The organism is Bifidobacterium moraviense (assembly GCF_012932365.1).
In the GTDB taxonomy this organism is placed as follows: Bacteria; Actinomycetota; Actinomycetes; order Actinomycetales; family Bifidobacteriaceae; genus Bifidobacterium; species Bifidobacterium moraviense.
On sequence record NZ_JAAIIH010000010.1, the window covers coordinates 1 to 93,099 of the forward strand.

Here is a 93,099-nt window from a genome sequence, read left to right on the forward strand (position 1 = left end):
GAAGATTTTGCGGTGGTCATGGCCCAGGTGAGACGCCCGGTCCCTTTCCGAACCCGGAAGCTAAGGCCTGGCACGGCGATGGTACTGCACTCGATAGGGTGTGGGAGAGTAGCACGCCGCCGCAATTCACGTCTGGCCCGGAGGGTGTTCCCCTCCGGGCCTTTTTCATACCCGGAGGAGACCGAAGACGATCTCCTTTTTTGTTTGCCTGGGCATCGTCCCGGGCTTTTCCGTACCCGGGCTTCGCGGCCGGCCGGTCCCGGGCGGGGGTTTGCGCCGCTGGTAGTCGTGGGCGGGGTCGAACGTCGGGTATGGATCCGCATGGTCGGGGGATCTCCGGGGATGGTATCCGCATAGTCAGGGGTACTTTTCCGTCTTCGCGGGAAGATATCTCCATAGTGGGGGTACATCGCCCGGGTACGGGGCGACATCCCCGTCCGACGTTTCCGCGGAATTCCGCCGTTTCCACACGCCTGCCCCGCCGCGGGCGGGACGCATGCCGTCCGCGGGGCACCCTGACTATGCGGATATCCGCCCGCGAAAGCCGAAAAGTGCCCCCGACTATGCAGATACTCGGACACATACGGCAGACGGGACGGTGTGGAACCGGTTTCATGCCGTTTCACGCCCGCATCCTGCCGATGGCCGATGATCGACAATCGGCAGTCCTCCCACCATCGGCGGGATCTCGTCCTCGTGTCTACGCTTCGGTGCCTACGCCTGGGCGGCCAGCAGCTCGTGCAGATGCTCGCGATGCAGGCGCTGTTCGCGCGGATCCGGCACCGGCAGCGAGGCCAGCAGCTTCTGCGTATACGGGTTCTGCGGATGCCGCATGATGTCGTCCGCGTCGCCGTGCTCCACGATCTTGCCCTTGTGCATCACCATGATGCGGTCGGCCAGCATGTCCACCACGGCAAGGTCATGCGTGATGAACAGGCACGCGAAGCCGATCTCCGCCTGCAGCTTCTTGAACAGCTCCAGCACCTTCGCCTGCACCGACACGTCCAGCGCGCTCGTCGGCTCGTCGGCGATGAGCAGGCTCGGTTTCAGCGCCAGTCCGCGCGCCAGCGACGCGCGCTGCCGCTGCCCGCCGGACAGCTCGTGCGGGAAGCGCGTCATGTAGGCGCGCGGCAGCTGCACCATCTCCAGCAGATCGCCCACATAGTCCTTCGCATCCGCCACCGACGAGTACTTGTGGTGCACGATCAGCGGCTCAGCCACGTTCTCGGCAATGGTCATCAGCGGGTTGAACGAGCTGCCCGGGTCTTGGAACACGAAGCCGATGTCGGCGCGCTTGGCCTTGAACTGCCGCTCCCTGACGCCGTTCATCTCCACGCCGAGCACGTTGAGCGAACCGCCCGACACGCGCTGCAGGCCGGCGATCGCACGGCCGGTCGTGGACTTGCCGGAGCCGGATTCGCCCACCAGACCCAGCACCTCGGAGCGGTGGATCTCGAAATCCACGCCGTCCACGGCCACGAAGTCCGGCTGCGTCAGATGCCCCGGATACGTGATCGTCAGTCCCTTGGCCTTCACGGCGATCGGCTCGGTGCGCCAGTCCGTGCGGCGTTCGATCGGACGGCCCTCCACGTCGCGCACCACGAGCTTCTGCCCGATGCGCGGCACGGCGGCGAGCAGACGCTGCGTGTACGCCTCGCGCGGATGGTAGAAGATCTGCTCCACGTCGCCCTGCTCGACCACATGGCCGCGATACATCACCACCACCTGATCGGCGACGTCCGCGATCACGCCCATGTTGTGCGTGATGATGAGCACGGACGCGCCGAACTCGTCGCGCGCCAGCCGCAGCAGGTCGAGGATCTCGGCCTGCACGGTCACGTCGAGCGCGGTCGTCGGCTCGTCGGCGAGAATCAGGCCCGGATTGAGCACCAACGCCATGGCGATGACGATGCGCTGCTTCTGGCCGCCCGAGAACTGGTGCGGATAGTAGTCGACGCGCGTCTCGGCGTCCGGGATGCCCACTTTCTTGAGGATGTCGATGGCCTTGGCGCGCAGCTCCTTCTTGTCCTTCAGGCCATGCGCGCGCAGGCCCTCCTCGATCTGCCAGCCGATGGTGTACACCGGGTTGAGCACCGAGTTCGGCTCCTGGAACACCATGGCCGCCTCGCTGCCGCGCACGCGGCGCAGCTCCTCGCCGCTGAGCTTGAGCACGTCCAGCTCCTTGGAGCCGTCGCGGTTCGACAGCATCACCGCGCCGGACGTGGTGGCCGTTTCGGGCAGGAGCTTGATGATCGAGCGCGCGGTCACCGACTTGCCGGAACCGGATTCGCCGACCACGCCGACGATCGTCCGGCGCGGAATGCGCAGGCTCACCTTGTCGACGGCCTTGATCGAACCGGCGTCCGTCATGAACGAGACGCTGAGGTTCTTCACGTCGGCGAGGTCGCCGGACGGGGTCGCCGCCGATGTCGCCGCTGCCGACGTGGCTGCCGCGGAACCTGCGGCTGCTGCGATTGCGTCACTCATGATCTGCTTCCTTTCCCTGCGTGCTCTGCGCGTCCTGCGGACGCTCCAGCGACACGTTCGCCTGCGGCTTGCCGGCGAACTTCAGCTCGGCCACCACCTCGTTCGCCGCGCTCGGCTGCTCGGACGGATCGACGGACGTATCCTCGATCGAGCCGATCACCTCGCCCGCCGACTTGCGGGCGCGCAGACGCGGATCGGCAAGATCGTTCAGCGACTCGCCCACCAGCGTGATGCCCAGCACGATCAGCACGATCGCCAGACCGGGGAACACGGCCGTCCACCAGATGCCGGCGGTCACGTCGGTCACCGACCGGTTGAGGTCATAGCCCCACTCGGCCGCCGCCGTCGGCTCGATGCCGAAGCCCAGAAAGCCCAGGCCCGCCAGCGTCAGAATCGCCTCGGACGAGTTGAGCGTCAGGATCACCGGCAGCGTACGCGTGGAATTCTTCAGCAGATGCTTGGTTAGGATGCGCCACGTCGAAGCGCCCACCACCTTCGCGCTCTCCACGTACGCCGAGCTCTTGATGCGCACCACTTCGGCGCGAATCGTGCGGAAGTACTGCGGAATGTACACGACGGTGATGGAAATGCCGGACGCGAGAATGCCGCTCCACAGGCCGGACTGGCCGCCCGAGATCATGATCGCCATCAGGATGGCGAGCAGCAGCGAAGGGAACGAGTAGATCGCGTCGGCCACGACCACGAGCACGCGATCCACCCAGCCGCCGAAGTAGCCCGACACCAGCCCCAGCAGCACGCCGGCGAAGATCGACAGCACCACGGCGATGATGATCGCGATCACGGCCGTGCGCGCGCCCCACACCGTGCGACTGAACACGTCGTATCCGCCCACCGTGGTGCCCCAGATGTGCGCGGCGCTGGGCGCCTGCTGCGGCGTGAACGAGACGCCCGCGTCGTCCTTCATCTGCGCGTAGCCGTACGGGGCGATCACCGGCGCGAAGATCGCGACGAGCAGGAACAGTGCCGTGAGCGTCAGACCGGTGATGAGCATGCCCTTCTGCCAGCCGACCGCGATGCGCAGATCCTTGACGATCGGCATCTTCGCCCAGAATGACGGCGGCTTGCGCACGTTAAGCGCGTCGAGACGGCTGTCGCCGGGAACGCCCACCGCGGATGCATTGCTGTGCGACATGTCAGTACCTCACTCTCGGGTCGATGAGCGCGGCGACGACGTCGACGATGAAGTTGACGACCGCCACGATGATGGCGATGAGGATCACGATGCCCTGCACGGCCACGAAATCGCGCGCCTTCAGATACGTGGAGAGCATGAATCCCAAGCCCTTCCACTCGAACGTGGTCTCGGTGAGCACCGCGCCGGCAAGCATCAGCGCGATCTGCATGCCCATGACCGTGATGATCGGGATGAGCGCCGGACGCCACGCGTGCTTGTCCAGCAGACGCTTCTCGGACACGCCGCGCGACCGCGCCGCCTCCACGTAGCCGGAGTTGTACGTGGAGATCACGTTCGTGCGCACCAGACGGATGAACACGCCCGCGGTGAGCAGACCCAGCGCCAGCGCGGGCAGCACCGCATGACGCAGCACGTCGGCCAGCACGGTCATGTTGCCCAGCTGCAGCGCGTCGATGATGTAGAAGCCCGTGGGGGAGACCAGACGGTTGAACTGCATCTCGCTGGCCAGATCGGAGCGCCCGGACGGCGGCAGCACGTTGATCCACACGGCGAAGATGAGCTTGAGCATCAGGCCCAGGAAGAACACCGGTGTGGCGTAGCACAGGATCGCGAACACGCGGATGCCGGCGTCGGCGGCGCGGTCGCGGTGGCGGGCGGCGATGCGGCCCAGGCCGATGCCGATGACCAGCGCGACGATGAGCGCGAGGAACGCCAGCTCGAACGTGGCGGCGCCGTAGCGCACGAGGATCGAGATGACCGGCTGGTTGTCGGTCAGCGTGGTGCCGAGGTCGCCGCGCAGCAGACCGCCGAGATAGTCGAGGTACTGCACGATGAGCGGACGGTCGTAGCCGGCCGCGTGGATGCGGCGCTGCAGCTCGTCCGGGGTGAGACGGCCGCCCATGGCCGCGGAGATCGGGTCTCCGGTGGCGCGCATCACGAAGAACACGATGGTGACGAGGATGAAGACGGTGGGGATGATGAGCAGGAATCTGGTGAGGATGAAGCGGAAGAACCCGCCGGACAGGCGGTTCCTCCTCGGCTTGGCGGCGCTTGCGGCGCCGTCGCCCTTGGCGTTGCGGGCGCTCGCCGGCGTCCCCGCCGATGGTCCTGCGGAGGTCACTGCGGTGCTGTTGGACACGGCGAGGCTCCTTTGCGGTGTGGAAGGTATGGAAGATGCGGAAAATGCGGAAGGTGTGGAAAATCGGGTGCGGCGGCAGGCGGCGGCAAGATGCCGCGGAATGCCACTACATGCGGGCGCCCGATCCCGCCGGCGCGCCGGGCGTCGACGGGATCGGGGAGCGAATCGGGGAACTGTCCCCGTGCGTCAGCCCTTGGTGACGGACGCGTAGCGGAAGCGGAACGAGGCGTCGAGCGTCACGCCGCTCACGGACGAGCCGGTCACCGCCACCTGATTGCCCTGCAGCAGCGGGATCGTGGACAGGTCGTCGGTCTCGAGCTTCTGGATCTGCTCCAGCACGCCCTTGCGGGCGTTCTCGTCCTTCTCGCCGGCCTGCTTGACGATCAGGTCGTTGATCTCGGAGTTGGAGTAGCCGTTGTTCACGAAGTTGCCGTCGCGGAAGAACGGGGAGAGGTAGTTGTCCGGGTCGGAGTAGTCAGGGAACCAGCCGAGCTGGTACACCGGGTACGAGCCGTTGGAATCCTCGGTGACCACGCGCGCCTTGTTGTACTGCGTCCACTCGGTCTGCTGCAGGTCCACGGTGAACAGGCCGCTGGACTCGAGCTGCGTCTTGATGGCCGCGTACTCGTCGGCGGACGACGAACCGTAGTGGTCGCCGTTGTACTGCAGCTTCAGATCGACCGGCGTGGTGACGCCCGCGGCAGCGAGCACCGCCTTGGCCTTGTCGGCGCTGGGCTTGCCGTTGCCGTCGCCGTACGTCTCCTTGAGCGTATCGGAGTGGCCCAGCAGGCCATCCGGAATGAACGAGTACATCGGCGTGTACGTGCCCTTGTAGACCTTCTCGCTCAGCTCGGTGCGGTCGATCAGGTTGGCGACCGCCTGGCGCACGGCCTTCGCCTTCGCGGCGTCGGCGTCGGGCTGCGCGGAGCCGTACGGCTGGATCTTCATGTTGAAGACCAGCAGACGCTCCTCGCCGCCCGGGCCCTTGACGACCTTCACCTTGGAGTCCTTGGACAGGTCGTCGATGTCGGTCGGGGTGAGCGAACGGTACGCCACGTCCACCTGACCCTGCTGCACGGCCAGCTTGAGGTTGGAGGCGTCGGCGAAGTACTTCACCTGCACCGCATCGTTCTTGGCGGGGGTCAGGCCCTGGTACGACGCGTTCTTCTCGTAGGCCAGCGCCTCGTTGAGCTTGAACGAGGTCAGCGAGTACGGGCCGGCGAACGCCTTCTTGGACACGATCGTGTCGGAATCGGTGAGCTTGTCGGCGGCGAAGACCTGCTCGTCGACGATCGGTCCGGCCGGCGACGACATGACCTGCTTCAGCGTCACGTCGAACGGCACGGAATCCTTGAACACCACGGTGGTGTCGTCCTTCGCCGTGACCGACTCGATGTTGGCGAGCAGCGAGCTCGGGCCGTTCTCGTCGTTGATGGTCTTGATGCGGTCGTACGAGAACTTCACGTCGGAGGCGGTCAGCGCATCGCCGTTGGCGAACTTGAGGCCGCTCTTGAGCTTGACGGTGAATTCGGTGCCGTCGCTGCTCCACGTGCCGTCGTCGGCGGCGATGTCGGCGCTCAGCTCGGACGTGCCGTAGTTCTGGGCGTACAGGAACGGGAACACCTGAATCTGCACGGCGTAGGAGCCGTTGTCGTAGGAGCCGGCCGGGTCGAGGCTGGTGATCTTGTCGGTGGTGCCGATGGTGATGACGGAATTGCCGGAGGCCGCGGCCGAACCGCCGTCGTCCTTCACGCCGCCGCATGCGGCGAGCGACGCCACCGCGGCGACCGCGGCCACCGCCGCGGTCAGTCTGCTGTTGAGCTTCATGGGGATCCTCTCTTCAATGCCATGAATGACGTTCGATGCGCGCCGCGGGACGCCGGTGATGGGGCGGGATGGGTGGCGGTGTATCGAATACCTGTGATCATGGGCCGGGAGTGTTGCCTTCAGATGTTCGGCTCGGGCGGCTTGTGTTACGAACGGTGACTCGGACGCGGCTCGCGTGCATGAAGCGGTGCTAATGTGAATCGTTTGGGGGCGACGTTGCGGGGCATGGCGTCCGGTCCGTTTTCGGCTCGGGAGGAGAATCCGGACGGTATCTGCAGAGTCAGGGGTAGATTTCGACCGATGCAGCCAGATATCTGCAGAGTCAGGGTGCTCCCGCGGACGGCATATGCCTTGCTCCCGGCGGGATGGTCGGGAGAGAATGGCGGAATTCCGCGGGGCGCCCGCCGGCGATTCCTGCCGTTACCCGGTTGAGGCACCCTGACTCCGCAGATACCTGCCTGCAGAACCGTGAATCTACCCCTGACTCTGCAGATAGCCCGTTCGGGAGTGGTGATGAGCCCGCCTCACCGCCTCGTGCGGCGAATGCCGTGCCGCCCGTTCTGTTCCGGGCGGTGCCGTTGCGCGTCATTGCGCTCGGAACCTGCCATCCTCTCCCATGTCTCCACCATGGAAGGATCCGCCCCGGAGGAACGCTCGAACGGTTCCTCCGGGGCGGCATGATCTCAGTGCAGTTCCAGCGGGGCCTTGGGATGGGCCTTGCGCCACCACTGCTGCGCGAAATACGCGCCGTAGCACGCCACGATGAACAGCAGCTCGGCCACCAGTGCGAACCGCTGCGACTCGTCGAACACCACCAGCAGGAACGACGCCGTGCACAGCACGAACGCGCCCCACGAGACCCACGGGTATCCGGGCGTGCGGTACTTGAGCTCGTCCACCGTGTGGCCTTCGGCCAGCCAGCGCCTGCGGAACACGATCTGGCAGTACGCGATGGCGATCCACACCACCACGGCGGACAGACCGGACAGCGCCACCAGCACCAGATACACGGTGGAGGCGGCGATCACGCTGGACAGCAGCGCCAGCAGGCCGCCCGCCATGGCCGCGCACAGGGCAAGCATCGGCACGCCGCGGCGGTTCGTCTTGGCGAACCAGCGGGGGATCATGCCCTCGTTGCCCATCGACCACACCATGCGCGTGGACGCGTACAGGCCGGAGTTCGATGCGGACAGCACGGCCGTGAGCACCACGAAGTTCATGATGTCACCGGCATAAGGGATGCCGATCGAGTTGAACACCAGCACGAACGGGCTTTCGCCCACGCCGGCCTCGCGCCACGGGATCAGCGCGCACATCACGGTGATCGAGCCGATGAAGAACAGCACGAGCCTCCACAGCGTGGTGTGGATCGCCTTGGGGACGGCGGTCTCCGGGTCGCGCGTCTCGCCGGCCGTCACGCCGATCAGCTCGGTGCCGGAGAACGCGAAGTTCACGGTGAGGATGGTGGCGAACACCGGCATGAAGCCATTCGGGAAGATGCCGTCCTTGACGAGGTTGCCGAACAGCGGCGCGTGCTCATAGCCGGCGATCGGAATGATGCCGAAGATGGCGAGCAGGCCGATCGCGATGAACGCGCAGATGGCGAACACCTTGATGCTGGCGAACAGGAATTCCGCCTCCGCGAAGAACCGCACCGACAGGGCGTTGGCGGTGAAGATGAGCACGATGCACGCGGCCGACCATATCCACGTGGGCGTGTGCGGGAACCATCGCTGCATGAGCAGGCCGGCGGCCGTGAACTCGGAGCCGAGCGCCACCGTCCACGTGAGCCAGTACTGGATGGCGATGACGAAGCCCGTGCCGGGGCCGATGAACTTCTCCGCGTACACGTGGAACGAGCCGGTGACCGGCATGGCGACCGAGAGCTCGCCGAGCGTGAGCATGACGAGGTACACGATGAGCGCGCCGATGCCGTACGCGAGGATGGTGCCGATGGGGCCCGCCTGCTGGATGGTGTAGCCGGAGCTGAGGAACAGGCCGGTGCCGATCACGCCGCCGAGCGAGATCATCTGCAGATGGCGCGACTCCATGCCGCGCCTGAGGTTGGTGTGCAGGGCGTGCTTGCGATGCGGTTCGGTGTCCGCGGCGGCGTCGGTGACGACGGCGTCGATCTGCGTGGCGGCGTCGGCTTGCGAAGCGACGGCGGTGCCGGCCGCGGGCTGGCTCATGTCGGATTCGGACTGGCTCATGATGCTTGGTGCTCTCTCCCGCTCGGTGGTCCCTGACGTTGCGGCCGCCCTGCGCCCGTGCCGTGTGCCCTGTGTTCGGTGTGCCTGTGCCGGCGCGCGTCTGCGGTCCCGAACAGTATACGCGCGCGGGTGTCCGCGGGAGTTCGCGGGTGGGCGGTGCTGACGGATGCGTCCTGCGCATGGCGGCGAGTATCTTCGGACGTAGGCGATCCGGCGATCCGGGCATTGCTCCGTGACGTCGCCCGCCGTCAGAGAGCAAGAGAACAAAAGGAACGATGATGACCATCACTACCCTCAGGAAGGGCGTCGCGGGCCTGATCGCCGCGCTGACGCTCGTCGGTGCCGCGGCATGCAGCGCCAACCCCATGACGATGCTGCAGTCCGACCCCACCGAGCCGCCCACGGACAAGGTGCTGACGAACACCGCGGCGTGGGAAGAGAACTACTACTCGCGGTTCAAGGACAAGTCCTCCAAGGACATCCCGCGCAAGGTCGCCGAGGCCGACCAGCAGGTTTCCGGCATGCTCGGCAAGGACAAGATCGAGATCGAGCCGACGGTGGACGCGGTGACGGAGAAGGATGCCAATTCGGGCAAGTCCACCGGCAAGTACGGTGTGAAGGTCAAGTGGACGAACGGCGACGCCGCCGCCAACTTCCTCGATCGCATCGCCTGGCTGGTCATGCAGGACGACGAGAAGGCCGATGAGTCGGCCACCGAGCAGAACATCGGCAAGGACTTCTACGGCTACGTGGTGACCAACGATAACTACAAGACGTATTCGGAGGAGACCGAGACCGGCGCCACGTCCGAGTTCGAGATCCTGCTCTCCCCGTCCACCTTCGACGCGAAGAAGCCGTTCAAGGTGATCGTCGTCCCGGCGGAGGCCCTGCACGAGCTGCAGAAGCAGCAGACGGACGATCGGAATATCGACACCACCAAGTACGGCAGCGTCGTGGCACAGCTCGATCCCACGCAGGCGGGCGGCAAGACGACCATCTACACCAGCATCTCGAGCAACCCGTATATGGCGGCGGACGAGAAGGATCGCCATGACGGCGAAGGCACCATCGACGACTTCGACGTGACGATCGCCGAGGCGAGGAAGACCACCAGGACCGTGTCCGCCGCGCCGGCCGAAGACATGTTCAGCACGGCCACGAAGGACATCCCGGTGAACGAGTTCGACGTCACGTGGACGAACAACTCGAAGAAGGCCGTTTCGTTCGATGACGTGCTCACGCTCACCGCTCTGGACGGCAAGAGCCTTCCGGACACGTCGACCGGCGTCACCGTGGTGCGTGCGTCGGACTGCGCCGGATGGTACGTGTCCTGCGATGCGATGACCGCCAGGGACGTGGCTGCCGGACAGAGCCAGACGTTCACCGTCTACCTGAAGAGCAGCGACGACAAGTACGTCGTGGTGGGCAAGCGCGCCAAGACGGGCGACGGCACGATCGATGGCTACCTGCGCTGGCCGGTGGTGTATCGCCAGACCAGCTGGTGATGCGGAGACTGGTCCGCGACTGCGCGTGACCGGGGCCGGCTTGTATGCATTCCTGTATTGCGGGCACGGCGACTGTGGCTTCTGCCGTAGTCGTCGTGCCCGTTTCCTGTTGAACGGGTATGCGGCGTGCGGATGGTCACGGGAGGACGATGCGATATCAGGAACGTTTCATAATGCGATCAGAAACGTTTCCATATAGTGACACGCCGTTGTTTTTGGTGGACGTACGTTGTCCCCAGATATCATTGATAGTTGCACCAGAAGCCTGGGCGCGTTGTTTTTCTATGAGGAGAACATGATGTGGTTGCGCAATGAGGGCTCCGTGGTCGGAGCAGTATTGAGAGCGGTCACCTCGGTTCTTGTGACCGTAGGCATGACCGGAACGTTTGCCGTGGACGCGTATGCCTCCGCGGCCGAATCGATCGCGTCGCCGACCGGCGGTGCGGTCGTGACCGACGGCGTCGGCGAGAGCGACGCCGGCAATGATGTGGAACCGGATACGGACAGCACGGATACCGGTGCCGGGACGAATGCCGATGGCGACGGTGCCGGGACGGAAGACGGCACCGAAACCGAGCCGGGCAGCGATGGTTCGGATACCGATGGTTCGGATGCCGATGCGGATAATCCGACGGGGAACGATCTGACGGATTGTTCCGATGCGTATGCATCGTACATGGCGAATCCGTTCGACCCGTCCAATGCGTACAACAAGACGACCGGCTGCGCCCGTCCCGGAACGTCCGTGGCCGATGACGTGTTCGCCGATCATGTGGTCACCGACGACGTGACGGATCCCTCCGGCACCGTCACGAACCTCTTCGACTACTGGTGGGACGAGGAGGACGCTGCGGACGCGGAGTTCGTTGATGACTACTACAAGAACAGCGGCGTCAACAGTGATGACGGTACTCGCCGTCAGCTCATGTTTCGTCGTCAGCAGCATGGCGAACAGCCGTTCAACCAGTACACCGGTGACGTGAAAAACCTAGCAAAAGGCGTCGCTGGGCCGCTGCAGGGTATGGTGAGTTCCACGCTGAAAGACGGTTACCCCGAGCTCGCTGCAAGCGTGGATTCCGAACTCGGTACCGGCAGCAAACTCGGCATCGCCAAGAACGAATCGCTGTCCTATCTTTTCGACAAGACCGAGGTGAACGGCAAGCGAGCCTACCACGACACGAGCGGATTGTTCCGACTCACCGACGGCTACTACGGATACGACAGCCAGAAGAACTTCGTATCGTTCGACCGCAAGACCAAGAAGTTCCGTTTGTATGATGCACCGGGCGTGGCAACGGGCTACGATACTCCGGACGGCGAATTCTTCCCGTTCAACGCACCCGGCGACGTGTTCAAGACGACCACCGATGCCAAGGGACAAACCGTACCCGCCACTGACTCAGCTGGCCATCTGGTGTTGGACGACACCATCAAGTCGACCAATCCTCGGATGAACCACTACCTCGGCCTGAGCATGAGCACGCGGTTCGTGCAGAAGAACGGCGGCAGAACCATCGATGGCACGAACACGCCGGTCACCTACGAGTTCTCCGGCGACGACGACGTGTGGGTGTACATCGACGGCGTGCTCGTGGGCGATCTGGGCGGCATCCACGATCGCTCCTCGCTGAAGATCGACTTCAGCACGGGTAAGGTGACCGTCAGCCATACGCCGGACGGCGGCAAGGCAACGGTCGTGCAGGAGACTGACATCCATAAGATGTTCGAGGCTGCGGGGAAGGACGATACCGTGACGTGGAGCGGCGAAAGCGGAGACGCTTCGGCCACTGCTCTGTCGACCGCCTCGGCCGCGGCCGATGACGCCCCGACTTGTCGCCCAGCCAGCGGTTCGGGGAACGGCAAGACGTTCGCCGACGACACCTATCACACGCTGCAGCTGTTCTACCTGGAACGCGGCGGTCTGGACTCCAACCTGAGCCTGCGGTTCAACTTGGTCACGATGCCGGAGAGCGACATCGTCAAGGTCGATCAGGACGGCAAGGGGATCGCCGGAGTCGGGTTCGAGCTGTACGCCACGGACAAGGATCCCAATGAGCTCGTAGCCAAGGGTACGACCGATGCCAACGGTAATCTGGACCTCATGCATCCGCAGACCTGCCAGGTGGTGTTCATGGACACCATCGCGAAGGAACACGGCGAGCACTTCATCCTTCGTGAAACGCAGGTGCCTGACGGATACCGGAAGGTCGGCGATCTGAAGCTGAAATATGAGACGAATGCCAGCAACGGTCCCGGCACGGATCTCGACACGGGCGTGCTCGTCGTCGATCCCCGCGCGTCCGACGCCGGCAGTCCCGTCTGGGATACCGGTGCTCTGGCGATGGCCAAGGTGCAGGTGCGTGCGCCTGACGAGTCGGCGCTGCTGCACGCCGTGACCAAAAAGAACGCAGGCATCACCGCAGACATGATGCAGGATGGCACGTTGTTCGCCGTCATCTTCCAACGAACCGGTACGGATGATCAAACCGATAAGCCGCAATGGAAGGCCGTCTACGGCGACCAGATCACGGGGTGGAAGCACACCGAAAAGGTCGAGACAACCGGTGAGGAAAGCCGCGCCGCCGTGGTCGAGGCGTTCAGGGCCAGTCCGCGCGTCTTTGCGCTCGCCTCGAGTGGCAGCTACGAGACACTGCTCGAGGACCTGCCCGGCGACATCCGTGACTATCACTATTGGAACAGCGATGCCGATGCCCAGTATTCGGTCGGGTACTACTTCTCGACCGGGAAATACGATCCGACGAAGCCTGCATCGGAGGACAACTCGAAGGACAACATCACCGCGGCCAACACCATCCGGCTGGATGACGCCAAATTCACCCGAATGTTCGCGGTGAAGCTGTACGTTCCCAACATCCTCAACACGGTGTCCGTGCAGAAGGTGGACCAGAACGGCAATCCGCTCACCGACGCGGAGTTCAAGCTGTACCGGGATACCGGGGCTTCAGAAGACAAGGCATGCAATGCATCGGATGCCGGGACCGTGCAGAGCACCTGTCAGGAGCTCGATGCGCTCACCACGGCCGATCACCACACGGCCAAGGGCGTGACGGCTGCCGGCGCGACGATCCCGAAACTCGGCGGCGTGGGCACGTTCCCGAACGACAAGGACGTGCGACTCACGAACGGCACGTACTACATCGTGGAAACCAAGGTGCCCTCCGACAAGTACAAGCTCAACACGGTGCCGGTCAAGGTGATCGTCAACGACTACGGCGTGTTCGTGGACGCCGGTACGGCGAACGACGACATCAAGGTGGCGCGTGGCGCTGGCAACCTCGTCAAGACGATGGCATCCTATGGTGCGACCGGGTCGGTGGACGGCACGCTCACCTGGCTGAAGATGACGCCGACGCTGTATTCGAGCGTGGACGGTTTCCCGACTGCGGATAAAACGATGGATGTGGCGCAGAACGGTGTCCAATCCGCCAAGGTCGATTCGGACGGCAAGATCGTGCCGGAAACGACGATGGCCGAACCCATCCAGCTCACGTACGGATCGTCCGCAGCCACCGTGCTGGAGTACGAACCGCGCAACTCGGATGGCCCCTTGGTGTACGTCTCCGACGTCGGGTATCTGATGCCGACCACGACGCAGGATGATGCGCCGAAGGGCGAGGAGGGCGTGGGACGTGTCGATCTGAGTTCGAAGGCACGTCTGTCCAGCCTCATCACCGGCAGCGCGATCGTGCAGGTGACGAATCGGTCGACCGAGGATCCGCCGACTCCGGGGACTCCGTCCGTGGACGTCACCATTCCGGGCGTGAAGCGGCTCGAGGGGCGCGATCTCAAGGCGGGTGAGTTCCGGTTCGCCATCGCTGCAGCCAAGCCCGCGGGTGCGCCGATGCCGAGCCAAACCACCGTGACGAACGGCGCGGACGGGAAGTTCTCGTTCGGACCGATCCGCTTCACCAAGGCCGGCACCTACGAATACACGATCACCGAGGTGCAGGGGTCGCTGGAGGGCGTGACCTACGACGGTGCGACGTACACGGTGAAGGTCACGGTCACGGGGCCGGACGGCGGCAATAAGCTCAGTGCCTCGTACGAGGTGCTCGGCGCGGACGATCAGGCGGTCGGCGGCCTGACGTTCACCAATACGTATGAGCCGCCGAATCCTCCCGAGCCGCCGGATCCGACCGATCCGCCTGAGCCCACTGACCCTCCGGATCCGACCGATCCGCCGGAACCCGAGGAGCCGGACAACCCGGACCCCGAAGAGCCCGATCAGCCGGGCACCCCGGACGAGCCGGACACTCCGGAGGAGCCCGATCAGCCGGCCACGCCGGACCATCCGTCCGAGTCGGGCGACAACGCCACCCCGCCCCGACTGGTGCAGACCGGCGCGTCGGTCGCCACGATCGTCGCGGCATCCATGGCGCTCGCCGTCGCGGGTCTCACGGTGCTCGCGGCGCGGCTCCGCCACCGTCGACGCACATCGGCGCATGACGCCTAGCGACGCCTAGCGCTCGTCGCGGCATCGCACTCGGGCGCGGATGACGCCAACGAAGCGGACATGACGGCAATCCGCCGCCGTGCCCGCTTCGTCATGTCCGGCCGCATCTTCTCGCGCCCCGGGCCATGGCACGGGCACGACGGCACCCGCCCTATGGTGGGGATGAACGGGTTCATGACGATGCGGAGGGAGACGGATCGTGGTGCCGATCGAGAACGTGTACGCGCAGATCCGCGAGTTTGCCTCCGAATGCGGAGCAGCCGAGGTGATTCTGTTCGGCTCCCGCGCCAAGGGCACGAATCGTCCCAAGAGCGACATCGATCTGGCGGTGAAGGGGTGCGTGAGCTTTGACCGGCTGGAGCATCTGCTGCAGGATGAGCTGTGGTCGCTGCTCAAGGTCGATGTCGTGAACCTCGACGAGCCCGTGTCCGAGGAGCTCCGACGGGAGATCGCCGCAAGCGGGAAGGTGCTCTATGAGAAAGTATGAGAACTACGTCTCGGCGTTGGCATCGCTGCGCAAGGCACCGGAACAGGATCTTGCCAACGAGTTCGTACAGATCGGCGTCATCGACAAGTTCGAGCTGCAGTTCGAATTGGGATGGAAGCTGTTCAAGACGCTGCTGGCCTACGAAGGCGATCCGGTGTCCGCATCGGGATCACCCCGCGATGTGCTGAAGACGGCATTCCAATACTACGACTTCATGGACGAGTCCATGTGGCTGCGCATGCTGCGCGCCCGCAACGACTCCGCTCATATCTACGATGCGAGCAAAGCGCGGCGCTTGGTCGACGACGTCATTCGTGACTACATTCCCGAATTCGAGCGGGTGCGGGAAGGCCTGGAACGGCGATACGGCGACATGAAGTGGTCTAATTTTTGTTCCGTTTCTGCTATGAGATGGAACAAAAACCGGCCACTTCAGTCAGCACCATACTGATATCTTTGGGTAATAATAAACGGTTCATTACCTTTGTTCGTCAGAGTGGCGTTTGGGAACTTATTACCTGTGATGAACACAACTTTCTAGATATCCCAACCAACCTATTTTTGTGGCGTACTTGAACCTGAATTAGGCGTGGTAGAACTTTTTTTAGTTCTATCCTTTTTGCTGCTACTGGAAGTCATGTTCTTCTCCACATTTATGGACTGTTCCACGTTCTTGCTTGACTGACTACCGCATGCGGCAGCACCAGTAGGTATCAAATGTGCAACACCAGCAGCAACAATTCTCTTCACTAATCTGTTTTCATTTCAATTGTCTTGTAAACATCTGTAAACAAACGGCGGCTCCATGAGGGGCCGCCGTGTAATTACTTACCTATTCGACTCAGATAGCGACAACCGTGATTGTTTTGCACTTCGCCATCAGTCTTCAATCTTAAATGACTTGTCAGGGAATACACCATTATCGGTATCTGATCCTACATAACCAGTTAAGCCAGATTTATCAACAGACAAACCGAACGCATCAGGTTTAATTTCCTTTATTGTATCCAACGACACCTTGTAACCAACATCAAACAATTTACAGGTTACGGTTTGTCCTGGCTGAATCTTATCGGTCATTGATCCGCCTGAAACATCTGTGCATAGATTCTTATAAGAAAAATCGGTCGATGATTTAACTATCACCAACGTGTCAGACAATGCCATCTTTCCATCAACAACAGGATAGAATCTAAATTCAAGAGAACCATCAATGGCCTGTTCGCTTTTATTCTTCAGTGTGATTTCAAGAGTCTTGTTGTCAACGCGCTTAACCTTCTGAATATCCCAACCGGCCCAATTGTAAGGTGAGCTTGAATCCATGTTGAGATTAGCGGCCTCAAGTTTTCCGTGATTATCATATAGTCCTTTTTCGGCAGTAGGCGCGAACAACTCCCCCCCCCCCACTCGACTGACCACAAGCAGCAACACCAGTAAGCATTAAACATGCAACACCGGCCGCAACAAACTTCTTCAACGTTCTCAATGCCATTACAATCAGTTCTCCTTAATCTCTCAACCACTTGGCAAAGTAATTCTAGGTCCCTTAACGTCGGTACACGCCCGGGTTCTAAATCTAAGTGCAACACTTGCTCTATGGTTGGAAGTGTTCAAGTTCATAATCGAAGCGAAAGTGTTGTCCTCGATAAGAAAGTTTTATTCCTGTCTGACGGCAGAGGAACGCATCTGGATCGACGAACTGCGCAACAGGGACGTGCTCGGCATCGATGAGATCGTCCGCGAGGTCGGCCGGGACAAGGCGGCCATCAGGCACAAGCTGGGACGCAAATATGGTTCGCGTCCCACGAGAACGAGTCATACCGCTCCTACCGTCCAAGGAGGCTGAGGACGGGTGCGTGGACGTCGCGCCCGTTCCATTCGGGCATGACCGCGCGACGGAACCGAGCAACGCGCGAACGGTCGCGGGACGGCGGACTAGGGTGGTAGGCATGAGTATGCGCGACATGGCACGCGCCAGGCTTTGGATGATCTCCAACGACCAGTGGGACACGCTGCTGCGCTGAGCGAGACATGGACGGGGCCGAAACGGCGGAATTCCGCCGATGCAACCGGTGGTTGCGCTGCGGTTGCGGCGTCGTTCGGGTTGCGTTTCGCCGACGCAACCGGAAGATGGTGGCGCAGGGCGCGCCGCCGTGCCACAGTGAAGTCATCGTCCGGACGTGACGGGACGAAACCACCAGCAAGGGGATGATGACGATGAGCTTCCGTACCAACCTGCAGTACCTTCGATCGCGGCGCAACATGACGCAGGAGCAGCTGGCCATGCTGCTCGGCGTCTCGCGGCAGGCGATCTCGAAGTGGGAATCCGAGAAGGCGTACCCGGAGATGGACAAGCTGCTGGCGATCTGCGACCTGTTCGGCTGCACGCTCGACGATCTGGTGCTCGGCGACGTGAGCCGGCCGACGACCGTCGAGGCAAGGTCCGGCGCGGGGGATGCCGCGCAGACGGCCGCAGCGACGAATGGCATTGTGCCGACCGGCGGCATGTCGACCGGCGGCATGTCGACCGGCGGCGCACAGATGTCCGACGCGCCCGGGCGCGCGGCGTCCCGCACCGGTACGGCGCCGCTCGTCGCTCCCGCGCAGACCCTGCCGAAGGACATCACCGGCTACGACGCCCACCGCCTTCGGTTCTCGATGATGATCGCATCCGGCGTCGCGGCGATCATCGCGGGCGTCGGCGTCGCCAGCCTCTTCGACTCGGAGCATTCGATCATCGGCGACAGCCCGCTCAACGACTTTCTCGCGTTCGTGTGCATCGGCGTGGGCGTGATCGTCGGTCTGGCGCTGATCATCCCGGGCGGCATGGCGCACAGCGACTTCAGGCGCCGGCATCCGTACGTGGAGGACTTCTACACGGAGGACGATCGCTCCCGCGAGACGCGCATGACGGCGGTCGGCGTGGTGGCGGGCATTGCGGCGATCCTGATCGGCATCGCGGTGTCCGAGTATGCGGACACGGTGCTGGAGATCGACGCCGGCTGGCCGATCGCGGTCATGCTGCTGCTGACCGCGGCGGCCGTGTTCGGATTCATCTACTGCGGCATGCGTCGCGGCATGCTGAACATCGACGGATACAACAGGGAAGGCGAGCAGGAGAAGCGCAGGCGCGCCGGGGACGTGCCGCGGTCCGCGCAACTGTCCGGGGCCCTGAGCGGCATCATCATGCTCGTCGCCACGATCGTCGGCCTGACGCTGCTGTTTCTCGTGCCCGGGTCGCGGTTCTGGATGTCGTGGGTGATCGGCGGCCTGCTGTGCGCCGTCACCGGCGTGGTCGTCGGCCTGTTCAAGGACCGCTTCGACAAGTAGCAGGCGAATAGCAAGCGGCCTGACCTACGGCCGCTTCCGCCCGCCGCGCAGATCATAGGGATCGTAGGCCCCACCACCGGGCCCTGGCCGGCGGACGAGGAACCGGCACGCGCGCACGTTCCGATCAGGGCAATCAGACCCAGACCACAGCAATCGGATCACGTCACGCTCAAATCACGGGCTCAAAAGGACGAAATCCACGGTTCTAAGCGCCAAACCCCCGCAATCCCGTCCTTTTGAGCCCGTGATCCGAACGCGAGCAAGCGCATAGCAGAGCAGATGCTCGCATTGCCGGTCAGACAACCCGAGCAATAGCTCACCGCTTGCCGCGCAGGTTGTAGGGATCGTAGGTCTTGGCGTCGTCCGGTCGGCCCGCCCGAGTACGCCGCTCCTCGCGAATCTCCCCAAGCGTTTCACGGTTCAGCCGCCGCAGCTCCCCCGCACGGCGTTCGACCACGCTCTCCTCCTCACCCTTCCATGGTTGCTCGAGGCCGATGATCTCCACCAGCCGAACCGCCCCGGCGGCGATGCTTGCGGCTGCGACAATCGCAACGTCCTCACGCAACAGGACCGTCGGCCATGGCAAAGCGAACGGAATCAGCGCCTTGGCGACGACCATCGGCCACGGCATCGGCGGAGCCGTGCGATTGGCGGCCCGCTGCAGTTCGTAGTCGAGACGCGAATCGATCAGCGAGACGGCGATCCATGTGATCGCCAGCACAACGCCCAGCTCGGCGGCGTCGAACGCGACATGCGCGATGACACGCAGTCCCAGCCACGCAATCAGGAAACTGACCGGGAACGAGACGGTCATGCCCAGCAGCAGATGCCCGCCGAACACATGCCCGTATTTCGGCCGATAATCCGACGTCATGCAGCGTCCCTTCCCGTCGCGCAACCCGATGGCCGCAGCCTGCAATTCAGCTTACCGGGCCATAGCTAGCCGGCGGAGAGCCGGTACACGTGTGTGCACCGGGCACGGCAATCGGATCCAGACCACAGCAATCAGACCATGGCGATCAGATCACGGGCTCAAATCACGGGCTCAAAAGGACGGAATTCGCGATTCTAAGCGCCAAACCCCCGCGATTCCGTCCGTTTGGCGCTTGGAATACCGGATTTCGTCCTTTTCGGCCCGTGATTTGCCCGGCCCGTGATTTGCCATGACTCGTGGTTGGATGATCGGGCCAGATGCGTCGTCAGGCCGCGGTCTCCGTCCGTGTCGCTCGCGTCGGATCCTTCTGCAGGCCGAGGAACACCAGCGCCACCACGAGCAGCACGGCGATCGACAGCACGCCGATCGACGCATTGCCGGTCAGCGACGTGGTGGTCGCCACGAGGAACGTGCCGAGAATCGAGGCGGTCTTGCCGAAGATGTCGTAGAAGCCGTAGTACTCGTTGGCGTGATCCTTGGGGATGATCTTGCCGTAGTAGGAGCGCGAGAGGGCCTGGATGCCGCCCTGGAACATGCCAACGAGAATCGCCAGCACCCAGAACTCGGCCGCCGTGCGCAGGAAGAACGCGGCGAAGAACACAATGCCCATGTACGCGGCCACGGCCACGGCGATCATCGGCTTGCATCCGAAGCGTCCCGCCAGGCGACCATACGCAATCGCGCACGGGAACGCCACGAACTGCGTCACCAGCAGCGCCACCACCAGCTGCGTGGAATCGATGCCCAGCTGCGCGCCGTACGACGTGCTCATCGAGATCACCGTGTTCACCGCGTCGATGTAGAAGAAGAACGCGAGCATGAACATCCACAGCGGCCTGTTCTTCACGATGCTGCGGAACGTGCCGCCCAGCTCGGTGAACGTGCCGCGCACCGCCGCGCCCAGATGCTCGCGCGTGGCGCGGTAATGCACCTGACGGTAGCTCGTGAGCAGCGGCACGGTGAACGCCACCCACCATACGGCCGTGATCACGAAGCTGGCACGCGTGCACGCCTCGGTGGACCATCCGAACAGCGCGGGGCCGCCGAAGATCAGCGCGATGCATGCGATGAACGGCACCGTAGAGCCCACGTAGCCCCAGCCGTAGCCGTGCGAGGAGACCTTGTCCATGCGCTCGTTCGACGTGGTGTCGATGAGCATCGAATCGTAGAACGTGAGCGATCCGTTGAGGCCGATCGTCGCCAGCACATACACCACGAGGAACGGCAGCCACGTCAACGGCAGCGCCATCGCGGCGCACATGACCACGCCCGTGCCGAAGAAGCCGAGGAAGAACTTGATCTTCATGCCCTGCACGTCGGCGATGGAGCCGAGCAGCGGCATGAGCAGCGCGATGACCAGCGACGCGATCGTCTGCGCATAGCCCCACGCCGACACGATGTTGCCGTCCTTGGGCATGAGCGACTGCGCGTAGATGGGCGTGACGGCGGTGCTCAGCAGCACGAACGCCGAATTGCCCACGTCGTAGACGATCCACTGCTTCTCGCGCTTGGTGAGCCTGGCGGTGGCGGGCGATGCCGGGGCGGTCGCCGGTGCCGTGGATGCGGCGGGATTACTGGACATGGACATGGGCGCTCCTCACGTTCAAAACCACCTTTCATCCTAAGGTTTCCGGCTGGGCGGGACGGCGGGCGGCGGTGAACGGCGCATGAATTGTGGTCTCCCTGTGAGTTCCGGACTGTGGGTTCCGGACTATGGGCTCCGCCCTGTGGGTTTCCGCGGGTCCGCCGCGGTCTCCGGGCGGCTTGTGGGCGGCTTTCGGACGGACCGGCCTCCGGACGCGCAGGATTTGCGTTTTCCGACGGCGCGCTGTATCATTGTGAAGTTGTGTGTTCAGCCGAGCGGCAAAAACGCGAGCGCCGAGCACGAAAGGCTTGGAACAGAACCAATAAAGGGAGTCCATCATGGCAACTCGTTGCGCAGTGTGCGGCAAGGGCCCGCAGACCGGCTACACCGTTTCTCATTCGCATATCCGTAACAAGCGTACCTTCCGTCCGAACCTTCAGCCGGTTCGCACCACCGTGGACGGCGCCAACGTGCGCATCCAGGTGTGCGGCAAGTGCCTGAAGGCCGGCAAGGTGCAGCGCGTGGCCGCGTGAATCGCGCCCGCTGCAGTCTGACGCTCAGTCACGTTGAGGCCCCGGAGTCGTTATCGGCTCCGGGGTTTCGCTTTATCTGGCCGCGGCATGGTGGGCGTGCGGGAGCCGGCGGAGTGCACGGATTCGATGAAATCGACGGTCGCTCGTTAGGATGGTGCGTATGAGTGTTTCGCTGGATGCCGCCGTGTCGTCGCTGATGACGAACCGGCGCCGCGTGGGCGCTCTGAAGTCACTGGGCATCGTCACCGTGCGCGACGCGCTGACCTACTATCCGTTCCGCGTGACCGACCCGGTGCCGGTGCGTCCGATCCATCAGGCCGTGGTCGGCATGCCCATCGCGTTCGCGGCGACCGTGGAGGCGCTGCGCGTGGTGCCGATGAACGCGCGCCGCGGATTCCGCCTCGAGGCGATCGCGCGCGACGACGCCGCCACCGCGGCGCGGCTCGTGTTCTTCTCGTACAAGAAGTCGTACGTCGACTGGGTGAGCATGCGCCTGCGGCAGGGTGCGCGCGTGGTGATCTCCGGCGTGCCGAGCGAATTCAACGGGCAGTTGCAGTTCACGCACCCCGAGGTGCTGACGATCGACCCGCTCGGCGGTGCGCAAGGTCCCGGCGTGCAGAGTGCCGATGCGCGGGATCCCGATGCGCAGCGCGGCGATGCGCCGTCGGCACCGGCGCCGCAGCCCCTTCCCGCGCATGCGTCGTCGCTGAAGTTCGACGCCGACACCGAGGAACAGGCGCTGCGCCGCGTGAGCCGACCGCGACCCGTGTACCACGCCAGCTCGCGCATCTCCTCCGAACACATCCACGAGTCGATCATGGGATTCCTGAACATGCTCGACGAGGACCCTGGCGCCCTGCCCGACGTCCTGCCCGAACCGGTGCGCGCGGCGGGCGGCTACCTGCATCGGCGCGACGCGTTCCGTCAGGTGCACGATCCGGACACCACGGCCGGGTTCGCCAAGGCCATCGACACGCTGCGCTACGAGGAGGCGTTCGTCAGCCAGACCGCGCTGGTGCGGTCGCGTCACGCCACGCACGCCATCGAGGCGTACCCGTGCGGCGGCGGCGCGTCGCTGGCCGAACGGTTCGTCGCGTCGCTGCCGTTTGAGCTCACCGCCGGGCAGCGTTCGGTGATCGACGACGTGACGCGCGACATGGGACGCGCGTGGCCCATGCAGCGGCTGCTGCAGGGCGAAGTGGGATCCGGCAAGACCGTGGTGGCGGTGGCCGCGATGCTTGAGGCCGCGGGCGCCGGCAGACAGGCCGTGCTCGTGGCGCCCACGCTGGTGCTGGCCGAACAGCACGCCGAGACGATCCGCGGCATGCTGGAGCGCGCGGACATCGACGTGCCCGTGGTGCTGCTCACCGGCGGCATGAAGCTCGCCGCGCGACGCAGGGCCCTCGCCACGGCGGCGAGCGGCGAGGCGTGCATCATCGTGGCCACGCACGCCGCGTTCTCCAAGACGTTCCAGGCGCCCGGGCTGGCGCTCGTGGTGATCGACGAGCAGCATCGCTTCGGCGTGGAGCAGCGCGAGACCCTGCGGCATCGCTACGCCGTGGCGCCGCACCTGCTGGTGATGACCGCCACGCCGATCCCGCGCACCGCCGCGATGACGTGGTTCGGCGATCTGGACATCTCGTGGCTCACCGAGCTGCCCGGCGGGCGCAAGCCCATCCGCACGTTCGTGGTGCCGGAGGCGGACGCGGGCACGATGGCGCGCATGTTCGTGCACGTCCGCTCGCGCATCGACGCGGGGGAGCGCGCCTACGTGGTCTGCCCGCGCATCGACGCCGACGACGACGGCACGGGTGACGGCTCCGGTGGCGATGACGCGGACATGCTCGGCTCCGCGCTGCTGCCCGACGACGGCGTGGACGGCGACGACGGCACGCCGCGCCCGCCGCTGCACGCGGTGACGGAGATCGCCGAACGTCTCGCCGCGCTCCCGCAGTTCCGCGGCATCCGCTTCGCCACACTCACCGGACGCGACGACGACGAGACCAAGACGCGCGTGATGGCCGAGTTCGCGGACGGCACCACGCCGATCCTCGTATCCACCACGGTGATCGAGGTGGGCGTGGACGTGCGGCAGGCCAGCTGCATCGTGATCTTCGACGCCGACCGCTTCGGCCTGTCCCAGCTGCATCAGCTGCGCGGGCGCGTGGGGCGCGGCGGCACCGACTCGTGGGCGTTCCTCGTCTCGCGCGCTGAACCGGATTCCCTGGCGGCGCAGCGTCTGGCGGTGATTCAGGGCACACTGGACGGCGCGGAGATCGCGCAGGCCGATCTTGAGCTGCGCGGCGCCGGCGACGTGCTGGGCGACGCGCAGTCGGGCGGCAAGTCAAGCCTCAAGCTGCTGCGCGTGGTGAAGGACGCGAAGCTGATCGAACGGGCGCGCGGCGAGGCGGAGCGGCTGCTTGCCGACGACCCGGAGCTTGCCGGGGAGCCGCAGCTGGCGGGCGCGGTGCTCGACTTCACGCGCGGCAACGAGACGTTCCTCGTCTCCACCTGATCGTGGCGCTGCCCTCCCCGTCATCCTGAGCGCGCGTTGCCTTCCCCCGTCATCCTGAGCGCGCGTTGCCTTCCCCGTCATCCTGAGCGGAGGCGGAGCCGGAGTCGAAGGATCTTTGACATGGCACGTGGTAGTCAAGGATCCTTCGACTCCGCCCTTCGGGCTCCGCTCAGGATGACGGAGGGAGGGATGTCTCCTTCAGGATGACGGGGATCGGTGTCTTCTCTCAGCCGTTACGAACGAGTGCCTTCTCGTTGCCGTTCCGGGCATCGTCGGTTCTCTACTATCACCGTTGCCCCGGAAGCGCTGATTGTTGCTTTCCCTGTCATCCTGAGCGGAGCGTAGCGGAGTCGAAGGATCTTTGACATGGTGCGTGGTAGTCAAGGATCCTTCGACTCCGCCCTTCGGGCTCCGCTCAGGATGACGAGACCGGCTGACAATTCGTTCCTTCCGGCCACTCCGCACGAGCGTTGTTCCCTCGGTCATCCTGAGTGAGCGTTGCTTTCCTCGGTCATCCTGAGCGGAGCGTAGCGGAGTCGAAGGATCTTTGACATGGCACGTGGTAGTCAAAGATCCTTCGACTTCGCCCTTCGGGCTTCGCTCAGGATGACGCAGAGGGATCGGGCTCCGCTCAGGATGACGAAGGGGAATGGAGCTCCGATCGGGATGACCGGGGGCGGAGCTCCGCTCAGGATGACCGAGGCGGAACCGGTTCGGCTACAGTAATAGCCATGCGCGTGATTGCAGGACGATTCAAGGGATTCCAGCTGCCGGCGGCCAAGACCGGCACGCGGCCGACCACCGACCGCACCAAGGAGGCGATCTTCTCGCACCTCGACTCGTGGGGCGTGATCGACGACGCGCGCGTGCTTGATCTGTACGCCGGCACCGGCGCGCTTGGCATCGAGGCGCTGTCGCGCGGGGCGCGCGAGCTGGTGGCGGTGGAGATGGCCGGACCGGCGGCGACCGCGCTGAACGGCACGCTCGCGTCGCTGCGCCGCGCCAAGGCGTGGGAGTCCGGCATGGCGGCGCATCTGGTGCGCGGCAAGGCCGAAGCGTTCGTGAACGGGTATCGCGGCGGCGCGAACGCGGCGGACGGCGATGCGGCGCCGGGCTTCGATCTGATCTTCATCGACCCGCCGTATGCGATGACGACCGAGGACTGCGACGCCCTGCTCGCCGGCATCGCCGCGAACGGCGTGGCCGCGGACGACGCGATCATCATGGTCGAACGCTCCACGCGCTCCGCGGCGGTGAGCGCTCCGGAGGGGTGGGAGATCACGCAGTCGCGTGCCTACGGGGAGACGTCGGTCTCCTACATCGAACGCGCGTAGCGTCGGATGCATCGGATGCGTCGGAGGCGCGCGATCGCTCAGGGCCGATGATCGATGCCCCGTTCACCGGTTCGCCTGTTTGTCAAACCAATTGACTGCATGTCGAACCGATTGAATGTGACGCAGCTCACAATGAATTCATTTTGCGGCTTCGACGGAGTTCACCTTGGCGTTTTACCCTGAGGGGGACTTACTCAAGCAGGGGGAACTCTTGGGACGGGGCGGCGGACGGGACGACCGGATGATCCGATCGGACGCTCGCCGCCCTGCCGTCTTCGTCGCGTGATCGAACGCGGGTCTGGACCGTCAGGCGCCGAGCCTGCGCGGGTGCGCGCCGGACACCTCCCAGCCCAGTGCCATCAGCGTCTTGCGGTCGGGCTTGCTCAGTGCCGCGCAGTCCAGCTTCGCGATGAGATCGGGGCGGATCTCGTCGGTGCGCGCGAGCGCCTCGTCGCGGCGGAAGCGGTCGACCTTGCCATGATCACCGCTCAGCAGCACGTCCGGCACGCGGATACCGCGCCACTCGGCGGGCTTGGTGTACTGGCGATGCTCCAGCAGTGCGCCCTCGCCGGTGTACGACTCCTCCACGATCGACTCGGGATTGCCCATGAATCCGGGCAGCAGGCGCGTGATCGCCTCGAGCATCACGGACACGGCCACCTCGCCGCCGTTGAGCACGTAGTCGCCGATCGAATACTCGCGCACGTCCACGCCCTGCGCGCGGTAGTACGCGGGGATGCGCGCGTCGTAGCCCTCGTAGCGGCCACAGCCGAAGAGCAGATGATCCGCGTGGCTGAGCTCGGTGGCGTCGCGCTGGGTGAACAGTGGGGCCGAGGGGTTGGGGAAGATGAGGACCGGGCGGTCGGATGCCGGGGGAACCGCGGAGACGGGCGCGGCGGGTGCATCGGAGGCATCGGCGTTTGCGTCTGCGGTGGTGTTGACGGGGGCGGCGTTTGACTCTTCGGAGGCGGCGATGTCTGTGCCTTCCGGGGCAGCATCGGCGTTGGCGGTACTGGGGACGCTGGCAGTGGCGTCGGTGGTGGCTGCGACGCTGGTGTTGCTGTTGTTGCTGGACGGCGTCACCGTCGCCGGCTCCAGACCGAGCAGATCGTCGAGGCATTCCGCCCATACCGCCGGCTTCATCACCATGCCGGCGCCGCCGCCCACCGGCGTATCGTCCACCGAATGATGCACGTCGTGCGTCCAGTCGCGCAGGTTGTGCGCCGTGACCTCCACCAGCCCCTTGGCCTGCGCCTTGCCGAACAGGCTCAGGTTCAGCACGTCGAAATACTCGGGGAATACGCTCACGATGTCGATCTTCATGGGCTCCAGAGTATGCGATGCGCCGGATAGCGACGCGATGCAACGGCATCACAGTATCGGCGTGGGAACGGATGCGTGGCGGGCATGTGGCGGGCGCGTGGCGAATGTGCGGCGGGCGCGTGACGGGCGCGTGACGGGCGTGTGGCGGCGCTCACACAAAGCACGGATCTGGCTCGCGACGTCACACGGAGCGGGTGTGGCATCACGCGGAGCGTTCGCTCCCGGTGACGCATCCTCTCAAAACGGCGGAATATCAACGTTTTTGGGCGGCCCGTCACGTGGAGCGTCCGCCCCGCGTGACGCAATGCGCGCTCCGCGTGACGTGGTGTGCGCTCCCGGTGGTGCGAATCGCCCTATGCGACCCCCACGCGTCACGCGGACCGCCCTACGCGTCACGTGGACCGTGCATCACGCGGACCGTGGAGTGCAGAATCGTTGCAATTCCGGGCTTTTGCAGATGCGCGGCCCATGTGACGCGCGGCCCGCGTGACGCGGAGCGGGTGCAACGTCGCGCGGGGCGAGTGCAGCGTCATGCGGAGCGGGTGTGGCGTCACGTGGAGCGTTCGCTCCCGGTGACGCGACCCCTCAAAATGGCGGAATATCAACGGTTTTCGGTGGCCCGTCACGCGGAGCGGACGCTCCACGTGACGTGGCGTGCGCTCCCGGTGACGCTTGGGGTGGTTTGAATGGCGCTGCAGTGGTGACCGCCGGGGAGTGCCGATGCCGGGGGAACGTCAGAGACCGGGGATGAGACCGCCGGGCGGGTCGAGCGTGAGATAGCCCTCGCCGAGGTCGATGTCCGGCACGAGCTCGTCCACGAACGGCACGAGTGCGGTCTTCTCCATGATGGGCGTGCCGTCCTTGGCGGTGCCGGTGGTCACGGGATTGGCGAGCCGGATCTTGAGCAGCGACTGCGCCGGCGCGTCGACGACGTCGACGACCTTGCCGACGACGCTTCCCTCGGGCGCGCCGATCGCATTGCCCTCCGCCATGCGCGCCTCAAGGCCGATGAGGTCCTTGGGATACCATTCGTCGGCCTCGAGCATGTCGTCCGGGTCGTCGGCCTCGCCGTACAGTTCGAGCCCGTTGAGCGCCTCCGCCGCGCTGCGGTCGTCGCAGCCTTCGAGCTTGATGATCCAGCGCTGCTTGAAGGTGCGTGACGATTCGACCACGTACTCGTCGTCGCCGTCGTGCGCGTACAGCACCGATCCCGGCTCGAACCGCCATTCAGGGTCGTCGGTGAACACCTGGACGGTGACCTCGCCCTTCAGGCCCTGCGCGCGTCCGATACGACAAACCCTCAGCAGCTCGAGCTGCTGAGGGTCGTCCTGCATATGCTGATCTGCCATGCTAGGCAGTGTACCGCATGGGCGGCATCGCGGCCGTGGCGCTAGCGGCGCACATCCATGATGTCGACGCGCACCTTGTGGTCGGCCAGGGCCTGCACCACGGTGCGGATCGCGTTGGCCGTACGTCCGCTGCGTCCGATGACGCGGCCGATGTCCTCCGGGTTCACGCGCACGCGAAGCAGTTCGCCGCGCGCGTTCTCGTGGGACTTGACGGAAACGTCATCCGGGAAATCCACGATGTTCTTGATGAGGTGTTCCACGGCCTGTGCGAGCATGATCAGCCTTCCTTATGCGTTATGCGTTGGAATTCCCAGCGCCGTGATTCACTCGGCGTCAGCCGGAGCGTCCTCGGCCGGGGCTTCCTCGGCGGCAGCGGCGGCTTCGGCCTCGGCCTTGGCCTTCGCCTCGGCCTCGGACTTCGCGGCCTTCAGCTTCTGGGCCTGGGCCTCGACGGCCTCGACGCGGGCCTCGGCATCCGGGCCGGCCTCAACGGTCTTCAGGGTACCCTCGGCACCCTCAAGGCCCTTGAACTTCTGCCAGTCGCCGGTGATCTTGAGCAGGTTGAGCACGGGCTCGGACGGCTGAGCGCCGACGCCGAGCCAGTACTGAGCGCGCTCGGAATCGATCTTGATGGTCGAGGGCTGGGTGTTGGGATCGTAGGTGCCGATCTCCTCGATGACCTTGCCGTCGCGCTTCTTGTGGGAATCCGCAACGACCACGCGGTAGAACGCGTAGAACTTCTTGCCCTGTCGCTTCAGACGAATCTTGGTTGCCAAAATGGCTCTCCTTGTAAATGAGGGGTGTGGTTTTCTTCTTCTGTGTGGGGCACGGAATCCGAAACCCACGTGTTCCTCACGTCGCGCGAGATGAGAGGGCCTCGCGCGCGCGAATAACTGAGCAATTATAACGCGGGGGCTGACAATCGGGCGTCGGCGGGTTGCGATCGGCGCGGCACTGTGACAGGCCGGCTGAGGTGGCTGGACGGTGACGGGGATGACTGCGAAATACGGGCTGAAATGGACGAAATCTTGGATTGAGAGCGTCAAACGGACGGTTTTGCGGGGGTTTGGCGCTTGGAATAGCGGATTTCGTCCGTTTCAGCCCGTAATTTGAGGGTCCGTCTGCGCGGGAATGCTCCGGAGCTGGCGGGCTGCTGGGCTGAGCGGGCGGGAGGCTGACGGATGCGAGCGGGGCGCGGCGTGCCGGCGCGTACTGCGGGCGTTCCGATCGACTCGGCGCCGCCTCCGAGGTCGCGCATGATCGCAACGTTGCGACGGGAGACGGTGCTGCGGGCGATGGGAGGGGCGTACGGTGGCCGATCGCGGCAACGTCGCGGCCGGCGGACGCCGTGCGGGAGGGGCGATCGTCCAGCGCGGGTCGTTCACTGGGGGACGTCAGGCCTCCGGGCCGAACATCCGATCGTGGACACCAAAGGAGCCGTCATGCCATCGCATTCTTCCCCGCAGCCCGCCTCCCCGTACCCGTTCGAGGCGTGGACCGCCACGTCCGGCGACCTCGCGCAGCGCCGCGCGCCCCTCGCCGTGCCGCCGGTGACGCGCGCCGCGGAGCTCGTCGCGTCGGGCGCCGCGGACGCCGTGCCGATCGTCATCGATCCCGCCGACCGCAGGCAGCCGTGGGTCGGCCAGGGCGCGGCCATCACCGACTCCGCCGCCTCGCTCATCTGGGGCGCGATGAGCGCCGAGCAGCGCCACGACCTGCTGACCGAACTGTTCGATCCCGTCAGCGGCGCCGGCTTCAACATGGTGCGCGTGCCGATCGGCTCCACCGACTTCAACGAGCAGGAGTACTACACGTACGACGATCTGCCGTTCGGCGAGCACGACGCCGCGCTGAGCCGCTTCCGCCTCGGCACCGGCGATCCCGGTGCGCCCGACGCCACCGGCGACCTCAAGTCCATCGTGCCGGTGCTGCGGGAGATCCTCGCCATCAACCCCGGCGTCAAAGTGGTCGCCTCGCCGTGGAGCGCCCCCGCCTGGATGAAGAACACCGGACACCTCACGCTCGGCGGGCATCTGCGCTTCGGCGAGTGGACCGGCAACGGCTTCGACCCGATGAAGGACTCGTTCGAGGGCGTCTACGCGCGCTACTTCGTGCGATACATCGACGAGATGGCCAGGTACGGCATTCCGATCTGGGCGCTGACCGTGCAGAACGAGCCCGCCAACGCCTCGCCGTGGCCGGCGATGATCTGGACGCACGAGCAGATGGCGGCGTTCGGCGCCGACTATCTGCGTCCCGCGCTCGACGCCACGCATCCCGAGGTCAAACTGTTCTTCCTCGACGACAACACGCACACGCTCACGCATCCGCTCGCCGACGACGTCACGCCGCGTCAGGCCGCCAGCTTCGACGGCATCGCCGTGCACACGTACGAGAGCACGTACGGCAACCTGTTCAACGCCACGCGGTCGTTCCCGAACTGGAGCGTGATGATGAGCGAACGCCGCTGCATGATGCGCGACAGCGTCGAGGACGCATCCCACATCATGTTCGGCGTGTCCAGCACGTGGCTCATCCGCAACGGCATGGGCATGATCACGCTGTGGAACCTCGCGCTCGACGAACGCGGCCTGCCCAACCGCGCCGGGTCCACCGGACGACGCGGCGTGGTCACCATCGAGCACACCAGCGGCAAGGTGCAGCGCAATCTCGAATACTTCATGCTGCGCAACCTCGGTCAGGACGTTCCCGCGGGATCGGTGGTCATCGGCTCGTCGTCCCATTCGCCGGACGGCTACACCGGCGGACTCACGTCCGTGGCGTTCCTCGCGCCGGACGGGTCGATCAGCGCCATCATCTACAACCCCACCGGCGCTGCGATTACCGCTCGCGTCGCCATCTCCGGACGCGGCGACGAATGGCAGCTGGTCGACGTGCCGACGTGGGGCACCGTGACGCTGCGCAAGTCGTTCGCGCCGCTCAACCTCGCCGAGGTCCCGGCCGACGACGACTTCCCGCTCAACCCGTCGCCCGACCACTTCCACGGCGACCGCGCGCCCGGACGCGCGTAGGACGCGTCGCGGGAAAGGCAGACGCGTCACGCCCCACGATCGACGCCACGCGGCATACTGGTGCGCAACCACCGCACAGGCAACCGCGTAAGGCGTAAAGGAGCGTGACGCGCATGTTCGTCCCCAAGTACTACGAGTCTCTGGAACATCTGCACGTGGGCACGCAGCCCAACCGCGCGTACTACGTGCCCGCGTCGCGCCCGATGGACACCAGCGTGTCCCGGCGCTCGCAGTCCGACCGGTTCCAGCTGCTCAGCGGCCCCGATGCGGGCGACTGGGACTTCCGGTACTACGCGTCCGTGCACGAGCTCGACGTGCAGGTGCGTCGCGCCCACGCCGCGCACGATCCCGCGTTCTTCGACCAGGGCTTCACGCCGGACGCCGCGGACGGGTTCGCCGCCATCCCCGTGCCGAGCGTGTGGCAGAACCACGGCTTCGACCGCCACCAGTACACCAACATCCACTACCCGTTCCCCGTGGACCCGCCGCATGTCCCTCAGGACGACCCGTGCGGCGTGTACCTCACGACGTTCGACTACGAGCCCGATCCCGCCGCCCCGCGCGCGTTCCTCGACTTCGAGGGCGTGGACAGCTGCTTCTACGCGTGGGTCAACGGCGAGCTCGTGGGCTACAGCCAGGTGAGCCACTCCACCAGCGAGTTCGAGGTGACCGACCTGCTGACCCCGGGCGAGAACACGCTGGCCGTGCTGGTGCTCAAGTGGTGCGACGGCAGCTACATGGAGGACCAGGACAAGTTCCGCATGAGCGGCATCTTCCGCGACGTCTACCTGCTCAGACGCCCCGAGCACGCGGTGCGCGACTACTTCGTGCACACGGCCGTGAGCGCCGACCACGCGCAGGCGGCGTTGGGCGTCGACTTCGACTTCTACGGCGGCGATCCGGTGCCGGTGCGCGTGACGCTGCTCGACGCGGACGGCGCCGAGGTGGCGCGTGCCGAGGCGCAGGTGGTGGACGCGTTCACCGACGGCGAGCGCACGGTGGAGGCGCGCGACGTGGCGCCCGCCGAGCTGCTCGACGACCCCACCGGCACGGCCACCGCGTTCGTGACGCGCGCGCAGGCCACGCTCGACGTGCCGGAACCGGTGCTGTGGAACGCGGAACGGCCCTACCTGTACACGCTGGTGCTCGAGACGCCGGGCGAGGCGATCACCCAGCCGCTCGGCATCCGCGAGATCGCCGTGAGGGACGGCGTGGTGCTGCTCAACGGGAGCCCGATCAAGATCCACGGCGTCAACCGGCACGACTCCGACCCCGTCACCGGGCCCGTGATCGGCGAGGAGCAGATGCTCGCCGACCTGACGCTCATGAAGCAGCACAACGTCAACGGCATCCGCACCAGCCACTACCCGAACGCGCCGCAGTACTACGACCTGTTCGACCGGCTCGGCTTCTACGTGATCGCCGAGGCAGACAACGAGTCGCACGGCATGAACATGGACTACGTGCCCGGCGGCGGCGAGAACCGGCTCGGGTGGAACGAGCGCATCGCCAACAACCCCGCCTGGACCGACGCCACCGTGGACCGCGCGCGCCGCTGCGTGGAGACGCACAAGAACCACGCATCCATCATCATGTGGTCCATGGGCAACGAGTGCGCGTACGGCTGCACGTTCGAGGCGGCGCTCGCCTGGACCAAGGCGTTCGACCCCGCGCGCCTGACGCACTACGAGTCGGCGCGCTACGTCAGCCCCGACGACGCGCCCCACGACTACTCCAACCTCGACACGCATTCGCGCATGTACCCGCCCGTCGAGCAGATCGACGAGTACTTCGAGCCCGGGCCGGACGGCACGCCGCGCGGCGACGGCGGACACGGCGGCAACGGGCACGACGGGCGCTACGAGGACGGCAGCGGCGTCAAGCCGTACGTGCTGTGCGAATTCTGCCACGCCATGGGCAACGGCCCGGGCGACCTGGAGGACTACTTCGAGCGCATCCAGCGCCATCCCGGCGTGGTGGGCGGCTTCATCTGGGAGTGGTGCGACCACGCCATCGACCGCGGCACCGCGCCTGATGGACGGCGCATCTACGCGTACGGCGGCGACAGCGGCGAATACCCGCACGACGGCAACTTCTGCATGGACGGCCTCGTCTACCCGGACCGCACCCCGCACACCGGACTGGCGGAATTCAAGAACGTGTACCGCCCCGCCCGCGTGGTAGGCGGCATCGCGTTCTCCGACGACGGCCATGGCTCCGCCTCCGTGACACTGCACAACTACCTCGACTTCACCACGCTCGGCGACGCGGTCACGCTCATGTGGGAGCTGTACGTGGACGGCGAGCTCGACTCGTACTACCTGTTCGGCGGCGACGACGCGGCGCAGCTGGACATCCCGCCGCACGGCGAGGGGCGCGTGACGCTGCCGGGGCTCGACGTCCCCTCCGACTGGAACGGGCGCATCGCCGTGGTGCTGCGCTACCTGACGCCGGCGCCCACCGCGGACGGCATCAAGCCGGAGCTGTTCGAACTGGGCTTCGACGAGATCGCCGTGCCCACGGCCGACCCGGCCAACCAGTTCGTCAGGGCCAAGCTCGCGCTCGCCGAGGGGCGTCCCGCCGACTGGATGGTGGACTACGTGGACGACGACGAGATCGCGGACGAGCTGCGCCACCGCGAGCCGGTGCGCGCGTCCGAGGGCGCCGACGGCACGTCCGTGGTGGTCCGCGGCGAAGGGTTCCGCTATGTGCTCGACCGCCGCACCGGCCTGTTCCGCGGCATGGTCTTCGACGGGCACACGCTGCTCACGCGCCCGATGGAGCTCAACGTGTGGCGCGCGCCCACGGACAACGACCGCAACATCCGCGCCGCATGGGAGGCCGCGCAGTACGACCGCGCGTATGCGAGGGCGTACGACGTGACCGTGGAGACGCCGGGGGAGACCGGGGACGGCGCGCGGGAGACGCAGACCGCGCAGGATGCCCCGGGCACACAGGGCGCTCCGACCGTGACGATCATGCGCGACGGCAGGCTCGAGACCATCGCTGCCGCGGACGCGCCCGGCTCCGGCGACGTGACGATCCGCGTGCGCATGGCGCTGCTCGCGCCCACCGTGCAGCCGATTGCGCGCATCGACGCCGCGTGGACCGTCCACCCGGACGGCACGGTGGCGCTCGCGATGGACGTGCGGCGCGAGACCGCGATGCCGTTCCTGCCGCGCTTCGGCCTGCGCCTGTTCGTGCCCAAGGCGCTGGATCGCGTGCGCTACTGCGGCATCGGCCCGACGGAAAGCTACGTGGACAAGCGCCGCGCCGGATGGCACGGGGTGTTCGAGGCCACGCCGGCCACGCTGTTCGAGCCGTACGTCAGGCCGCAGGAGAACGGCAACCACCACGACTGCGACTGGGCGCGGCTCGCCGGCGACGGCGTGACGCTCACCGCCTACACCGGGCGCGACGACGGCCGCGGCTTCGACTTCCAGGCGCTGCCGTACACCGCCGAGGAGATGACCGCCAAGGGACACAACCACGAGCTCGAGCCGTGCGCGGACGCCACGGTGGTGTGCATCGACCACATGCAGAGCGGCGTGGGCTCCAACAGCTGCGGGCCCGCGCTCATCGAGCGGTACCGTCTGGACGACGCGGCGTTCACGTTCCGCGTGGCGCTCAAGCCGGAGCGCGACGGCGACTGATCGTCAGATCGTCAGCGTGGCGGTCAGGGCGAGGTGATCGGTGCCGTCGACCCTGAACGACTCCACGCCGTGCGGTTCGGCGCCCGGCGTCACGAGCACATGATCGAGCTCGATGCGCGGCCACGGCAGCCACGCGGGATACGTGGCGTGACGCCCATGCGCCTCCGTGAGCGAGGCGTCGCGGAAGCCGGAGGCCAGCAGGCGGCGGAAGCTCGGATGCTCGATCATCGAGTTGAGGTCGCCCATCACCACCGCGATGCCGTGGTCGCCGAGCCCCACCGCGTTCGCCAGCGCGCCCAGCCCCACGATGCCCTCGGACCACTGCGGGCAGCCGCGCATCGGCGACTTGGGATGCGCGGAGGCGAACGTGACCTCGCGTCCGCCGATCCTGAGCGTGACGGCGGGCACGTCCGCGGCCGGGATCTCCACGGCCTTCACCTGCCGGCCCACCGGCTCGGCGTGGCTGAACACCACGTTGTAGCCGCCGTTGTCCGTCTGCTTCGGCTCGCCCTGCTGCATGTACGGCAGCACGGCGTTGATGCCGGCGTCCTGCAGCGCGTGGATCAGATCGTCGGTGCACTCCTGCAGCGCCAGCACGTCGATGCGGCGGTTGCGCACCGCCTGCACGATCGCGGCGGCGTCCGCACGGCCGTAGCGGCAGTTGAGCGTCATCACGCGGCACGATACGGGCCGCGGCGCGTCCGGCGCGTCCGTGGCTTCGGCGGCCGCGGATCCGGCCTCCTCGGAGGATGCGGCCGGGGCGAGCGGGTCGCGCTGCATCGCCGAGGGGGCGAGCGGATCGCGCTGCGTCGTTGAAGGGGCGAGCGGGTCGCCCAGTGCCGACGTGGGCCGCGACATCCAGCGCGGCAGCAACGAGAGCCGGTACTGCAGGGCGCTGTCCAACGCGATCGCCAGCCACGCCAGGCACAGGCACATCGGTCCCCACTGGCGCAGCACGCCGGACCAGATGCCGATGCCCAGCAGCGGGATCCATGCGAACGGGATCAGCGCGATGAGATACGGCATCGGCATGTGCCCCTCCATGCCCGCCGGCAGCTTGGCCAGCGAGACCCACAGCACGCATACGAACGCCAGCACCCACAGAATCGTCACCATGTCGTTCCTCGTTTCCTTGGTTTCCCGGCCATCCTACTCCAGTCGTAAGGCCCGGCCCCGGGACGCAAGAGGCGCGATCCCGCGCTTGCGCATGCGGGATCGCGCCTCTGTACAGGTTCGTCGGAGCGGACGGACGCGGCTCACTTGCCGCCGAGCAGACCGCCCAGACCGCCGCCCAGGTTCGGGGGCAGCTGGTCGGCCAGATCGCCCAGCCCCGCGGGGAGCGCGGGATTCTGCGGCTTCCTGGCGAACGCCGATCCGCTGCCGCCGCTCTTCTTCGCGCCGCCGCCGGCCAGGCGCTCGCGCAGCGCCCTCTCCTCGGCCTCGCGCTTCATCGGGTTGCCGGACTTGGAGCCGCCCTTCTTCTTGGCGTTCTTCTTGCCCTTCTTGCCGCTGCCGCCGCCGGGGCCGCCGAAGCCGGGGATGCCGCCGCGCATGCCGTTGGACATGCGCTTCATCATCTTGGCCGCCTGCTCGAAGCGCTGCAGCAGGCCGTTGACCTGCGAGACGGTGGTGCCGGAGCCGTACGCGATGCGCGCGCGGCGGGAGCCGTTGATGATCGAGGGGTCGCGGCGCTCGGCCGGGGTCATCGAGCGGATGATGGCCTCGGTGCGGTCCACCTCCTTCTCGTCGAACATCTCGAGTTCCTTGCGGTGCGCGGCCATGCCGGGGATCATGCCCAGCAGGTTCTTCATCGGGCCGAGCTTGCGCACCTGCTGCAGCTGCTCCAGGAAGTCGTCGAGGCCGAAGCTGCCTTCGGACATCTTCTCGGCGGCCCTGCGCGCCTCCTCCTCGTCGAACTGCTTCTGCGCCTGCTCGATCAGGGTGAGGATGTCGCCCATGTCGAGGATGCGGGACGCCATGCGGTCCGGGTGGAACACCTCGAAGTCCTTGAGGCCCTCGCCGGTGGACGCGAACAGGATCGGCTTGCCGGTCACGCTCGCCACGGACAGCGCCGCGCCGCCGCGCGCGTCGCCGTCGAGCTTGGAGAGCACCACGCCGGTGAAGTCCACGCCCTCGTCGAACGCCTTGGCGGTCTTCACGGCGTCCTGGCCGATCATCGCGTCGATGACGAACAGGATCTCGTTGGGCTGCACGGCGTCGCGGATGTCGCGCGCCTGCTTCATCAGCACCTCGTCCACGCCCAGACGGCCGGCGGTGTCGATGATCACCACGTCGTAGAGCTTCTGCCTGGCCAGCGCCACGCCGTCGCGCGCCACCTTCACCGGGTCGCCGCTCGTCTCGCCGGGCGCGGACACGGCGTCGCCGCCGTCGGACTGCACGCCCTTCTCCGGCGCATACACCGGCACGCCGGCGCGCTCGCCCACCACCTGCAGCTGCGTCACGGCGTTCGGACGCTGCAAGTCGGCGGCCACGAGCAGCGGCGTGTGGCCCGTGTCCTTGAGCCAGTAGCCGAGCTTGCCCGCCAGCGTGGTCTTGCCGGCGCCCTGAAGGCCGGCCAGCATGATGATCGTGGGCGGGTTCTTGGCGAAGTTGAGCGGACGGTCCACGCCGCGGCCCAGCACGTCGGTGAGCTCCTCGTTGACGATCTTCACCACCTGCTGGGCGGGGTTGAGCGCCTCGGAGACCTCGGTGCCGAGCGCACGTTCGCGGATGCGCGCGGTGAACGAACGCACCACGTCGAGCGCCACATCGGCGTCGAGCAGCGCGCGGCGGATCTCGCGGATCGTACCGTCGATGTCCGCCTCGGAGAGCTTGCCCTTGGAACGCAGATTCTTGAATGCGTTCGAGAGCCTGTCGGTCAGAGAACTAAAAGCAGCCATAATGCGATTCAGTCTAGCCGTGGCGCGGGAAAAGCGCGGCGCGGCGCGGGATGCGGCGGCGGGCGCGACGTCGGTGGCGGTGCCGGTCGGGGTACCGGTCTGGGCGCGTTTCGCCGCGGGCCGAATCGGGCTTCGGAGGGTCCGGGGGCCGGCCTAGAATGGTATCAACAGTGATATTGTTGATCGATTTCCATGGCGGAGGTTATCTCATATAGCGCTGGACACCCCGATGCAATGCAGTACCGGCAAAGGAGGCCCAGGTATGCCCCAGAAACAGATTGAACGCAACGCCCTGATCGTCGGCATCGTCGTGAACGTGACGACGGTGCTCATGGGCATGACGGTATTCTTCATGACCGGCCTCAAGGCCATGTTCCTCGACACCACGTTCACCGTGATCTCCGTGGTGTCCGGCGTGGTGGCCGTGTTCCTCTCCTCGCACACCGCGAGACCCACCGACCGGTTCCCCAACGGCAAGTTCGCGCTGGAGCCGATCTACGCGATCTGCAAGGCGCTGCTCACGCTCTCGCTGCTGGTGTTCTCCCTGCTGGACGTGACGCAGGTAGCGTACGACTACTTCGCGTACGGGCAGGGCGATCGCATCGAGACGGGGCCGGTGGTGGTGTACGAGATCGTCACCGTGGTCATCTGCTTCGCCCTGTGGGCGTACTACCGCAACCGGAGCCGGGCGATGAACGGGGCCAGCACCATGCTCGCCGCCGAACAGAACAGCACGCTCGTGGACGGCGCGATGTCGTTCGGCATCGGCGCGGTGGCCATCTTCCTGTGGCTGCTGCCCGCCGGCACGCCGCTCGACTTCCTGCACTACACCGGCGACTTCTTCATCACGCTGGCGATCGTGCTGCTCACGGCCAAGGAGCCGTTCGGCGTGCTCAGGGACGCGTTCGTGGAGCTCGTGGGCGGCGTGCATGACGACGAGGAGACGCTGGCGTTCGTGGAGGCGGCGGCGATGCGGACGCTGCCCGCCGGCACCGAGTACGAGCGAACGCTGGTGTTCAAGACCGGCATGAACTACACGGTGGACGTGTACCTGGCCGGCACCGGAGAGACCATCGACGTGGCCGATCTGGTGGGGCGCAAGCGCGCGCTGGAGCAGGAGCTGCGCGGGCGGCTGCACATCGTGGACGTCGACTTCGTGTTCGACTGATCGCCGTCCCGAGCGGCGCGGTCCCTTCCTTGTCATCCTGAGCGGATCAGTCTCTTCCCATCATCCCTGGGCGGATCAGCCCCCTTCTCGTCATCCTGGGCGGTGCGGTCCCCTCCTTGTCATCCTGAGCGGAGCGCAGCGGAGTCGAAGGATCTTTGACATGCGTGTGTGGGTCAAGGATCCTTCGACTCCGGCCTGCGGCCTTCGCTCAGGATGACGGGAAGGGGAGACGGTGTCGGCCTTCGCTCAGGATGACGAGAAGGGGGAGGCGGTGTCGGCCTTTGCTCGGGATGACGTTGGTGGTGTGGTGTTGACCTTTGCTTGGGATGACCGGGAAAGCAAGCCCCGCTTTGAACGAGCGGAGAGACAAACCCGCCTGTGCTCCGTCACCCACCGAGTGGACCGAACCCTTCCCGTCATCCCTGGGCGGATCAGTCTCTTCCCATCATCCCTGGGCGGATCAGCCCCCCCTTCTCGTCATCCTGAGCGGCGCGGTCCCTTCCTTGTCATCCTGAGCGGAGCGCAGCGGAGTCGAAGGATCTTTGACATGCGTGTGTGGGTCAAGGATCCTTCGACTTCGGCCTGCGGCCTTCGCTCAGGATGACGCAGTAGAGGCGGCGTTGGTCCTTACTCAGGATGACAGGAAGGAGGCGTTGGCCTTCGCTCAGGATGATGTTTGGGGGGTGCGGCGTTTCGCCGCACCCCCCAAAAAACGTCACTTGAGGCTCCAGGTGGAGCCCTGCGGGCCGTCCTCGATGGCGATGCCGGCCGCGTTCAGCGCATCGCGGATCGCGTCGGCCTTGGCGAAGTCACGCGCCTTGCGCGCCTCCGCGCGGGCGTCCAGCTGTTCGCCGATCAGCGCGTCCAGCGCCCTGCGCTCCGGAGTGGCGTCGCCGTCGTCGGCCGCGCCAGCCGCGCCGTCGCTCACCCACGGCTCGGCCAGCGGGTCGAGACCCAGCGTGTCCAGCATCGCGCGCAGCGTCAGCAGCTGACCGCGCACCGTCGCCTTGGCGGCGTCGCCGTCCACCTCGTCGCCCACGTTCGAGAGCGTGCCGTTGATCGTGCGGATCTGCGTGAAGATCGCCGCCAGCGCGCCCGGCACGTTGACGTCGTTGTTGAGGGCGGCCGTGAAGTCCGCCGGCAGCAGGTCGGCGTTCACCGCCTCCACCTCGTCGCGCGTCGGCTGCTCGCCGATCGCCGCGCCCGCGCGCTCGATGCAGTTGGACACGCGCTCGTACGCGGCCTGCGCCTCCACCAGCGCCTGATCGGACCATTCAAGCATCGAACGGTACTGCACGGAACCGAGCGCGTAGCGCACTACCCACGCGGAATGGTCGGCCAGCACGCTCGGCACCGACAGGCCGGTGCCCAGCGACTTCGACATCTTCTCGCCCTTGGCGGTCACCCACGCCGAATGCATCCAGCGGGCCGCCGACTCGTAGCCGGCCGCGCGCGTCTGCGCCATCTCGTTCTCATGGTGCGGGAAGCGCAGATCCAGACCGCCGCCATGGATGTCGAACATGCCATCGAGATAGCGGTGGCTCATGGCCGAGCATTCGATGTGCCAGCCCGGGCGGCCCACGCCGAACGGCGTCGCCCAGCGGGCGGTTTCGGGATCGGTGTCCTTCGGCGCCTTCCACAGCGCGAAGTCGCGCGGATCATGCTTGTCGGGGGAGGCGTCGGCCGGATCGACCGGATTGTACTTGTCGTCGCCGGACGCGTCCACGGACGGACCCATGCGATCGGCGACGGCAGCGGCCTCGTCCACCTCGCCGGCGCTCTGCTTCTGATGCGTCAGCTCGCCGTACGCCGGCCAGCTCGCCACGTCGAAGTACACGTTGCCCGTGGGATTGCCGTCGGCATCGCGCACCACGTAGCCGTGGCCGTTGTCGACGATGCGCTGGATCAGCGACACCATGTCCGGCACATGGCCGGTCGCGCGCGGCTCCACGGTCGGCGGCAGCACGCCCAGCTGATCGTAGAAGCGCGTGAACTCGCGCTCGTAGTAGTAGGCGCGCGCCCACCACTGCTGCCCGGCCGCGGCGGCCTTGTCGAGGATCTTGTCGTCGATGTCCGTCACGTTGCGCACGAACGTCACGTCGTAGCCCAGACGCATGAACCAGCGGCGCACCACGTCGAACGCGACGGCAGCGCGCATGTGGCCGATGTGCGGCGACGACTGCACCGTCGCGCCGCACACGTAGATGCCCACCTTGCCGGGCTTGATCGGCGTGAACGACGACACCGCGTGCGATGCCGTGTCATACAGCTTCAGATCGGCGGCCGCCTTGGCGACCGAAGCGGCGGAAGTGCTGAAATTCTGCGGTTCTTGGCTTGTTCCCATAGCCATGAGGGTATGCGCGAAACCAGACAAGCGCAAGGATCGTCCCGCGGCCGCGGAACGCGTGGCCGAAGCGCTCGGCATGGTGCGTGCTTCCGGGTAACAGGGGCTGTGCGCCCACGGTGGCACAATGGGAGCTATGTCCGAACCGCAAGTGCTTATTCTCCAGCATGTCCCGTGGGAACGTCCCGGCAGGATCCTGCAGAACCTCGAGGATCTGGGACTGGGGTACCAGATCCTGTCCATCGTGGACCGCAAGAAGCCCGACCTGCCCGACTTCAAGGACGTGGCCGGTCTGGTGATCATGGGAGGCCCGATGGGCGCGCTCGACTGGGACGAGCATCCGGGCCTCAAGGTGGAGTCGCAGCTGGCGCGCGCCGCCGTGAGCGTGGGCAAGCCGACGCTCGGCGTGTGCCTGGGACATCAGATCATCGGCACCGCGCTGGGGGCGAAGCTGCAGCGCGGCGAGGCGCCGGAGATCGGGTTCGCGCCGATCAAGCGCGTGGACCGTCACGACTTCTTCTCCATGTGGGACAAGCAGATCAGCGTGCTGCACTGGCACAACGACGTGATCGGCGTGCCCGAGGGCGCGCAGGTGCTCGCCCGCACGCACGGCACGAAGGTGCAGGCGTTCCGCGTGGGCTCCGCGCTGGGCATGCAGTTCCACCTCGAGGTGACCGCCTCGCTGCTGGAGGAGTGGCTCGACGAGCCGTCCATGGTGAAGGACCTCAAGTCGGTGGGGCTGTCCAAGTCGCAGCTGCGCGACCAGTTCGCCGAGTTCAACCCCACGCTGCAGCCGCTCGCCGAGCAGGTGTTCTCCGGGTTCGCGGCGCGCTGCAACACGTACGCCAAGGCGCTCGCCGCGTCGCACGCCGAGTAGGTCGGTTCGCGCGTCACGCGGTGCGCGAGGCGTCACGTGGCGCGTACATGGCGTCACGGGGAGCGGACGCTCCCTGTGACGGGGTGCCAAGAATCGTTGATATTGCGCCGTTTTGGGGTGCTGTGTCACTGGGAGCGGACGCTCCGCGTGACGTCTTTCCCTCTCCGCGTGACGCGTAGGGTGGTCCGTGTGACGGGGTCTCGTGGCGCGTAGGGCGCCGCGTGATGTGTAGGAGGCTTCTTCGCATAGGGGCAATTCGTGTGTCACGCGGAGCGCGCGTTGCGTCATGCGGAGCGGACGCTCCTTGTGACGGTCCGCCCAAGAACGTTGATATTGCGCCGTTTTGGGGTGCTGTGTCACTGGGAGCGGACGCTCCGCGTGACGGTGGTGGCGCTCCGCGTGACGCGGGGAAGTCACGCGCAGGGCGGACGACGACGGCAGGCGCTACATTGGTGCGTTATGCCGACGTATGATCTGGGACTTGAACGTGTTTCGCTTGCTTTTGCTACCAAAACCATCTTCACCGATGTGACGCAGGGCGTCTTCGAGGGGGACCGCATTGGCATCGTCGGCCGCAACGGCGATGGCAAGTCGACGCTCCTCAAGCTGTTCGAAGGCGTGCAGACGCCGGATTCCGGCCGCGTCACCAAGCGCAACGGCCTTACCTTCGGCATGCTCTCCCAGCGCGATCCGCTCGACGACGACGCCACGGTGCGCGAAGCCGCGCTGGAGGGGTGCGAAGACTACGAATGGGCTGCCGAAACCAAGTCGCGCGAGATCGTGGAGGCGCTGCTCGGCGGCATCGACCTCAATGCGCGGATCGGCTCGCTCTCCGGCGGCCAGCGCAGGCGTGCGGACATGGCCCGCCTGCTGCTCAAGGACTGGGACATCCTCGCGCTGGACGAGCCCACCAACCATCTGGACGTGGTGACGATCCACTGGCTCGCCGAGCATCTGCGCAACCGCTGGCCGTCCGGTCAGGGCGCGCTGCTGCTGGTGACGCACGACCGCTGGTTCCTCGACGAAGTATGCGAGTCCATGTGGGAGGTGCACGACGGCGTCATCGACCCGTTCGAGGGCGGATACAGCGCGTACATGATGCAGCGCGTGGAGCGCGACCGTCAGGCCGACGTGCGCGAGGAGCGCCGCCGCAATCTGGCGCGCAAGGAGCTCGCGTGGCTGTCGCGCGGCGCGCGCGCCCGCTCCACCAAGCAGAAGTTCCACGTCAAGGCCGCGCGCGAGCTCATCGCCGACGTGCCGCCGATGCGCAACTCCATCGAGCTCAAGCAGATGGCCACGTCGCGTCTGGGCAAGCAGGTGGTGGACCTCATCGACGTGACGCAGGTGTTCGCGCATACGCATGGATCGGTGGCGCGCGACGACGCGGCGGCGAACGGCGGCGACATCGTGCCCTCGCTGTACTCCGAGCCCAAGGCGTACGGGTCGGTGGAGATCGCCGTGGACGACATGGACGATCCGCGTCTGGTGGACGCCGGCGTGACGAGCGCCGAAGCCGCGGCTGCCGCAGCGCAGACGGATGCCACCGACGCGGACGATGCCGAGACGCCGGCCGTCACGTCCGCCGCGCAGAAGGTCACCGTCACCGGCCGCAAGGTGCTCGACGACGTGACGTGGCTGATCGGCCCCGGCGACCGCTTCGGCATCGTGGGTGCGAACGGCGCCGGCAAGTCCACGCTTCTGAAGCTCATCGACGGCACGATCACGCCGACCGTGGGCCATGTGAACATCGGCAAGACCGTGAAGTTCGCCGTGCTCTCGCAGCGCCTTGACGAGCTGGAGAAGCTGGGCAAGTACAAGATCAAGGAAGTGCTGAGCCGCTACAAGCCCAGCTACATCGTGGACGGCAAGGAAGTGACGCCCGGTCAGCTCATGGAGCGCCTTGGCTTCTCGTCCGCGCAGCTCATGACGCCGATCCGCGACCTGTCGGGCGGTCAGAAGCGCCGCATGCAGCTGCTGCTCATCCTGCTTGACGAGCCGAACGTGCTGGTGATGGACGAGCCCGGCAACGATCTCGACACCGACATGCTGGCCGTCATGGAGGATCTGCTCGACACGTGGCCGGGCACCCTCATCGTCGTCTCGCACGACCGCTACCTGCTCGAACGCGTCACCGACCAGCAGTTCGCGCTCATCGGCGGCAAGATCCGCCATTTGCCCGGCGGCGTGGACGACTACCTCGACATGATCGAGCAGGCCAAGAACGCGCCCGCAGCCGCTGCGCCTCAGAACGCTGCGCAGAGCGACGCGGATGCGCAGGCGGACGGCGGTGCGCAGACCGCCGCCGAGCCGAAGCTCACCGGCAAGGCGTTCCACGACGCCCGCAAGCGCGTCAACGCGATCGAGCGCAAGCTTGCCAAGCTGGAGGACCAGAAGAACGACCTCGAGGCGCAGATGGCCGCGCATGATCCGTCCGACTACGAGGGCCTCAACAAGCTCAACGCGCAGCTCACCGCCATCGGCGCGGAGAGCGAGGGCCTGGAGGCCGAATGGCTCGAGCTCTCCGAGCAGCTGGGTGAGTGAGACAGCTGGGGGAGCGAGGCAGCCAGAGGAGTAAGGGCCGAGCGATTCGGCATGCACCCGAGGGGCGCGCTATGCCGTGATCGTCTGCGCGCCGGCGTCCCACGGGTTGATCAGCGTGACGCCGGTGCCGGCGAAGTCCTTGACGTTGCGCGTGGCCAGCGCCATGTCCCGTGATCGTGCGATCGCCGCGATCATCGCGTCCTGCGGGCTGATGGGTCTGCCCATGCGCGTGCGGACGGCCTGTATGTCCGCATAGTCCAGCGCAGCCGCGGCATCGAATGAAAGGATGCTGTCGAGCATCGGGAGGAGCGCATAGTCGATCGCGGCTGCGAGTTTCCGGCGCCGAGCTCCCTCCGGCATGAGGCGGACGCCCGCAAGCAGTTCGGCTACGGTCACCGTGGTGATTGCGAGATCGTCGGGATTCTGTTGGCGATACCAGGCGGCGACGGCCGGAGCGGGGCGCGGGCGCAGCGTTTCGCTGATGAGATTGGTGTCGAGGATGATCATCGTGATCACTCGAACATCACGGGCGGGCGAGAATCTTCGACGCTGCGCTCGGGCAGGGGAAACTCCTCCTCGGTGAATCCCTCGATGCCCTCCTGTTCCATGAACGCGCGCATGCGATCGTAGAAGTTGGTGTTCTCGGCGATGCCGTGTGCCACGTAGCCGGCGAGATGCTCCTCCAGCACCGAGCGCACCTCGGCTTCCATTGAACGATTGTGCTGCGCCGCGGCCTCCTTGAGCTGCTGGATCTGTTCGTCCGGGACCTTGCGAATCGTGAGCGTTCCCATGATGTGCCTCCTTGCCGATGCGAAGCGACTGCTGTCACTCTGCTGTCATGTTGTCGATATGAAGAATGATAGCAGAATGCTGGCAAATTCGCTTGGGGAGAAGAGACGAAAAAGGGGTGTCCCGCCATGCGACGGGACACCCCTTGACTGTTCTGCGGTGGCTGCGCTCCTTAGTGTCGCTCGCGCTACGCTAAGCCCGCTGGGCTCCGTGTTCAACGGAGTGGCCTTCGGCCACGCTGTGTTCGTGCGGTTGCGCTCCTTAGTGTCGCGCAACGCCACGCTAAGCCCACTGGGCTTAGCGTCCCGTTACCTCCGAACCGAGGACCTTCTCGCTCAGGGCGCGCGGGCCGCGCGTGACGGCCACGGCGCCGGAGCGCACCAGCTCGATCACGCCGTAATGCTCCAGCAGGCCGAGCAGCGCGTCGATCTTGCCCTCCGCGCCCGTCGCCTCGATCGTCAGCGACTCCGGATTCACGTCCACCACGCGCACGCGGAACAGACGCACGATTTCCAGCACGTCCGAACGGTTCGACTCGTTCGCCGCCACCTTGATGAGCACCAGCTCGCGCTCCACCGTGGTGGACGGGTCCAGCTCCACGATCTTCAGCACGTGCAGCAGCTTGTTGAGCTGCTTGATGATCTGCTCCAGCGGCACCGCGTCCACGTCCGCGGTCACCGTGACGCGCGAGATGTCCGGACGCTCGGTGGGGGAGACGGACAGGGAATTGATGTTGAACGCGCGGCGCGCGAACAGGCCGGCGATGCGGGCCAGCACGCCGGGGCGGTTCTCCACCAGCACCGACAGCGTATGACGCTCGGAACCGGGCTGGGAGGCGGGATACACAACTGCCATGGAAGACTCCTTACGCTCTTGACGCTCTTGCGCTCACTCGGCGGGCTTGTTGACCAGCGGATTGACGCCCGGGCGGTACGTCACCGTGTCGTTCGAGGCGCCCGCGGACACCATCGGCCAGACCATGGCGTCCTTGTACACGCGGAAGTCGATGAGCACCGGACGGTCCGTGATCTCGTTCGCCTGCCTGATCGCATCCAGCGCCTGCTCCGGCGTGAACGCGCGCAGACCCACGCAGCCGTACGCCTCGGCCAGCTTCACGAAGTCCGGCACGTCGAAGAACTCCTCGGCCGGGGTGTCCTCTCGGGCCTCGCCGTCCAGCAGGTTCGTCTGCGAATAGTGGTGCTGGTAGAACAGCGTCTGCCACTGGCGGACCATGCCGTACACCGAGTTGTTGAGGATGGCAATCTTCACCGGCGCGTGGTCGATGAACGCGGCCGCCAGCTCCTCGCTGGTCATCTGGAACGAGCCGTCGCCGTCGATCAGCCACACCGGCTTCTTCGCCTCGAACTCGCGCTGCGAGCCCACGGACGCGCCGATCGCGGCCGGCAGGCCGAAGCCCATCGTGCCCAGACCTCCCGAGCTGATCCACGAGTGCGGATGCTCGAAGTCCACGAGCTGCGACGCCCACATCTGGTGCTGGCCCACGCCGGACACCCAGATCGTCGACGGGTCGGCGTGCTTGGAGAGCTGCTCCACCACCCACTGCGGCGAGAGCGACCCGTCCGTGGGCTGGTCCTCCGGCTCGTCGTAGTGGATCGTGTACTTGGCGCGCAGATCGTCCAGCAGCTCCCACCACGGCTTGAGGTTCGGCTTGCCCTGGATGGCCTGCGTGCGTTCGATCTCCGGGATGAGGTCGGTGAGCACCGCGGACACGTCGCCCACGATCGGCACGTCCGGCACGCGGTTCTTGCCGATCTCCGCCGGGTCGATGTCGATGTGGATCACGCGGGCCGTGGGCGCGAACGCGTCCAGCTTGCCGGTGACGCGGTCGTCGAAGCGCGCGCCGATCGCCACGAGCAGATCCGCGCGCTGCACCGCGCCGGTGGCCGCGATCGTGCCGTGCATGCCCAGCATGCCGAGGTTGCGCGGGTTGGAGTCCGGGACCACGCCGCGCGCCGGCAGCGTGGTGACGATCGGGGCGCCCGTGATCTCCGAGAGCTTCTCCACCAGCTCGCCCGCGTCGGAGCGCGCCGCGCCGCCGCCCACGTACAGCACCGGGCGGTACGACTGCGCGAACAGCTTCGCCGCGTCGCGCAGCACGTGGCCGTGCGCCTTGACGGTGGGGTTGTAGCCAGGCAGGATCATGCGCTGCGGCCACGAGTAGTACATCTCGCCCACCTGCGCGGTCTTGGTGAGGTCCACCACCACGGGGCCGGGACGACCGGTGCGCGCGATGTAGTGCGCCTCGGCCAGCACGCGCGGGATGTCCTGCGCGCGCGTGACCAGATACGAATGCTTGGACACCGGGTAGGTGATGCCGACGATGTCCGCCTCCTGGAACGCGTCGGTGCCGATGGCGGGCACGCCCACCTGGCCGGTGATGACGACCATCGGGATGGAGTCCATGTTCGCGTCCGCGATGGCGGTGACCACGTTGGTGGCGCCCGGGCCGGAGGTCACCAGGCACACGCCCACGCGGCCCGTGGCCACGGCGTAGCCCTCCGCGGCATGGCCGGCGGCCTGCTCGTGGCGCATGAGCACGAAGCGGAACTTGGTGTCGTCGTTGATCTCGTGATAGACGGGCAGGATCGCGCCGCCGGGAATGCCGAAGACGTCCTGGACGCCCAGATCCTCCAGCGTGCGGACCAGCGCCTTGGCTCCGGTCATCTTCTCGCCGTTGACGATCGTCTGCCGATCGACCTCGGGAGTGGTTTTGGGCAGCGCGCTGAACGCCTGCAGGGGGGTGGGAGTAGCCATGATGTTCTCTCTCCATCAAGTCCGTCAAACTACGTACCGCCCTGCCGCCGCCGACGCGGGTGCGCTTCGGACGGGGCAGGGTCTCCGCGGTGCCGAACGCTTGTGGCGCAAGGCATCGCCGCATTCTTACAGTGTAAGCGCCGTGCCGACAGGCGGACGTCCCGGCGTCTGCATGGTGGCGGTCGGCGCCGCGCGCGTGCCGCCGCCGGGCGCGAGGGACGCCGTCAGCGTCCGCCGTGCCGCTTCGCCGTGCCCTGGCGCTCCCAGTCGTCCAGCGTGTGCCACGCCGCCTCGGCCGCGGCCAGCTGCGCCTTGCGCTTGGACGTGCCCCTGCCCGTGCCGATGATCTCGTCCTTCGGGCCGATCGTCGCCTTGGCCGTGAACTCCGGCGCGTACTCCGGACCGTCCACGCGCATGCGGTAGCGCGGCTCCTCGAGGCCCATCTCGTGCGCCTTGACCGTCAGCGACGTCTTCCAGTCGAGCGCCGGTCCCTCGGTGGCCACCTCGGCGAGCGTGTCGTCGATGAGATGATGCACCACCTTGCGCGCCTCGTCGATGCCGTGGGAGATGAACGTGGCGCCGATCAGCGACTCCACGATGTCGCACAGGATGGAGCTCTTGTCCGCGCCGCCGTCCTCCGCCTCGCCGTGCCCCAGCAGGATGTACGGGCCCACGTGCAGCTTCTCGCGCGCCACCGCGGACAGCGCCTCCTCGCTCACGGCCTTCGCGCGCATCTTGGCGAGCTGGCCCTCCGTCATGTCCGGATGGGCGGTGTACAGCGTCTCCGTGGTGACGAGCTCCAGCACCGCGTCGCCCAGGAACTCCAGACGCTCGTAGTGCCTGGCTCCGGGATGCTCGTGCGCGAAGGAGCGGTGCGTGAGCGCCTGCACCAGCAGCTCGGGCGCGAGCGTGGTGCCGAGCGCCTCCAGCAGGACGTTGCCGCTCATGTCCGGTTCTGGAGCGGCGGTTCGGACGGATTCGTGTTCCTCAGTCATATGTCAATCCCTATCGTCTCGCGAGGACTTTGCGACGCCGTCGCGCCGCCGTCGCGGTGATCGCGCCGACTGCCGCGACGCGGATAGCAAAAAGCCCCGCCACCCGTCGATGGCAGGGCTTTTGATGCTCGCGATCACGTCGCGCCGATACCTCAGTTGGTGTGGGCGGACTTGATGGCGGCGCGGTACACGCGGCCGCGGAAGGAACCGCAGCTCGGGCACGCCATGTGGGGCAGAGCGGGAGCGCCGCAGTTCGGGCAGGTGGTCGTCTGCGCGGCAGACGCCTTCCAGTTCGCGCGGCGCGAATGCGTGTTGGCGCGCGAGGTCTTGTACTTAGGCAGAGCCATGATTAATCCTCTTTTGTCGTTCGAACGAAAATGAGCTTAAGCGTTCAGTAGTGTAGCGCGAGGCGCGAACAATGTCCAATCGACGGCGCGATCCGTCCGTCGCGGCGCGCGTCAGGCGTTGCGCTCCTGCTCCTCGAGCTTCGCCTTGAGATCGGCCAGCGCGGCGAAGCGGATGTCCGTCACGTCGTGATGATGATCGGGATGCTCGTTGAGGTCCACGCCGCACTGGGAGCACAGGCCGCGGCAGTCCGGGCGGCACAGCGGCTGCAGCGGCAGCGTCTCCACCAGCGTGTCGCGCAGCAGCGCCTCGATGTCGGCGAACGCGCCGCCGGAGATCAGCGGATACGTGTCCTCCGACTCGTCCTCGCCGGCCACGATGTCCACCTCGTCGCCGCCCCTGCCGCGGGAATCGCGCGAGTCGCGCGAACCGTCGAACGGGAAGAACGCCGTCACGTCCGCAGTCCAGTCATGCGTGATGGGCTTCAGGCAGCGCGTGCACTCCGCGTGCGCCGGCGCCGTGATGCGACCCGTGAACACGATGCCGTCCACGATCGAATCGAAGCTGCCGGTCACCTGCACGTCATCGCCGGCGGTGACGCCCACGATGCTGTCGCCGATGCCGTCGGGCGCCGGGAACGCCCGGTCGATGGCCTTGCTCTGGCCCGCGCGCGCGGCGATCTGGGCCACGGAAACGGCCCACGGGGAATCTTCGGGACGACTCATTGCTGATCCTCCTGGTCGGTGCCGGACACGCCGTCGGACTGGGCGGCCGCCTGCACGGCGGCATAGTCCTGCGCGGCGCGCTGCTGACGCGCATACAGCACGTTCAGACCGGCGTTCACATCCTGCTTGAGCTTGTCGAGCTGCTGGTCGAGCGACTGCATCACCTCGACGCAGTACTTGTCCGCGCCGTTGGTCAGACGGTCGGACTTGGCCTGCGCGGTCTCCATCGTGGCACGCGCCTTGGCCTGCGCGAGCGCCACCACGTTCTCCTGGCCGGACAGGAACTGCGCCTGGTCGTTCGCCTCCTTGATCATGTCCGCCGCACGCGACTGCGCCGCGGCCACGATCGCGTTCGCCTGCGTCTGCGCGCCCTCCAGACGCCGCTCCGCCTCGCGCATCAGCGCGCTCGCGCGCTCCAGCTGCACCGGCAGCATCTTTTTGAGCTCCTCCAGCTGCGCGGAAAGCTCGTCGCGGTCCACCTTCACGACGTTCGGCGTGAAGAACCCCGCCTTGGCCTCGTTCAGCGTGGACTCGATGCCGTCCAGAATGTCGTAGACCGTGGTGAACTCGTTGCGGGAACGATCGTCGCCGGTGGCGCGCAGATCCGGCATCCGCGGCACCGACGGCTGCTGCGCGGCCGGCCTCGGATCCGCCGACGCCGCCGGGGAGGCATGACGCGCCTTGTGCACCGGCTCCGTGACCTGATCGTCCGCCACCGCCGGCCGAGGCTGCTCCACATGCTCGCGGATCGGCTCCGGGAACGGCAGCGGCGCGGGCATCGCGTCCGTGGACAGGGACGGCGCGGCGGAGGACTGCGCGGCCGGGGCCTGCTGCGCGGACTGCGCGGGAACCGCGGGAGACGACTGCGGCGTCACATCCAACGGGGCGAACGACACCGGAGCCGCCGAATCGTCGGTATCGTCCGAAACGTCGAGCTCCTCCACGCTGCCGGGCTCCACGGTATGCGCCTCGCCCGTATCGTCGTCATCGTCGCGACCGCGCGCGGAGAACTGCTCGGTCCGCTGATCGTCCACCATCACCGGCTCCTTTCCTTGGCCACGGCCTCCTCCAGCATCGTGACCACGCAGCTGGGCACCATGCCCGTCACATCGCCGCCGTGGCGCACCACGTCCTTCACGATCGAACTCGAAATATGCTCCAGCGCCGGATTCGCCGGCAGAAACAGCGTCTCCACGCCCGCCAGCTTGCGGTTCACCAGCGCCATGCCCAGCTCCGCCTCATAGTCGCCGTTCTGACGCAGACCCTTCACGATCACCTCGGCGCCCACCCGCCTGCAGTACTCCGTGATCAGCCCGGAAGTGGAACCGACCTTCACGTTCGGGAAACCATCCTTGTCCAGCGCGCGCCGGATCACGTCCGTACGGGTCTCCACGGAGAACATCGGCGTCTTCGCCGCGTTGATGGCCACCACCACATGCACTTCGTCGAAGAACTTCGCGCAACGCTCGATCACATCGAGATGTCCTGCGGTGACGGGGTCGAACGAGCCGGGGCAAACTGCGATTGTCATGGACAACAGCCTACCGCGGGGCGGCAACTTGTTACGCGTGGAAGACTGACGGAAGCGCGGCCGCCGACCTATGATGGGAGCCATGAACGCTTTCGAAGATGATCTGTCCGACCCGCTGAGCCCCCTCTCCGCCCCCGACCAGGGCACCGGCACCGCCGTGCTCGAACGCCCCGAGACCGAGGAGGAGACCAAGAAGGACGACGGCGGTGACGCCGACCGGTTCGCGCACTACGTCTCCAAGGAGCGCATCGCCGAATCGCGCCTCACCGGCAGGCCCGTCGTGGCGCTGTGCGGCAAGGTATGGGTGCCCAAGCACGATCCGTCGCAGTATCCGGTGTGCCCGGATTGCAAGCGGATCTACGAAGAGATGATGGGGTGAGCCGTTCGCTGGGGTCGCATATGGGGGAAGCCCCGCTTGATGCGAGACACGCTCAAGGCCGCTCGGCCAAGCTTACGGTCTCGCATCAAGCGGGGCTTCCCCCATATGCGACAGGCTTGTGCTCAGGTTTTTTGAGCGCCAAAGACGGGACGCGGCTTATGGCCGCGTCCCGTTGCGCTTAGGCCAGCCTGTGCTCAGGTTGGGAGCACCAGATGGCGATGCGCGGCGGGGCCGGCCGTGAGCGGCCCCTTGCGTGCCTGAGGTGCGGGTCAGACGGATCGGGCGGCGATGGAGTCGATGGCGGAGAGTTCGTCGGGGGTGAAGGTGAGGTTCTTCAGGGCGGCGATGTTGTCGAGGATCTGCTGCGGCTTGGAGGCGCCGATCAGGACGCTCGTCACCTGGCCGTCGTGCAGGATCCAGGCGAGCGCCATCTCGGCGAGCGTCTGGCCGCGCTGCGCGGCGATGGCGTTGAGGTCGCGGATCTGCTGCAGGCGCGCCTCGGTCAGGTCGCTGCCGTGCAGGAAGCGGCCGTCGGTGGCGATGCGGCTGTCGACGGGCACGCCGTTGAGGTAGCGGTCGGTGAGCAGGCCCTGCGCGAGCGGACTGAACGTGATGATGCCCTTGCCGATGCGGTTCGCGGTCTCCTTGAGCCCGTTGCGCTCGATCGTGCGGTCGAAGATGTTGTAGCGGTTCTGGTTGATGACGAACGGCACGTGCAGCTCGTCCAGGATCGCGGCCGCGCGCTCCATCGTCGGACCGTCGTAGTTGGACAGGCCCACGTACAGCGCCTTGCCGGAGCTCACGGCCTGCGCGAGCGCGCCCATGGTCTCCTCCAGCGGCGTGTCCGGATCCGGGCGGTGGTGGTAGAAGACGTCCACGTAATCCAGGCCCAGACGCTCCAGGCTCCGGTCGAGGCTGGCGAGCAGGTACTTGCGGCTGCCCTTGTCCCCGTAGGGTCCGGGCCACATCTCGTAGCCGGCCTTGGTGCTGATGATCAGCTCGTCGCGGTGGGCGGCGAAGTAGTCGCGGATGAGCCTGCCGGCGTTGCGCTCGGCGGCGCCCGGCTCGGGGCCGTAGTTGTTCGCCAGATCGAAGTGCGTGATGCCGTTGTCGAAGGCGGTGAACGCCAGCTGCTTCATCTGCTCGTACGGCGTGTGGTCGCCGAAGTTGTGCCAGAAGCCCAGGCTCACGGCCGGCAGCTTCAGACCGCTCGCGCCGCAGCGGTTGTAGGTCATGGCGTCGTAGCGCCCGGGCGCGGGCTCGTACGTCTCGATGGGCTGGAACATCGGTTCCTCCTTGAACTCAGTGCTTCACGTGAAACAACGTCGGAACAACGTTGTCTTCGCGTCCCATCGTGCCACGAGGTGCCGATGACTCGCGCGCGGGAGGTCGCGCCGCACCCATCGCGTTCAGCCCAGCGGCGCGCGGTCCGGCAGGACGCGGTCGACGAGGAACAGCACCAGACCGCCCGCGAGGAACGCGCCCAGATACGTCACCGCGTTCAGGCCCAGCTGCGCCCAGCCGATCTGCGCGACGTCGACGAATGGGTACGGGTACAGGGAACCGTTGGACAGCGGCGCGTCGGGCAGGATCGCCGCGCGCAGCAGCACGAACGCCAGATACAGCGGGAAGTAGATCAGCCACGAGAACACGTAGTGCCACGCGAAGCGGCGGTGCGCGTCGAAGAGCAGGAAGTCCGCCCCGGCCATGATCGGCGTGATCACGTGCACGATCGTCGGCGCCGCCAGGCCGAGCACCGTGAACGTGTCCGGGCCCATCACCGCCGGCGGCAGCACCAGCCACGCCACCAGGCCGGTGATCGCCATGTACAGCGTCACGCACCCCTTGAGCCACGCCGGCGGCTGCATGCCGCGCACCAGGCTCGCCGCGCCCGCCCACAGCATCACGAACGCGAACGCGAGGTTCGACTGGTTGGTGAAGAACACCCAGTCCCACGGCCGCATGCCCGACCATGTGGGAACGGTGCCGGCGATCGCGAGGCCGGCCGCGACGAGTCTGAAGATCCCTGCCACGAGTCTCATGCCTCCAGCCTAGTCTCCCGCGGGCGCCGCGGCGATGCGCGGTACGCGACACGCGAATGGTCAGAATGACTATAAGTGAGCGAGCGGCCGACGAGTACACTGATGAACCAACTGTGCCAAGTCGCCGAATCGGCCGCGAACGTTGCGGCGGGCGCGCCGGGGCGGGCGGCGAACGCGCGATATGGGCGATCCAAGCGAAAGAGGAACCTGATGGGCGCTTACACCGATTATTCGCCGGCGTTGATGACCGACATGTACGAATACACCATGCTCGACGCATGCCTCAAGGACGGCACCGCCGACCGCAAGTGCGTGTTCGAGATCTTCACGCGCCACCTGCCCGAAGGACGCCGCTACGGCGTGGTGGCCGGCACCGGGCGCATCCTCGACGCGCTCGAGCACTTCCGCCTGTCCGACGAGGACCTGCGCTTCCTCGCCGACCGCAAGGTGGTGGGCCCCGAGACCATCAAGTGGCTCGAGCACTTCCGCTTCACCGGCTCCATCAAGGGCTACCGCGAAGGCGAGATGTTCTTCCCCAACTCGCCGATCCTGCAGGTCGAAGGCACGTTCGGCGAATGCACGCTGCTGGAGACGCTGCTGCTGTCGATCCTCAACTACGACTCCGCCGTCGCCTCCGCCGCCAGCCGCATGGTCTCCGCGGCCAAGGACCGCCCGTGCATGGACATGGGCGGCCGCCGCACCAACGAATGGGCCGCCGTCGCCGCCGCGCGCGCCGCCGTCGTGGGCGGATTCAAGGGCACCGCGAACCTGCTCGCCGCGCAGATCTACGGCCTCAAGGCCATCGGCACCGCCGCGCACTGCTTCACGCTCGTGCACGACGACGAACGCCAGGCCTTCGAATCGCAGATCGCCGCACTGGGCGAAAACACCACGCTGCTCGTGGACACCTACAACATCGAGGAAGCCGTCAAGACCGCCGTGGAGGTGGCCGGTCCGAAGCTCGGCGGCGTGCGCATCGACTCCGGCGACCTCGCCTCGCTCGCCCAGCGCGTGCGCAACCAGCTCGACGCCCTCGGCGCCACCAACACCAAGATCACCGTCACCAACGACCTCGACGAATACGCGCTCGCCGCGCTGCAGACCGCGCCCGTGGACTCGTACGGCGTGGGCACCATGCTCGTCACCGGCTCCGGCGCGCCCACCTGCGCCATGGTGTACAAGCTCACCGAACGCGAAGGCGCCGACGGCACCATGGTCCCCGTGGCCAAGAAGAGCAAGGACAAGGCCACCGTGCCCGGACGCAAGCTCGCGTTCCGCTCCTACGAGTACAACCTCGCCGACTGCGAGCACGTGATCTCCGGCTCCGAGGAGAAGCTCGCCGCCTACGAGCCCGACCCGGAGTGGAAGAACCTGCTCGTGGACTACGTGGACCACGGCGAGATCGACCCGCGGTACCAGGGTCACGACGCGATCACGGCGGCGCACGAATACCGCGCCAAGGCGCTCGCCGAACTGCCGATCACCGCGCAGTCGCTGATGAAGGGCGAGCCGGTCATCCCCACCGAGACGCAGGTGCTGTGACCGCGCGGTGACGCGGTGCGGGTGCGGTGCGCCGGTGCAGAGCGCGCCGATCGTCGCACTGCGCCGCATTTCTGCCGATCCTTGGCACGCATGACGCAGGTGTAGGCAGATCTGCGTCGTGACGGCCGGTTTTCGGGCCCGATGAACGCATTTCTGCCGATCCTTGCATGATGCATGCCAAGGATCGGCAGAAATGCACCCGCACCGGCGGCGGTGATATGCGCCCATGCCGGCCGGGGCCGTCGAACCGCTGCACATCGCGGCAACAGGCGGTCGCCGCGCCGGCGCGGCGGTACAGTGGAACCTGAATTCACTCGCCAATCAAAGGAGAACGACATGAGTGAAGCTGAACCCTGCGCCTACTGCGACGAAGGCGCGCCGCTGGACGCGTTCGGCATCAAGATCACGGAGCTGCCGGCTTCCAAGGTGGTGCTGTTCAAGGAGCAGAGCCATCCGGGACGCGTGATCGTGGCCTCCAAGTACCACGTCAGCGAGATCGTGGACCTCACCCCCGAGCAGCGCGCGGCGTTCTTCGCCGACGTGGAGCGCGTGGCCGAGGCCGTGCACAAGCTGTTCAACCCGGACAAGGTGAACTACGGCGCCTACGGCGACACCGGCCATCATCTGCACTTCCACCTCGTGCCCAAGTACCATGACGATCCGTTCGAGTGGGGCAGCACGTTTGCCATGAACCCGGACCGCAAGCACCTGACGGACGCCGAATACGACGAGCTCGTGGCCAAGTACCGCGAGGCGCTCGCCTGAATTCCGGTCGACGGATGACGGCGATGACGGCCGGCGCGCCTCCCCGCGAGGCGGCCGGCCGTTCGCATGCGCGGGCGGATCGTGGGCGCGGTGCGAGCGCGGCGCGAGCGGGTTCGCACGCGGCGACGTCACGCGCGGACGCGCGCGCAGGTGCTAGGGTGTGCGAGGAACTTCAGGAGGTTACGCATGGCTGAGATCAAGGATCTGCTGGCGGGAACGGGCACCGTGGTCCGTCCCGACGGGCGCAAGGTGGACGAGCTGCGTCCGGTGTCCATCACCCGTCACTTCACCGACGCGCCGGAGGGGTCGGTGCTCATCTGCTGCGGCAACACGCGTGTGATGTGCACGGCCACGTTCACTCCGGGCGTGCCGCGCTGGCGCAAGGATTCGGGGCTCGGCTGGGTGACCGCCGAGTACGCGATGCTGCCGCGCGCCACCGCCGAGCGCACCGACCGCGAGTCGGTCAAGGGCAAGATCGGCGGCCGCACGCACGAGATCAGCCGACTCATCGGCCGCTGCCTCAGGGGCGTGGTCAACATGAAGGCGCTGGGCGAGAACCAGATCCAGATCGACTGCGACGTACTGCAGGCCGACGGCGGCACGCGCACCGCATCCGTCACCGGCGCGTACGTGGCGCTCGTCGACGCGCTGCACTGGGCCGAGCGTCACAAGCACATCCGCTCCGCCGGCCGCGTGCTCAACGATTCCGTGTCCGCCGTCTCCGTGGGCGTGATCAATGGCACGCCGATGCTGGACCTGCCGTACGTGGAGGACAGCCAGGCTATGACCGACATGAACGTGGCGATGACCGGCTCCGGCAAGTTCATCGAGATCCAGGGCACCGCCGAGCATCGTCCGTTCGACCGCGACGAGCTCAACGTGCTGCTCGATCTGGCGGCCAAGGGCAACAAGGAGCTGCAGGCCGCGCAGCGTGCGGCGCTGGCGCAGGACTGATCGATTCGCGACTGATCGATTCGCGGCCGATTACGGACTGATCGCACACAGATCGCACGACACATACGACACACACAGAGGAGGGACCATGGCCGATACGATCACCGTGGTGGTGGCCACGCACAACGAAGGCAAGCTGGTGGAGATCCGCCGCATCCTCGAGGAGGGGCTCGGCGCCGACGCCGCGCGCATCGAGCTGAAGTCCGCGGGGTCGCTGGGGCTCGACGACCCCACCGAGACCGGCGTGACGTTCGAGGAGAACGCGCTGCTCAAGGCGCGCGACGCCGCAAGGCAGACCGGCATGCCGGCCATCGCCGACGACTCCGGACTCATCGTGGACGTGATGGGCGCCGCCCCCGGCATCCTGTCCGCCCGCTGGGCCGGTGCGCACGGGCACGACGCGGCCAACAACGCGCTGCTGCTCGCGCAGATCGACGACATCCCGGACGCCAAGCGCACGGCCCGCTTCCGCTGCGCCGCCGCGCTGGTGGTGCCGGCGGCAGCCGGTTCCGAGACCGGTTCCGAGACCGTGGAGCTGGGCGAGATGCCGGGCGTGATCATCCGCAAGGCGCGCGGCGAGCACGGCTTCGGCTACGATCCGATCTTCGTGCCGGACGACCAGCCCGGCCGCACCAGCGACGACCCCGACCACGAGGGCGAGCCGCTGACGAGCGCCGAGATGACGCCGAAGGAGAAGAACGCGATCTCGCACCGCGGCAAGGCGCTGCGCGCGCTGGTGCCCGCGATCGAGGCGCTGCTCGGCTGACGCGGCAAGCGGATCCGCGCGGCCGATGCGGCTCGCGGGGCCGCGCTCGATCGTGCCGCGCAGGGACATGGCAACGGACGCATGGCAGGGCTGTGCGTCCGCTGCCGTTTTTCATATGCGCGCATACGCAGCTGACGGTATTCGGGCGCTGAAATGGTCGGTTGCGTATGCGTGCATATGCGGACGTAGGGGTTTTGTAGGGTTTCGTCGGTCCGGACGTGCGGGCGGTCGCCTGCGTGCGTGGCGGGAGGTGCCGATCAGGCAGTTTTTCTGGGGAAACTGCCTTTGCGTGACTTTTCAAGGGGCATTCGGGAACACTCAGAAGAAGGGACCCTACTTCTGAGTGGGTGTCTTGGGTAGAGCCTCGTTCGGAGACCTTGACGATTGGCGGAATGATGCGGTTTTCCCGTTGCCGACGACGCGAATTCCGATGGTCCTTGCGCGGACGGACACTCAGAAGAAGGGACCCCTGTTCTGAGTGCCTCTCGCGTCGGGCCTTCCGCGCCGATGCCGGCTCCTCCCGGTCTTCCGCGCCGAAGCGCTGGTGCGCGAGATGGGACTTGAACCCACACGTCTAGGACACAGGAACCTAAATCCTGCGCGTCTACCAATTCCGCCACTCGCGCGTGATGTGCAACCGCATGATATGCAAAACCCTAGGCGTTCCGTGCTCGGACGCGCCTAGGGTGCTGCCGGAGCCACTTGTCAGAATCGAACTGACGACCTGCTCATTACGAGTGAGCCGCTCTACCGACTGAGCTAAAGTGGCGTCGTGCCCGGAAAGCATTCGCTATCCGCACACGAGTATTAGACCATACCGCATGCCGCGGACGTTGTCCAATCCGTCGCGAGTCGCGCATGATGCTTCGGCGCATCGCGGGCGCGTATTCGGTGCGCGTTCGGTGCGCGGTCGGCGCATGGGCGACAATGGAGGCATGACACGTGGCTCCAGTGGTATCGGCGGCGGCAGCGGCGCCGGCTTCGACGACTTCTATGCGATCATCCCCGCCGGCGGGACCGGCACCCGCCTGTGGCCGCTGTCCCGCGCCTCCAGACCCAAGTTCCTGTACGACCTGCTCGGCTCCGGACGCACGATGATCCAGTCCACGTACGACCGACTGGCCGCCATCGCCGGCGGCGACCACGTGGTGGTGTCCACCGGCGCGCAGCACGAGGCCGCCGTGCGCGAGCAGCTGCCGGAACTCGGGGCGCAGCAGCTCTTTGCCGAGCCGCTGCCGCGCGATTCCACGGCCGCGATCGGACTGGCCGCGGCGGTGCTCGCGCGCCGTCACGGGCGCGACATCGTGGTGGGATCCTTCGCCGCGGACCACGTGATCCGCGACGACAAGGCCTTCGCCGAATCGGTGCGCCAGGCCGTGGCCGCCGCCCGCGCCGGATACGTGACGACCATCGGCATCGCGGCCACGCGCCCCTCCACGGCGTTCGGCTACATCCATCAGGGCGCCTCGCTCGCCGACTCCGTGCCCGACGCCCCGGACGCGCGCGTGGTGGAGCGCTTCGTGGAGAAGCCGGACGCCGCCACCGCGCTGGCGTACCTGAACACCGGCGAATACCGCTGGAACGCCGGCATGTTCGTGATGCGCGCCGGCGTGCTGCTGGACCGGCTGCACGAGTACAAGCCGCGGCTGGCCGAGGCGCTCGACCGCATCGCCGACGCGTGGATGGCGGGGCCGGACGCGCGCCTGATCGCGATGGATCGCTACTGGCCGGGACTGGAGAAGATCGCGTTCGACTACGCGATCGCCGAGCCGCTCTCGCTGGCGGGTGGCGTGGCGATGGTGCCGGGCGGCTTCGGCTGGGATGACATCGGCGACTTCAATTCGGTGGCGGCGCTGCTGCCCAGCGTGAGCCCCACGAACGTCAAGGTGCTGGGCGACACGGAGCGCGTGGCGCATCTCGATTCCGCGGGCGACGTGGTGGTGCCCGCCTCCGGGCGTCTGGTGGCGCTGCTGGGCGTGGACGACATGGTGGTGGTGGACACCCCGGACGCGCTGCTGGTGGCGCCGCGAGCCCGCAGCCAGGAGATCAAGGCGATGGTGGAGCATCTGCGCGAGGTGGGTCGGACGGACGTGCTGTAGCCACGGTGCGTCGCGGCGCGTCATGGTGCATCACAGCGCGCATGGCTCGTCGCGGCGTGCGCGGATGTCGCTGCGGTGACGGGAGTGCGTCGCGCGGGTGACGTTTCGGCGTCGCGCGCGTGCCGTCTGCGCGTCGATGCCGAATGTGTGCGGTTCTGTCGGCTTTTGTGAGTATCGTCGTGTCTGGAAGGAAACGCCGCCGCCGCGTTTTCGCATCACGGCGTCGGCGCTTTCAACGTGATGATGAAAGGATCCATTCTTATGGCCATCAATCCTCCGGTTGACGCTACGCAGACCCCGGCCTGGGCCGCCCTGCAGAAGCACTACGACGATCTTCAGGCCGAGGGCATCGATCTCAAGAAGTGGTTCGCCGACGAACCCGACCGCGTCGAGCAGCTGTCCTTCGAGGCCGGCGACCTGCACTTCGACCTGTCCAAGAACCTCATCAAGCCCGAGACCCTGAAGCTCTTCGCCGATCTGGCCAAGGACGTCAAGCTCGACGAGCGCGTCAAGGCCATGGTCTCCGGCGTGCACATCAACAACACCGAGGACCGCGCCGTGCTGCACACCGCGCTGCGCCGCCCGGTGGAGGACGAGGGCAAGCTCATCGTCGACGGCCAGGACGTCGTCAAGGACGTGCGCGAGACCCTCGACCGCATCTACGCCTTCGCCGACAAGGTCCGCTCCGGCGAGTGGAAGGGCGTGACCGGCAAGAAGATCACGACCGTCGTCAACATCGGCATCGGCGGCTCCGACCTCGGCCCCAACATGGCGTACGAGGCCCTCAAGCCGTACGCGGACGCCGGCATCTCCGCCCGCTACATCTCCAACATCGACCCGAACGACCTGGCCGAGAAGACCAAGGGCCTGGATCCGGAGACCACGCTGTTCATCATCGTCTCCAAGACCTTCACCACGCTGGAGACCCTGACCAACGCCCGCGAGGCCCGCACATGGCTGCTCGAGGGCCTCAAGGCCTCCGGCGCGATCGACGGCTCCGACGCGCAGCGCGCCGACGCCATCAAGAAGCACTTCGTGGCCGTGTCCACCGCGCTCGACAAGGTCGAGGCGTTCGGCATCGATCCCGCCAACGCGTTCGGCTTCTGGAACTGGGTCGGCGGCCGCTACTCCGTCGACTCCGCCGTCGGCACCTCGCTGGCCGTCGTGCTCGGCCCGGCGCGCTTCGAGGAGTTCCTGCACGGCTTCCACGAGATCGACGAGTACTTCGTCAACACCCCGGTGGAGAAGAACGTCGTCGCCCTGCTCGGCCTGCTCAACGTGTGGTACCGCAACTTCTTCAACGTGGCCGCGCACGCCGTGCTGCCGTACGACCAGTACCTGCACCGCTTCCCGGCCTACCTGCAGCAGCTCACCATGGAGTCCAACGGCAAGTCGATCCGCTGGGACGGCACCCCCGTCACCACGCAGACCGGCGAGATCTTCTGGGGCGAGCCCGGCACCAACGGCCAGCACGCCTTCTACCAGCTGATCCACCAGGGCACCCAGCTCATCCCCGCCGACTTCATCGCGTTCGTCAACACGCCGAACCCGACCAAGGACGGCGACCAGGACGTGCACGAGCTGTTCCTCGGCAACTACTTCGCGCAGACCAAGGCGCTGGCGTTCGGCAAGACCGCCGACGAGGTGCGCGCCGAAGGCACGCCGGAGGCCATCGTCCCGGCCCGCGTCTTCACCGGCAACAAGCCCACCACGTCCATCCTCGGCGTGGCGCTGACCCCGTTCGCGCTCGGCGAGCTCATCGCCCTGTACGAGCACATCACCCTCGTCGAGGGCACGGTGTGGGGCCTTGACTCCTACGATCAGTGGGGCGTCGAGCTGGGCAAGCAGCTGGCCAAGCAGATCACGCCGGCCATCTCCCAGGACGACGAGGCGCTGGCCGCGCAGGACGCGTCCACGCAGAGCCTGATCAAGTTCTACCGCGAGCACCGCGAGTTCTGATCGCGTTCGCGCCGATCGACTGACGACCGAGGCCGGCATCCGCTGCGTGCGGGTGCCGGCCTCGTCGTATGCGCGGGTCGTATGCGCGGCCGTATCGCGGTGCGCGTCCGCTCAGCCGCGGCTCGGCGCGGGCCCGGTGGAGTCGCGCGTCGCCAGATCGGCCGGCACGAGCCCCATGCCGTGCGCGGTGCGGTCGAACTCCGGGGCGTCGCCCTCGCCGAGCAGCGAGAGCAGCGCGCCGGTGGCCTTGACGCCCACCTGGTCGAACTGCGGGTGCACGGTGGTGAGCGGGGGATAGAAGTTGTCGGCGCCGGGGATGTCGTCGAAGCCCACCACGCTCACGTCCTGCGGGATGCGCAGCCCGTGCTCGTGCAGCGCGCGCATCACCGCCGCGGCCTGGTTGTCGTTCGCGGTGACGATGGCGGTGGGCACCGGCTGCCCGGAGGACAGGTAGCCGTCCAGCGCCTCGGTGGTCGCCGCGTAGGCCGCGGAGGCATCCCACGAGTCCACGTCCAGCGTGCGCGACGCGATGCCGAGCTTGGCCGCGTAGTGGTCCCATGCCATGTGCCGGGTGACGGCGTCGCGCCAGCCCTTGGCGCCGGTGAGGTACAGCGCGTCGCGGTGGCCCAGATCGTGCAGCAGGGTCGCCACGTCGCGCATGGCGCTCCACTGGTCGATGCCGATGAACGCCAGCGGACCGCCGGTGCCGCCCAGCGCCACGGCCTCGTCCGAGGCGAACGTGCCGTGCGACGACGTGAGCAGGATGCGCGGGATCGTGGTGCTCATGCGCAGCGCGGACAGCAGCGTCTTGTCGGTGGGAGCGATGCAGATGAGCGCGTCCACGTCCTGCTCGCTGAAGCTGCGTGCGGCGGAGTCGAAGCCCTGGCGTTCGAACTCGGCGCGCGGCACGATGGCCACGGACAGGAACATGTCGTGCCGGCGCACGCCCGTCTCGATGGAGGCGAGCGTGTTGATGGGGCCGAAGAAGTTGATGGAGCAGGCGATCAGGCCCACGGTGCGCGACCGGTTCGACGCGAGGGCGCGCGCGGAGTTGGAGCGCCGGTAGCCCAGCTGGGCGATGGCGGCCTCCACCTTGGCGCGCGTGGCGTCGGAGACGTCCGGCGAATCGTTGATGACGCGCGAAACCGTCTGATGCGACACCCCTGCGAGTCGTGCGACCTCGAACATGGACGGGCGCTTGCCGCCGCTGCGTTTTGCGCTGGCACCGTTCACTACCACTGCTACTTCTTCCCGAGTGCTTGCGTACAACACTCCCAGCATACACAGGGAGACGTGCGCTTGTGAGCGTTCACGTCAAACGTTCCAAATAGTCGACGACGTCAGCGCAGATGCCAGCTGACGCGGTGCAGCGGCGTGGGGCCGAGTTCCGCGATGGCGGCCCGGTGCGCGGCCGACCCGTAGCCCTTGTTGCGCTCCCACGCGTAGGGCTCCCACTCGGGATGTTCGCGCGCGATGTCCGTCATGAGCCGGTCGCGCGTCACCTTGGCGATCACGGCGGCCGTGGCCACGGTGGCGCAGTGGCGGTCGCCCTTGACCTGCGTGACCACGTGCGGCGCCGCCGGCAGATCCGGGGCGTCGAAGGTGTCCACGGTCCTGGTGATGTAGTCGTACGGGCCGTCGAGGATCGCGCCGATGCGGACGTTCGAGGCCGCGCCGTCCGCGGCGTCGTCCAGCCCCAGCGCGCGTTCGGCCTGGTCGAGCGCGCGCAGCGCCGCCACGCCCAGCGCGTGCCCGATGCCCCACGCGTCGATCTCCTCGTTCGACGCGGACCCCACGGCCCACGCGGCGCACCACGCCTTGAGCTCCTCGAAGATCGCCTCGCGCCGCCGCTCGGTGAGCAGCTTGGAATCGGCCACGCCGGGCGGCACCTCCACGGCGCCGGAACGCAGGTCGCGGGCGCGGATCACCGCCACGCCCACCATCGCGGGGCCGGCCAGCGCGCCGCGGCCCACCTCGTCGAACCCGGCGATCAGATCGTGGCCTTCGTCGGCGAGACGGCGTTCGAGATCCAGCGTGGGCACGGGGACGGTCATCGCGCGGCGACCTCCGCGGTCACGCTGTTCGCCGCGGTCACGTCGTTCGCCGCGCCCGCCGTCGCGGAACCGTCGGACGGCACGGCGTCGAAGACCTCGTGGTGCGCGTCGAGCAGGCTGATGCGGTCCAGCGGCCAGTAGGTGAGGAGCGCGGTGCCGGCGATGTCCTCCATCGGCACCAGACCGTTGTCGCCGTCGTCCTGATGGAAGCGCGAATCGGCGGAGCGGGCGCGGTTGTCGCCCAGCACGAACACGTGTCCCTCGGTCACCGTGACGCTGAACGCCATCGCGCTCGGATCGGATCCGGGGCGGATGTACGAGGTCTCGTCGATCGCCACGCCGTTGATGGTGACCGGATTGCCGGGACCATCGCACGCCACCGTGTCGCCGGGCAGGCCGATCAGACGCTTGATGAGGTAGCCGTCGCCGCCGGAGGTGCTCTCCGCGCCCAGCCAGTTCGCCGGATCCTTGAACACGATGATGTCGCCGCGCTGCAGCTTGGACGTGGGACGGACGTGCGTGCTGACGGTCACCACGCGGTCGTCGGGCAGGATCGTGTCCATCATGGACGACGAGGGGATCCAGTACAGCGGGAAGACGAGGATGCGCAGCGCCAGCACCACGAGCACCGGGATGCCGCACCAGACGAGCAGGTCCCTCAGGCCGAAGCGGTCGTTCGCGCGTGATCCGCGTGATTCGCCGGGCCTGCCGGGCCTGACGGAGTCGGAGCCGCGGCGGTTCGCGGAGGCGTGGCGCGCGCCGCGTCGCGTGGACGCCGCAACCGTCTCCGTCGCGACGGGCACGGGCATGGGGGACGGGTCGACGCCGTGGTCGGCCACCTGGAAGGTGTGGATGTCGCGTTCGGCCTGCGCGCGTTCTGGGCGGGCGGGACGGTCAGGCTGCTCAGGATGCATGTACCCTCCTCATGGTTCGCCACCATCATACGCGCGGGGGCCGCGGATCCCGCGGAACCGGAGGCGGACGGCGCAGCGGCCCACATGGCGAACCGCACGGCGAACCGCATAGCGAACCGGTTCGAGTACAATGGCTCGCAGGAATCGAACGGTCGCCAATGGAGGTGGATGCGATGGTGGGAATGCGCGACGTGGCACGCAAGGCAGGGGTCTCGGTGAGCACGGTGTCCCTGGTGGTCAACGGCACGGGGTACGTGTCCGCGGCCATGCGCGCCAAGGTGGAGGCCGCGATGCACGCGCTGAACTACGTGCCCAACGAACTGGCGCGCAACCTCTACCACGACCGCACCAACGTGGTGGGCGTCATCGTGCCCACCATCCGACACCCGTTCTTCGCCACGCTCACCGCGGGGCTGCAGGGGCGCCTGTTCGACGCCGGATTCCGCACGATCGTGTGCTCCACGGCGGACATGGGCGGCGGCGAGGAGCAGTACGTGGACATGCTGCGCCGGCACATGATGGACGGGCTGATCATGGGCGGGCACACCGCGCACCCGACGAACTACTGGACGTCGATCCAGCGGCCGGTGGTGGCGTTCGACCGGTATCTGGGCGCATCCATCCCGTCCATCGGTTCCGACCACGAACAGGGCGGCGAGCTGGCGGCCACGATGTTCGCGCTGTCCGGCGTGCGGCACGTCGTGGAGATCGGCGGTCCGCGCTCGCAGTACAACGACCTGCTCACGGCGCAGATGGCGGCGGCGCAGGCGGACGTCGCGTCGGATGCCGCCGCGGAGGGGGAGAGCGCACCCGTGCCCGCGTCGGCGTCGGAGGCGGTGTCCTTGTCCGGGCGCAGCGTGCAGGACGTGATCGGCGACCACAGCACGTTCCCGCCCATCCGCTACCACCTCGCCTTCGAGCAGACGCTCGACATGGCGGGCATCCGCTGGGACTATCTGGAGGTGCCCGAGGTCAGCGACTTCGCCGGGTACGAGGCCGCGGCGCGCCGGGCGTTCGACCGTTTCCCCGAGGCGGACGCGATCGTGGCGCCGGACATGGCCGCCGCGTTCTGCGTGCAGGAGGCGCTGCGCCGGGGTGTGCGCGTCCCCGACCAGATGCAGATCATGGCCTACGACGGCACGTACGTGACCGATCTGGCGGGCATGCGCATCACGTCGATCCTGCAGGACTTCGAGGCGCTGGCGGATGCGGCGGCGCGGCGCATGATCGACGCGATCGCCGGTGCCGAGGCGCAGGAGATGCAGGAGAAGCATGTGACGGGTGGTGCTGGTGCCGGTGTCGGTGGCGGTGCTGACGCTGGGAGCGAGGGCGAGGGCGAGGTCGCGTCTGGACGCGGGACCAGGACCGGGGACGGACGCGACGACGCGCCCGTGCCTGCGAAGCCCGCCGGCGTGGTGGCCGACATGGTGCCCATGCAGGTCAAGCTGGGCGAGACGACGCGCATGACCGACGCCGTGCACCAGCTGCTCTTCGGCGCCGAGGCCGCCCAGACCGACTGAGCCGCGGATCGGTGCGTACGAGCCGGCGGCCGGTCGGTCGCGCAGCCGTGAGTTACGCGGAGCGCCGTATGCGTCACGCGGCGCGTTCGCTCCATATGACGGATCGGCCTGAAACGTTGATATTCCAACGATTTGGTGGTCTGCGTCACCGGGAGCGTCCGCTCCGCGTGACGATCGGGACGCTCCGCGTGACAGTGGGCGCGTGAGGGACGGGGATCTGCGACACGCCGATGACGTCGGTTGCGTTCGAGCGGGGTCGTCGGGTACTATCGAACCGGTTCGATAAACAAAGACGTTGTACGCGACAGTTTCCGATGCACCAACGATCAGTTCACCCGGCCATTCCGATGGACGGCGGATCGCGGCGCATGGATCCCGAACGATACGGTGTCCGAGTTTTCCCGATATGGCGACGAGGTTCCGCCGCATCGGTCATCGAACCGGTTCGATACCGTGCGAACGGCATCGGCGACCAGTACGAACAGAACGCCGGACGGCGGCGAGACGGCAACGACGACGATCGGGGCGCGGCAAGGACAGAGCCGCACCGCGGACGCCGACGCGACGCCCCGCACGGCCGGTGCGCAACCGCCAAGGAAATCAGGGAAACCAGGGAAACGAAGGAGTTCTCCATGAAGAACAAGGTCCAGCTCATCACGTACGCCGACCGCCTCGGCGACGGCACCATCAAATCCATGACCGACATCCTGCGCACGCGCTTCGACGGCGTCTACGACGGCGTGCACATCCTCCCGTTCTTCACGCCGTTCGACGGCGCCGACGCCGGCTTCGATCCGATCGACCACACGAAGGTGGATTCGCGCCTCGGCTCGTGGGACGACGTCGCCGAGCTCAGCCGCACCCACGACATCATGGTGGACGCGATCGTCAACCACATGAGCTGGGAGTCCAGGCAGTTCCAGGACGTGCTCGCCAAGGGCGAGGAATCCGAGTACTACCCGATGTTCCTCACCATGAGCTCCGTGTTCCCCAACGGCGCCACCGAGGCGGACCTCGCCGGCATCTACCGTCCGCGTCCGGGCCTGCCGTTCACGCACTACAAGTTCGCCGGCAAGACGCGCCTCGTGTGGGTGAGCTTCACGCCGCAGCAGGTGGACATCGACACCGATTCGGACAAGGGCTGGGAATACCTCATGTCCATCTTCGACCAGATGGCCGCCAGCCACGTCAGCTACATCCGTCTCGACGCCGTGGGCTACGGCGCCAAGGAGGCCGGCACCAGCTGCTTCATGACGCCCAAGACGTTCAAGCTCATCTCGCGCCTCAGGGAGGAGGGCGTCAAGCGCGGCCTCGAGATCCTCATCGAGGTGCACTCGTACTACAAGAAGCAGGTGGAGATCGCGTCCAAGGTGGACCGCGTGTACGACTTCGCGCTGCCCCCGCTGCTGCTGCACTCCGTGTTCTCCGGCGACGTCAGGCCGCTTGCCGCGTGGACCGAGATCCGCCCGAACAACGCCGTCACCGTGCTCGACACGCACGACGGCATCGGCGTGATCGACATCGGCTCCGACCAGCTCGACCGCAGCCTCAAGGGCCTCATCCCCGACGAGGACGTGGACAACCTGGTCAAGACCATCCACGCGAACACCAACGGCGAATCGCAGGCCGCCACCGGCGCCGCCGCGTCCAACCTCGACCTCTACCAGGTCAACAGCACGTACTACTCCGCGCTCGGACGCAACGACCAGCACTACCTTGCCACCCGCGCCGTGCAGTTCTTCCTGCCGGGCGTGCCGCAGGTGTACTACGTGGGCGCGCTCGCCGGCGTGAACGACATGGAGCTGCTGCGCCGCACCAACAACGGCCGCGACATCAACCGCCACTACTACTCCACGGCCGAGGTGGACGAGAACCTCGCGCGTCCGGTGGTCAGGGCGCTCAACGCGCTGGCGAAGCTGCGCAACGGGCTCGACGCGTTCGACGGCGAGTTCTCGTACGAGCTGAGCGAGGACGGCAAGGCGATCACGTTCCGCTGGAAGGGCGAGACGACCGCCGCGTCGCTCACCTTCGAGCCGTCGCTCGGCATGGGCGCGGACAACGAGACGCCGGTCGCCACGCTGTCCTGGACCGACGCCGCAGGCGAGCACGAGACCCGCGACCTGCTCAACGACCCGCCGACCGTGGCCTGAGCCTCGCACCGGACGTTTTCGACCATTCAGACGTTTTCGACATCCCAACCGAAAAGAGCACAACATGAAAGACGACAAGTTCGTCCGCCCGGGCATCGACGACCGTCCGGACTACGACAAGGCGCTGACGCCGTAGCAGAAGAAGGCCGTCGAGCGACTGGCCATGAAGCCCACCGCCACCAAGACCATCGAGGCCGACCCGTCCGAGTCGACCGTGGCCGCGGCGCAGGCGCGCAACGCGAACATCGCCACCGCGGTGTCCACCGTGGACGCCGCCGCGCCCGACCTCAACTCCGCGTTCAACGACCTGCGCGACCCGATGGTCTCCGCCGACGGCCACCGCCCCACCAAGGCCGAGATCATCCGCCTCGGCGTCGGCTTCACGCTCTCCGCCGTGGCCTGCGCGATCCCGTGGGTGGCGCTGAGCTCGCTGATCCTGCCCGAGCTGCTCGACCAGATCGACGCCGCCTCGCGCGACGCGATGATCGGCGCGCTGAACGCGGCCGGCTCCGTGGTGGCCCTGCTCGCCAACGTGATCTTCGGCACGTTCTCCGACCTGACGCGCTCCCGCTTCGGCCGCCGCACCCCGTGGATCATCGCCGGCGGCGTTGTCACCGGCCTGTGCGCGCTGCTGCTGGGCGCCACGCACTCCCACGCGGTGATCATGGTGGCCTGGTGCGGCATGCAGCTCGGCTACAACGTGATGCTCGCCCCGTTCGTCGCCACGATGTCCGACCGCGTGCCGGACAAGGTGCGCGGCACGATCTCCGGCTTCTACGGCGCCGGCATCGCCTGCGGCCAGACGCTCGGCTCCCTGGTGGGCGCGCAGGTCATCAAGGCCGCCGGCCTGAGCACCGGCTTCGTCATGGCCGCGTGCGTGTTCGGCTTCATCGGCATCATCACCGTGGTGGTGTGGCCGCGCGAGAAGTCCAGCCGCGACCTGCCTCGCGAGCCGTTCAGCGCCAAGATGCTGCTCATGAGCTTCCGTCCGCCCAAGAACGCGCCCGACTTCTACTACGCGCTCTTCGGCCGCACGATGATGATGGCCGGCTACAACATGATCGTCATGTACCAGCTGTACATCGTCAAGTACTACACGCTCGCCGGCTCCGGCCTCAAGGAGCAGGCGCTGGCGGACGAGGCCGCGAACATCATCGCCGTCATGGCCACGATCACGCTGGTCGTCTCGCTCGTGGCCGCGCTCGTGGCCGGCCCGCTGACCGACAGGATCGGCATGCGCAAGGTGCCGGTCGCCATCGCCAGCTGCCTGTACGCCGTGGGCGTGCTCATGCCGTGGCTCATCCCGAGCGCGATGGGCATGTACCTGTTCGCCGCGATCGCCGGCTTCGGCTACGGCGTGTACAACGCGATCGACCAGGCGCTCAACGTGTCCGTGCTGCCGAACCCGGACGAGGCCGGCAAGGATCTGGGCATCCTCAACCTCGCGAACACGCTGTGCACGGTGCTCGGCTCGCTGCTCGGCTCCATCGTGGTGGTCATCTCCGGCCAGAACTACATGTGGATCTTCCCGGTGGCGATCGTGCTGGTGCTGGTGGCCGCGTTCCTGATCATGCGCATCAAGAACGTGAAGTGACCTCCTCCTGATCTTCCCCTGAATCCCTGATCCCCTCCGCGGGGCTCCGGCCGTCATGGTCGGGGCCCCGCTTTCGCGTATGCGCTGTCTGATTCGCTTCCTAGGCTTGGCCTCGCGATACGGAAGGAACAGGAGATCGCGCATCCGTCAGGAACGCCGAACGAGGGGAGCACCATGACCACAGACCACGAACCCGCGGTCCGCGAATCAGCAGACCACGAACCCGCAGATCACGAGTCCGCGCCGCGCGAGGAGAACGCCGATCGCCCCGCCGCGAAGCCGCAGGCACCGCAGCCGCAATCGACGCAGCCTCAGCCGCAGCCGCGCCGCTTCGTCATGCCCGGCGACGTGTACGTCCGCCCCGGCATCGACGACCGCCCGGACCCGGACAAGACGCTCACCGCCGAGGACAAGGCCGCCATCGCGCGCCTCGCCGTGCGCCTGCCGAAGAGCTCCATCGACCCCACCGCCGACCAGTCGGGCACCCAGTCCACGCGACTGGTCACCGAATCCGCACCCGCCGTGGCCGCCGCCACCATCGACGCCGCCGTGCCGGACCCGCAGTCCGCGTTCATGGACATGCGCGACCCGATGGTCGCCGCCGACGGCACGCGCCCCGGCAGAACCGACGTGCTGCGCCTCAAGCTCGGCTTCGTGGCCGCCGCCGTGCTGGGCGCCGTGCCGTGGGCCGGCGTGACCGGCGCGCTGATGCCGCAGATGCTCGACATGATCGACCACGCCTCCGCCGCCGCGGCCCTGTGCGTGCTCAACGCGCTCGGCGCCGTCGCGGCGTACCTGTCGCGCAACTTCTTCGCCGCGTCGTCCGACGCCACGCACAGCAAGTTCGGCCGACGCAGTCTGTGGATCATCGCCGGCGGCCTGCTCTCCGGTCTGCTGATGTGGTGCATCGGCGCGCTGTACGGCGCAGCCAGCTCCGCGGTGTTCGTCGTCATCCTGTGGTGCGTGCTGCAGGGCTGCTACGGCGTGCTGCTCGGCCCGCTGGTGAGCGCGATGTCCGACCGCGTGCCGGACAAGTTCCGCGCCTCCGCCGACGCCTGGTACGGCACCGCGCTCGCCGTGGGGCAGATGCTCGGCGGCTGGTTCGGCGTGCTGTTCGTGGGCGATGCGCCGCTGGGACTCGCGTGGGGCGCCGTGCTGCTGGCGCTGTCCGGCGTGGCGGCGGTGGCGATCTGGCCGCGCGAGAAGTCCAGCGTGGAGATGAGCCTGCCGCGCGACGCGACCGGCGATGCGTTCGCGGCGCTGCGTCTGCGGTCCTGGGCGCCCGGGTTCCGCCGCGTGTTCTGGTCACGCGCGTTCATGGCCGCGGCGATGGGCTGCGTGACGATCGTGACGTTCTACATCGCGAAGTTCGGCGTCTTCGGGGGCGCGGGCGACGATGCGGCGGCGTCGAAGGACGCGGCGATGCTGCTGGCGTGGATGGGCGTGGTCGCGCTGGTGGCGTCGATGGCTGCGGCGCTCGCGTCCGGTCCGCTGGCCGAGCGCATGGGCGCGTGGGCGCCGACGCTCGTGGCCGCGGTGCTCGTGGCGGCGGCCGCACTGCTGCCGCTCGTGCTGCCGAACGTGCTCGGCCTGCTGCTGTTCGCGGGACTGTCCGGATTCGGGTTCAGCCTGTTCAACGCGCTCGGCCAGGAGCTGGTGACGGCCGTGCTGCCCGACCCGCGCGACGCCGGACGCGCCACGGGCACGCTGGGCGCGGCCGGGATGCTCGGCACGGTGATCGGCGCCACGGCGGCCGGCGCGGCGCTGGCCGTGGGACACGGCGGCTACGCGTGGGTGTTCGTGGCGTCGATCGCGCTGACCGTGGTCTGCGAGGCGTTCGCCATCAGCGCCGTGGGCGCGGTGCGCCGGTAGAAGCGGCGCGGATCGGCTGGATCGGCGCCGGGCCGCGGGAGCGGCGGAGACGGCGAGGGGCGGCGTCTCCAGTACACTGGCCGTAGACGCGGGGACGGGCGCGCCCGCACAGGGGTCGCGCCGCCTGTCCCTCCGCATCCGCCCGTACTCGCCGAGGAGAGAGAAGGACAACATGGGCACGTCAATCAGCGATCAGCTTCCCCCCGAGGACGCCGCGTGGGCGGCGGGCGTGGCCGCCAGACTCGAGGCCAAGTTCGCCGCCGAGCGCGACCGCATCGGCTCGCGCATCCCGTACATCGCGGTCAACGGCACGTATGAGGAGAACATGGCCGAGGTGTTCCCCGGCTGGTGGACGAACGGCTTCTGGCCCGGCATCCTGTGGCAGATGTTCCACGCCACCGGCGACCCCAGCTACATGACACCCGCGCGCATCATCGAGGAGACCACGCTCGACGACGTGATCAGCGCCTACGAGAAGCTCGACCACGACGTGGGCTTCCTGTGGCTGCTGTCCGCCGTGGCCGACTGGAGGCTCACGCGCAACGAGCGCTCGCGCACGCGCGGCCTGCACGTGGCCACGGTGCTCGCCGGCCGCTTCAACCCGGTGGGACGCTTCATCCGCGCGTGGAACGAGCTCGGACGCGAGGGGTGGGCCATCGTCGACTCGATGATGAACATCCCGCTGCTGTTCTGGGCCACGGACGAGACCGGCGACCCGCGCTTCGCCGAGGTGGCGCGCCAGCACGCGGACACGATGCTCGCGAACGTGGTGCGTCCGGACGGCTCGTGCAACCACATCGTGTGCTTCGATCCGCTCACCGGCGAGTTCCAGGAGGCGCCGGCCGGGCAGGGCTACGCGGCCGGGTCGAGCTGGAGCCGCGGCCAGGCGTGGGGCGTGTTCGGGTTCGCGCGCGCGTACCGCCACACCGGCGACGAGCGCTATCTGGACGCCGCCAAGCGCATCGCGCACTACTTCTGCGCGCAGGTGGCGCTGACGGGCGGCATTGCGCTGGTGGACTTCCGCCAGCCCGCGGAGCCGAAGGTGTTCGACGCGATCGCGTCCTGCGTGGCCGCCGACGGGCTGATCGAGCTCGCCGAGCTGGTGCCGGAGGCCGAGCGCGCGTTCTACCGCCAGTGGGCGATGCTGATCCTCAAGGCCGTGACGGACAAGGCATGCGACTTCGATCCGTCGCGCGACGGTCTGGTGCAGCTGTGCTCCGACAAGTACCACGAGGGCCGCATCCACGTGCCGATCGTCTACGCCGACTACTTCCTGCTCGAATCGGTGCTGCGTCTGCAGGGACGCGCGGCCGACCTGTGGTGATCCGCGTCTGATGCGACCGGCGGCGATGTCCGGGAGGGCGTCCATTATGCGGACCTTCCGGGATCGCCTCCGGCCGCCGTCGGCTACAGTCACGGACATCGGATCCGCCCGACCGGGCGCGTCCGCCATCGCATGCGAAAGGAGGTTCGCCATGATGACAGGGTTCCGCGGCATCGCCGAAGCGTCCGCCCCCACCGTCGTCAGCCTGCTGCTGGCGCGAATTATTATCCCGTCGTCGTTGGCGGACTGATCGGCGCATCTGCAAGTAGCTGTGCCCCGCCAACGAAGCAGGGTCAGCGGACAAAATCCTTGACGGCCCTGCTTTGATCGGCGGGGCTTTTTCGTATAACTCAACCCGGCGCCGTGGGTGAACGGCGCATCGCTCCACTGCATCGCGTGCCGCGACCGCGTCGCGCGCGTCCGATGTCCCGATCGGCGATCCGCTCTCCGCGCATCGCTCCGGCAGGGCGCCCGCACGGACGTTCCGCCGTTGCGCGCCAAGGCTTCCAAGTAGTGGAACGGGGCCTTGTTACGGCAATGTTTCCGGTAGGATGGGCTCTGGTTTGTGAGGACAAAATCCGCGCGAAAGAGACCATACGGCGCAAGCCGCCACACATAGGGCCAACAACACAGTTCCCCCCAACACACATTGAAGGAGTGCCAAGCATGGCAGCACAAATCTGGTACGAGAACGATGGCGATCTCTCCGTCCTCGAAGGCAAGAAGGTCGCGATCATCGGCTACGGCTCGCAGGGCCACGCCCACGCGCTGAACCTGCGCGACTCCGGCGTCGACGTCGTCGTCGGCCTGCGCCCCACCTCCAAGTCGGTCGAGTTCGCCAAGGAGCAGGGCCTCGAGGTCAAGTCCGTGCCGGAGGCCGCCGCCGAGGCCGACATCATCATGATCCTGGCCCCCGATCAGTACCAGGCCAAGATCTTCAAGAACGACATCGAGCCGAACTGGAAGCCGGGCACCGCCCTGGCCTTCGCCCACGGCTTCAACATCCACTACGGCTACATCAAGCCGTCCGAGGATCACCCGATCTTCATGGTCGCCCCGAAGGGCCCGGGCCACATCGTGCGTCGTGAGTACGCCGCCGGCCGTGGCGTCCCGGTCGTCGTGGCCGTCGAGCAGGATCCGCGCGGCGACGCCTGGCAGATCACCCTCGCCTACGCCAAGGCCCTCGGCGCCCTGCGCGCCGGCGCCATCAAGACCACGTTCAAGGAGGAGACCGAGACCGATCTCTTCGGCGAGCAGAACGTCCTCATGGGCGGCATCAACCACCTGTGCGACATGGGCTTCGACGTGCTGACCGAGGCCGGCTACCAGCCGGAGATCGCCTACTTCGAGGTGTTCCACGAGCTGAAGATGCTGGTCGACCTGGCCAACGAGGGCGGCCTGAACAAGGCCCGCTGGTCCTGCTCCGACACCGCCCAGTACGGCGACTACACCTGCACCGTGATCAACGAGGAGACCAAGAAGCGCATGGAGTACCAGCTCAAGCGCATCCAGGACGGCTCCTTCGCCAAGGAGTTCATGGACGACCAGGCCGCTGGCGCCCCGAAGTTCAAGGCCCTGCAGGAGAAGTTCTCCCACCCGCACCTGGAGACCGTCGGCCCGAAGCTGCGCGCCATGTTCTCCTGGAACAACCAGGGCGTCAAGGACGCCGACGAGGCCCAGTCCTTCAACGGCCAGATCGCGCGTACCCAGGTTCAGTGAGCCTGACCTGAGTCCGGTGAGCCCGATCGTCTGATCATCGGGCCGTCCGGGCGCCGATCGACCTGCGCAAGGCCGCCGTTCCGATTCGTTCGGAGCGGCGGCCTTCGTCGTATCACCCATCCGCGTGCCGGCGCTGGCTGTGTGGTGCCGTCTGCGTCTGACACGTCACGCGGCGCGCCACCTGCGTCACGCGGCGCGCCTGATACGTCACGCGGAGCGGACGCTCCCAGTGACGGGCATCGTCGAAAGGTTGGAATTTCAACGTTTTGGGGCATTGCGTCACTGGGAGCGTCCGCTCCGCGTGACGCAGGTGGCGCTCCCAGTGACGCAGAGGCGTTTCCAGCGGCGTGATGACGCGGCGATGCGTCGCTGTGGTGCTGTGATGTGACCATGGGACGTGACGATGTGGCGCGGCCGTGTCGTTCCTGACAACTGTTTGCCGTTCCGTGAATTTCGCGGCCGTCAGACGCGTCGGCCTTTGGTCCGTTCCTTGGCGCGGTATCGCCTTTGACGATCTCTGGCCTCGCGCCGACGGTCATCGTCCAGCAGGGCCTCGTACTCGGGCTGCGGCACGCCGGGAGGATCGATGCCCAACGCTTCGGCGACGCGTTGCGCGAAGAGAGCGCGACCGCGATCCGTGAGGATATCGTCGGCGAACACCACGATGACGGTGAGCCCATCGGCTTGCATGGCCTGCCGTTTGCGGGCATCCCTGCGGTATTGCCTTTTATCCTGACGATGCGCATCGCCGTCATATTCGATGACGACATTGCTCTCCGGATATGCAAGGTCCGTCGTGACGGTTTGGCCAAGCGATGGTACGAAGGTGCTCCATTGCGGCACCGGAGGTGGCAGCCCCTCACGCAGCAACGCCAGCAGTGTCCGGCATTCCATGGATGAATCCGTGACAGTGGAAATGAACTGCAGCGACTGCACACATTTCTTACGTCCCGGGAATGTGCCCAGGGGGCTGAGAAATGACGATATGTCGTCAAGGGACATGCGACTGTCTTCTCCTCGATTCGCCACGCGGGCATCGGCGCGCAGGATCGCGTCCAGCAATGTTATGACCTCGGTGAGCGACAGCCATGCGGCAAGCATCGCCCATGTCACCAACGGATGCGTGCAGACGATTTCGCGGTCCCGATGGATCAACGTGACGGGGCGATGCGTCCGTAGCGCTTCGGGCAGACGAAGATAGCCGGTGTCGTCTCGATCGGGCCTATGCGTTCGCTTGTCATAGAGCACATGGAACGTCTTGCGCTGCAGTCGGGGACAATGGGGAAGCTCGATGCGGCACAGCGTCAATGCGGTCATCCCCGTATATATCAGGGGCCGTGACGTGGTGGTTCGCGCCAGATGGCCGTGACATGCCTCGAGCATGGCGAATTGCTGTCGGGCCAGTGATGCCGCCAGATAGTCGCGCGGCACGTTGTGCTCGAAGGCAGCGTCATACTTCAGGGGATCGGCTGGCGGCGTGAAGGAAGCGGGGGAATCGAATCGGTGCGTCATGCGCCGAGCGTACGGGATGCACGACGTTCGTGGCAACATTGCGGAACACCTGTGGTCGAATGTGGTCGGGAGCGCCGATGTGGTCGAATGTGACCTGAGCCGGGGGAGGGACGGCATCCCATGCGTTCGCAAGGTCTTGCGCGTCGCCAATGTCGCCCTCGGCTACATGAGTGCGTCACGCGGAGCGCCTACTGCGTCACGCGGAGCGGACGCTCCCAGTGACGGGTATCGTCGAAAGGTTGGAATTTCAACGTTTTTGGGTTTGATGTCACTGGGAGCGTCCGCTCCGCGTGACGTGAAGGGCGCTCCCGGTGACGTGCGGGGCGTGTAACGCATGACCGTGTGACGCATGACGCGCGGCAATGGGGCGCAACGGCCCGCGTGACGGTAGGGGGCATGCAGTACGGCCCGCGTGACAGTGGGGAACGTGAAAAAGGCGCTTCGGGTGACGCGTGTGAGGACGTGCCACCCGAAGCGCCTTGCCGCCAGAGGAAGGGAAGGGCCGTCCGCCCTACTTGCGGGCCTGCGTGAGCTGGTATGCGGCGAACAGCACGGCCAGCCAGATCACGCCGGCGATCACGGCCACGCGGTAGCTGGCGGAGAAGCACATGAGCACCACCACGAGCGCCAGGAACGCGAGCACGACCCACGGGGTGACGCGCGCGAACGGCAGCTTGAAGTGGATCGCGTCAAGCGCCTCCGCGCCGGACTTGCCGGCCAGCTCGGTGTCTTCGGGCGCCTTGCCCGCAGCCACCACGCGACGGAAGTGCATCTCGGTGATCATGATCATCGTCCAGTTGATGATGCCGGCGATCGTGGCGATCGACATCAGGTAGTTGAACGCGAACTCGGGCCACAGGAACACCACGACCACGGCCAGCGCGGTGATCACTGCGGACGTGAGCACGCCCGCCACCGGCACGCCGTGCGCGTTGAGCTTGCCCAGATACGCGGGCGCGTTGCCCTGCTTGGCCAGCGAGTACAGCATGCGCGAGTTCGCGTACAGGCCGGAGTTGTAGACGCTCATCACGGCGGTGAGGCACACGAAGTTGAGGATGCCGGCGGCCGCGTGTACGCCCACGGAGTCGAAGATCTGCACGAACGGGCTGGATTCGCCGTCGATCGCGTTCCACGGCACCACGGCCATGATCACGCCGAGCGCGCCGATGTAGAACACGAGGATGCGCCAGATGATGTCGTTGGTGGCGCGGGGGATCGTGGTGCGCGGATCGGCGGTTTCGCCTGCGGTGATGCCGATGAGCTCGGTGCCGCCGAAGCTGAACATCACCACCACGAGCGCCATGAGCAGACCGGTCCACGAGCCGTCGGACGTCTGCTGCATGAGCCCGTTGGGGAAGAATCCGCCGAGGTCGAACCAGTTCGCGAACGACGCCTTGGCGCCCGAATCGGTGGGCAGCGCGAACACGATCACGGCAAGGCCGCCGACGATCATCGCGATGACGGCCACGATCTTGATGATCGCGAACCAGAACTCGAACTCGCCGAACTTCGAGACGCCCAGCAGGTTCGCCAGCGTGATGATCACCAGGAACGCCGCGGCGGACACCCACGTGGGGATCGCGGGGAACCAGTAGTTCACGAACGAGCCCACCACGGCGAGCTCCACCATGGACACGAGGATGTAGTTGAACCAGTAGTTCCAGCCGGAGATGAAGCCGGCGCGCTTGGACCAGTAGCGCGTGGCGTAGTAGCTGAACGCGCCCGCCTTCGGATCCTCCACCGACATCTCGCTCAGGGCGCGCACGATCATGAAGATCGCGAGGCCGCCGATCAGATAGGCCAGCAGGATGGACGGACCCGCCAGCGCGATCGACTCGCTGGAGCCGTAGAACAGGCCCGTGCCGATCGCGCCGCCCAGCGCGATGAGCTGGATGTGGCGGTTCTTCAGCGATTTGCGGAGCGTGGCCGGCACCGGCACGTCGTCGGTTTCATGCTTGCTGCTCATGTGTTCTTCTTTCTTCGTCTTCCGGTGCGCACAGGCGGACGGCCGGCGATCGGGTCGTCGGCGGATCGCCGCCGATGCGCGCAACAGAGGCATTGTACGGCCGGCGCGTGCGGCGCGTGCGTCAGTGCTCAATGTGCGGCGGATGCGGCGGGTGCGGCGGCGGACGCGGTGAGGGGAATGATGGTCGGCAGGGCCATCGTGAAGATCGTGTGGGCCACCGCTTCGGGCGGGTCGCCGAGATCGGTGTCCATCCAGTGACGGATCAGCCCGATGCTGCCGGAGACGACGAAATGCATGCGGCGATCGGCTTCGCTGTCGCCGAGCGAGCCGGCGCCCATGCGTTCGGCGATCACGCTGCGCCCATAGACGAGCCCGAGCAGCCGCTCCGGGAAATCGATGCCTGCCTTCTGACTCATGAGCACCTGCAGGTGACGGCGGTTGTCGGCTATGTAGCGGCAGATGCGCGCGATGTCGTCTTCGATGGCACTTGGATCGGGCCTGGCGGTGATGCGGTCGAGCGCTCCCGTGACCCATGCCATCGTGTCGTCTTCGATGTCCTGCAGCAGGTCCGCGATGGCATCGTAGTGCGCGTAGAACGTGGATCGGTTCACGTCGGCGCGTTCGCACAGGGCCGTGACGCTGATGGAGGACAGCGGATGGTCGCGCAACAGGTCGATGAGCGCGTCGCTCATGGCTTGGCGCGTGTAGCGGGTGCGGCGGCTTTCGGTGAGTGCCTTGGCCATGGGGTGTCCTTTCGCGTGCGGCGGGCATCACGTCGGATGCGGCGCAAACCCACATTCTCGAAACCGACTGTTGGTTGCGAAACCGACAGAGTGTTGGTTCACTGAAATCGTAGCAGCGGTACGGCAGGCGGGAGGCGCGCGGTGGCGTATATCGAGTTCGACCACGTGGTCAAGGAGTATCCGTCCGGCGCCGCGCCGATCCGCGCGCTGGACGATGCGAGCTTCACCGCCGATCAGGGGCATCTCACGATCATCCTGGGGCAATCCGGCGCCGGCAAGACCACGGCGCTCAACATTCTGGGCGGCATGGACACGGCCACGTCCGGGCGCGTGATCGTGGGCGGGCGCGACGTGACGGGGCTGCGCAAGCGCGATCTGGTGGCCTACCGCCGCACGGACGTGGGATTCGTGTTCCAGTTCTACAACCTCGTGCCCAACCTCACCGCGCTGGAGAACGTGGAACTGGCCAGCCAGATCTGCCCAGACCATTTCGACCCGGCGGAGACGCTCGCCAAGGTGGGACTCGCCGACCGCATGGACAACTTCCCGGCGCAGCTGAGCGGCGGCGAGCAGCAGCGCGTGTCCATCGCGCGCGCCCTGGCGAAGAAACCGAAGCTGCTGCTGTGCGACGAGCCGACCGGCGCGCTCGACTACGAGACCGGCAAGGACGTGCTGCGCCTGCTGCAGAACGTGGCGCGCGAACAGGGCATGACGGTGATGATCATCACGCACAACTCGGCGATCGCGCCGATGGCCGACCGCGTGGTCCGCTTCCGCTCGGGGCGCGTGACGGCGCAGGAGGACAACGCGGCGCCGGTGCCGGTGGCGGACATCGAGTGGTGAACGCACGCCGCGGCGATCGGCGCGGAGAACGACGGCAGCCGAGCGGCGGCACGAAGAACAACACAGACATGACGGACAGGCGGCGCGGGAAAGGAGGCCGACGATGAACCGGGCGATGCTCAGGGACATGCTGCGCGGATGGCTGCGCGCGTGGAAGCGGTTCGCGTCGATCGCGATGATCTCCCTGCTCGGCGTGGCCGTGCTCACCGGCATCTATGCCGGCTGCCGCGACACGTTCCTGGCCGCCGACCGCTTCTACGACGCGCAAGGCCTCATGGACATTCAGGTGCTTTCCACGCTGGGCCTCGACGATGGCGACGTGGAGGCGCTGCGCGCGGTGGAGGGCGTGCGGACCGTGCAGCCGGAGCGCTCGCAGAACGTGACCGTGCGCGTGGGCGGCTCGCAGAAGCGCGCGACGATCGGCGAGCTCGGCGCGGAGGGGCTGAACATGCCACGGCTCGAGAGCGGGCGCATGCCGTCCGCGGCCGGCGAGGTGGCCGTGACGGACAAGTTCATCAAGGACAGCGGGCTGGGGATCGGCGACGCGATCGTCGCGACGCCGGACGACGCGGACGACGATGCCGATGCCGAGGACTCCGCCGACGCAGCCGATGCCGCCGATGACGCGGACGGCGTCGGCTCCACGCCGCGCTTCCCGACCGACCTCGTCATCGTGGGCGTGGTGCTCGACCCCGCCGATCTGAGCAACCCCTACGGCTACGCGGGCAAGAACTTCCGCAACAACGCCGCCAGCGACTATGCCTTCTTCGCGTCGTCCGACGGCGTGACCGGCGCCACGTACACCTCGATCAGCCTCACCGTGGACGGCGCCGCTGCGCTGGACACGTTCTCCGACCGCTACGACGCCACCGTGAAGGCCGTGGCCGACCGCATCCGCGACACCGTGCAGACCGACCGGCAGGAGGCGCGTCGGCAGACGCTCGTGGACGCGGCGCAGCGCAGGCTCGACGACGCCAAGGCCGACGCCTACGCGCAGCTCGACGACGCGGCCGCGCAGCTCGACGCCAGCCAGACCGAGCTGGACGCCAACCGCCGGACGCTCGCCGATTCGCGCGCGCAGCTGGAATCCAGACAGGCCGAACTGCGGGACGGCGAGCGGCAGATCGCCTCCGGCCGCACGCAGATCAGGGACGGGCGCGATCGGATCGCGGACGGACGACGTCAGCTCGATGCCGCGCGCGAGCAGCTGAACGCCGGCAAGGCGCAGCTCGCCGACGCCCGCGCGCAGCTGGATGCCGGCAGGGCGCAGCTCGCTCAGGCCCGCGCGCGAATCGAGGAGCAGCTCGCGCAGCTCGCGCAGGCCACGCAGACCACGCAGGCCGCACAGGACGACTCCGCCGCGGACGCCCTGCGCGCCCAGCTCGACGCGATCGCGCAGCAGGAGACCGCGCTGGACGCGCAGGACGCCCAGCTGACCGCCAAGGAGCAGGAGACACAGACGGCGGAACGGCAACTGGACGCGCAGCAGGCCGCGCTCGACGAGCAGTCCGCCGAACTCGAACGCCGGTCGGCCGAGCTCGAATCCCAGGCCGCCCGGCTCGCCGACGGCAGGCACCAGATCGAGGACGGGCTGCGGCAGGTCGCGGACGGCGAGACCCAGCTCGCCGAGGGACAGGGCAAGCTGGACGAGGCGCGCGCCGAGCTCGCCTCCAGACGCACGGACGCGGACGCCGAATTCGCCAGACGACAGCAACAGATCGCCGACATCGCGCAGGCGCGCTGGTACGTGCAGACGCGCAGCAGCATCGGCGGCTTCAACGCGCTCGACTCCGACCTGAGCTCGATCGAGTCGATCGGACGCGCGTTCCCCGTGGTGTTCCTGCTCGTGGCCGCGCTCATGAGCCTGACCGCCATGACGCGCATGGTGGAGGAGGACCGCGGGCTGATCGGCACCTATCTGGGGCTCGGCTACGGCGGCGCGGCGGTGGCGCAGCGCTACCTGCTGTTCGCGCTGCTGGCGTGCCTGATCGGCGGCGGACTCGGCCTGCTGGTGGGGTTCCTGGGCATTCCGGCGTTCCTGCGGCTGGTGATCGACGAGATGTACATGGTGCCGGACGTGCGCCTCGAATACGACTGGGGCATGGGCTCGTTCGGCGTCGCGCTGTTCGTGGCGGGCGTGCTCGGCGCCACGCTGGCGGCGTGCGCGGGGGAGATGCGCCAGACCCCGGCCGCGCTGATGCGTCCCAGGGCGCCCCGCGCCGGCGCGCGCATCCTGCTCGAGCGCGTGCGTCCGGTGTGGCGGCGGCTGAGCTTCCTCAACAAGGTGACGGTGCGCAACATCTTCCGTTTCAAGTCGCGGCTGATCATGACCGTGCTGGGTGTGGCGGGGTGTACGGCGCTCATCGTGTGCGGGCTGGCGATCAACGACACCGTGGCCACGCTGGGGCCGCGGCAGTACGAGGACCTGTACCGCTACGACGCGCTCGTCGTCTCCGGCGACGACACGGCCGACGCGATGTTCCGGCGTCTCGCGGACGACGGTCGCGCCACGGAGACGCTGCGCGTGCGGATCGAAAGCGGCGAGATCACCAACGACGCCGGCGCGAGCGGGGCGATCCAGCTCGTGGTGGTGCCGGACGCGGACGCCGGACGGCTGGGCGACATGGTGACGCTCGCGCGCGCGGAGGGCGACCGCGGGACGGTTTCGCTGGGCGACGACGCCGTCGGCGCCGACGGCGTGATCGCGGAGCAGTCGGCCGTCAACGCGCTCGGCATCCGCGACGGGCAGACCGTCACCGTGGCGGACGGGCAGGGGCGTCGCGCGCAGACCACCGTGACGGCGGTGACGCGCAACCTCATCGGATCGAACGTCTACATGCGCGAGTCGCTGTACCGCAGCCTGCTGGGCGGCGCGCCGGGCGGCACATCGGACGCCGCGTCGTCGGCCGTCACGCCCAACGCCGCGTTCGCCACACTCTCCGGCGACGCCGACGCCCGCATCGCCTACGTCGCCGCGCTCGAGGAGGACCCGGACGTGCTGCGCGCCATGAGCTGCGACGACATGGAACGCAACTTCAGCTTCGACCTCATGGGCGCGGTGGTGGCGCTCATCACGCTGCTCGCCGGACTGCTGGCCGTGGTGGTGCTCTTCACGCTCGCCAGCACCAACGTGTCCGAGCGCGTGCGCGAGATGGCCACGCTCAAGGTGCTCGGGTTCTTCGACCGCGAGGTGCACCTGTACGTGAACAAGGAGATGACCGCGCTCACGCTCATGGGCATCGCGGCGGGACTGCCGCTGGGGCGCGTGGTGGGCGGGCTGCTCACGGCGGCGATCGACATGTCCGGACTGTACTTCGAGGTGGAGGTGAGGCCGTCGAGCTACGCGATCGCCGCGGCGGCCACGCTGGCGTTCTCGATGCTGGTGCAGCTGCTCGCCAATCCGGCGCTCGACCGCATCGACCCGGTCAGCTCGCTCAAGTCGGTGGAGTAGCGCGGAAACATCGCGCGGCATACGCCCGGTTACAATGACCAACTATGTCTCAGACGAAAGCTTCCGATTCCGCGGCATCCGGCGTGGGCGCGCCCGACGACGCGGCCAACCAGATGGCCCGCGGCCTCAACAACCGCCATGTGCAGTTCATCGCCATCGGCGGCACGATCGGCACCGGCCTGTTCCTCGGCTCCGGCAAGTCGATCAGCCTCACGGGCCCGTCCATCGTGTTCGTGTACATCGCGGTGGGCGCGATCATGTTCCTGCTCATGCGCGCCATCGGCGAGATGATGTACAAGGACCCGAGCCAGCACACGTTCATCAACTTCATCACCAAGTACCTCGGCAGGGGCTGGGGGCACTTCGCCGGATGGACGTACTGGCTGGCGCTCGTGCTGCTCGGCATGACCGAGATCACCGCCGTGTCCACGTACTTCGTGACGTTCTTCGACACGTTCGGCATCGACCTCACCGCGTGGAAATGGCTCATCGAGCTGTGCTTCCTCGTGGTGCTCACGTCCGTGAACCTCATCGCCGTCAAGGTGTTCGGCGAGGTGGAGTTCTGGTTCTCGATGATCAAGATCACGCTGATCGTGGCGATGATCGTCACCGCGGTGGTGATGGTGGTGATCGGATACCACTATCCGTCCGTGAGGATCCAGGGCATGGACCAGGTGGGACCGGCCGGGCAGGCGGGGCTCGCCAACATCACGGACGGCTTCTCCATCGCGCCGAACGGGTGGATGGCGTTCCTCATGAGCTTCCAGATGGTGTTCTTCGCCTACCAGCTCATCGAGTTCGTGGGCGTGACCGTCTCCGAGACCGAGAACCCGCGGCAGGTGCTGCCCAAGGCCGTCAACGAGCTCATCGTGCGCGTGCTCGTGTTCTACGTGGGCGCGCTGCTGGCGATCATGCTCATCGTGCCGTGGCGCACGTTCCAGCCGAACGCGGACGGCTCCTTCGCGTCCCCGTTCATCATGGTGTTCCAGTATGCGGGCCTCAACTGGGCGAGCGCGCTCGTGTTCTTCGTGGTGATCACCGCCGCGTCGTCCGCGCTCAACTCGCTGCTGTATTCGGCCGGACGCCACCTGTTCCAGCTCACGGGGGAGTCGAGCAACCCGCGCGTGCGGCGGATCGCCACCGTGTCCGAGCACAAGGTGCCGGCGCGCGCGATCCTCATCTCCGCCGGCCTTGTGGTGCTTTCGCCGATCATCAACGCGTTCCCGAAGGTCTCCAGCCTGTTCGTGCTGTTCGCGTCCGCGTCCTCCGCGGTGTTCATCTTCATCTACATCCTCACGATGCTGGCGCACCGCCGCTACCGCGAGTCGCCGGACTTCATGCCCGACGGCTTCGTGATGCCGGCGTGGAAGGTGACGAACACGCTGGCGCTGGCGTTCTTCGTGTTCATCTACTGCACGCTGTTCCTGGCGGCCGACACGCGCGGTTCCGCGACGGCCGGTCTGGTGTGGCTGGCGGCGTTCGGCGGGTACTGCCTGCTGCGCGAGCGGCGGAAGGCGCGGCCGGCCCGCGCGTGACGCATCGCGTGGCGCGGCGTGACGCGGCACGCCGCTGATCGAGCTGATCGGTCTGATCGAATGGGGCACTCAGAAGTCGGGTTCCGACTTCTGAGTGCCCCTTCTCGCAGGAGGCGGCGTCTCCGCGGTTCGGGCGGGCGTGAAGATCGGCGGAATTCCGCCGATTGTCGGGGTGGCGTGGATCGGTGCGCGGGGGCGTCTTCCCGGGGCACACACTCAGAACTCGGGTCCCTTGTGCTGAGTGCATGAAAAAAATGACCCTTTTTGACGGAAAGTGTTCAAACCTGATCGAAAGTGCGTGTATCATGGTGCGTACAGAGACAATGCTGTCGAGGAAGTGGAAGGAAACGCACGATGCTCTACCCGCAGTCGAACGATGCCCGTCTGGTGTTCAGCCTTGACGGCGTATGGGATTTCCGTACCGCCGGCGAGGAGGACTATCCGAGCGAATGGATCGGCGAGGCCCTGCCCGACGCCATCCCGATGGCGGTGCCCGGATCCTACAACGACCAGAACGACCTGGTCGACCTCTACGAGACCTACGGCTGGGTGGTCTACCAGCGCACCTTCTCCCTGCCGGCCCGCGCCATCGCCGGCCAGCGCGTGGTGCTGCGCTTCGACGCCGCCACCCACGCGGCCGACGTCTACCTCAACGGCGAGAAGCTCGGCAGCCACAAGGGCGGCTTCCTGCCGTTCGAGTTCGACGTGACCGATGCGCTCAAGGCCGGCGACAACCTGCTCACCGTGGCCGTGGACAACCGCATCAACCAGTCCACCCTGCCCATCGGCAACGAGGGCAACGTGGCGTTCTTCGGCTCCGACAACGCGGGCATCCCGTCCGTGGAGGCCGGCAAGCGCTACGCCAAGCCGCAGAACCGCCCGAACTTCGACTTCTTCAACTTCGCGGGCCTCAACCGCCACGTGGAGCTCTACACCACCCCGCTGAACCACATCGCGGATGTGGCGTTCGTCACCAAGTCCGTCACCGAGGGTCTGGGCGAGAGCGAGACCGGCCCGGCCGTCGTGGGCTACGACGTGACGCTGGCCGGCCCGGACGCCGATCCGGCTGCCGTGCGCGTGGAGATCCTCGACGAGTTCGGCAACGTGGTCGCCACCGCCTCCGGCGCACAGGGCGAGATCGCCCTCGAGGACGCGCACCTGTGGAACCCCGGCGCCGCCTACCTGTACGCCGCGCACGTCACCCTCGGCGAGGGCGACGGCGCCGACGAGTACGAGCAGACCTTCGGCATCCGCACCGTGGAGGTGAAGGACCAGCAGTTCCTCATCAACGGCAAGCCGTTCTACTTCAAGGGCTTCGGCAAGCACGAGGACAGCTACTTCCACGGCCGCGGCACCGACCAGCTGCTCAACGTCAAGGACGTCTCGCTCATCCACTGGCTCAACGCCAACTCGTTCCGCACGTCGCACTACCCGTACGCCGAGAACATGTACGACCTGTGCGACCGCGAAGGCATCGTCATCATCGACGAGACCCCGGCCGTGGGCATGAGCTGGCCGCAGTACACCAACAAGCCGCTGTTCGAGCACCACGAGCAGGTCATCAAGGACATGATCTCGCGAGACAAGAACCACCCGTCCGTGGTCATGTGGTCGCTCGCCAACGAGCCGTGGTACGACCAGGGCGGCGAGAAGAGCGAGAACGCGCTCAAGTACTTCACGCCGCTGTACGAGCTCGCGCACGCCGAGGATCCGCAGAACCGCCCGGTCACGATCGTGTGCTGCCAGAACGACTACACCAAGGACCTCGTCACCCGCACGATGGACGTGGTGTGCCTCAACCGCTACTACGGCTGGTACAACCTGTCCGGCGACCTCGACGCGGCCTGCTACGCCCTCAACGTGGAGCTCGACTGGTGGGAGAAGATCGGCAAGCCGGTCATGTTCACCGAGTACGGCGCCGACACCATGGAAGGCGTGCACGGCACCCACGGCAAGATGTGGAGCGAAGAGTACCAGCGCGACTACTTCGCGCGCATCGACGCCGAGATCGACAAGCGCCCGTGGTTCATCGGCGAGCAGCTGTGGAACTTCGCCGACTTCGTGACCATCCAGGGCACCATGCGCGTGGAAGGCAACCGCAAGGGCATCCTCACGCGCGACCGTCAGCCCAAGATGGCGGCGCACTTCCTGCGCGACCGCTGGGCCGCGATCCCGAACTTCGGGTACAAGGCCTGAGCAGCGGCCGAGGCCTGTCCTTCCGTCGTACCGAGCAGGCCTGTCCTTCCGTCATCCTGGGCGGTGCATCGGATGAGGGCTGTCCTCCGCGCGGCGCCGCGGCCTATCTTTCCGCGCGGCGGCCTGCCCTTCTGTCATCCTGTGCGGACGGCCGGGGACTGTCCTTCTGTCATCCTGAGCGGAGGCCGTAGGCCGGAGCCGAAGGATCTTTGCCTTGCCTCGAGGGGTTTCCGTCGGTCAAGGATCCTTCGACTTCGCCCTGCGGGCTCCGCTCAGGATGACGATGTCTGGGCAAACGAAGGGGCGGGTTTCCGTCCGGCCTGTTGGTATTCCGCCGTTTCCGAGAAAACCCGGGCGTTCGCTTGCCGGAAGAGGGGTAATGCGCGGCGATCGTGCGGAGCTGGACGGACATGGACGTGACGTGCGGCGTCGCGGAACGATCATGCGACACCGGCGTCGTGCGACGCGCGTCGCTTGCGTGATTTATCTTTGGGTGTAAGATACTTTGCAGTCGACGAAAGGAGCGCGCATGGGATACGAGCAGGATGCGGTGACGGCGTTGCTGGACTGCATGAAGAACAGTCGCTCGCAGATGCAGCGCGAGATGGTCCGCGGCAGCCACGGCGAGCCGTTCGTGCTGCACGATCTGCTGCGTCGCGGCACGCTGACGCCGTCCCAAGTGGCCGAGGCGCTCAACGCGACGTCCGGCCGCGTCTCCACGCTCCTCGCATCGATGGAGAAGAAGGGGCTGATCACGCGCGACGTGGATCCGGACGACCGGCGCATGGTGCGCGTGAGCCTCACGGATGCCGGGCGTGAGCAGGCGCGTCGCGGCATCGACGAGATGCGCTCGGCGATGGGCTGGATCTTCTCGCAGATGGGGGAGCGCCGCACGCGCGAGTTCGTCGATCTGGTTGAGGAGTTCGTCACGTACATGTCGATCTGCTGCCCCGGACGCCCCAGACCTACGCCCGAGGAGGTGAGGGCCGCGTTCGAGCGGCGGGATCGTTCGGCGGGGTGAGAGGTCAGGGATCCTTCGACTTCGGGCTGCGCCCTTCGCTCAGGATGACGGGGTGAAGGACGTGCTTTTCCGTTCAGGGTGACCGGGGAAAGGGGCATGGCCTTTGCTCAGGATGACGGGGAAAGGACGTGCTTTTCCGTTCAGGATGACGGGGAAAGGGGTGCTTTCCGCTCGGGATGACGGGGAGGGCGTCTGAGGCTCGGAGTGGTGGGGTGCTCATGCCCAATGTCTTACAGTGTAAGTAATTCAATACTAGGAAGTAATCATTCGAATATCAGAAAGGGAGGATGCCGATGTTCCGCATCATGAAGTACCTCTCCGGATCGGAGATCGTCCAGATGCTCGTGGCGCTGGCCACCATCGTCGGACAGGTCTGGTTCGACCTCAAGCTGCCCGACTACATGTCGCACATCACCACGCTCGTAGAGACGCCCGGCAGCGCCATGGCCGACATCTGGATCGCCGGCGGCAAGATGCTGCTCGTCTCGCTTGGCTCGGTGGCATGCGCCGTCGTGACCGGCTTCATCGCCGCGCGCGTGGCCGCGTCCTTCGGCCAGCGCCTGCGCTCGCTCGAATTCGCGCGCGTCGAATCGTTCGGCCCCGCCGAGATGGGCCGCTTCTCCACCGCCAGCCTCATCACGCGATCCACCAACGACATCACGCAGATCCAGATGTTCATCACCATGGGCCTGCAGCTCATCGTCAAGTCGCCGATCATGGCCGTCTGGGCCGTGGCGAAGATCGCCGGCGAAGGCCTCGAATGGACGCTCGCCACCGGGATCGCCACGGCGGTGCTGCTCGTCGCGATCGTCGTGCTCATGGCGCTCGTCATGCCCCGATTCAAGGCGATGCAGCGCCTGACCGACAACATCAACCTCGTCGCGCGCGAGAACCTCACCGGCCTCAAGGTGGTGCGCGCGTACAACGCCGAAGACTGGCAGGAGGCCAAGTTCACGGCCGCGAACAAGGACCTCACCGACACGCAGCTGTTCACCAACCGCGCGATGGCCGTGATGATGCCGCTCATGAACAGCGTGATGAACGGACTGATGCTCGCGGTCTACTGGATCGGCGCCTACCTCATCGACGCCGCCGCGGCCACGGACAAGCTCGGCGTGTTCTCCAACATGATCGTCTTCTCCAGCTACTCGGTGCAGGTCATCATGAGCTTCCTGCTCATGAGCATGGTGTTCGTGCTCTGGCCGCGCGCCGACGTGTCCGCCCAGCGCGTGCTCGAGGTGCTGGACACCGAACCGATGGTGCGCGACCGCGCCGACGGCACAGGTTTCACGGGAAACACCGCCGCGAACGACGTCGCTGCCGCGCCTGAAGCCACGCCCAAGGGCACGGTCGAGTTCCGCGACGTGAGCTTCGCCTACCCGGACGCGCGCGAGGACACGCTCGAGCACATCAGCTTCCGCGCCGAGCCCGGCCAGACCGTCGCGTTCATCGGCGCCACCGGATCCGGCAAGACCAGCCTCGTCAACCTCGTGCCGCGCCTGTACGACGCGACCGGCGGACAGGTGCTCGTGGACGGCGTGGACGTGCGCGACTGGGATCTGACGGCACTGCGCGACCGCATCGGCTACGTGCCGCAGCGCTCCGTGCTGTTCAAGGGCACCGTGGCCGGCAACGTGGCGTACGGCGACCGGCATGACGCCGATCCTGGCTCCGCCGCCGATATGGACGCCGTGCGCGCCGCCGCCGACGTGGCGCAGGCCACCGAATTCATCGAACGCATGGACGGCGGCTTCGACGCAGCCGTCTCGCAAGGCGGCGCCAACGTGTCCGGCGGCCAGAAACAGCGCATCTCCATCGCGCGCGCCATCCACCGCAACCCGGAAATCCTCATCTTCGACGACTCGTTCAGCGCCCTCGACTTCGCCACCGATCGCGCCGTGCGCGACGCGCTCGCCGAACACGCCAAGGGAACGACCAAGCTCATCGTGGCGCAGCGCATCGGCACGATCATGAACGCCGACCTCATCGTCGTGCTCGACGACGGGCGCGTGGTGGGCGAAGGCACGCACCGCGAACTCATGGAGACCTGCGACGTGTACCGGCAGATCGCCGAATCGCAGCTGAGCAAGGCCGAACTGACCGCGTAGGACGGCGCGGACGGTCGCACGGAGTCGCGCAGAGTCGCACAGACAGACACAGAAAGGGACTTATCAATGGCACAAGAATCAACGACACGGCGGCCGATGGGACACGGTCCCGGCGCCATGGGCGCCGCCGTGGAAAAGCCGCAGGACTTCGGCGCCGTCATGGGCCGGCTCGTACGCTTCTGCCGCCGGTACGCGCCCGCGATCATCATCGCGCTCGTGCTCGGCACCGCCGGCACCGTGCTCCAGATCATCGGGCCGGACAAGCTCAAGGACATGACCAACGCCATCGTGCGCGGCCTGCCCGCCATCGTCGACGGCAAGCCCGTCATGGGCGCCATCGACTTCGGCGAGGTCACGCGCATCGGCTGGACGCTCGTGGCGCTCTACGCGGCGTACGCGCTGCTCAGCTACGTGCAGAGCTGGATCATGGCCGACGTCACCCAGCGCACCGCCCAGCGCCTGCGCGAAGCAATCAGCGCCAAGATCAACAAGCTGCCCCTGAGCTACTTCGACAAGGTCAGCTACGGCGACGTGCTCAGCCGCATCACCAACGACGTCGACGCCATCGGTCAGACGCTCGGCCAGTCGCTCGGCTCGCTCATCACGTCGGCCACGCTGTTCGTGGGCGCGCTCGTCATGATGTTCCGCAACAACGTCATCATGACGCTGTGCGCGATCGGCGCCAGCCTCGTCGGATTCGCGATCATGGCGGTCATCATGAAGGTCTCGCAGCGCTACTTCGCCGCGCAGCAGGTGGCACTCGGCGACGTCAACGGGCACGTGGAGGAGATGTACTCCGGCCACCTCATCGTCAAGGCGTACAACGGCGAAGCCGACTCGATCGCCCGCTTCGAACGCTACAACGCCGACCTGTACGACTCCGGCTGGAAAAGCCAGTTCCTCTCCGGCCTCATGATGCCGCTCATGAACTTCGTGGGCAACTTCGGGTACGTCGTCGTGTGCGTGGTGGGCGCCGCGCTCGCCATGGACGGGCAGATCGAATTCGGCGTCATCGTGGCGTTCATGATGTACATCCGCCTGTTCACCCAGCCGCTCAGCCAGTTCGCGCAGGCCTTCCAGAACCTCCAGCGCTGCGCCGCCGCATCCGAACGCGTCTTCGGCTTCCTCGACGAACCCGAAATGACCGACGAAACCGACAAGCCCGCGCTGCTCGGCGCCGACGTCCCCGTGCGCGGCGACGTCGAATTCAGCCATGTGCGCTTCGAATACGAACCCGGCAAGCCCGTCATCCGCGACTTCTCCGCCTCCGTGAAGGCCGGACAGAAAGTCGCCATCGTCGGCCCCACCGGCGCCGGCAAATCCACCATGGTCAACCTGCTCATGCGCTTCTACGACATCGCCGACGGCACCATCACCATCGACGGCATCGACACCTCATCCGTGCCCCGCTGGAACGTTCACGACCAGTTCTCCATGGTCCTCCAGGACACCTGGGTGTTCCGCGGCACCGTGCGCGAGAACATCGCCTACGCCAAGCCCGGCGTCACCGACGCACAGATCGTCGCCGCCTGCAAGGCCGTCGGCCTCGACCACTTCGTCCGCTCCCTGCCCCACGGCTACGACACCGTCCTCGACGACAACACCGCCCTGTCCGCCGGCCAGCGCCAGCTCCTCACCATCGCCCGCGCCATGGTGCAGGACGCGCCCATCCTCATCCTCGACGAAGCCACCTCCTCCGTCGACACCCGCACTGAAGAGCTCATCCAGCAGGCCATGGACGCGCTCACCGTCGGCCGCACCTCGTTCGTCATCGCCCACCGCCTCTCCACCATCCGTGACGCCGACATGATCCTCGTCATGGAGCACGGCGACGTCATCGAGCGCGGCACGCACGACGAGCTGCTGGCGAAGGGTGGGGCTTACGCCCGCCTCTACAACAGCCAATTCACGCTCGCCGGATGACGGAGTGTCCTCGTCGTTGCGGAGAACTCGACGTACTGCAGTACGCCTTCGTTCTCCGCGCCTAGAGGCCACACGCGTCATCCGACTCGCTTCGCTTGCCGATTGATGCCGCGTGCCGGTTGGTTTCGGGCAAGCGAAGGGGCGGGTTTCGGGCGGGCGCGTTGAGATTCCGCCGTTTTCTGGGACACCCGGGCCTTCGTTTGCTCGATGGTGATGAATACCGGTAAGCGCAGGGGCGGGTTTTCGCTGGGATCGTTTGCGGTCCGCCGTTTCCGAGAAAACACGG

General features: G+C 66.8%; 65 protein-coding genes, 2 tRNA genes, 1 rRNA gene and 1 pseudogene. 34 read left to right on the top strand and 35 right to left on the bottom strand.

All coding sequences use genetic code 11. From position 1 onward, the window contains the following. The first annotated feature begins 8 nt into the window (after positions 1-8). Positions 9-125, top strand: a 5S ribosomal RNA gene (gene rrf / locus G1C96_RS06795). A gap of 589 nt (positions 126-714) precedes the next feature. On the opposite strand, the gene G1C96_RS06800 is transcribed toward rrf, so the two are convergent. The 5 genes from G1C96_RS06800 to G1C96_RS06820 form a co-directional block, all read right to left on the bottom strand. Beyond that, a complete protein-coding gene (locus G1C96_RS06800; RefSeq protein ID WP_169275843.1) occupies positions 715-2,487 on the bottom strand; it encodes a dipeptide ABC transporter ATP-binding protein in 1,773 nt (590 codons plus the stop codon). Beyond that, the gene (locus tag G1C96_RS06805) at positions 2,480-3,640 is read right to left on the bottom strand and encodes an ABC transporter permease (protein ID WP_169275844.1); all 1,161 of its coding nucleotides are present in this window, start codon (positions 3,638-3,640) and stop codon (positions 2,480-2,482) included. The genes G1C96_RS06800 and G1C96_RS06805 overlap by 8 nt, the downstream gene beginning before the upstream one ends. 1 nt (position 3,641) lies before the next feature. Beyond that, entirely contained in the window at positions 3,642-4,667 is a 1,026-nt protein-coding gene (locus G1C96_RS06810; RefSeq protein ID WP_169275897.1) for an ABC transporter permease, read from the bottom strand. A gap of 300 nt (positions 4,668-4,967) precedes the next feature. After that, positions 4,968-6,608 carry an ABC transporter substrate-binding protein gene (locus tag G1C96_RS06815; RefSeq protein ID WP_169275845.1) on the bottom strand — a complete coding sequence of 547 codons (1,641 nt, stop codon included), beginning with the start codon at positions 6,606-6,608 and terminating at the stop codon, positions 4,968-4,970. 683 nt (positions 6,609-7,291) lie between these two features. After that, the gene (locus G1C96_RS06820; RefSeq protein ID WP_169275846.1) at positions 7,292-8,818 is read right to left on the bottom strand and encodes an amino acid permease; all 1,527 of its coding nucleotides are present in this window, start codon (positions 8,816-8,818) and stop codon (positions 7,292-7,294) included. A gap of 278 nt (positions 8,819-9,096) precedes the next feature. Between G1C96_RS06820 and G1C96_RS06825 the strand changes: the two genes are divergently transcribed. Further along, positions 9,097-10,323: a hypothetical protein gene (locus tag G1C96_RS06825; protein WP_169275847.1), complete on the top strand. Its 1,227-nt coding sequence runs from the start codon at positions 9,097-9,099 to the stop codon at positions 10,321-10,323. A gap of 157 nt (positions 10,324-10,480) precedes the next feature. Here G1C96_RS06825 and G1C96_RS06830 read toward each other — a convergent pair whose 3' ends face one another. After that, the gene (locus tag G1C96_RS06830) at positions 10,481-11,095 is read right to left on the bottom strand and encodes a hypothetical protein (protein WP_169275848.1); all 615 of its coding nucleotides are present in this window, start codon (positions 11,093-11,095) and stop codon (positions 10,481-10,483) included. Here G1C96_RS06830 and G1C96_RS06835 point away from each other — a divergent pair. From G1C96_RS06835 to G1C96_RS06845, 3 genes and pseudogenes are all read left to right on the top strand, one after another. Then, positions 11,069-14,797 carry a Spy0128 family protein gene (locus G1C96_RS06835; protein WP_169275849.1) on the top strand — a complete coding sequence of 1,243 codons (3,729 nt, stop codon included), beginning with the start codon at positions 11,069-11,071 and terminating at the stop codon, positions 14,795-14,797. The two genes, G1C96_RS06830 and G1C96_RS06835, sit on opposite strands and share 27 nt — an antisense overlap. A gap of 199 nt (positions 14,798-14,996) precedes the next feature. Further along, positions 14,997-15,284: a nucleotidyltransferase family protein gene (locus G1C96_RS06840; RefSeq protein WP_169275850.1), complete on the top strand. Its 288-nt coding sequence runs from the start codon at positions 14,997-14,999 to the stop codon at positions 15,282-15,284. Continuing rightward, positions 15,271-15,657: pseudogene (locus tag G1C96_RS06845) on the top strand (HI0074 family nucleotidyltransferase substrate-binding subunit); the annotation flags it as partial. The gene G1C96_RS06840 and the pseudogene G1C96_RS06845, both read left to right, overlap by 14 nt. A 506-nt stretch (positions 15,658-16,163) precedes the next feature. Here the strand turns inward: G1C96_RS06845 and G1C96_RS06850 are convergent. Beyond that, the gene (locus tag G1C96_RS06850; RefSeq protein WP_169275852.1) at positions 16,164-16,715 is read right to left on the bottom strand and encodes a hypothetical protein; all 552 of its coding nucleotides are present in this window, start codon (positions 16,713-16,715) and stop codon (positions 16,164-16,166) included. 786 nt (positions 16,716-17,501) lie between these two features. On the opposite strand from G1C96_RS06850, the gene G1C96_RS06855 reads away from it, so the two are divergent. Next, positions 17,502-18,614 (top strand): helix-turn-helix transcriptional regulator, encoded by a 1,113-nt coding sequence (locus tag G1C96_RS06855; RefSeq protein ID WP_169275853.1) that lies wholly within the window; start codon positions 17,502-17,504, stop codon positions 18,612-18,614. A 316-nt stretch (positions 18,615-18,930) separates the two neighbouring features. Here G1C96_RS06855 and G1C96_RS06860 read toward each other — a convergent pair whose 3' ends face one another. Both G1C96_RS06860 and G1C96_RS06865 read right to left on the bottom strand, forming a co-directional pair. After that, positions 18,931-19,488 (bottom strand): hypothetical protein, encoded by a 558-nt coding sequence (locus G1C96_RS06860; protein WP_169275854.1) that lies wholly within the window; start codon positions 19,486-19,488, stop codon positions 18,931-18,933. A 325-nt stretch (positions 19,489-19,813) separates the two neighbouring features. Then, positions 19,814-21,130 (bottom strand): MFS transporter, encoded by a 1,317-nt coding sequence (locus G1C96_RS06865; RefSeq protein ID WP_205832087.1) that lies wholly within the window; start codon positions 21,128-21,130, stop codon positions 19,814-19,816. Positions 21,131-21,471: 341 nt separating this feature from the next. Here G1C96_RS06865 and rpmB point away from each other — a divergent pair, with 341 nt between their 5' ends. The 3 genes from rpmB (at position 21,472) to rsmD (ending at position 25,515) form a co-directional block, all read left to right on the top strand. Next, positions 21,472-21,666 (top strand): 50S ribosomal protein L28, encoded by a 195-nt coding sequence (gene rpmB / locus G1C96_RS06870; protein ID WP_169275856.1) that lies wholly within the window; start codon positions 21,472-21,474, stop codon positions 21,664-21,666. Between the two features lie 160 nt (positions 21,667-21,826). Then, positions 21,827-24,181, top strand: coding sequence for an ATP-dependent DNA helicase RecG (locus tag G1C96_RS06875; RefSeq protein ID WP_169275857.1), 2,355 nt, complete (start codon positions 21,827-21,829; stop codon positions 24,179-24,181). A 731-nt stretch (positions 24,182-24,912) separates the two neighbouring features. Then, positions 24,913-25,515, top strand: coding sequence for a 16S rRNA (guanine(966)-N(2))-methyltransferase RsmD (gene rsmD, locus G1C96_RS06880; RefSeq protein ID WP_169275858.1), 603 nt, complete (start codon positions 24,913-24,915; stop codon positions 25,513-25,515). Between the two features lie 306 nt (positions 25,516-25,821). On the opposite strand, the gene G1C96_RS06885 is transcribed toward rsmD, so the two are convergent. From G1C96_RS06885 to rpsP, 4 genes are all read right to left on the bottom strand, one after another. Continuing rightward, positions 25,822-26,838 carry a tRNA (guanine(37)-N(1))-methyltransferase gene (locus G1C96_RS06885; RefSeq protein WP_169275859.1) on the bottom strand — a complete coding sequence of 339 codons (1,017 nt, stop codon included), beginning with the start codon at positions 26,836-26,838 and terminating at the stop codon, positions 25,822-25,824. A 734-nt stretch (positions 26,839-27,572) separates the two neighbouring features. After that, the gene (gene rimM / locus G1C96_RS06890; protein WP_169275860.1) at positions 27,573-28,187 is read right to left on the bottom strand and encodes a ribosome maturation factor RimM; all 615 of its coding nucleotides are present in this window, start codon (positions 28,185-28,187) and stop codon (positions 27,573-27,575) included. Between the two features lie 41 nt (positions 28,188-28,228). Beyond that, entirely contained in the window at positions 28,229-28,462 is a 234-nt protein-coding gene (locus G1C96_RS06895; protein ID WP_163196775.1) for an RNA-binding protein, read from the bottom strand. A 48-nt stretch (positions 28,463-28,510) separates the two neighbouring features. Further along, positions 28,511-28,963 (bottom strand): 30S ribosomal protein S16, encoded by a 453-nt coding sequence (rpsP, locus tag G1C96_RS06900; RefSeq protein ID WP_169275861.1) that lies wholly within the window; start codon positions 28,961-28,963, stop codon positions 28,511-28,513. A gap of 666 nt (positions 28,964-29,629) precedes the next feature. On the opposite strand from rpsP, the gene G1C96_RS06905 reads away from it, so the two are divergent. After that, a complete protein-coding gene (locus tag G1C96_RS06905; protein WP_169275862.1) occupies positions 29,630-31,219 on the top strand; it encodes a glycoside hydrolase family 30 protein in 1,590 nt (529 codons plus the stop codon). Positions 31,220-31,332: 113 nt separating this feature from the next. Beyond that, positions 31,333-34,872 (top strand): glycoside hydrolase family 2 TIM barrel-domain containing protein, encoded by a 3,540-nt coding sequence (locus G1C96_RS06910; protein WP_169275863.1) that lies wholly within the window; start codon positions 31,333-31,335, stop codon positions 34,870-34,872. 3 nt (positions 34,873-34,875) lie between these two features. On the opposite strand, the gene G1C96_RS06915 is transcribed toward G1C96_RS06910, so the two are convergent. Continuing rightward, a complete protein-coding gene (locus G1C96_RS06915; protein ID WP_169275864.1) occupies positions 34,876-35,988 on the bottom strand; it encodes an endonuclease/exonuclease/phosphatase family protein in 1,113 nt (370 codons plus the stop codon). 140 nt (positions 35,989-36,128) lie between these two features. Further along, positions 36,129-37,772 (bottom strand): signal recognition particle protein, encoded by a 1,644-nt coding sequence (gene ffh / locus G1C96_RS06920; RefSeq protein ID WP_169275865.1) that lies wholly within the window; start codon positions 37,770-37,772, stop codon positions 36,129-36,131. 262 nt (positions 37,773-38,034) lie between these two features. Between ffh and G1C96_RS06925 the strand changes: the two genes are divergently transcribed. Continuing rightward, complete coding sequence (locus tag G1C96_RS06925; protein ID WP_169275866.1) at positions 38,035-38,940, top strand: cation transporter; 906 nt, start codon at positions 38,035-38,037, stop codon at positions 38,938-38,940. A gap of 715 nt (positions 38,941-39,655) precedes the next feature. Here the strand turns inward: G1C96_RS06925 and cysS are convergent. Beyond that, positions 39,656-41,284, bottom strand: coding sequence for a cysteine--tRNA ligase (gene cysS / locus G1C96_RS06930; RefSeq protein ID WP_169275898.1), 1,629 nt, complete (start codon positions 41,282-41,284; stop codon positions 39,656-39,658). Positions 41,285-41,420: 136 nt separating this feature from the next. Here cysS and G1C96_RS06935 point away from each other — a divergent pair, with 136 nt between their 5' ends. Then, entirely contained in the window at positions 41,421-42,161 is a 741-nt protein-coding gene (locus G1C96_RS06935) for a type 1 glutamine amidotransferase (protein ID WP_169275867.1), read from the top strand. 459 nt (positions 42,162-42,620) lie between these two features. Next, positions 42,621-44,702 carry an ABC-F family ATP-binding cassette domain-containing protein gene (locus G1C96_RS06940; RefSeq protein ID WP_169275868.1) on the top strand — a complete coding sequence of 694 codons (2,082 nt, stop codon included), beginning with the start codon at positions 42,621-42,623 and terminating at the stop codon, positions 44,700-44,702. A 69-nt stretch (positions 44,703-44,771) separates the two neighbouring features. On the opposite strand, the gene G1C96_RS06945 is transcribed toward G1C96_RS06940, so the two are convergent. The 9 genes from G1C96_RS06945 to coaD all read right to left on the bottom strand — a co-directional run bounded on the left by G1C96_RS06945 (position 44,772) and on the right by coaD (position 51,862). Beyond that, a complete protein-coding gene (locus tag G1C96_RS06945; RefSeq protein WP_169275869.1) occupies positions 44,772-45,209 on the bottom strand; it encodes a type II toxin-antitoxin system VapC family toxin in 438 nt (145 codons plus the stop codon). A 5-nt stretch (positions 45,210-45,214) separates the two neighbouring features. Then, complete coding sequence (locus G1C96_RS06950; RefSeq protein WP_169275870.1) at positions 45,215-45,493, bottom strand: FitA-like ribbon-helix-helix domain-containing protein; 279 nt, start codon at positions 45,491-45,493, stop codon at positions 45,215-45,217. Between the two features lie 295 nt (positions 45,494-45,788). Beyond that, positions 45,789-46,346, bottom strand: coding sequence for an acetolactate synthase small subunit (ilvN, locus tag G1C96_RS06955; protein ID WP_169275871.1), 558 nt, complete (start codon positions 46,344-46,346; stop codon positions 45,789-45,791). Between the two features lie 33 nt (positions 46,347-46,379). Continuing rightward, on the bottom strand, positions 46,380-48,266 hold the full coding sequence (locus G1C96_RS06960; RefSeq protein WP_169275872.1) for an acetolactate synthase large subunit: 1,887 nt from the start codon (positions 48,264-48,266) through the stop codon (positions 46,380-46,382). Positions 48,267-48,490: 224 nt separating this feature from the next. After that, positions 48,491-49,213, bottom strand: coding sequence for a ribonuclease III (gene rnc / locus G1C96_RS06965; RefSeq protein ID WP_169275899.1), 723 nt, complete (start codon positions 49,211-49,213; stop codon positions 48,491-48,493). A gap of 200 nt (positions 49,214-49,413) precedes the next feature. Next, the gene (gene rpmF / locus G1C96_RS06970) at positions 49,414-49,608 is read right to left on the bottom strand and encodes a 50S ribosomal protein L32 (RefSeq protein WP_169275873.1); all 195 of its coding nucleotides are present in this window, start codon (positions 49,606-49,608) and stop codon (positions 49,414-49,416) included. Between the two features lie 111 nt (positions 49,609-49,719). Then, entirely contained in the window at positions 49,720-50,331 is a 612-nt protein-coding gene (locus G1C96_RS06975; RefSeq protein ID WP_169275874.1) for a YceD family protein, read from the bottom strand. Then, positions 50,328-51,110 (bottom strand): ATP synthase subunit B family protein, encoded by a 783-nt coding sequence (locus G1C96_RS10135; RefSeq protein ID WP_417852177.1) that lies wholly within the window; start codon positions 51,108-51,110, stop codon positions 50,328-50,330. The genes G1C96_RS06975 and G1C96_RS10135 overlap by 4 nt, the downstream gene beginning before the upstream one ends. Positions 51,111-51,367: 257 nt before the next feature. Beyond that, on the bottom strand, positions 51,368-51,862 hold the full coding sequence (gene coaD / locus G1C96_RS06985; RefSeq protein WP_169275875.1) for a pantetheine-phosphate adenylyltransferase: 495 nt from the start codon (positions 51,860-51,862) through the stop codon (positions 51,368-51,370). Positions 51,863-51,944: 82 nt separating this feature from the next. Between coaD and G1C96_RS06990 the strand changes: the two genes are divergently transcribed. Continuing rightward, positions 51,945-52,241 (top strand): DUF3039 domain-containing protein, encoded by a 297-nt coding sequence (locus G1C96_RS06990; RefSeq protein ID WP_205832083.1) that lies wholly within the window; start codon positions 51,945-51,947, stop codon positions 52,239-52,241. Between the two features lie 269 nt (positions 52,242-52,510). Here the strand turns inward: G1C96_RS06990 and G1C96_RS06995 are convergent, their stop codons facing one another. Together G1C96_RS06995 and G1C96_RS07000 are read right to left on the bottom strand one after the other, a co-directional pair. After that, positions 52,511-53,527: an aldo/keto reductase gene (locus G1C96_RS06995; RefSeq protein WP_169275877.1), complete on the bottom strand. Its 1,017-nt coding sequence runs from the start codon at positions 53,525-53,527 to the stop codon at positions 52,511-52,513. Between the two features lie 123 nt (positions 53,528-53,650). Further along, on the bottom strand, positions 53,651-54,283 hold the full coding sequence (locus G1C96_RS07000) for a Pr6Pr family membrane protein (protein WP_169275878.1): 633 nt from the start codon (positions 54,281-54,283) through the stop codon (positions 53,651-53,653). Between the two features lie 210 nt (positions 54,284-54,493). Between G1C96_RS07000 and G1C96_RS07005 the strand changes: the two genes are divergently transcribed. The 4 genes from G1C96_RS07005 to G1C96_RS07020 all read left to right on the top strand — a co-directional run bounded on the left by G1C96_RS07005 (position 54,494) and on the right by G1C96_RS07020 (position 58,310). Next, positions 54,494-55,825 carry a nicotinate phosphoribosyltransferase gene (locus G1C96_RS07005; protein WP_169275879.1) on the top strand — a complete coding sequence of 444 codons (1,332 nt, stop codon included), beginning with the start codon at positions 54,494-54,496 and terminating at the stop codon, positions 55,823-55,825. A 336-nt stretch (positions 55,826-56,161) separates the two neighbouring features. Next, complete coding sequence (locus G1C96_RS07010; RefSeq protein ID WP_169275880.1) at positions 56,162-56,590, top strand: HIT family protein; 429 nt, start codon at positions 56,162-56,164, stop codon at positions 56,588-56,590. A 186-nt stretch (positions 56,591-56,776) separates the two neighbouring features. Then, positions 56,777-57,544, top strand: coding sequence for a ribonuclease PH (rph, locus tag G1C96_RS07015; RefSeq protein WP_169275881.1), 768 nt, complete (start codon positions 56,777-56,779; stop codon positions 57,542-57,544). 100 nt (positions 57,545-57,644) lie between these two features. After that, positions 57,645-58,310: a non-canonical purine NTP pyrophosphatase gene (locus tag G1C96_RS07020; RefSeq protein ID WP_169275900.1), complete on the top strand. Its 666-nt coding sequence runs from the start codon at positions 57,645-57,647 to the stop codon at positions 58,308-58,310. A gap of 542 nt (positions 58,311-58,852) precedes the next feature. Here G1C96_RS07020 and G1C96_RS07025 read toward each other — a convergent pair. Next, positions 58,853-58,936 (bottom strand) — tRNA-Leu (locus tag G1C96_RS07025). 70 nt (positions 58,937-59,006) lie between these two features. Then, positions 59,007-59,079: transfer RNA gene (locus G1C96_RS07030), tRNA-Thr, on the bottom strand. Positions 59,080-59,245: 166 nt separating this feature from the next. On the opposite strand from G1C96_RS07030, the gene G1C96_RS07035 reads away from it, so the two are divergent. Continuing rightward, positions 59,246-60,409: a mannose-1-phosphate guanylyltransferase gene (locus tag G1C96_RS07035; protein ID WP_169275882.1), complete on the top strand. Its 1,164-nt coding sequence runs from the start codon at positions 59,246-59,248 to the stop codon at positions 60,407-60,409. Between the two features lie 261 nt (positions 60,410-60,670). Then, the gene (gene pgi, locus G1C96_RS07040) at positions 60,671-62,368 is read left to right on the top strand and encodes a glucose-6-phosphate isomerase (protein WP_169275883.1); all 1,698 of its coding nucleotides are present in this window, start codon (positions 60,671-60,673) and stop codon (positions 62,366-62,368) included. Positions 62,369-62,479: 111 nt separating this feature from the next. Here the strand turns inward: pgi and G1C96_RS07045 are convergent, their stop codons facing one another. The 3 genes from G1C96_RS07045 to lepB all read right to left on the bottom strand — a co-directional run bounded on the left by G1C96_RS07045 (position 62,480) and on the right by lepB (position 65,336). Beyond that, positions 62,480-63,556 (bottom strand): LacI family DNA-binding transcriptional regulator, encoded by a 1,077-nt coding sequence (locus G1C96_RS07045; protein ID WP_169275901.1) that lies wholly within the window; start codon positions 63,554-63,556, stop codon positions 62,480-62,482. 152 nt (positions 63,557-63,708) lie between these two features. Continuing rightward, a complete protein-coding gene (locus G1C96_RS07050; protein ID WP_169275884.1) occupies positions 63,709-64,422 on the bottom strand; it encodes a ribonuclease HII in 714 nt (237 codons plus the stop codon). Next, positions 64,419-65,336, bottom strand: coding sequence for a signal peptidase I (gene lepB / locus G1C96_RS07055; protein ID WP_205832085.1), 918 nt, complete (start codon positions 65,334-65,336; stop codon positions 64,419-64,421). Before lepB ends, G1C96_RS07050 begins: the two co-directional genes overlap by 4 nt. A 173-nt stretch (positions 65,337-65,509) precedes the next feature. On the opposite strand from lepB, the gene G1C96_RS07060 reads away from it, so the two are divergent. From G1C96_RS07060 to ilvC, 6 genes are all read left to right on the top strand, one after another. Next, complete coding sequence (locus G1C96_RS07060) at positions 65,510-66,856, top strand: LacI family DNA-binding transcriptional regulator (RefSeq protein ID WP_169275885.1); 1,347 nt, start codon at positions 65,510-65,512, stop codon at positions 66,854-66,856. 632 nt (positions 66,857-67,488) lie between these two features. After that, entirely contained in the window at positions 67,489-69,006 is a 1,518-nt protein-coding gene (gtfA, locus tag G1C96_RS07065; RefSeq protein ID WP_169275886.1) for a sucrose phosphorylase, read from the top strand. Positions 69,007-69,169: 163 nt separating this feature from the next. Next, positions 69,170-70,600 carry an MFS transporter gene (locus G1C96_RS07070; protein ID WP_240945145.1) on the top strand — a complete coding sequence of 477 codons (1,431 nt, stop codon included), beginning with the start codon at positions 69,170-69,172 and terminating at the stop codon, positions 70,598-70,600. 174 nt (positions 70,601-70,774) lie between these two features. Then, positions 70,775-72,472 carry an MFS transporter gene (locus G1C96_RS07075; protein WP_169275887.1) on the top strand — a complete coding sequence of 566 codons (1,698 nt, stop codon included), beginning with the start codon at positions 70,775-70,777 and terminating at the stop codon, positions 72,470-72,472. Positions 72,473-72,644: 172 nt separating this feature from the next. Beyond that, on the top strand, positions 72,645-73,796 hold the full coding sequence (locus tag G1C96_RS07080) for a glycoside hydrolase family 88 protein (RefSeq protein WP_169275888.1): 1,152 nt from the start codon (positions 72,645-72,647) through the stop codon (positions 73,794-73,796). A gap of 666 nt (positions 73,797-74,462) precedes the next feature. Continuing rightward, positions 74,463-75,515 (top strand): ketol-acid reductoisomerase, encoded by a 1,053-nt coding sequence (ilvC, locus tag G1C96_RS07085; protein WP_169275889.1) that lies wholly within the window; start codon positions 74,463-74,465, stop codon positions 75,513-75,515. A gap of 462 nt (positions 75,516-75,977) precedes the next feature. On the opposite strand, the gene G1C96_RS07090 is transcribed toward ilvC, so the two are convergent. The 3 genes from G1C96_RS07090 to G1C96_RS07100 all read right to left on the bottom strand — a co-directional run bounded on the left by G1C96_RS07090 (position 75,978) and on the right by G1C96_RS07100 (position 79,736). Continuing rightward, a complete protein-coding gene (locus tag G1C96_RS07090) occupies positions 75,978-77,027 on the bottom strand; it encodes an endonuclease domain-containing protein (RefSeq protein WP_240945146.1) in 1,050 nt (349 codons plus the stop codon). A gap of 511 nt (positions 77,028-77,538) precedes the next feature. Next, a complete protein-coding gene (locus G1C96_RS07095) occupies positions 77,539-78,993 on the bottom strand; it encodes an amino acid permease (protein WP_169275890.1) in 1,455 nt (484 codons plus the stop codon). A 128-nt stretch (positions 78,994-79,121) separates the two neighbouring features. Then, complete coding sequence (locus tag G1C96_RS07100) at positions 79,122-79,736, bottom strand: TetR/AcrR family transcriptional regulator (RefSeq protein WP_169275891.1); 615 nt, start codon at positions 79,734-79,736, stop codon at positions 79,122-79,124. Positions 79,737-79,877: 141 nt separating this feature from the next. Between G1C96_RS07100 and G1C96_RS07105 the strand changes: the two genes are divergently transcribed. From G1C96_RS07105 to G1C96_RS07135, 7 genes are all read left to right on the top strand, one after another. Next, on the top strand, positions 79,878-80,579 hold the full coding sequence (locus tag G1C96_RS07105) for an ABC transporter ATP-binding protein (protein WP_169275892.1): 702 nt from the start codon (positions 79,878-79,880) through the stop codon (positions 80,577-80,579). A 103-nt stretch (positions 80,580-80,682) separates the two neighbouring features. Then, on the top strand, positions 80,683-84,030 hold the full coding sequence (locus G1C96_RS07110) for an FtsX-like permease family protein (protein WP_240945147.1): 3,348 nt from the start codon (positions 80,683-80,685) through the stop codon (positions 84,028-84,030). Between the two features lie 44 nt (positions 84,031-84,074). Continuing rightward, complete coding sequence (locus G1C96_RS07115) at positions 84,075-85,565, top strand: amino acid permease (protein WP_169275893.1); 1,491 nt, start codon at positions 84,075-84,077, stop codon at positions 85,563-85,565. Positions 85,566-85,919: 354 nt separating this feature from the next. Beyond that, positions 85,920-87,761: a beta-glucuronidase gene (gene uidA, locus G1C96_RS07120; protein ID WP_169275894.1), complete on the top strand. Its 1,842-nt coding sequence runs from the start codon at positions 85,920-85,922 to the stop codon at positions 87,759-87,761. Between the two features lie 529 nt (positions 87,762-88,290). Beyond that, entirely contained in the window at positions 88,291-88,782 is a 492-nt protein-coding gene (locus G1C96_RS07125) for a MarR family winged helix-turn-helix transcriptional regulator (protein ID WP_169275895.1), read from the top strand. Positions 88,783-89,075: 293 nt separating this feature from the next. After that, positions 89,076-90,890 (top strand): ABC transporter ATP-binding protein, encoded by a 1,815-nt coding sequence (locus G1C96_RS07130; protein ID WP_169275896.1) that lies wholly within the window; start codon positions 89,076-89,078, stop codon positions 90,888-90,890. Positions 90,891-90,986: 96 nt separating this feature from the next. After that, a complete protein-coding gene (locus G1C96_RS07135; RefSeq protein ID WP_417852178.1) occupies positions 90,987-92,813 on the top strand; it encodes an ABC transporter ATP-binding protein in 1,827 nt (608 codons plus the stop codon). Positions 92,814-93,099 lie beyond the last annotated feature (286 nt).

Bases quoted from the DNA above. Each gene is read 5' to 3' on its own strand.
- G1C96_RS06800 (WP_169275843.1), bottom strand. From the start codon at position 2,487: ATGAGTGACGCAATCGCAGCAGCCGCAGGTTCCGCGGCAGCCACGTCG.
- G1C96_RS06805 (WP_169275844.1), bottom strand. From the start codon at position 3,640: ATGTCGCACAGCAATGCATCCGCGGTGGGCGTTCCCGGCGACAGCCGT.
- G1C96_RS06815 (WP_169275845.1), bottom strand. From the start codon at position 6,608: ATGAAGCTCAACAGCAGACTGACCGCGGCGGTGGCCGCGGTCGCCGCG.
- G1C96_RS06820 (WP_169275846.1), bottom strand. From the start codon at position 8,818: ATGAGCCAGTCCGAATCCGACATGAGCCAGCCCGCGGCCGGCACCGCC.
- G1C96_RS06825 (WP_169275847.1), top strand. From the start codon at position 9,097: ATGACCATCACTACCCTCAGGAAGGGCGTCGCGGGCCTGATCGCCGCG.
- G1C96_RS06830 (WP_169275848.1), bottom strand. From the start codon at position 11,095: ATGATCGGCGAACACGTCATCGGCCACGGACGTTCCGGGACGGGCGCA.
- G1C96_RS06855 (WP_169275853.1), top strand. From the start codon at position 17,502: ATGAGCTTCCGTACCAACCTGCAGTACCTTCGATCGCGGCGCAACATG.
- G1C96_RS06860 (WP_169275854.1), bottom strand. From the start codon at position 19,488: ATGACGTCGGATTATCGGCCGAAATACGGGCATGTGTTCGGCGGGCAT.
- G1C96_RS06865 (WP_205832087.1), bottom strand. From the start codon at position 21,130: ATGTCCAGTAATCCCGCCGCATCCACGGCACCGGCGACCGCCCCGGCA.
- rpmB (WP_169275856.1), top strand. From the start codon at position 21,472: ATGGCAACTCGTTGCGCAGTGTGCGGCAAGGGCCCGCAGACCGGCTAC.
- G1C96_RS06875 (WP_169275857.1), top strand. From the start codon at position 21,827: ATGAGTGTTTCGCTGGATGCCGCCGTGTCGTCGCTGATGACGAACCGG.
- rsmD (WP_169275858.1), top strand. From the start codon at position 24,913: ATGCGCGTGATTGCAGGACGATTCAAGGGATTCCAGCTGCCGGCGGCC.
- G1C96_RS06885 (WP_169275859.1), bottom strand. From the start codon at position 26,838: ATGAAGATCGACATCGTGAGCGTATTCCCCGAGTATTTCGACGTGCTG.
- rimM (WP_169275860.1), bottom strand. From the start codon at position 28,187: ATGGCAGATCAGCATATGCAGGACGACCCTCAGCAGCTCGAGCTGCTG.
- G1C96_RS06895 (WP_163196775.1), bottom strand. From the start codon at position 28,462: ATGCTCGCACAGGCCGTGGAACACCTCATCAAGAACATCGTGGATTTC.
- G1C96_RS06905 (WP_169275862.1), top strand. From the start codon at position 29,630: ATGCCATCGCATTCTTCCCCGCAGCCCGCCTCCCCGTACCCGTTCGAG.
- G1C96_RS06910 (WP_169275863.1), top strand. From the start codon at position 31,333: ATGTTCGTCCCCAAGTACTACGAGTCTCTGGAACATCTGCACGTGGGC.
- G1C96_RS06915 (WP_169275864.1), bottom strand. From the start codon at position 35,988: ATGGTGACGATTCTGTGGGTGCTGGCGTTCGTATGCGTGCTGTGGGTC.
- ffh (WP_169275865.1), bottom strand. From the start codon at position 37,772: ATGGCTGCTTTTAGTTCTCTGACCGACAGGCTCTCGAACGCATTCAAG.
- G1C96_RS06925 (WP_169275866.1), top strand. From the start codon at position 38,035: ATGCCCCAGAAACAGATTGAACGCAACGCCCTGATCGTCGGCATCGTC.
- cysS (WP_169275898.1), bottom strand. From the start codon at position 41,284: ATGGGAACAAGCCAAGAACCGCAGAATTTCAGCACTTCCGCCGCTTCG.
- G1C96_RS06935 (WP_169275867.1), top strand. From the start codon at position 41,421: ATGTCCGAACCGCAAGTGCTTATTCTCCAGCATGTCCCGTGGGAACGT.
- G1C96_RS06940 (WP_169275868.1), top strand. From the start codon at position 42,621: ATGCCGACGTATGATCTGGGACTTGAACGTGTTTCGCTTGCTTTTGCT.
- G1C96_RS06945 (WP_169275869.1), bottom strand. From the start codon at position 45,209: ATGATCATCCTCGACACCAATCTCATCAGCGAAACGCTGCGCCCGCGC.
- G1C96_RS06950 (WP_169275870.1), bottom strand. From the start codon at position 45,493: ATGGGAACGCTCACGATTCGCAAGGTCCCGGACGAACAGATCCAGCAG.
- ilvN (WP_169275871.1), bottom strand. From the start codon at position 46,346: ATGGCAGTTGTGTATCCCGCCTCCCAGCCCGGTTCCGAGCGTCATACG.
- G1C96_RS06960 (WP_169275872.1), bottom strand. From the start codon at position 48,266: ATGGCTACTCCCACCCCCCTGCAGGCGTTCAGCGCGCTGCCCAAAACC.
- rnc (WP_169275899.1), bottom strand. From the start codon at position 49,213: ATGAGCGGCAACGTCCTGCTGGAGGCGCTCGGCACCACGCTCGCGCCC.
- rpmF (WP_169275873.1), bottom strand. From the start codon at position 49,608: ATGGCTCTGCCTAAGTACAAGACCTCGCGCGCCAACACGCATTCGCGC.
- G1C96_RS06975 (WP_169275874.1), bottom strand. From the start codon at position 50,331: ATGAGTCGTCCCGAAGATTCCCCGTGGGCCGTTTCCGTGGCCCAGATC.
- G1C96_RS10135 (WP_417852177.1), bottom strand. From the start codon at position 51,110: ATGCCCGCGCCGCTGCCGTTCCCGGAGCCGATCCGCGAGCATGTGGAG.
- coaD (WP_169275875.1), bottom strand. From the start codon at position 51,862: ATGACAATCGCAGTTTGCCCCGGCTCGTTCGACCCCGTCACCGCAGGA.
- G1C96_RS06990 (WP_205832083.1), top strand. From the start codon at position 51,945: ATGAACGCTTTCGAAGATGATCTGTCCGACCCGCTGAGCCCCCTCTCC.
- G1C96_RS06995 (WP_169275877.1), bottom strand. From the start codon at position 53,527: ATGTTCCAGCCCATCGAGACGTACGAGCCCGCGCCCGGGCGCTACGAC.
- G1C96_RS07000 (WP_169275878.1), bottom strand. From the start codon at position 54,283: ATGAGACTCGTGGCAGGGATCTTCAGACTCGTCGCGGCCGGCCTCGCG.
- G1C96_RS07005 (WP_169275879.1), top strand. From the start codon at position 54,494: ATGGGCGCTTACACCGATTATTCGCCGGCGTTGATGACCGACATGTAC.
- G1C96_RS07010 (WP_169275880.1), top strand. From the start codon at position 56,162: ATGAGTGAAGCTGAACCCTGCGCCTACTGCGACGAAGGCGCGCCGCTG.
- rph (WP_169275881.1), top strand. From the start codon at position 56,777: ATGGCTGAGATCAAGGATCTGCTGGCGGGAACGGGCACCGTGGTCCGT.
- G1C96_RS07035 (WP_169275882.1), top strand. From the start codon at position 59,246: ATGACACGTGGCTCCAGTGGTATCGGCGGCGGCAGCGGCGCCGGCTTC.
- pgi (WP_169275883.1), top strand. From the start codon at position 60,671: ATGGCCATCAATCCTCCGGTTGACGCTACGCAGACCCCGGCCTGGGCC.
- G1C96_RS07045 (WP_169275901.1), bottom strand. From the start codon at position 63,556: ATGTTCGAGGTCGCACGACTCGCAGGGGTGTCGCATCAGACGGTTTCG.
- G1C96_RS07050 (WP_169275884.1), bottom strand. From the start codon at position 64,422: ATGACCGTCCCCGTGCCCACGCTGGATCTCGAACGCCGTCTCGCCGAC.
- lepB (WP_205832085.1), bottom strand. From the start codon at position 65,336: ATGCATCCTGAGCAGCCTGACCGTCCCGCCCGCCCAGAACGCGCGCAG.
- G1C96_RS07060 (WP_169275885.1), top strand. From the start codon at position 65,510: ATGGTGGGAATGCGCGACGTGGCACGCAAGGCAGGGGTCTCGGTGAGC.
- gtfA (WP_169275886.1), top strand. From the start codon at position 67,489: ATGAAGAACAAGGTCCAGCTCATCACGTACGCCGACCGCCTCGGCGAC.
- G1C96_RS07070 (WP_240945145.1), top strand. From the start codon at position 69,170: ATGAAGCCCACCGCCACCAAGACCATCGAGGCCGACCCGTCCGAGTCG.
- G1C96_RS07075 (WP_169275887.1), top strand. From the start codon at position 70,775: ATGACCACAGACCACGAACCCGCGGTCCGCGAATCAGCAGACCACGAA.
- G1C96_RS07080 (WP_169275888.1), top strand. From the start codon at position 72,645: ATGGGCACGTCAATCAGCGATCAGCTTCCCCCCGAGGACGCCGCGTGG.
- ilvC (WP_169275889.1), top strand. From the start codon at position 74,463: ATGGCAGCACAAATCTGGTACGAGAACGATGGCGATCTCTCCGTCCTC.
- G1C96_RS07090 (WP_240945146.1), bottom strand. From the start codon at position 77,027: ATGACGCACCGATTCGATTCCCCCGCTTCCTTCACGCCGCCAGCCGAT.
- G1C96_RS07095 (WP_169275890.1), bottom strand. From the start codon at position 78,993: ATGAGCAGCAAGCATGAAACCGACGACGTGCCGGTGCCGGCCACGCTC.
- G1C96_RS07100 (WP_169275891.1), bottom strand. From the start codon at position 79,736: ATGGCCAAGGCACTCACCGAAAGCCGCCGCACCCGCTACACGCGCCAA.
- G1C96_RS07110 (WP_240945147.1), top strand. From the start codon at position 80,683: ATGAACCGGGCGATGCTCAGGGACATGCTGCGCGGATGGCTGCGCGCG.
- G1C96_RS07115 (WP_169275893.1), top strand. From the start codon at position 84,075: ATGTCTCAGACGAAAGCTTCCGATTCCGCGGCATCCGGCGTGGGCGCG.
- uidA (WP_169275894.1), top strand. From the start codon at position 85,920: ATGCTCTACCCGCAGTCGAACGATGCCCGTCTGGTGTTCAGCCTTGAC.
- G1C96_RS07125 (WP_169275895.1), top strand. From the start codon at position 88,291: ATGGGATACGAGCAGGATGCGGTGACGGCGTTGCTGGACTGCATGAAG.
- G1C96_RS07130 (WP_169275896.1), top strand. From the start codon at position 89,076: ATGTTCCGCATCATGAAGTACCTCTCCGGATCGGAGATCGTCCAGATG.
- G1C96_RS07135 (WP_417852178.1), top strand. From the start codon at position 90,987: ATGGGACACGGTCCCGGCGCCATGGGCGCCGCCGTGGAAAAGCCGCAG.